The 114,623-nt window shown below is 52.1% G+C and carries 103 protein-coding genes, 2 tRNA genes and 1 rRNA gene (1 of these 106 running past the window's edge); 51 read left to right on the plus strand and 55 right to left on the minus strand.

Features of this window, described 5'->3' with window-relative positions:
- Positions 1–170 precede the first annotated feature (170 nt).
- The 9 genes from rrf to BUB27_RS13255 all read left to right on the plus strand — a co-directional run bounded on the left by rrf (position 171) and on the right by BUB27_RS13255 (position 9,169).
- Positions 171–286 (plus strand): 5S ribosomal RNA (gene rrf, locus BUB27_RS13215).
- A 283-nt stretch (positions 287–569) separates the two neighbouring features.
- Positions 570–1,946, plus strand: coding sequence for a glutamine synthetase family protein (locus BUB27_RS13220; RefSeq protein WP_143184339.1), 1,377 nt, complete (start codon positions 570–572; stop codon positions 1,944–1,946).
- A gap of 6 nt (positions 1,947–1,952) precedes the next feature.
- The gene (locus tag BUB27_RS13225; protein WP_143184340.1) at positions 1,953–3,344 is read left to right on the plus strand and encodes an aldehyde dehydrogenase family protein; all 1,392 of its coding nucleotides are present in this window, start codon (positions 1,953–1,955) and stop codon (positions 3,342–3,344) included.
- 6 nt (positions 3,345–3,350) lie between these two features.
- Positions 3,351–4,526, plus strand: coding sequence for an iron-containing alcohol dehydrogenase (locus BUB27_RS13230; protein ID WP_143184341.1), 1,176 nt, complete (start codon positions 3,351–3,353; stop codon positions 4,524–4,526).
- A 2-nt stretch (positions 4,527–4,528) separates the two neighbouring features.
- Positions 4,529–5,233, plus strand: a complete 705-nt coding sequence (locus BUB27_RS13235; RefSeq protein ID WP_200797129.1) for a glutamine amidotransferase-related protein — start codon at positions 4,529–4,531, stop codon at positions 5,231–5,233.
- Between the two features lie 126 nt (positions 5,234–5,359).
- On the plus strand, positions 5,360–6,334 hold the full coding sequence (locus tag BUB27_RS13240; RefSeq protein ID WP_159434961.1) for an ornithine cyclodeaminase family protein: 975 nt from the start codon (positions 5,360–5,362) through the stop codon (positions 6,332–6,334).
- A 50-nt stretch (positions 6,335–6,384) separates the two neighbouring features.
- Positions 6,385–7,761 (plus strand): apolipoprotein N-acyltransferase, encoded by a 1,377-nt coding sequence (locus tag BUB27_RS13245; RefSeq protein WP_159434962.1) that lies wholly within the window; start codon positions 6,385–6,387, stop codon positions 7,759–7,761.
- A gap of 34 nt (positions 7,762–7,795) precedes the next feature.
- Positions 7,796–8,551: an SDR family NAD(P)-dependent oxidoreductase gene (locus BUB27_RS13250; RefSeq protein ID WP_143184344.1), complete on the plus strand. Its 756-nt coding sequence runs from the start codon at positions 7,796–7,798 to the stop codon at positions 8,549–8,551.
- A gap of 48 nt (positions 8,552–8,599) precedes the next feature.
- The gene (locus tag BUB27_RS13255) at positions 8,600–9,169 is read left to right on the plus strand and encodes a hypothetical protein (protein WP_143184345.1); all 570 of its coding nucleotides are present in this window, start codon (positions 8,600–8,602) and stop codon (positions 9,167–9,169) included.
- Between the two features lie 2 nt (positions 9,170–9,171).
- Here the strand turns inward: BUB27_RS13255 and BUB27_RS13260 are convergent, their stop codons facing one another.
- A complete protein-coding gene (locus tag BUB27_RS13260) occupies positions 9,172–9,966 on the minus strand; it encodes a segregation and condensation protein A (protein ID WP_143184346.1) in 795 nt (264 codons plus the stop codon).
- A 233-nt stretch (positions 9,967–10,199) separates the two neighbouring features.
- On the opposite strand from BUB27_RS13260, the gene trhO reads away from it, so the two are divergent.
- Genes trhO through BUB27_RS13275 form a run of 3 tightly spaced genes read left to right on the plus strand, consistent with a single transcriptional unit; the run spans position 10,200 to position 12,228 of the window.
- A complete protein-coding gene (gene trhO, locus BUB27_RS13265; protein ID WP_143184347.1) occupies positions 10,200–11,123 on the plus strand; it encodes an oxygen-dependent tRNA uridine(34) hydroxylase TrhO in 924 nt (307 codons plus the stop codon).
- A 60-nt stretch (positions 11,124–11,183) separates the two neighbouring features.
- Positions 11,184–11,810, plus strand: a complete 627-nt coding sequence (locus BUB27_RS13270) for a signal peptidase II (protein WP_143184348.1) — start codon at positions 11,184–11,186, stop codon at positions 11,808–11,810.
- Positions 11,803–12,228, plus strand: coding sequence for a hypothetical protein (locus BUB27_RS13275; protein WP_143184349.1), 426 nt, complete (start codon positions 11,803–11,805; stop codon positions 12,226–12,228). Before BUB27_RS13270 ends, BUB27_RS13275 begins: the two co-directional genes overlap by 8 nt.
- 35 nt (positions 12,229–12,263) lie before the next feature.
- Here BUB27_RS13275 and BUB27_RS13280 read toward each other — a convergent pair whose 3' ends face one another.
- Positions 12,264–13,295 (minus strand): M23 family metallopeptidase, encoded by a 1,032-nt coding sequence (locus tag BUB27_RS13280; RefSeq protein ID WP_143184350.1) that lies wholly within the window; start codon positions 13,293–13,295, stop codon positions 12,264–12,266.
- Between the two features lie 79 nt (positions 13,296–13,374).
- A complete protein-coding gene (locus BUB27_RS13285) occupies positions 13,375–13,893 on the minus strand; it encodes a hypothetical protein (protein WP_143184351.1) in 519 nt (172 codons plus the stop codon).
- A gap of 160 nt (positions 13,894–14,053) precedes the next feature.
- Here BUB27_RS13285 and BUB27_RS13290 point away from each other — a divergent pair, with 160 nt between their 5' ends.
- Both BUB27_RS13290 and BUB27_RS13295 read left to right on the plus strand, forming a co-directional pair.
- Positions 14,054–16,000 (plus strand): alanine/glycine:cation symporter family protein, encoded by a 1,947-nt coding sequence (locus BUB27_RS13290; protein ID WP_143184352.1) that lies wholly within the window; start codon positions 14,054–14,056, stop codon positions 15,998–16,000.
- Positions 16,001–16,048: 48 nt separating this feature from the next.
- On the plus strand, positions 16,049–16,348 hold the full coding sequence (locus tag BUB27_RS13295; protein WP_143184353.1) for a hypothetical protein: 300 nt from the start codon (positions 16,049–16,051) through the stop codon (positions 16,346–16,348).
- On the opposite strand, the gene BUB27_RS13300 is transcribed toward BUB27_RS13295, so the two are convergent.
- Together BUB27_RS13300 and ypfJ are read right to left on the minus strand one after the other, a co-directional pair.
- A complete protein-coding gene (locus BUB27_RS13300) occupies positions 16,335–17,258 on the minus strand; it encodes a DMT family transporter (protein WP_159434963.1) in 924 nt (307 codons plus the stop codon). The two genes, BUB27_RS13295 and BUB27_RS13300, sit on opposite strands and share 14 nt — an antisense overlap.
- Before the next feature lie 79 nt (positions 17,259–17,337).
- Positions 17,338–18,267, minus strand: coding sequence for a KPN_02809 family neutral zinc metallopeptidase (gene ypfJ, locus BUB27_RS13305; protein ID WP_143184355.1), 930 nt, complete (start codon positions 18,265–18,267; stop codon positions 17,338–17,340).
- A 216-nt stretch (positions 18,268–18,483) separates the two neighbouring features.
- Here ypfJ and BUB27_RS13310 point away from each other — a divergent pair, with 216 nt between their 5' ends.
- Positions 18,484–19,428, plus strand: coding sequence for a helix-turn-helix transcriptional regulator (locus BUB27_RS13310; RefSeq protein WP_143184356.1), 945 nt, complete (start codon positions 18,484–18,486; stop codon positions 19,426–19,428).
- Positions 19,429–19,522: 94 nt separating this feature from the next.
- Positions 19,523–19,912 (plus strand): VOC family protein, encoded by a 390-nt coding sequence (locus BUB27_RS13315; protein ID WP_159434964.1) that lies wholly within the window; start codon positions 19,523–19,525, stop codon positions 19,910–19,912.
- A 76-nt stretch (positions 19,913–19,988) separates the two neighbouring features.
- On the opposite strand, the gene BUB27_RS13320 is transcribed toward BUB27_RS13315, so the two are convergent.
- The 7 genes from BUB27_RS13320 to BUB27_RS13350 all read right to left on the minus strand — a co-directional run bounded on the left by BUB27_RS13320 (position 19,989) and on the right by BUB27_RS13350 (position 26,947).
- Positions 19,989–20,585 carry a LysM peptidoglycan-binding domain-containing protein gene (locus BUB27_RS13320; protein WP_143184358.1) on the minus strand — a complete coding sequence of 199 codons (597 nt, stop codon included), beginning with the start codon at positions 20,583–20,585 and terminating at the stop codon, positions 19,989–19,991.
- A 119-nt stretch (positions 20,586–20,704) separates the two neighbouring features.
- Entirely contained in the window at positions 20,705–21,421 is a 717-nt protein-coding gene (locus BUB27_RS13325; protein ID WP_143184359.1) for a PEP-CTERM sorting domain-containing protein, read from the minus strand.
- A gap of 25 nt (positions 21,422–21,446) precedes the next feature.
- On the minus strand, positions 21,447–22,994 hold the full coding sequence (locus BUB27_RS13330; protein WP_143184360.1) for a LamG-like jellyroll fold domain-containing protein: 1,548 nt from the start codon (positions 22,992–22,994) through the stop codon (positions 21,447–21,449).
- Entirely contained in the window at positions 22,991–23,527 is a 537-nt protein-coding gene (locus BUB27_RS13335; RefSeq protein ID WP_159434965.1) for a sigma-70 family RNA polymerase sigma factor, read from the minus strand. Before BUB27_RS13335 ends, BUB27_RS13330 begins: the two co-directional genes overlap by 4 nt.
- A 122-nt stretch (positions 23,528–23,649) precedes the next feature.
- Positions 23,650–25,281: a fumarate hydratase gene (locus tag BUB27_RS13340; protein ID WP_143184362.1), complete on the minus strand. Its 1,632-nt coding sequence runs from the start codon at positions 25,279–25,281 to the stop codon at positions 23,650–23,652.
- Between the two features lie 54 nt (positions 25,282–25,335).
- Positions 25,336–25,698: a hypothetical protein gene (locus BUB27_RS13345; protein ID WP_143184363.1), complete on the minus strand. Its 363-nt coding sequence runs from the start codon at positions 25,696–25,698 to the stop codon at positions 25,336–25,338.
- 85 nt (positions 25,699–25,783) lie between these two features.
- Positions 25,784–26,947, minus strand: coding sequence for a redoxin domain-containing protein (locus BUB27_RS13350; protein WP_143184364.1), 1,164 nt, complete (start codon positions 26,945–26,947; stop codon positions 25,784–25,786).
- A gap of 183 nt (positions 26,948–27,130) precedes the next feature.
- On the opposite strand from BUB27_RS13350, the gene rpsN reads away from it, so the two are divergent.
- The 3 genes from rpsN to BUB27_RS13365 all read left to right on the plus strand — a co-directional run bounded on the left by rpsN (position 27,131) and on the right by BUB27_RS13365 (position 29,332).
- Positions 27,131–27,400 carry a 30S ribosomal protein S14 gene (rpsN, locus tag BUB27_RS13355; RefSeq protein WP_143184365.1) on the plus strand — a complete coding sequence of 90 codons (270 nt, stop codon included), beginning with the start codon at positions 27,131–27,133 and terminating at the stop codon, positions 27,398–27,400.
- A 68-nt stretch (positions 27,401–27,468) separates the two neighbouring features.
- Positions 27,469–27,747: an FmdB family zinc ribbon protein gene (locus tag BUB27_RS13360; RefSeq protein ID WP_234991754.1), complete on the plus strand. Its 279-nt coding sequence runs from the start codon at positions 27,469–27,471 to the stop codon at positions 27,745–27,747.
- A 133-nt stretch (positions 27,748–27,880) separates the two neighbouring features.
- Entirely contained in the window at positions 27,881–29,332 is a 1,452-nt protein-coding gene (locus BUB27_RS13365) for a hemolysin family protein (protein ID WP_143184366.1), read from the plus strand.
- A gap of 74 nt (positions 29,333–29,406) precedes the next feature.
- On the opposite strand, the gene BUB27_RS13370 is transcribed toward BUB27_RS13365, so the two are convergent.
- The 4 genes from BUB27_RS13370 to BUB27_RS13385 all read right to left on the minus strand — a co-directional run bounded on the left by BUB27_RS13370 (position 29,407) and on the right by BUB27_RS13385 (position 34,009).
- Positions 29,407–30,255 carry a PEP-CTERM sorting domain-containing protein gene (locus BUB27_RS13370; RefSeq protein ID WP_143184367.1) on the minus strand — a complete coding sequence of 283 codons (849 nt, stop codon included), beginning with the start codon at positions 30,253–30,255 and terminating at the stop codon, positions 29,407–29,409.
- A gap of 119 nt (positions 30,256–30,374) precedes the next feature.
- Complete coding sequence (locus BUB27_RS13375; RefSeq protein WP_143184368.1) at positions 30,375–31,448, minus strand: substrate-binding domain-containing protein; 1,074 nt, start codon at positions 31,446–31,448, stop codon at positions 30,375–30,377.
- A complete protein-coding gene (locus BUB27_RS13380; protein WP_143184369.1) occupies positions 31,448–33,319 on the minus strand; it encodes a POT family MFS transporter in 1,872 nt (623 codons plus the stop codon). Before BUB27_RS13380 ends, BUB27_RS13375 begins: the two co-directional genes overlap by 1 nt.
- Positions 33,320–33,346: 27 nt before the next feature.
- On the minus strand, positions 33,347–34,009 hold the full coding sequence (locus BUB27_RS13385) for an HAD family hydrolase (RefSeq protein WP_143184370.1): 663 nt from the start codon (positions 34,007–34,009) through the stop codon (positions 33,347–33,349).
- 95 nt (positions 34,010–34,104) lie between these two features.
- Between BUB27_RS13385 and BUB27_RS13390 the strand changes: the two genes are divergently transcribed.
- Complete coding sequence (locus tag BUB27_RS13390) at positions 34,105–35,406, plus strand: aspartate aminotransferase family protein (RefSeq protein WP_143184371.1); 1,302 nt, start codon at positions 34,105–34,107, stop codon at positions 35,404–35,406.
- 26 nt (positions 35,407–35,432) lie between these two features.
- Here the strand turns inward: BUB27_RS13390 and BUB27_RS13395 are convergent, their stop codons facing one another.
- The 3 genes from BUB27_RS13395 to BUB27_RS13405 form a co-directional block, all read right to left on the minus strand.
- Positions 35,433–36,374 (minus strand): ROK family protein, encoded by a 942-nt coding sequence (locus tag BUB27_RS13395; RefSeq protein ID WP_143184372.1) that lies wholly within the window; start codon positions 36,372–36,374, stop codon positions 35,433–35,435.
- A gap of 44 nt (positions 36,375–36,418) precedes the next feature.
- The gene (locus tag BUB27_RS13400; RefSeq protein WP_234991755.1) at positions 36,419–37,189 is read right to left on the minus strand and encodes a type III pantothenate kinase; all 771 of its coding nucleotides are present in this window, start codon (positions 37,187–37,189) and stop codon (positions 36,419–36,421) included.
- A 101-nt stretch (positions 37,190–37,290) separates the two neighbouring features.
- On the minus strand, positions 37,291–38,622 hold the full coding sequence (locus BUB27_RS13405) for an ammonium transporter (RefSeq protein ID WP_143184373.1): 1,332 nt from the start codon (positions 38,620–38,622) through the stop codon (positions 37,291–37,293).
- A gap of 314 nt (positions 38,623–38,936) precedes the next feature.
- Between BUB27_RS13405 and BUB27_RS13410 the strand changes: the two genes are divergently transcribed.
- Both BUB27_RS13410 and BUB27_RS13415 read left to right on the plus strand, forming a co-directional pair.
- Positions 38,937–39,650 carry a hypothetical protein gene (locus BUB27_RS13410; protein ID WP_143184374.1) on the plus strand — a complete coding sequence of 238 codons (714 nt, stop codon included), beginning with the start codon at positions 38,937–38,939 and terminating at the stop codon, positions 39,648–39,650.
- 327 nt (positions 39,651–39,977) lie between these two features.
- Entirely contained in the window at positions 39,978–40,748 is a 771-nt protein-coding gene (locus BUB27_RS13415; RefSeq protein WP_143184375.1) for a hypothetical protein, read from the plus strand.
- A gap of 118 nt (positions 40,749–40,866) precedes the next feature.
- Here the strand turns inward: BUB27_RS13415 and lpxA (BUB27_RS13420) are convergent, their stop codons facing one another.
- The 7 genes from lpxA (BUB27_RS13420) to BUB27_RS13450 all read right to left on the minus strand — a co-directional run bounded on the left by lpxA (BUB27_RS13420) (position 40,867) and on the right by BUB27_RS13450 (position 48,957).
- Positions 40,867–41,640, minus strand: a complete 774-nt coding sequence (gene lpxA, locus BUB27_RS13420) for an acyl-ACP--UDP-N-acetylglucosamine O-acyltransferase (protein ID WP_143184376.1) — start codon at positions 41,638–41,640, stop codon at positions 40,867–40,869.
- Between the two features lie 15 nt (positions 41,641–41,655).
- The gene (gene radC / locus BUB27_RS13425; RefSeq protein WP_143184377.1) at positions 41,656–42,351 is read right to left on the minus strand and encodes a RadC family protein; all 696 of its coding nucleotides are present in this window, start codon (positions 42,349–42,351) and stop codon (positions 41,656–41,658) included.
- A gap of 6 nt (positions 42,352–42,357) precedes the next feature.
- Positions 42,358–42,837, minus strand: coding sequence for a 2-C-methyl-D-erythritol 2,4-cyclodiphosphate synthase (gene ispF / locus BUB27_RS13430; RefSeq protein ID WP_143184378.1), 480 nt, complete (start codon positions 42,835–42,837; stop codon positions 42,358–42,360).
- Between the two features lie 20 nt (positions 42,838–42,857).
- Positions 42,858–43,538 (minus strand): metal-dependent hydrolase, encoded by a 681-nt coding sequence (locus BUB27_RS13435; protein WP_143184379.1) that lies wholly within the window; start codon positions 43,536–43,538, stop codon positions 42,858–42,860.
- A gap of 97 nt (positions 43,539–43,635) precedes the next feature.
- Positions 43,636–44,505 (minus strand): FKBP-type peptidyl-prolyl cis-trans isomerase N-terminal domain-containing protein, encoded by an 870-nt coding sequence (locus tag BUB27_RS13440; RefSeq protein WP_143184380.1) that lies wholly within the window; start codon positions 44,503–44,505, stop codon positions 43,636–43,638.
- A 99-nt stretch (positions 44,506–44,604) separates the two neighbouring features.
- A complete protein-coding gene (locus tag BUB27_RS13445; protein WP_143184381.1) occupies positions 44,605–45,957 on the minus strand; it encodes an MBL fold metallo-hydrolase in 1,353 nt (450 codons plus the stop codon).
- 585 nt (positions 45,958–46,542) lie between these two features.
- The gene (locus BUB27_RS13450) at positions 46,543–48,957 is read right to left on the minus strand and encodes a trypsin-like peptidase domain-containing protein (RefSeq protein ID WP_143184382.1); all 2,415 of its coding nucleotides are present in this window, start codon (positions 48,955–48,957) and stop codon (positions 46,543–46,545) included.
- A 113-nt stretch (positions 48,958–49,070) separates the two neighbouring features.
- Between BUB27_RS13450 and BUB27_RS13455 the strand changes: the two genes are divergently transcribed.
- Entirely contained in the window at positions 49,071–49,925 is an 855-nt protein-coding gene (locus BUB27_RS13455) for an alpha/beta hydrolase (RefSeq protein ID WP_143184383.1), read from the plus strand.
- A 57-nt stretch (positions 49,926–49,982) separates the two neighbouring features.
- On the opposite strand, the gene BUB27_RS13460 is transcribed toward BUB27_RS13455, so the two are convergent.
- Both BUB27_RS13460 and BUB27_RS13465 read right to left on the minus strand, forming a co-directional pair.
- A tRNA-Leu gene (locus tag BUB27_RS13460) sits at positions 49,983–50,070 on the minus strand.
- A 116-nt stretch (positions 50,071–50,186) separates the two neighbouring features.
- The gene (locus tag BUB27_RS13465; RefSeq protein ID WP_143184384.1) at positions 50,187–50,693 is read right to left on the minus strand and encodes a peptidylprolyl isomerase; all 507 of its coding nucleotides are present in this window, start codon (positions 50,691–50,693) and stop codon (positions 50,187–50,189) included.
- A 99-nt stretch (positions 50,694–50,792) separates the two neighbouring features.
- Between BUB27_RS13465 and BUB27_RS13470 the strand changes: the two genes are divergently transcribed.
- Positions 50,793–53,183, plus strand: a complete 2,391-nt coding sequence (locus BUB27_RS13470; protein WP_143184385.1) for a hypothetical protein — start codon at positions 50,793–50,795, stop codon at positions 53,181–53,183.
- Here the strand turns inward: BUB27_RS13470 and BUB27_RS13475 are convergent.
- Entirely contained in the window at positions 53,180–53,419 is a 240-nt protein-coding gene (locus tag BUB27_RS13475; protein ID WP_143184386.1) for a VF530 family protein, read from the minus strand. The two genes, BUB27_RS13470 and BUB27_RS13475, sit on opposite strands and share 4 nt — an antisense overlap.
- On the opposite strand from BUB27_RS13475, the gene BUB27_RS13480 reads away from it, so the two are divergent.
- Genes BUB27_RS13480 through BUB27_RS13490 form a run of 3 tightly spaced genes read left to right on the plus strand, consistent with a single transcriptional unit; the run spans position 53,361 to position 56,518 of the window.
- Entirely contained in the window at positions 53,361–54,617 is a 1,257-nt protein-coding gene (locus tag BUB27_RS13480; protein ID WP_200797152.1) for a hypothetical protein, read from the plus strand. The two genes, BUB27_RS13475 and BUB27_RS13480, sit on opposite strands and share 59 nt — an antisense overlap.
- A 5-nt stretch (positions 54,618–54,622) precedes the next feature.
- Positions 54,623–55,957 (plus strand): hypothetical protein, encoded by a 1,335-nt coding sequence (locus BUB27_RS13485; protein ID WP_143184388.1) that lies wholly within the window; start codon positions 54,623–54,625, stop codon positions 55,955–55,957.
- Between the two features lie 48 nt (positions 55,958–56,005).
- A complete protein-coding gene (locus BUB27_RS13490; protein ID WP_143184389.1) occupies positions 56,006–56,518 on the plus strand; it encodes a hypothetical protein in 513 nt (170 codons plus the stop codon).
- Between the two features lie 14 nt (positions 56,519–56,532).
- Here the strand turns inward: BUB27_RS13490 and lpxA (BUB27_RS13495) are convergent, their stop codons facing one another.
- The 9 genes from lpxA (BUB27_RS13495) to BUB27_RS13535 form a co-directional block, all read right to left on the minus strand.
- A complete protein-coding gene (gene lpxA, locus BUB27_RS13495; RefSeq protein ID WP_143184390.1) occupies positions 56,533–57,306 on the minus strand; it encodes an acyl-ACP--UDP-N-acetylglucosamine O-acyltransferase in 774 nt (257 codons plus the stop codon).
- Between the two features lie 63 nt (positions 57,307–57,369).
- Positions 57,370–58,584: an aminotransferase class V-fold PLP-dependent enzyme gene (locus BUB27_RS13500; RefSeq protein ID WP_143184391.1), complete on the minus strand. Its 1,215-nt coding sequence runs from the start codon at positions 58,582–58,584 to the stop codon at positions 57,370–57,372.
- A gap of 22 nt (positions 58,585–58,606) precedes the next feature.
- Positions 58,607–60,511: a DUF4340 domain-containing protein gene (locus BUB27_RS13505; protein WP_143184392.1), complete on the minus strand. Its 1,905-nt coding sequence runs from the start codon at positions 60,509–60,511 to the stop codon at positions 58,607–58,609.
- A gap of 19 nt (positions 60,512–60,530) precedes the next feature.
- On the minus strand, positions 60,531–62,150 hold the full coding sequence (locus BUB27_RS13510) for a motility-associated ABC transporter substrate-binding family protein (RefSeq protein WP_143184393.1): 1,620 nt from the start codon (positions 62,148–62,150) through the stop codon (positions 60,531–60,533).
- Between the two features lie 6 nt (positions 62,151–62,156).
- Positions 62,157–62,909: an ABC transporter permease gene (locus BUB27_RS13515; RefSeq protein WP_143184394.1), complete on the minus strand. Its 753-nt coding sequence runs from the start codon at positions 62,907–62,909 to the stop codon at positions 62,157–62,159.
- Between the two features lie 189 nt (positions 62,910–63,098).
- Entirely contained in the window at positions 63,099–63,347 is a 249-nt protein-coding gene (rpsU, locus tag BUB27_RS13520; protein WP_143184395.1) for a 30S ribosomal protein S21, read from the minus strand.
- A gap of 136 nt (positions 63,348–63,483) precedes the next feature.
- Positions 63,484–63,936, minus strand: a complete 453-nt coding sequence (locus tag BUB27_RS13525; RefSeq protein ID WP_143184396.1) for a VanZ family protein — start codon at positions 63,934–63,936, stop codon at positions 63,484–63,486.
- 4 nt (positions 63,937–63,940) lie between these two features.
- Positions 63,941–64,219, minus strand: coding sequence for a CopG family antitoxin (locus BUB27_RS13530; RefSeq protein WP_143184397.1), 279 nt, complete (start codon positions 64,217–64,219; stop codon positions 63,941–63,943).
- Positions 64,220–64,243: 24 nt separating this feature from the next.
- Positions 64,244–64,522 carry a BrnT family toxin gene (locus tag BUB27_RS13535; RefSeq protein WP_143184398.1) on the minus strand — a complete coding sequence of 93 codons (279 nt, stop codon included), beginning with the start codon at positions 64,520–64,522 and terminating at the stop codon, positions 64,244–64,246.
- 287 nt (positions 64,523–64,809) lie between these two features.
- Here BUB27_RS13535 and sucC point away from each other — a divergent pair, with 287 nt between their 5' ends.
- From sucC to arsB, 3 genes are all read left to right on the plus strand, one after another.
- On the plus strand, positions 64,810–65,994 hold the full coding sequence (sucC, locus tag BUB27_RS13540; RefSeq protein ID WP_143184399.1) for an ADP-forming succinate--CoA ligase subunit beta: 1,185 nt from the start codon (positions 64,810–64,812) through the stop codon (positions 65,992–65,994).
- Positions 65,995–66,022: 28 nt separating this feature from the next.
- Positions 66,023–66,913: a succinate--CoA ligase subunit alpha gene (gene sucD, locus BUB27_RS13545; RefSeq protein WP_143184400.1), complete on the plus strand. Its 891-nt coding sequence runs from the start codon at positions 66,023–66,025 to the stop codon at positions 66,911–66,913.
- A gap of 99 nt (positions 66,914–67,012) precedes the next feature.
- Positions 67,013–68,032, plus strand: coding sequence for an ACR3 family arsenite efflux transporter (arsB, locus tag BUB27_RS13550; RefSeq protein ID WP_143184401.1), 1,020 nt, complete (start codon positions 67,013–67,015; stop codon positions 68,030–68,032).
- 62 nt (positions 68,033–68,094) lie between these two features.
- Here the strand turns inward: arsB and BUB27_RS13555 are convergent, their stop codons facing one another.
- The 3 genes from BUB27_RS13555 to BUB27_RS13565 form a co-directional block, all read right to left on the minus strand.
- Positions 68,095–71,295, minus strand: coding sequence for an NPCBM/NEW2 domain-containing protein (locus BUB27_RS13555; RefSeq protein WP_143184402.1), 3,201 nt, complete (start codon positions 71,293–71,295; stop codon positions 68,095–68,097).
- Positions 71,296–71,444: 149 nt separating this feature from the next.
- The gene (locus tag BUB27_RS13560) at positions 71,445–72,281 is read right to left on the minus strand and encodes a hypothetical protein (RefSeq protein ID WP_143184403.1); all 837 of its coding nucleotides are present in this window, start codon (positions 72,279–72,281) and stop codon (positions 71,445–71,447) included.
- 14 nt (positions 72,282–72,295) lie between these two features.
- Positions 72,296–75,844: a hypothetical protein gene (locus BUB27_RS13565; RefSeq protein ID WP_143184404.1), complete on the minus strand. Its 3,549-nt coding sequence runs from the start codon at positions 75,842–75,844 to the stop codon at positions 72,296–72,298.
- A gap of 216 nt (positions 75,845–76,060) precedes the next feature.
- Between BUB27_RS13565 and BUB27_RS13570 the strand changes: the two genes are divergently transcribed.
- Positions 76,061–76,699 carry a hypothetical protein gene (locus BUB27_RS13570; protein ID WP_159434966.1) on the plus strand — a complete coding sequence of 213 codons (639 nt, stop codon included), beginning with the start codon at positions 76,061–76,063 and terminating at the stop codon, positions 76,697–76,699.
- Positions 76,700–76,710: 11 nt separating this feature from the next.
- Here the strand turns inward: BUB27_RS13570 and BUB27_RS13575 are convergent, their stop codons facing one another.
- From BUB27_RS13575 to BUB27_RS13605, 7 genes are all read right to left on the minus strand, one after another.
- Entirely contained in the window at positions 76,711–77,229 is a 519-nt protein-coding gene (locus BUB27_RS13575) for a GNAT family N-acetyltransferase (RefSeq protein WP_143184406.1), read from the minus strand.
- Positions 77,216–79,459, minus strand: a complete 2,244-nt coding sequence (locus BUB27_RS13580) for a hypothetical protein (RefSeq protein WP_143184407.1) — start codon at positions 79,457–79,459, stop codon at positions 77,216–77,218. The genes BUB27_RS13575 and BUB27_RS13580 overlap by 14 nt, the downstream gene beginning before the upstream one ends.
- A 23-nt stretch (positions 79,460–79,482) precedes the next feature.
- A complete protein-coding gene (locus BUB27_RS13585) occupies positions 79,483–81,465 on the minus strand; it encodes a vWA domain-containing protein (RefSeq protein WP_159434967.1) in 1,983 nt (660 codons plus the stop codon).
- A gap of 23 nt (positions 81,466–81,488) precedes the next feature.
- On the minus strand, positions 81,489–82,385 hold the full coding sequence (locus BUB27_RS13590; protein WP_234991757.1) for a DUF58 domain-containing protein: 897 nt from the start codon (positions 82,383–82,385) through the stop codon (positions 81,489–81,491).
- A 5-nt stretch (positions 82,386–82,390) separates the two neighbouring features.
- The gene (locus BUB27_RS13595; protein WP_143184409.1) at positions 82,391–83,425 is read right to left on the minus strand and encodes an AAA family ATPase; all 1,035 of its coding nucleotides are present in this window, start codon (positions 83,423–83,425) and stop codon (positions 82,391–82,393) included.
- 130 nt (positions 83,426–83,555) lie between these two features.
- Positions 83,556–84,797 carry a 4-hydroxy-3-methylbut-2-enyl diphosphate reductase gene (locus BUB27_RS13600; protein ID WP_143184410.1) on the minus strand — a complete coding sequence of 414 codons (1,242 nt, stop codon included), beginning with the start codon at positions 84,795–84,797 and terminating at the stop codon, positions 83,556–83,558.
- Positions 84,798–84,844: 47 nt separating this feature from the next.
- Entirely contained in the window at positions 84,845–85,543 is a 699-nt protein-coding gene (locus BUB27_RS13605) for a YwaF family protein (RefSeq protein ID WP_143184411.1), read from the minus strand.
- A 284-nt stretch (positions 85,544–85,827) separates the two neighbouring features.
- Here BUB27_RS13605 and BUB27_RS13610 point away from each other — a divergent pair, with 284 nt between their 5' ends.
- The 8 genes from BUB27_RS13610 (at position 85,828) to BUB27_RS13645 (ending at position 94,992) form a co-directional block, all read left to right on the plus strand.
- Positions 85,828–86,724, plus strand: a complete 897-nt coding sequence (locus tag BUB27_RS13610; RefSeq protein ID WP_143184412.1) for a hypothetical protein — start codon at positions 85,828–85,830, stop codon at positions 86,722–86,724.
- A gap of 89 nt (positions 86,725–86,813) precedes the next feature.
- A complete protein-coding gene (locus BUB27_RS13615) occupies positions 86,814–87,638 on the plus strand; it encodes an aminotransferase class IV (RefSeq protein WP_143184413.1) in 825 nt (274 codons plus the stop codon).
- Positions 87,625–88,539 (plus strand): ribonuclease HIII, encoded by a 915-nt coding sequence (gene rnhC / locus BUB27_RS13620; protein WP_143184414.1) that lies wholly within the window; start codon positions 87,625–87,627, stop codon positions 88,537–88,539. Before BUB27_RS13615 ends, rnhC begins: the two co-directional genes overlap by 14 nt.
- Before the next feature lie 238 nt (positions 88,540–88,777).
- The gene (locus tag BUB27_RS13625) at positions 88,778–89,095 is read left to right on the plus strand and encodes an HU family DNA-binding protein (protein WP_143184415.1); all 318 of its coding nucleotides are present in this window, start codon (positions 88,778–88,780) and stop codon (positions 89,093–89,095) included.
- Positions 89,096–89,396: 301 nt separating this feature from the next.
- Positions 89,397–90,137, plus strand: a complete 741-nt coding sequence (locus BUB27_RS13630; RefSeq protein ID WP_143184416.1) for a spermine/spermidine synthase domain-containing protein — start codon at positions 89,397–89,399, stop codon at positions 90,135–90,137.
- A complete protein-coding gene (locus BUB27_RS13635; RefSeq protein ID WP_143184417.1) occupies positions 90,134–91,537 on the plus strand; it encodes a permuted SH3 domain-containing protein in 1,404 nt (467 codons plus the stop codon). Before BUB27_RS13630 ends, BUB27_RS13635 begins: the two co-directional genes overlap by 4 nt.
- Positions 91,538–92,731, plus strand: a complete 1,194-nt coding sequence (locus tag BUB27_RS13640; protein ID WP_143184418.1) for a prenyltransferase/squalene oxidase repeat-containing protein — start codon at positions 91,538–91,540, stop codon at positions 92,729–92,731.
- A 158-nt stretch (positions 92,732–92,889) separates the two neighbouring features.
- Positions 92,890–94,992, plus strand: a complete 2,103-nt coding sequence (locus BUB27_RS13645) for a transglutaminase-like domain-containing protein (protein ID WP_143184419.1) — start codon at positions 92,890–92,892, stop codon at positions 94,990–94,992.
- A 94-nt stretch (positions 94,993–95,086) separates the two neighbouring features.
- Here the strand turns inward: BUB27_RS13645 and BUB27_RS13650 are convergent, their stop codons facing one another.
- Entirely contained in the window at positions 95,087–95,536 is a 450-nt protein-coding gene (locus BUB27_RS13650) for a host attachment protein (protein ID WP_143184420.1), read from the minus strand.
- A gap of 192 nt (positions 95,537–95,728) precedes the next feature.
- Between BUB27_RS13650 and BUB27_RS13655 the strand changes: the two genes are divergently transcribed.
- Complete coding sequence (locus BUB27_RS13655) at positions 95,729–97,963, plus strand: beta-N-acetylhexosaminidase (RefSeq protein ID WP_159434968.1); 2,235 nt, start codon at positions 95,729–95,731, stop codon at positions 97,961–97,963.
- Here BUB27_RS13655 and BUB27_RS13660 read toward each other — a convergent pair.
- Together BUB27_RS13660 and cls are read right to left on the minus strand one after the other, a co-directional pair.
- Complete coding sequence (locus tag BUB27_RS13660) at positions 97,960–98,901, minus strand: MBL fold metallo-hydrolase (RefSeq protein ID WP_143184422.1); 942 nt, start codon at positions 98,899–98,901, stop codon at positions 97,960–97,962. The two genes, BUB27_RS13655 and BUB27_RS13660, sit on opposite strands and share 4 nt — an antisense overlap.
- A gap of 10 nt (positions 98,902–98,911) precedes the next feature.
- Positions 98,912–100,333 carry a cardiolipin synthase gene (gene cls / locus BUB27_RS13665; protein WP_143184423.1) on the minus strand — a complete coding sequence of 474 codons (1,422 nt, stop codon included), beginning with the start codon at positions 100,331–100,333 and terminating at the stop codon, positions 98,912–98,914.
- 167 nt (positions 100,334–100,500) lie between these two features.
- Between cls and BUB27_RS13670 the strand changes: the two genes are divergently transcribed.
- The 5 genes from BUB27_RS13670 (at position 100,501) to BUB27_RS13690 (ending at position 104,917) form a co-directional block, all read left to right on the plus strand.
- Positions 100,501–101,256: a 3-keto-disaccharide hydrolase gene (locus BUB27_RS13670; RefSeq protein WP_143184424.1), complete on the plus strand. Its 756-nt coding sequence runs from the start codon at positions 100,501–100,503 to the stop codon at positions 101,254–101,256.
- Positions 101,257–101,346: 90 nt separating this feature from the next.
- On the plus strand, positions 101,347–102,060 hold the full coding sequence (locus tag BUB27_RS13675; RefSeq protein ID WP_143184425.1) for a FadR/GntR family transcriptional regulator: 714 nt from the start codon (positions 101,347–101,349) through the stop codon (positions 102,058–102,060).
- Positions 102,061–102,177: 117 nt separating this feature from the next.
- Positions 102,178–102,864 (plus strand): response regulator transcription factor, encoded by a 687-nt coding sequence (locus BUB27_RS13680; protein WP_143184426.1) that lies wholly within the window; start codon positions 102,178–102,180, stop codon positions 102,862–102,864.
- 12 nt (positions 102,865–102,876) lie between these two features.
- Entirely contained in the window at positions 102,877–104,757 is a 1,881-nt protein-coding gene (locus BUB27_RS13685; protein WP_143184427.1) for a sensor histidine kinase, read from the plus strand.
- Positions 104,758–104,841: 84 nt separating this feature from the next.
- Positions 104,842–104,917: transfer RNA gene (locus tag BUB27_RS13690), tRNA-Thr, on the plus strand.
- Between the two features lie 84 nt (positions 104,918–105,001).
- Here the strand turns inward: BUB27_RS13690 and BUB27_RS13695 are convergent.
- Entirely contained in the window at positions 105,002–105,280 is a 279-nt protein-coding gene (locus tag BUB27_RS13695; protein ID WP_143184428.1) for an integrase core domain-containing protein, read from the minus strand.
- Positions 105,281–105,612: 332 nt separating this feature from the next.
- Between BUB27_RS13695 and BUB27_RS13700 the strand changes: the two genes are divergently transcribed.
- From BUB27_RS13700 to BUB27_RS13715, 4 genes are all read left to right on the plus strand, one after another.
- A complete protein-coding gene (locus BUB27_RS13700) occupies positions 105,613–107,034 on the plus strand; it encodes a metal-dependent hydrolase family protein (RefSeq protein WP_200797130.1) in 1,422 nt (473 codons plus the stop codon).
- A gap of 61 nt (positions 107,035–107,095) precedes the next feature.
- Entirely contained in the window at positions 107,096–108,658 is a 1,563-nt protein-coding gene (locus tag BUB27_RS13705; RefSeq protein ID WP_143184429.1) for a HoxN/HupN/NixA family nickel/cobalt transporter, read from the plus strand.
- 609 nt (positions 108,659–109,267) lie between these two features.
- On the plus strand, positions 109,268–109,984 hold the full coding sequence (locus BUB27_RS13710) for a PEP-CTERM sorting domain-containing protein (protein ID WP_143184430.1): 717 nt from the start codon (positions 109,268–109,270) through the stop codon (positions 109,982–109,984).
- Between the two features lie 238 nt (positions 109,985–110,222).
- Positions 110,223–110,705 (plus strand): hypothetical protein, encoded by a 483-nt coding sequence (locus BUB27_RS13715; protein ID WP_143184431.1) that lies wholly within the window; start codon positions 110,223–110,225, stop codon positions 110,703–110,705.
- Positions 110,706–111,190: 485 nt separating this feature from the next.
- On the opposite strand, the gene BUB27_RS13720 is transcribed toward BUB27_RS13715, so the two are convergent.
- From BUB27_RS13720 to BUB27_RS13730, 3 genes are all read right to left on the minus strand, one after another.
- Positions 111,191–111,397, minus strand: coding sequence for a cold shock domain-containing protein (locus BUB27_RS13720; protein WP_143184432.1), 207 nt, complete (start codon positions 111,395–111,397; stop codon positions 111,191–111,193).
- Between the two features lie 321 nt (positions 111,398–111,718).
- On the minus strand, positions 111,719–113,026 hold the full coding sequence (locus tag BUB27_RS13725) for a hypothetical protein (protein ID WP_143184433.1): 1,308 nt from the start codon (positions 113,024–113,026) through the stop codon (positions 111,719–111,721).
- Between the two features lie 32 nt (positions 113,027–113,058).
- Positions 113,059–113,676 carry an NADase-type glycan-binding domain-containing protein gene (locus BUB27_RS13730; RefSeq protein ID WP_143184434.1) on the minus strand — a complete coding sequence of 206 codons (618 nt, stop codon included), beginning with the start codon at positions 113,674–113,676 and terminating at the stop codon, positions 113,059–113,061.
- 125 nt (positions 113,677–113,801) lie between these two features.
- Between BUB27_RS13730 and pyrE the strand changes: the two genes are divergently transcribed.
- Positions 113,802–114,371, plus strand: coding sequence for an orotate phosphoribosyltransferase (gene pyrE / locus BUB27_RS13735; RefSeq protein ID WP_143184435.1), 570 nt, complete (start codon positions 113,802–113,804; stop codon positions 114,369–114,371).
- A 20-nt stretch (positions 114,372–114,391) separates the two neighbouring features.
- A protein-coding gene (locus BUB27_RS13740) for a hypothetical protein (protein ID WP_143184436.1) crosses the window boundary here: on the plus strand, positions 114,392–114,623 show its 5' portion. Its footprint extends 47 nt past the window's final position; only the first 232 of its 279 coding nucleotides appear in the window; its start codon is at positions 114,392–114,394; its stop codon lies off the right edge, out of view.

Raw genomic sequence — 114,623 nt, forward strand, 5'->3', positions numbered from 1 at the left:
TGGCATGACTTGCAGAAAGGAAAAAATTTGAAGATAGGCTCTGTGCAGCTGTCAACGTGCAGACGACATGTTGAAGATCCAAAGATCTAATAGAAATAACCGAAGACTAACCAGACGAGCCAGCTCTGGCCAATGGAAGCCGCAACTGAATGGAAACATCAGTCCCGGCTTCTGGTGACCATAGCAGAGTGGAACCACCCGGTCCCGTTCCGAACCCGGAAGTGAAACGCTTTAGCGCCGATGGTAGTTGGACGATAGGTCCTGTGAGAGTAGGTCGTCGCCAGGTTATATGCCCGCACTTAGTGAAAGCTGAGTGCGGGCTTTTTTTGTGTCCAGTTTTAAGGGTGGGGACGATACGGGTTTCACTGTGTAGGCAGAGAATCTGCGTAGGTGTGGGTATTGATAGTTGATTTTCATTAATGAAAGGGAGGATGTCTCGATAGTTCTATGAGTCTGGCTATGTGTAGGCGTGACGCCAATCATATTGACGAAACAGCAAATTATTGTCGTGATCGCCAAAGCGCTTTACAGTTAGGTCTATAGGTAAAACCCCACACATTGAATAATACATGGATCCCAGAGAGGTTAGAACAGTCCAGGATGCAAAACGCATCATTGAAGAGCGCGATATCAAACACGTAAAAGTCGGACTGTTTGATATAGATGGTGTCATGCGTGGCAAGTACATGAGCCGAAAAAAGTTTTTCTCTTCCTTGGAAGATGGCTTTGCTTTTTGTGATGTCGTCTTGGGTTGGGACTCTAACGACCAGCTTTACGAGAATGTAGATATCAAGTTCACAGGCTGGCACACTGGCTACCCGGACGCTCCTGTACGCATTATCCCAGAAAGCTGCCGTGAGATTCCCTTCGAGCCGGACACCTTGTTGTTTCTCTGTGAGTTTGAACAAGAGGCAGCTAAATTGTGTCCACGTAATCTGCTAGGGCGTATTTTGGAGCGCGCCTCTGGCCTGGGCTTCGAGGTTTCAGCTGCGTTTGAATATGAATTTTTCATGTTCAACGAGACGCCGGACAGTGTTAGAGAAAAAGGCTACCAGAATCTGACACCGATCACTCCCGGATTCTTTGGTTATTCCATGTTGAGAAACTCCGTGCATGCTGAGCTTTATCACGACCTGCTTAATTTCTGTGAGGAAATGGACATGCCCATTGAGGGCTTACACACCGAGACAGGTCCAGGTGTGTTAGAGGCTGCGTTGTACGTGGACGCCGCACGTGAAGCTGCGGATAAAGCGGCCCTGTTCAAAACTTTTGTGAAAGCCTGGGCGCAGCGCCGTGAAATGATGGCTACCTTCATGGCAAAATGGTCTAATGACTATCCTGGCCAGTCCGGCCATATTCACATGTCTCTGAATTACCAGGATGGTTCAGGCTCTGCATTCCACGACCCGACCCAGCCGATGAATATGAGCAAGATCCAGCGCCATTTTGTGGCTGGGCAGCAGCAGCTCATGCCCGAACTCACCGCCATGATTGCACAAACAGTGAATTCTTACTCGCGTATGATTCCTGGATTTTGGGCGCCTACTGATGCCACTTGGGCGTGTGAAAATAGGACCACCGCATTGCGTGTGATACCCGGCTCAGCAAAATCGCAGCGGGTGGAATTCCGCCTCGGCTCAGCAGATGCCAACCCTTACATCGCCTTGGCTGCATCACTGGCTGCAGGGCTCTATGGGATAGAAAATGAGTTGGAACCGGGAGATAGGGTAGAGGGTAATGCCTATGCCCTGAAGCATCCAGAGTATCTTGCTCTGCCGCTTAATTTGAACGAGGCGGCTGAGGTTCTTCGAGGCTCAGAGGCTGCCCGCCAGTTATTTGGCGATGCCTTTGTTGAGCACTACGCCTCAACCCGTGAGTGGGAGTTCAATGAATTCCGCAAGCATATCACGGACTGGGAAATGCAACGCTACTTTGAAATCATCTAACAAATCATGAGTAATCGATTGGAAACGGTATCACCGATAGACGGCAGCACTTACGTCACACGGGATTACGCCACGCTTGAAGAGATCAGCAAGGCTCTTGCCCTCGCCGCCTCAGCCCAGAAAAGCTGGAAACAAACATCCATTGCGGAGCGTGTGGACGTTTGTAATAGAATGGTGGATGCCTTTATCGCAAAAAAGGACAGTATTGCAGAGGAAATCTCCTGGATGATGGGGCGACCCATTCGCTATGCCGCTGGGGAGGTTGCTGGCTTCGAGGAGCGCGCTCGCTACATGAGTGGAATCGCGGAAGCTTCTTTGGCCCCAGTTACCGTACCTGACAAGGAAGGCTTTAGCCGATACATCACGAAGGAGGCGCTCGGCGTGGTTTTTGTGATCGCGCCTTGGAACTATCCTTATCTGACTTCGGTGAATGCTATTGTTCCTGCGATCCTTGCGGGTAATACGGTGCTTCTTAAGCATTCAGCTCAGACGCCTCTGTGCGCTGAACGTATTCAGGAAGCCTTTGCAGAAGCGGGTCTTCCAGAGGGTGTATTCCAGTACTTGCATCTCTCGCATGCTGATACCGAGGAAGTGATCAAGGCTCCTGAAGTGCGTCACGTTTGTTTCACAGGTTCGGTTCCGGGTGGGGCCATGGTACAACGCGCTGCCGCGGGCAGATTTATTGGCACGGGTCTGGAGCTTGGCGGTAAAGATCCAGCCTACGTGAGGGCGGATGCTGATCTTAACCAGGCTGTGGAAACCACTGTCGACGGCGCATTTTTTAATTCCGGTCAGTCCTGTTGTGGCATCGAGCGCATCTATGTACATGAGGACATCCATGATGCTTTTGTCGAAAAAGCGGTGGCTTTGGCTAAGCAATACAAGCTCGGTAGATCTGATGATCCTGAGACGACACTAGGTCCTATGGTTCGTGCTAGTGCTGCAGACTTTGTTAGAGAACAAATCGCCGAAGCTGTGCAGCAAGGAGCAACTGCTCACATTGATCGAGCTGATTTTTCAATGGATGAAAAAGGCAGTGCATACATGGCTCCCCAGATTCTAACAGGAGTTAATCACGGCATGCGTGTGATGACAGAGGAATCTTTCGGCCCGGTCGTAGGTATTCAGAAAGTCAGTAGTGATGTAGAAGCGATCACTCTGATGAACGATTCTGAGTTTGGCCTAACAGCTTCGGTATTTTCAACGGACATAGATACTGCGGTAAAGATCGGTGAGCAAATCGATACCGGCACCTTCTTTGTGAATCGTTGTGATTATCTCGATCCTGCGCTTGCCTGGACTGGAGTGAAGAATTCCGGGTGTGGCTGTACTCTCTCATCCATAGGCTTCGATCACCTTACGAGGCCAAAATCATTTCATATCAAACAAACTATCTAAAACAACATGTCATCTGAATACTCCAATCTCGCAGGAAACTGGAACTATCCTAATGCCATCAAAGCAGGCGCGGGAACCATCGCGGATTTACCGGAGCACTGTAAAGCTCTGGGCATGAAAGCTCCTCTACTGATCACTGATCCGGGGCTTGCTGCCTTGCCTATGGTCAAGGACTGCGTGGAAAGTTGCCGTGCAGCAGGACTGAACTGCGGTCTGTTTAGTGAGATGAAGCTCAACCCTAACGGTGAGAATGTCGAAGCCGGCGTGAAGGCTTATCGCCAAGGCGGGCACGATGGTGTCATCGCTTTTGGTGGTGGCTCTGGGCTAGATGTAGCTAAGGCAGTAGCTCTCATGGTGGGGCAGGATCGCCCAATCTGGGACTTCGAGGACGTGGGTGACAACTGGACGCGAGTGGATACCCGTAATGTGGCTCCAGTTGTTGCTGTTCCCACTACCGCCGGCACAGGCTCAGAGGTGGGGCGTGCATCGATCATCACTGATGAAGAAGAGCATGTTAAGAAAATCATTTTCCATCCATGCATGCTCCCGGCGATTGTGATTCTGGATCCTGAGCTAAGCGTGGGCCTTCCAGCGCATGTCACGGCTGCTACGGGTATGGATGCACTTTCCCATAATCTGGAGGCCCTCTGTTCACCGTTCTACCATCCTATGGCGGAAGGTATCGCCGTTGAGGGAATCCGTCTGGTGAAGGAATACCTGCCCAGAGCAGTGGCGAACGGTGCTGATCTAGAAGCACGTATGCAGATGTTAGTTGCTTCCTCCATGGGGGCGACAGCTTTCCAGAAGGGGCTTGGTGCTATGCATGCCCTCGCTCACCCTCTTGGTGCACTGTATGATGCGCACCATGGATTGCTGAACGCGATTCTCATGCCCTATGTTCTTAAAGTGAACCGTGAGGCGATCGAAGAGCGGCTTACCCGGGTGGCACGTTATTTAGGTCTGGAAAACCCGAGTTTTGATTCCTTTCTGCAGTGGGTGCTGGATATTCGCGCAGAGCTGGATATTCCCCATGACCTCTCAGGTATTGGCATCAAGGATAAGGATTTGGAGCTGATCGGAATAATGGCCTCGCAAGACCCCAGCGCTGGTGGTAATCCCATTGCACTGACGCCTGCTGAGTACACCAAACTCTGTAGTGACGCGCTCAATGGAAACTTGTAATCATGATCACTCTCGGCCTTCTCCAGTGCGACGACATCGCGGATCCCTTGCAGCCTGAGCACGGGAACTATCCCGCGATGTTTGCTGAGCTGTTCAAGAAAGTCGATCCGGACATCAGACTGCGGATCTACGATGTCCGCCAAGGTGAGTATCCGCAGGATCTCTCCGAATGCTGCGGCTACCTATCCACTGGCAGTCAGCACGGTATGGGTGACGGGCTGGCGTGGGTAGACAAGTTACTGGAATTTATCCGCGAACTGAATCGTGCGGGGACACCTTACTTTGGCATTTGTTTCGGTCACCAGGCGCTCGCTTGCGCCTTGGGTGGAGCAGTAGAGCTATCCACCAAAGGGTGGGGGGTAGGCGTGAGCTTTAATAACGTCATTGCCAGGAAAGAGTGGATGTCCCCCGTATCCGATCAGCTTGATATCATCGTCAGTCACCAAGATCAGATTACCCGTCTTCCCGAGGGGGCTGAGGTGCTTGCAGAGAGCCTTTTCTGTCCTTATTACATGATTCAAGTCGGCAAACACATGGCTAGTGTGCAGGGGCACCCTGAGTTTACCCCGGCTTATTCCCGAGCCCTGATGGATAGACGCAGAGACAGGATACCACCGAACCGGATACGTGAGGCTGAAGCCTCCCTGTCAGCTCATGTAGATAGCCTGGTTCTCGCGCAGTGGATTGTTAATTTTCTAACAAAGTGATGAGTCCTTCAGCTGATGTCGGTCCTAGGTTTGTATCTTGTGCGGATTGTTCAGTTTTAGGACAAATTCCAGTCTGATACAGCTTTAAGGCTTTAGGGATGATGGGGCTTTGTCATGCTGGGAGGCATGAATGTGAAGCTTATTGATCAGAAGCTGGTGGCTGAATGCCTGAAGATGCCTCGTGCCATCGAACTGATGAAAAGTGCTTATGCCGACCTGACTGAAGGCAATGTGGACAGCCCCTTGCGTACGGCTTTGGTGAATGAGGGGGGAACAGTTTTGTACAAACCGGCCTATGGGGAAGGTGCTGGTATCTTCTGTGTGAAGGTGGTTTCAGTTTTTGCTGATAACGTGAATAAGGGCTTGCCGGTGACTCCAGGGATCATTGTCGTGAACAGCGCGGAGACTGGAATGCCGCTGGCGATTCTGGAAGCTGGCTACCTAACAGCTTTGAGGACTGGAGCTGCCACAGGGATTGCGACCAAGGTGATGGCTCCAGAGGATAGCAAGGTTGGGGCTCTGTTTGGTACGGGCGGTCAGTCACGCCATCAGTTGGAAGCCATGCTGTGTGCAAGAAGCTTTGAGCGAATCTATGTCTTCTCGAGGCAGGAAGCGAACGCGATTCGTTTCTGTCAGGATAACAGGGATATAGCTGGTGACTGCGAACTGATTGCCAATCCTGATAGAAAAGTGCTGAAGGAATGCGATGTGATCACCACCTCGACCACGAGCCCTACAGCTGTTTTCTCTGATGAAGAAATTTCGGATCGTGTTCACATCAATGCGATTGGATCTTTAGGGGCTCAGCGTACTGAGATCTCAGCGGAAACTTTGCTACGTAGTGACGTGGTTGTGGATCAACGCGCTGCCTGTCTGGCAGAAGCCGGGGAAATTTGTTTGATGCGTGATGCCGGTTTGATTGATGATGACTACTGCCCGGTAGAGATCGGCGAGTTGATCCTAGGCAAGCAGTGTCTCGGAGAAAGAAATAAACCTACGGTCTTCAAGTCAGTGGGGAACGCTGCTCAAGACCTGGTTTGTTCTGCTGAAATCTACCGCTATGCCCTGGATCAAGGGCTCGGTGTGGATGCCGTGCTCTAAACAGTAGATTGTCATTGGCGGATTCCATCTCTTGCCATTAGATGCAAGGGATGAATCTAACTTTGCGTCTTATCCTGGTAGTTGCCAGTGCCTTGCTGGCAAGTACGGTCTTTGCTCCGCTAAGTTGGTGGTTTCTAGCTGTAGTGGCTTGGATTCCTCTGTTTGTAGGTATTCACGGGACGTCCGCCAAGGTGGGGGGACGCCTTTGTTTACTGCATGGTGTGATCTATTTCGGCATTACGATGGCCTGGATCACAAAGGTGTTTGTGGGGATGTCCTGGGCGATTGTCCCCTTGGCCTTCATCATGGCTTTCTTCTCGATGTTTTTTGGGGCTGGCTATGCTGCGCTTTCTACGCGCTATCAGAAAGGTTGGCTCGTCGCACTGGGTGGTGCGTGCTGGTGGTTGGCCGTGGAGATGGTGCGTGCAGAGATTTTCGTCCTGAAATTCCCCTGGATGACACCTGGTGTCGGTTTGGGGCCTGGTTGGATTTCTCCCGTGTTCGGCGTGTACGGGATCAGTTTTTTTATCGTACTTGGGGGGATGTTAGTGGCGCAGCAAGGAAAGGCGCGTATCGCGGGAGGCGTCCTGCTGTTGGCAATGCTCTTGTCTACTATCTTGCGCCCAAGCCCCTATAAGGTGGGTGAGGATGGCCTGCGGGTAGTTGCCGTGCAGGCGGAGGGTGTCTATGGGGATAATCTGATCCAGATGGCTGATCCCTTGGCTGGAGAAGCGGATATCGTGCTTTACCCGGAGTATGGGTTTACCATGGACGTGCGTCAGACCAAGCATCTCTATGATTCTTTTGCCGAGTTTAGCAGGAAACATGATGCGCTGATGGTCTTCGGTACCGTGACCAAGCTGGATCAAGAGAGCTTTTATAATACTGCCCTGACGATGGACGGGGACCAGGTGCTGGGTGAGCATTACAAGAACCACACGGTGCACTTCTTTAATGACGGTATTGCAGGTACTGAGGCCAAGCCGGTGGAAACCCGTAAGGGGACCTTTGGTACGCCGATCTGTTTTGACTGTGACTATGAGGATACGGTGCGGCAGATGACGGGTAAGGGCGCGGAGTACTTTATTGTACCCAGTCTGGACGCCAAGCACTGGGGGCTGCAGGAGCACGAGCAGCATGCTGAGCTGTTCAGACATCGGGCGGCTGAAAATGGCCGCTGGATGATGGTGGCATCGGGTTCAGGAATGACCCAGTTGATCGACCCCTACGGGAACCGGGTGCTCAGCCTTCCTTTGATGGAAGAAGGGATCTTGTCCGGGATGTTAGAAAAACGCAAAGGGCTGACCTTCTTTACGCGAGCTGGATGGTTGTTTCCATGGATTGTTCTGGTGGTCGGGAGTGCTTGGATGCTCTGGTTGATGGGCAGTTACTATGGGCAAAAAAAGGCCCAAAAGATCGGCTCTTGATTTGTGAAATCTCACAAGTGCGTTACTCTCGATCATGGCTGAATCTAGTGAGATTAATCTATCAGGAAAGAAAGCATTGGTAACGGGAGCATCCGGAGGAATCGGCAAGCATATTGCAATCGCGTTAGCAAAACGTGGAGCCCAGGTCGTGGTGCACTATGGTGGTAATGCTGAGGCTGCAGAGGAAGTTCAGCAGGAGATTGAAAAGCAAGGTGGAGAGGCGATCTGTGTGCAGGCGGATCTCACCCAGGCGGATCAGATTGAGAAGCTCTATGATGATGCGGAGGACGCGGTCGGGACCTTGGACATCGTGATCAATAATGCCGGTGTCCCGGGTGGCTCCTTACTGACTGACTTAGATCTAGAGACGGTAGATAATCTGATCAATGTGAATTTCAGAGCCGTGGCCTTGTCACTTCAGCAAGCTGGCAAGCGGCTTAATGACGGAGGGGCCATCGTGAATATTTCATCGATGCTTGGGACTCGCCCTCTGCCTGGGACTTCCGTCTACTCCGCCACCAAGGCAGCTGTGGATGTGCTCTCCAAAATGGCAGCCAGGGAATTTGGCGAGCGCCAGATCTCCGTGAATAGCCTCAGTCCCGGAGCGACGCTGCCGGGGATGTTTGGCAGAGGCACTGCTGAAAAGCAGCAGGCCTTTGCGGATGCTACTCCACTCAAGCGACTGGGTAAGGCTGAGGATATCGCCGAGATGGCAGTCTTCCTCGTTTCTGAACCTGGCCGCTGGATCAATGGCTCCGTGGTGACGGCAGATGGGGGTTATTCCGTGTAGAATGTAATATGCTCGCTCTGGAGAACTCAGACCTTTATATAGGTCACCATGTTAGAAGGTGAGAATGTTGGAGCTGGTAAAGTTTTTTCTTTTACCGGGCTTCAGGCAGTAGCTTGGATCGTAGTCATAGGCAGTTTGTTAAGCTGCCTGTGTATCGCGGTCGTCAAAAGCAAGGGGTTGACCTCTATTAGTGTTAAGGCTCATGAGCAGACTGTTGAGCCTTTGGATCATCGACTGATGATTATTAAAAAGGAAGAAGCGCTGCCTGACTATGAGCTGATCCTTATTAAGAATGATGGAGATAAGGTCAGGCTCGGCGCAAAACCGAACACCTCCGCCAAGGAGGGCTTGGTGTGGAACTTGAGCGAGGCTATTCCTGTGCATGAGATATCCAGCATTCGCTTACAGGATCAAGATAAGCTGGTCTCCGATGCGATCGTTGAAGTTGAAATTAAGGACGCGGGAGTTGTTGGTGCTGGCTACGAATTTCAATTTGCTACTGAGAGATCCTTTGATGTTGCGGTCACAGCGTTCTTTTCGACTCCGATAGGTATTGCGATATCGGTGGCCTTTGGGCTGGCTGTGTTAATGATTATCTTTGGCTCCTTTAGTATTTGATGCTATTCCTCGTGACCCGAGCCGTCTGAAGTGATTTTCACCGTGGACGATTGATAGAGAGACGAGGTGGCGTGGTTCCGCTCCACCTCGATATCTCCGAGAATGTGATTCTGTATCACGCAGAACTGGTTCATCTTCATCAGCTCCAGAATGGCGAGAAAGGTGACGATGACTTCCGCCTTAGTGGAAGCTGAGGAGAAGAGCTCCGTAAACTTGGTGCGAGCTCCTGGCTTCATGGTATCCAGCAGCATTTCGATTTTGTCGGATACCGTGTAGCGGTCATCCACGATGTCACCGAGGTCATTCGATTCCTCGAAGCGTTTTAGGACGTTTTGGAAGGCACGGATGAGATCGAAGATGTTGGCATCGGCCAATGGCTGGGGATCTTGCTCCGGTAGTTCTGGCTTTTCAGCCACGTGGGCAAAGTAGTCTTCCTGCTCGATTTCCTTGCGGGTCAGGAAGCCGGCGGCATCCTTGAACTTCTTGTATTCGATCAACTGGCGGATCAGCTCCCAGCGTGGATCTTCCTCTTCCGCATCTTCTTCAGGCGGTTGTTCCTGCTTGGGAAGGAGAGTACGAGACTTGATGTACATCAGGTTGGCGGCCATCACGATGAATTCGGAGGCCAGGTCGATGTTGAGCATCTTGAAGGTATTGATGTAGTCGAGGTACTGCTTGGTGATACGCTCGATGGAGATGTCATAGATGTCCACCTCATCGCGCTTGATCAAGTAGAGCAGCAGATCGAGCGGGCCTTCGAAAATGTCTAATTTGACCTTGTAGTTGATGTCTTCCACCGCGGCAGTGTCGAGTTTTCACTGGAAACTTGCAAGCGATAAGCACGCCTGCCCGGTAGATGGCGGTGGCGGTCAGCTTGGCTGCCTGCTTGAGTTTTCTTGGGTTGTGGCTAAGTCTCTAAGCTTTCGTATGTAGTGAGTGCAGGATGTGGGCCGCATATTTTGGCTTATTTCCTGCCTGAGAGGAAAAAACGGTGTTGCGCGCGGGTGGGCAATGGTTTACCGAAACGCCTATGAATGAGGCACCTTACCAGGTTCTATTGTACTATTTCTACACCACTATCGAGAATCCAGAGGCTTATCGAGACGAGCACCGTGCTCTCTGTGAGCGACTGGAGCTGAAAGGCCGTATCATCGTTGGTAATGAAGGGATCAATGGAACCGTGTCCGGTACGGTAGAGAACTGTGCCGAGTACATGAAGGCGCTTGAGACTGACCCGCTGACCGCTGGAATCGAGTTCAAGATCGATCCGGAGGAGGGCCATGTCTTTCCAAAGCTTTCCATCAAGGCCCGTACGGAGATCGTGACTCTCGGTCTCGGGGAAGAGGATTTTTCACCAAATGAGGTGACTGGAAATTACCTGGAGCCTTCCGAGTGGCGCGAAGCGATGCTGGACCCGAATGCGGTACTTCTGGACGTGCGCAATGCCTACGAGGCAGAGCTAGGCAAGTTCAAGAATGCCATCGTTCCTCCAGTGGAGGCTTTCCGTGATACGCCACAGTGGGTGAGAGAGAATCGCCACCTCTTTGAGGGCAAGAAGATCCTGACCTACTGTACTGGCGGGATTCGCTGTGAGAAATTCAGCGGCTTCATGGTGAAGGAAGGTTTTGGGGATGTGAACCAGCTGCACGGCGGAATCGTGAAGTACGGCAAGGATCCGGCAACTAAGGGTGAGGATTTCGAGGGCCAGCTTTATGTGTTTGATCAGCGCATCGCTGTGCCGGTGAACAGCAAGAACCCATCCGTGATCGCGCATTGTATTCATTGTGATGAGCCATGTGAACGCTACGTAAACTGCGCCAACAAAGACTGCAACGCTCAGCATTTCTGCTGTGAAAGCTGTGAGGAGAAATCTGAGCGCTACTGCTGCGGTGAGTGCAAGGAGCACATGACCGCTCGCCTAGAGCGTGAGGCTGCTGCCCAGGCCGCCCAGTAATGTGGACTCAGGGGGAGGTAAACTGCTTTACCTTTCCAGATTGCCGTGCACATTAGCGCCATGCCTCGTTTGCTATCACTGGTATTCAAGATTTCCCTGCCACTGATCATTCTCGATCAGATTACAAAGTGGTATATCGTGCTGAACTACGCCCAACCCTTTGTGGTGCATAACGGGGTGAAGTATCCCAAGCCAGCAAACATGCTGGACCAGACTGTGGTCATCGAGGGCTTTTTCAATATTATCAGGGTGCATAACCAAGGTGTCGCCTTCGGCTTTGGCAATGGTTCCAGCTGGGCGCCGATCGTTTTCCTGATCGTGCCTTTTGTCGCACTCACGGTGGTGAGCGTGCTCTGGAAAAAGGGAGTCTTTGTAGGGATGGCCAAGTGGTCGGCTCCGCTGCTGATCGCAGGTGTGGTTGGCAACCTGATCGACCGCCTTACCCAGGGGTTTTTCCTCAAAGGCTATGAAGGAGAGGGTTTCTGGACCAGACTCAGTGAAGGCTACGTGGTCGATTTCCTAGATTTCACCATCCCCTTCATCAACTACCGCTGGCCTTCCTTCAATGTGGCCGACAGCTGCATTTGTATCGCGGCGAGCTTGCTCTTCCTGAGTGCCTTCTTCCAGCCTGACGAGCTGGCTTCCCAATCTAAGACCAGTGATGATGCAAACCCAGCCGATGCCTGAATTGCCGACGGACCGGGAACATCTTCGAGTTCTCGTGATCGTGCACTATATCTATGCGGGGCTGGCTGGGGTCGGCCTGCTCTTTCTGGTGGGGCATTACTTGATGATGCGCTTCGTCTTCAGTATGGCTCAGTCCGAGGCGGCAGCTCAGGGGAATCTTAGGGCTCCTGACTTATCGGCAGTCACGTCCTTGTTTGCCGTCTTTTACCTGATCTTTGGACTGATCATCTGTGGCAAGATGGTGCTTAACATCCTGTCCGCAAGAGCCATGAGCCAGCGCAAATCAAGGGTGCTGTCCCTGGTGACGGCTGGAATGAACTGCCTGGCAATGCCGCTGGGAACCATCCTTGGCGTCTTCACCTTCGTAGTCCTGTGCCGCGACTCCGTGAAGACCAATAGCTACAGGGAGATCCGGTAAGTCTGGCTTTTGGCCCACTCCGGGCTGAAGTGTGGCTACTCAATGAAGGAGCCGCTGATGAGAGCGATCACACGCTCACCGACTGAGGTGAGGGACGCCTGGGAGCCTGTACCAGTCAGAATGCCTTTGGTGTGGTAACTGTGGCTGGACTTGGTGGGCTTCACGTAGGTGACCGTCGGGCGGATGACGGCGCGGTTGCTTGGCGTGACTGCCAGAGGGAAGCCTGAGCTGGAGAAGCTGATTTCCCAGGCGGCACTGATGCCGTGGTGATTACCAATGCGGATCCATGGGTAGCGCTTGGCGATGTCCAGCGCCCCGCGGCGTGGAACAGTAACCTTGAAATAGACGGGCACCTTCTGGATGAAGGAGATCAGAGAGAGGTTGGGATTGCGCTGGTGGCGGATGTAGAGCTCGGCGATGTTCAGCCCGTTCATATTCAGTCCGTTGAATTTGTCGTGGTAGTTCTTGGACTTGAAGTACTGGGCGTGCCACTTGGGGTACTCAGTATGGGTCATCACGTTGAGTTCCAGATGCAGGTGGGCGCGTTCGCGGTTGATGCCGGCTCCTGTGTAACCCATTTTGCCGATAGGCATGCCGGAGTGTACTTTCTGACCTACCTTGCAGGTGATGTCATTGAGGTGGGCGTAGAGGCTGTAGAATGGGCCTGAGCCCCAGTCATGCTCGACCACGATGTATTTGCCGTAGTTGGAATGTCCTGAAACCTTGCTGGTGTGGACGACCTTGCCATCGGCGATGGCATTCACCAGATCGAGTGGGCGGCCGGCCTTGTCTCGTTTGACCGGACGGATATCGATGCCTTCATGGAAGCGGGTGGCGATCACGCCTTCGTCCGTGCGCTTCAGGTTTCTTACGTAGCCGTACTGGCCTGCCGTCCAAGGTTTGGAGGAGACCCCTTCGAAGTTCCGCGTGGTATACATGTAGAACTGTTCAGGGTTAGCGCTGAAGATCTTGTCGTTGGCCGTCGGGAGCTTCAGACCAAGTGGCTGTTCTGCTTTCAATGGGACGATCAGGGCTAAAAGGAGTAATACTTTGGTGAGGTAGCGCATGTCTGGAATAGATACTAAGGGCTGGATACAAAAAAGCGAAGGGTGTTAGGCCTTCGCTTCGTCATGGTCTGGTGGAAAATTATTGTTTCTTGCGTTTTTCGATGATCTTGCGGCGTTTTTCCCAAGCTTCTTTGGATTCTCCGATGCGTGGCACCAGTGAGTCACAGATGCCTAGTGTGGCTGCATCAATTCCCCGCCAGATGGTGATGACTCGGCCGTCGACCTGCTTGTCGATCTTGAGCATATCGACCACATTGCCATTGATAGAGGCTACGACCCAGGTGCCTAGATTCTCACCAGTGACGGCGCGCAGGCGTCTGGAGCCGAGCTTGCTGAGCTGCAGAGTCACGCCGTACATGTCTGGATTGTGAGGAGATTCAAAGGGATGGTAGGCGATGATATCTGCAGTGCTAACGAAGGGTGAGCGCTGGATGAAGCGTCTGCCTTGTGGGGTGTCCACAGGGATACTGAGTTTCTTGCTCTCCTGATTGGTGCTTACCAGGTGAAAGGTGATCGACAGTGGTGGCTGCTTTTTGCCGTTGGCTTGAGCAGGGATCACGGAAAGCAATGCTAGGGCGACAAATAGGAAAACTCGCATGGTGGGTATAAAGTGGCGTAGCAATTGCTGCCTGTGAAGGAAAATGTTCACCCACTGTCCAGCAATTGGCTCTGATAGAGATTTTTCTTGAGGGGGGTGGGGGCTGGCTGTCAGGGTGAGCCCAGTCTTGTGTAAACAGATTTAAAACGAGTGATTTTCTATGATTAAGAAGAATAAACGAATACTCAATTGGCTGAGCATCCTGCTCATGACATTTCTTGGGATGACAGGCATAGCCAGTGCGAAGGGCGACATAAGCGATGCCATTGATGAGCGGATGGAGCCAGTGGCTGAAGTACTGGAGAAAGTCGTATTCGTCGAAATCCCGGTCACTGAGGACATTAAAGTGCCAGTCGTGCTGATCGTTCTAGCAGGCACAGCACTCTTCCTGACACTCTACTTCAAGTTTCTGAATATCCGCGGCATTGGCATGGCGATCAGAACCGTGAAAGGAAAGTACACGCGGGATGATGCGCCTGGTCAGATCACTCACTTCCAGGCTCTCTCCGCAGCACTCTCCGCAACGGTAGGTCTGGGTAACATCGCGGGTGTCGGCGTGGCGATTGGTCTTGGTGGACCGGGGGCGATGGTCTGGATGATTTTCCTAGGGCTCTGCGGTATGACCACCAAGTTCTGTGAATGTACGCTTGGTGTGAAATATCGTGAATTCGACGAGCATGGTCAGACCCACGGTGGTGCCATGTACTATCTCAGCAAAGGTTTTGGTGAACGAGGATTAGGCGGCCTAGGTAAAGTGCTAGCCGTCTTTTTTGCCTTCATGTGTATCGGTGGCGCGATCGGTGCTGGTAACATGTTCCAGGTCAATCAGGCTCACTCCCAGTTCTCGGGAGCCTTTGGTCTGTTTACAGAGGATTCAGGCCACAGCATTTGGTTCGGCGTGATATTGGCCATTTTGGTCGGTTTGGTTATCATCGGCGGTATCAAGTCGATTGCACGTGTGACCTCCTTGCTCGTGCCATTCATGTGCGTGATTTACATCATCGCGGCACTCACCATCATCCTGACTCACCTCGGTGATGTCATCCCGGCCTTCAAGTTGATCTTCACCTCAGCGTTTACAGGTGAAGCCGTGGCAGGTGGTTTTGTCGGTGTTCTCATCCAAGGTGTGAAGCGTGCTGCCTTCTCTAACGAAGCTGGTATCGGTTCCGCACCGATTGCTCACTCTGCGGTAAAGACTGACAAGCCTGCGAGTGAAGGCCTTGTCGCATTGCTTGAGCCATTCACGGATACGGTGGTTGTTTGTACCATGACTGCTCTGGTTCTTGTCATCACGGGAGCATGGAAAGTGGATGCGATTGCTGAAAAGGATGGTGTCCAGCTCTATGAGACGCCGAACGCCATCGTGCGTACCGTATCTGCCAATGAATCTCTGGAATTGGTCAAGAAGAGCGAAGACGAAAAATTCTATCAGGCGAAGTTCACTGATGAGGAAAACGGGAAGACCAAAGAAGTTCTTGCTTGGGTGAATGCAGATATCGTGTCTGTGAGCGGAGCTGAAGGTGAAGGCGATGCTTGGCATGCCAAGGGTAAAGTCTCCGTCTCCAGTGCTGATGTCTACGCCAAAGCGAGTGCCGAGGTGAAGCCTGTCGAAGTGCTTGCCGAGGGGGCGACCATGCGCTTGATGGATAAGTCCAAGGATGGCCAGTTCCTCAAGGTCTACCGTGAAGACGGGGACAATCTCTGGATGAAAGAGGGGAGCGTGGAGCTGATCGAGGGGATCGATAAGACATCCATGGCCTTTGGAGAAAAATTCGAGTGGTTCCCGAAAGTCTTGGCTGTAGCAGTTCTTCTCTTTGCCTTCTCCACGATGATTTCCTGGTCCTTCTATGGTGAGCAGGCAGTGGGTTATATCTTCGGTAAGAACAACTTTGCTGCGGTGATTGTTTACAAGGTGATGTTCTGTGTCTTCGTCGTAGTCGGGGTGACAGCGTCCCTGTCGAACGTCATTCGAGTTTCTGATGCCATGCTCTTTGCCATGGTACTTCCAAACATGATCGGCCTCTACTTCTTGCTGCCGATTGTCAGAAAAGAGCTGACCATCTACCGCGAGCACATGCGTAAGATTGATGCAGGAGGAGAGAAGTAAGAAATAGATTTTACCAGGCGTCCTTCGGGACGCCTTTTTTATGTCCAGATGACTAAGGTGCGTCCAATGAAGGAAATGGGAAGGCTATCGAAGCTCTGGTTCACTCTGGGGGACCGCCTTTCTCCACGCGGTTTGCCTACAGTGTATCTCCGCTACCATGAGGGGGAGTGTATCCGAGTCAGTGGTAAACTGACTGGCTGGGTGGAGCGGCAAGTAGCCGAGTACTTGGGGGAATTAGGCGTCAGGATGGCATTTGTGAAGCAGTATCAGGACAAGTCCTATGCTTTTTCTAACAATGTTCCGGATGCTGTACGGCAGAGGATTCGCAATGTGCTTAATTCACACTAGGGCGATTCTTTCTGAGTGTGCCTATCGTGCGGAGCCTGCGGATGATTGGCTTGGCGAAGTTGGCCAGAACAATGAGGAGTGTGCCTACAAAGAAAAGCGGGTGGAGATCCTTGTGCTCCTGGAAGAGAACGGCTGCCAGCAAGATGCCATAGACGGGTTCGAAGTTGATAGCGAGGTTGGCTTCGAATGCCGAGAAGTGGCCGAGCAACTTCACGTTCAGCGAAAAGGCGTAGACGGTGCATACGGTGGCTAGCAGCCCCAGCCAGAGCCAATCACCCTGGCTTGGGAGATAGGACTCAATAGGTAATCCCATGGCCAGGCTGGTGACGAGGCAGGTCAGGCAGGCACCAAGCATTTCGTACTGGGTGATGGCCGCTGGTGGCGTCCCTTGGCGGACGAGGTGCTTGTTGATGACGGTGAAGATGGCTGCTAGCAGGGCAGACGCCAAAGCGGTAAGGATGCCGGCAAGTTCTCCTTTTTCTACGCCCACAATAAGGGCCATGCTGGGAATCACCACGGCACCGAGGAGGATTTCAGAGAAGTAGGGTTTCCGTCTTTCCTGAATCGCTTCGGTGATCGAGGTGAACAGGGAGAGTGTAGCCAGTCCGGTCAGGCAGATGGATATGTTAGAGAGCTTGATTGCGCCAAAAAAGGTCATCCAGTGTGCTCCAAGAATGATGCCAGTCAGTGTGGCCTTGAGCTTGAACGGATGCGCATCTCGGGCGACCTTCGGCCGAATCAGGATAAAGAGAATGATCGCGGCAATCGCCGTGCGCCAGACGACCAAAGTGCTGGCTGGTAGACTGATGAGGTGACCCAGGATAGCCGTGAAGGCGACGATTACCACCAGCCAATGAAGCTGGAGCATGGGCGCCTTGCTAGAAGTCGAATGGCTGGATGCGCTTGTCATGAGCGTGTGAGATCTGCGGAGTGTCATTCTCCGTGCACGAGAGATGCTCCAAACGGTCTGCTATTCCCAGCTTTTTTAGTTATAATTGATTATACGGGAGTGTGTAGAGAGCCTCTCCTACGCGCAAATCGCCGCTCTGGAATCCTTTATTGAACCAGCGGGCTCGTTGGGCGGAGGTGCCATGGGTGAATGAATCCGGCTGTACATAGCCGCTGCCGAAGTCCCGCTGCAGGCGGTCATCACCGATCGCCTCTGCACAGCGCATGGCTTCCTCGATGTCTCCGGACTCCAGGAACTCTTTGAACTGATTCTGGGCATGGTGGGCAAACACCCCGGCTAGGAAGTCCGCGTGGAGTTCCACCCTGACTGAGGCGTGGTTGTATTCCACTTTGGAGACTTTGCCTTGTTTGGAATGGAGTTCGTGCAGGCGGCCAAGGATATTCTGGATGTGGTGCCCGTATTCGTGCGCCACCACGTAGGCTTCGGCAAAATCTCCACGCGCGCCAAACTGTTGTTTCATTTCGGTGAAGAAGCTGGGGTCGAGATAGATTTTTTCATTAGCTGGCAGGTAGAAGGGCCCCATCTTAGCATCCGCTATTCCACCGGGCGTGCGGGTGCGCTCCGTGTAGATGACCATACCGCACGGTCGGTAGCGGATGTCATGTTTCCTCAGCACATTGGTCCAGACGTCCTCGTTGTCCGCCATCATGGTCCTCAGGTAGGCCTGCATCTCATCGTCAGGAGCTGGTCCTACTTGCTCGGTAGGAGTCTGCTCCATCGGTCCTGAGAGGCCCAGCTCTTCCAGTAGAGAACCTCGGAACATGAAGAAGGCAAGCACGAGACCTATGATGATCAATAGCTTGGTTTTGCCGCTACTGCGGGCAAAAGCCACAAAAAGCATCCGGCCGAGCCCCAGACCTCCCGCTACTCCCGCTGCGCTTCCCCCAGATACACGTTCACCGCGGCGGTCCTCTACATTCGTACTTTGGCGTCTTCCTTTCCAGCGCATGATGGTATTCTAACAGTATGTTGAGCCTCAGACGAAGCTAAGATGAAGTTTATGGGATTCTTGGGTGGAGGGAAAGCGTGCTTTTGTGAAAAAGGTGAGAAGGTCGTACGAAATCTCGATCAGTCTTGCCGGATAAGTGCGGGAAGTTGAGGTGTTGCTGTATCTCGCGATGAGTGATTCCTTGCATCAGGGCGGCTCTTTGGTGAGATTCAGCTCATGAACCGAGTAGACCGCCTGATGGCTATGATTCTTTTGCTGCAAAGTCGCCGTTGCATTACTGCGGAAGAAATCGCCCAGCATTTTGAGATTAGTGTGAGGACGGTGTATCGGGATGTTTCGGCACTTGGTGAAGCTGGGGTGCCTGTGATTGCGGAGGCGGGTGTGGGCTATTCACTGATGAAGGGCTACCTTCTCCCTCCTGTGATGTTCTCGTACGAGGAGGCAAACGCCCTCGTGACTGGCGGCCTGCTCGTGGAGAAGTTGACGGACTCTAGGATGAGAGAAGATATGGAGGCTGCCTTGCTGAAGATCCGAGCTTTGCTGCCCAGAGATCAGCAGGATTCTCTCAGCCGCCTGGCCAAACGTACGGGATATCTCCAGCATGCTAGTGTCGAAGGGCATTCTGTGAACATTCCTCAGGTGCAGAGAGTCTTGCTTGATTTGTGCGTTGTTAGAATTACTTACAAGGCGGGAAGTTCGGGAGTCGTGACCTGCCGTGAGATTGAGCCAGTGGGCTTGATGCATTATGCAGGGCGCTGGCATTTGTTTGCCTGGTGCCGTTTACGAAATGATTATAGAGATTTCCGACTAGATAGAATTTCGTCTTTGGAAATGACCCTCGAGCACTTCGTGCCACGTGATGATAGGGCGCTGGATGAGCTTATTGACCAATGGGTAGATAGTGAAAATCTCTGCTATGTACGTGTTCGTTTCTCAGGCTGGGCTGCTGACAAGGTAGATCGCGAGTGGTCCATAGGGATTACGGACAAGGTGAAGACTCTCGACGGCACCGAGCTCACCATGGCTACCGATGATCTACGTTGTCTAGCAAGTAGCCTTTTGGGGTTTGGGGATGATGTGGAGGTGTTAGATTCGCCAGAGCTCAGAGAGTTGATTGCTGAGAGGGCGGAGATGGTGGCAAGTCACCACCGTGTAAAATAATTTTCCCTCCTGACATAGGGTTGTCAGTGGAGTGTGTTTTCATGATGTCGTCTGCCAGTTAGGCCAGATCAATGACTACAAAATCATGAAAACAATGAATCAAGATATCAGAAAGCAACACGGTGCTGTTTGTTGGGGTGAACTGTCTACGACAGATCCTAAAGCTGCTGCGGAATTCTACGGTAAGGTCTTTGGATGGACTTCAAAAGTCACCACCTTGGAAAACGGTAGTGGAGATTATACCTGTTTCGCGACACGTGATGGTGCTGAGGTTGCAGGTGCGATGGAACCTCAGTGCGAGGAAGCGCCAAACTACTGGGGCATCTACATGAACGTGGATAATGTGGACGCTATTGTGGCGAAAACAGTGGAGTTAGGTGGAAAAGTATTGGTGGAGGCCTTTGACTGCCCTGAGGCGGGGCGCATAGCCTACTTGGCAGATCCGCAAGGGGCTGTTTTTGCTGTGATCCAGAGTCTCGACTAATGAGCTGATGGCTCATGAATCTGAGTTGCACTCATGCTGACAGTTTAACGGCATGAGTGCTTTGCTATGAAGGGATCTAGCGCTTGTTCTTGAGTGCGAGGCGAATCACGGCCTCTGGGGATGCCTCACCGAGCATGGTGGTCTCTTTACCTTTGTTGTCGATGTAGGTGATGGATTTTACCTCACGGCCGCTGGCGTCCGGCTCAGAGCCATAGACAATGGTGCCAGAATAAACGTATTTGCCGTCTTTGTTCTTCAGGTAGACTTGGTTTTTAGCGTCAATGTCGATGGCGATGCTAGAGCTTTCCATCTGGACGCTTTTAGGGAGCTCTTTCTTGCTAACGACTTTCTTTTTGGGTGTGGTTTGCTCCGGTGGAGCGACAGGCTGAGCTTTGGAGATAAAGGGTGTAGCGGTCTCAGGGGCGCTGGTGGTGTCTCCAGGAAAGATGGTGAGCTTCTGCCCTACGACGATGGTCGTGTCTTGGAGCTCGTTGAGCTTCTGGATGCTGAAGACGGTCGTGTTGTATTTCTTGGAGAGGGAATGCAGGGTGTCTCCCTTGATGACTACGTGAATGACCGTGGCGTCCGATGGGTCTTTGTCCTGTTGATTCTGGTAAGCCCAGAAACCAAAACCGATCGCCAGCATAGTGAGTAGCAAAAAGAATGTTTTCATGTCGCCCTGACAAGGTAAGGGGTAGGCGACTCCAGTGCCAGCCAGATTTTTACAAGCAAAACGGCCCGGTGGGAATATCCCGCCGAGCCGATTCGTAACACATTAATGATGAAGAAGGATTAGGCCTTGCGGTTTCTTCTGAAGATGAATCCGATGCCTACTAAGCCTATGAGAGCGGTGGAGGAAGGTTCTGGTACGGCTGCTACATCAATAGACAAATTGTCAATGGCCATCTGTCCTGCGCTCATGTTGTCCTCTATGGTAAGTTGGACAAAAATGTCGGTGCTATTATTGAAGACAGGTGTAAAGCTTGCGGAGTGCCAAGTGTCTTGCACATCGTCAGTAGAAGTTACGGAGCCGCTAAAGATGGATGAGCCACTGGAGTCCGAACCCTGAAAAATATCGAGTGTGATAGATGCTGTGCCGGAATTGCCATTGGCGATTAGTGCAGCCCAATCAAATGAGACGGTGAGGTTGCCTGTTCCTACCCCTGAGATGCTTTGAGTCAAGATAGAGGTTCCATCGCCGGATGTGCCGAGGTAAGTATCTCCGTCTGTCGGGTATGTGAATGGAACGCTTGAGCCGTTGCCCGAGAAATGCGGTCCAGATGCGCCCCCGTTTGAAAGTCCGAGTGTATTGTTTTGTGTTATGGTCCAGTCTGTGAGGTCAGCAGCAGCGGCTGTATCACCCCAGGCGGCACCCACAGTGTCTGGGGTGATAGCTGTTCCGGTATTCTCAAATGAGCCGTTTAAAATAATATTTGCGGCTTGTGAAGTGCCTGCTGTAAGGCCAATTGCGGTAATAATTAGTGCTTTATTAAGAGTTGTTGTGCTCATTCGTTTTTTGTTGTTGGGTGTTTCTTTATTTTGTCTTCTCTGGGGTATAGGAAAGCCCGTTTGCTAACTGCTTGATGGTGGTTTCATCAATGACCCCTTTGAAAATATAGATTTCATCCAGTGACCCTTTAATGGGGTTTGTGTTTTTAATGTTAGATCCGAATAAGACCTCTTGAATGATACGGTTTGATTGAGGTGTTCTGTGAATAGAAGGGGTGTTTTCGCTGGCGAGAATTGCCCTGTCACAGCTGACCTTTCTTCCATCCAGATAGAGGTTTACCTCGGGTTGGCCTTGGTTTGCTTTGTAGGTCGCTGCTATATGGTGCCAATGGCCGTCAGCGACATGAATATTACTTCTGAATGAGCTGTTGAACCCGAGTAGTGATACGGTGCCTTCCGGAGACAGGGCGAGTTTGATGTTTCCTGACCATCCATCAAAACTCTGTTTGGAGACCCCCCAGGCGACCAAGCCCGTGCCGTGTTCTTTGAGGGAAGTCTGGTCGACTTTGACCCAGCAACAGAGGCTACCGGCTTGATCACTTGGGAGGTTATACCACTGAGATACTAGAGTGTTTGTAGGTTTGGCATCGAAACGGACTCCTTTCCCAACTTTTCCATCAGTCTGCATGGAATGGGCGTCTGTGCTGACCGGGCGGGCTGATCCAGAGAGGAGCTCGGGCATGCTGCCGTCCGCGGTGAATGCTCCATCTTTTACCTGGTCAAAAGACCAGTGAGCGTAGGCGAGACCTTTGGGTAGTTCTGTTAGGAAAAGGTCGCTCCTGAAATCCGTCTCGGCGATGTGGCCGGAATGTTCGATGCTGAATCCCTGTTGCGCGGTGGCTTCTAGTTCTTCTTTATGGCCTGTTAGGGAGGTGATCTTTACTTTGCCTCGAAGTACGTGAACCTCATCTGGGTATTGTGGTGAACTGAGAACGCCAAACTCAGTGCCTAAGTCAACCACATCCATCTGTTTGGTTTTTACAGTGAATCCCTCTGCTCCTTTGGGAACTTTGAACCACGCATTCCCCTCTTTTAGAGAGACTGTTTTGTCGTTGTACAGGGTCAGGTCAGCAGGTGCAAGAATGATGGCTTTCACGCCTGACTCAAAGGTAAATTCAACGACTCCTTGAGAGACTTGCAGGCGTGAGCCGTGATGCATGGTCTTGGCTGATGTGTCAGCGCCTGCTTCACTAGAATGAGTCAAGGTGTACTGGGTGCCTGCTGAAGTCCGGAATGCCAGTGGAGGAGTTTTTTTATCCGTGGCCAGTAGTCCAAGAATGATACCGGTGAGAATGAGGACGGCTACCGCTGAGAGGGTGGCAATCCGTACGGACCTTTTCCTCTGCATACGGACCACGTTATCGATATTGATCACTTTGGGGGCGTCCTTGAGGATGTGATCTTTCTTCTCCATTTCCAGCAGCAGGAGATTCTGCATATCCATGTACTCCAGGTATTGTGCACGGGCGTCTGGAGCGTTGAGCAAGTGCAGCTCAAGTTGTGCGTGCTCTTCCTTGGTGAGTTGATTGTCTACCAGGCGTGAGAGCAGATCTTCGAAGGTCTGTTGGTTCACGAGGCACCTCCTTCCAAAATGAGGCGTTTGGTGATGCAGTCTTTCAAGCGGGCGCGGATGCGGCAAAGACTCACTCTCAGTGAGGCAACCGGCCTTCCGGTTTCTTGCGCAATGCTTTCGATGTCCTGCTCTTCGCCTCGGTAATGAGTTTCGATAAGCTCTCTCGAATGTGCCGGGAGATTATTGATGCAGTGTGTCAGAGCTGCGCGCCGGGCGTCCAGTTGTGCGGGTTGACGCTTGCTGGATTCGGTCGCCAGGAGGTCCGAGAGTTCATTGTTGAAGACGAGGAAACCGTCTTTTTTGAGATGCTTCCGGTAGTCGAGAATCTTGTAGTAGGCGATGGTGCATGCCCAGGCGCCGAAGTTGGTGCCTAGCTCGAAGTCTTCCATGCGCTTCCAGAGCAGGATGTTGACCTCCTGCTGCAGGTCCCGTACATCCGGGCAATTGGGGGCCTGGGAAAGAATGTACGAACGGATAACCTCCTGATGATTCGTCAGGAGGGTCACAAATTCCTGCATTGCATGTGGATTCATGGCCATTCACCCCTCATAAGCCAATATCCACCATCTCATTAACAAAAACTTGAAAAAAATAATCGGCCTCCAGAAAAACTCCGGAGGCCGATGCGAGATTTACGGTGATTTTAAGGCTGTCTTTAGCAGGCTGGGCAGGAATTCAGCTGCTGGAAGAAGTCGTTCCCTTTGTCATCGACAAGGATGAAGGCCGGGAAGTCTTCCACTTTGATTTTCCAGACGGCTTCCATGCCGAGTTCCGGGAAGTCGAGGACCTCCACGGACTTAATGTGGTTCTTGGCGAGGATGGCAGCCGGGCCGCCCATGGAGCCGAGGTAGAAGCCTCCGTGATCCTTACATGAGTCTGTGACGATCTGGGAGCGGTTGCCTTTGGCTAGCATGACCATAGATGCGCCTTCTTTCTGGAAGATTGGTACGTAGGGGTCCATGCGGCCGGCTGTAGTCGGGCCGAAGGAACCTGATGGTAGACCCTCTGGCTTCTTGGCGGGGCCGGCGTAGTAGATCGGGTAATCCTTCACGTAGGTTGGGAGCTCTTTTCCTTCATCGATCATTTCTTTGAGCTTCGCATGGGCGATGTCTCGCGCTACGATGATGGTTCCTGTTAGAGAGAGCGCCGTGGTGACAGGGTACTTGGAAAGGGTGGCGAGTGTCTTGTCCATGCCTTCATCCAGATCGATGGCGACGCCGTTGAATTTCCAGTCACGCCACTCTTCAGGGATGTACTGGCCTGGGTTGGTTTCCAGCTTCTCCAGGAAGATGCCGTCCTTGGTGATCTTGGCTTTGGCCTGACGGTCTGCGGAGCAGGATACGCCGATGCCGACCGGGCAGGAGGCGCCGTGGCGAGGGAGACGGATCACGCGTACATCGAGTGCGAAGTGTTTGCCGCCGAACTGAGCGCCGATGCCGATGTCTCGAGAGGCTTCGAGCAACTCCTGCTCTAGCTCGATATCACGGAATGCCTGGCCGTGTTCATTGCCTTCGGTTGGAAGCTCGTCGTAGTAGCGGGTGGAGGCCATCTTGACTGTCTTGAGACAGGTCTCTGCGGAGGTGCCACCGATGACGATGGCGAGGTGATATGGCGGGCAAGCCGAGGTGCCAAGGGTGACCATCTTGGCGAGGCAGAAGGATTTCAGGGTCTTCGGGTTAAGAAGTGCCTTGGTCTGCTGGTAGAGGAAAGTCTTGTTGGCGGAGCCGCCCCCCTTGGTGATGAAGAGGAAGTCGTAGCTGTTGCCAGGCTTGGTGTAGAGGTCGATCTGCGCAGGAAGGTTAGTCTTGGAGTTGGTCTCCTCGTACATGTTGAGTGGTACGGTCTGGGAGTAGCGCAGGTTCTCCTGGGTGTAGGTGTTGTAAATGCCTTGGGAGAGCGCTTCAGCATCGTTGATGCCTGTGTAGACGTCTTCACCTTTCTTACCCATGACGATCGCTGTACCTGTGTCCTGGCAGTTTGGTAGGATGCCATTGGCGGCGATCTCCGCATTGCGCAGGAGAGTGAGCGCCATCATGCGGTCGTTGTCAGTCGCCTCCGGATCATCCAGAATGGCGGCTACCTGCTTGAGGTGGGACGGGCGGAGCTTGAAGGAGACTGCCTTAGTGGCTTCGTTTGCCAGGAAAGTAAGGGCTTCCGGAGTCACGCGCAGGATTTCCCTGTCGCCGTGCTGCTCGACGGATACTCCATCGGTAGAGAGGAGTTCATACTCGGTCTTGTCCGGGCCGAGCGGAAATGGGTTCTGGTAATGGAAAGGTGGTGTCGACATGAGCCTGTTTCTAGAGCCTAAATTGCAAATGTTAAGCTCTAAAAATCGCTGCCGCTAATCCTCCAGCTTTGCATGTGGTTTGAAGACTAGAATCAGGCCGCAAATGGCGAGTAGGAGAGCATAGGCTCCGGGATCTCTGCGGCCCAAATGGACGTGCTCATAGACAGTCATGCGTATCACTAGATAAGCTGAGCCACCCAGGAATGCGATCAGGCCGAAGATGCGGGCGCAGCCGCCGCCTTCCGGCTTCTGCATGTAGTGGGCTGCCGCTCGGTATTCATTGAGTACTTCGAACACCATGTGAGGCATAATGTGTTCATCGATTCCCTTTTTGTCCTGCAGCTTCTGGTATATCTCTGCTTCGCAGAGACCTTTCTTGTGGAGTTTGATGATAAGATCTTTGAGTTGAGGAGACATGGCAAAACGACGTGTTAGAAATAGAAAAAGGCACAGGTGCTGAGATAGCAAGCCTGTGCCTTTGGAAAAGTATGACGATTGGAAATTATTCCTCTGGGGACTCAAGAGCCTTTACGATCTGGCGACGAAGCTCGATGACATCGATCTGGCCTGTGTGGCGGTAGAGGATCTTGCCTCCCGGTGCTACGAGGAGGGTGTGTGGGATTGGCCCTTGCCACTCGGTGTCCAGGGCGTCAGCGAGAGCGTCGAGGTCGTCAGATTGGTAGTGAAAGTTGTTGGTCTCACGGCCTTCTTTTTTGACGGACTCTACGGTGCGTGGAGCGAGAGGAAGGTGCTGCTTCGCGATGAATTTCTTCACCTTCTCGGCGTCCTTGGCTGGGTCGATGGAAATAGTGACAATGTCAAAGGGGCGCATCTGGAAGCGCTCATAGGTATCGATCAATTCCGGAAATTCAGCGATGCAGGGGCCGCAAGTGGTGGACCAGACATTGATCAGGCGGATCTTGCCGGTGTCGTTCTTGGCGATGGTTTTGGCGAGCTTGGCATCCAGTGGATCCACGCTGACAGGAAGAGCTTTCCATTCCTCGCGTTTTTTGGCGGCCCAGTCGCGTTTCCAGGACCACTTGGTGGAGCAGCCGTAGATGCGTGTGGTGGCCTGAGGGACTTCCTTGCCTGCGAGCAGGGCATCGATGGTGTCCTTGACGGTGTTCTTGGAGGCCGGGCCGGGGTCGCGTCGGCCGTTGTCGAACTGGCCGTGGTAAAGGAGTGTGCGCTCAGGTCCTAGGATGAAGGTATGTGGCGTGGCGAGTGCGCCGTAGGCGGTGGAGGCTTCCTGCTTATCGCCGTCATAGAGATAGGGGAATACGTAGCCGTGCTCTTTGGCGACCAGTTTCATTTCGTCGAAGGAATCGCCATAGACTGAGTAGCCCAGCTCCAGCTTCATCAGGGCTTGTGGGTCGTTGCCGGAAATGGCGACTACCTGCACGCCTTTCTCGGCGTAGTCCTTGGCGAACTGGTTGATGCGGTCACGGGAGGCACGGGCATCCGGGCAGTGGTTACAGGTGAAAATGAGGACGAGATATTTAGCATCTCTAAAGGAGTTTAGGCTGTAGGTCTTGCCGTCGGTGCCTGGCAAGCTGAAGTCCGGACCTTTGGCTCCGATGGCTAGTGGGGTAATTTTAGGAGCCTTCTGCTGGGCCGAGAGGCCCAAAGTGAGAGCTAGCAGGGATGTGGCTATAATCTTGAACATACGTCGATTTTCTAAGTTTTGCGTGGTATTGTGAAGGGGGAAGTATGGCTTACTCTAATTCTAGCAAGAGTCACTTGCAGAACGGGAGGATTGAGTGAATCTTTCAGATCCTTGGTCTGGAAGACAAGTTTTTAAGAAAAATGGCTTGCTTCCGGGTCGATTTGGTATAAACCCGCCCCTCCTATGGCAAAGAAGAGCTGGATCGCGCGTAACGAGCGCAAGAAAAAGACTGTAGCTAAGTATGCAAAGCTTCGCGAGCAACTTAAGCAAGAGAAAGATTATGTAGGCCTTAGCATGCTTCCACGTGATGCTTCCCCTACACGTGTAGTAAACCGCTGCGAGTACACCGGACGTCGTCACGGTTTCCTCCGCCGTTTCAAGCTTTCTCGTATTGCTTTCCGTGAACTTGCATCACACGGGATGATTCCTGGTGTGACCAAGTCCTCTTGGTAATTCGAGCTACAGTGCTATAGACAAATTTTTAAAAGACGTGAGGCGACGTATAGTCGTCTCGCGTTTTTATGCGTATATTATCTCGTATGCCACTGTATGAATATATCTCCAAGGCCCCCGGTGAAGCTGGGAAGAGCTGCCGTGTTTGTTCAAAGGGCTTCGAGCTGAGACGTCCTGTAGATCGTGAGGCCCTTGAGGCGTGCCCGCTCTGCAAGAATCCGGTGAAGAAGGTGATTAGCCGGATCAATACCCCGAAAATTACCAAGCCACTGTCCGTGACTGATGCTAAGAAAGCTGGATTCAGCGTTCTGGAGCGCCGTGAGGACGGAAATTTTGAGAGGCTCTAAGTGCCTGTGGCGGTAGTTCCCTTATTTTTTTCTAGAAATACGAAGTTTTTCAGGAACGATACCCTCTTTATAGAAAAATTGATCGGCCTCTCCAGCATGCAACGGGTGTTGAACAGGAGAGCCGAGAACAGCGATGAGTGCGACAGATATTGAGCCTTCGAGTATGATGCTGCAGAGTTTTCTGCAGCTAGCCGTTAATGCAGAAGTGCCAACGAGTTGGCCAACCATAGAAGAGACCCTGCTATTTTTGGTGATTTGTGTCTTCTTCCTTTTGTTAAATGCCTTTTTCGTGGCTTCCGAATTCGCCATCGTCAAAGTGCGGGGAAGTCAGATCGACATGGAGAGCGGGAAAACCCGCAACGCGGAGCAGGCGAAGTCGATCGTGGGGAATCTGGATGGCTACCTCTCCGCAAACCAGCTGGGGATTACCATTGCCTCCTTGGCTTTGGCGATTTTTGCAGAGCCATACATTGATAAGGTGCTGCGATATCTCTTTCTGAATCGTTTCGATACGTGGTTCGGGTGGGATCTGAGTGTCTGGGAGGATATCGTGACCAGTGCCTCACATGCTATGACTTTGATGTTCTTCACGGTCTTTCACGTGGTGATCGGTGAACTCATTCCTAAAACAATCGCTATCCGTAAGCCGCTTCCTGTGACTTTGGCCGTCGCGAAGCCGCTCCATCTCTTCTATGTGATCTTTAAACCCTTGATCTGGGTGCTCAATGGGATGGCCAACCTGATTCTCAAGCATGTGCTGAGGGTGGCTCCAGTGAGCGAGGGTGAGCACGTGCACTCCGCAGAGGAGCTGGCTCTCTTGGTGGCCGAGAGTGGAGCCCAGCAGGAGGTGACTGACACCGAGCGTGAGATTCTAATCAATGCTCTGGCCCTGAATGATCTTTATGTGCGTGATGTCATGACACCTCGTAGTGACGTGGTCGCGCTGGATGTAGATGATCCTTTCGCCAAGAATCTAGATATCGCCGCACGCACGATGCATACCCGTTTTCCGCTGGTTAAAGGGCATCTGGATAATGCGCTGGGCTTGGTGCACATCAAGGACTTGCTGAGATTTAACAGCACGGATAATCCAGATCTGATGTCTATCAAGAGGGACTTGAAGGTGGTTCCGGAGACGATGCCGCTGGATGTCTTGCTGAAATTCTTCCTCAAAGAGCACGCTCACCTCGCCATGGTGGTGGATGAGTTTGGTGATCCCTCAGGTCTGGTCTTCCTTGATAACGTGATGGAAGAGCTCGTGGGTGATATCCATGATGAGTTCGACTCCGAGGAGAGTCAGTTTACCCGCGTCAATGAACAGGAGTTCGTGGTGGAAGGATCTATTACGCTCAATGAGCTTTCTGACCACGAGCCGGAAGTGGATATTGAGAGTGGTGAAGTGACCACGGTAGGCGGATACATTACCCAGCAGATGGGGCGTATTCCTGAGCCAGGGGAGACGCTGGATATCCTGGGCTACGAAGCCAAGGTGACGAGTACCGATGGCCGTCGTGTTGGTCAGGTGCACTTCCGCAAGTTTGCTGAGGCCGAGTCTTCGGAAGGAGCTGAAGAGGAAGTCGCTTAAGAAGATAAAGTAAACGGCCGCGAGATGATCTCGCGACCGTTTTGGATACACACATGTACTATTCGTGAAGTCTGTTAAGCTCGGCGCTTTCTGAGAAGGAATACCGCAGCGCCCAGTCCAAGCATGGCTACTCCAGATGGCTCGGGTACTGAAGTGACTGAGATGTTATCGATACCCCACTGCGCTTTGGAATCTACGGCTCTGAACTCAAGCGAGGCTAGATCGTTTGTATTGAAGTAGGAGCCGGTGATGGATGAGACCCCATTGCCTGCGGTGTAGTCGGCCCCATCTAGATTGATAGTAACCTGGGAGCTCGTGCCGTTTGTTGGCCATAGAGAAGCGAGGTTGTTCTCAATGCCGAGACTGGTGATGTTGCTGGTTCCTGTAACGTCGACATTGACAGTGGATAGGTCGTTGCGCTGGTAGAAGCCGCCATTACCGAAGGCTATGGTGAAGATGGCGTTGCCTGATAGGTCGCGCCCGGTCACGAGCATGCCGCCTGGTTGACCGCCAGTGTTGAAGCAGGTCGCGTCAAAGTTGATTGAGGTGCCAGTCAGGCTGGTGCTGCTGGTCAGGTTAAGTTCAGCAAAAGAGTTGTGCTCGCCGGTGGCTCCAAAGGTGGCTGTATTGTTTGAGGCGCCGATGAGGAGGAAGTTGCCGCTCATGCCTGTGGCAGAGCCGTTTGAGATAAGAACCTGGGAGTCTTGAGTGGCGCTCGTAGTGGGTGTTTCCCAGGAGCCGATACTCGTACCGCTGTTGAGGTTTGCGCTAGTCGTAGCTGTATTGCCAGATGGAGTAGCGTTGGTTGCGGAGGTTTCCGTGGTGGAGCCGGAGAAATCCGCGCTAAAGACAGTGGCTGCCTGAGTACTGCTGATCGAGCTTAAGCTGGCCAGGATTACGGCTACAGAGATAGGTGTTTTCATTGTTTCAAGTGTTGAGTGTTAAGTGGTGGTGCACTTCTGTAAGGTGCACCGCTCTTCCTTTATCTGCTCAAAACTTGTGGGGACAATGATTGATGATTATTTAGCTGTGTATGAAAAGTTCATAGTTTGCGGTGGGGAGACAGACTCATGCCGGGGTGCCAAGTAGGCGCGATCTCAATATCCTGAGAGGGAAGAAGCTGCCCTTTGGAATCGAGAAGCAACTGCATGCTGATTTCACAGGCTCTTTGCTCGCCGATATCGAAATGGGCAATGCTTGGGTAGAAGAATTGGAGGTCTGGATGGTGTGAAAGGCAGATGATTGAGATATCTTCTGTGATCTTGATCTGTCTCTGATTCAGGAATGAAAGTGTCATGAGCAGTTGCTCATGATTGCCTAAGATGAGGCAAGTAGGGGGAGTGTATTGAAATATCTTACTTAACTCCTCATGGTATTCGTGGGCGGACTTGGCGCTGAACGCGGGGAGGTGGTAATTGGGGCTCAGCGTTGGTAAGTGGGGTGGTTGTGAGGCAATAAGCTGCGTTAGCAGAGTTTGATGAAGCTTGTCTCTCTTGTTTAGTAAAGGGGAGACCACCCGGGTGTGGCCTGCATTCCAGGCCTTCTTGAAACCTTGTTCAAGCAAGGTGATGTGCCTTGTGTAGGTGTTTGGGATGTCAGTTTTTGTCATGCCAATCCCTGCCGTAGGTATTTCAAGGCTGAGGGCGACCTCTGCACAGAAGACCGGGCAAATGTAGGTGATGATGCCTTGTGGTTTGATGACTCTGAGGGACCGGCGTAGAGTTGCCGGCGAGTCTGGGGCGTTGAGGTATTCGACCTCTATGTTAGATTTGGCTCCCAAGTTTTTGGCTGTTGCGATGACGTTCGCCAGTGTGTGAGGGAGTTGGTATGATGGCTCGGGGCCGATAATGAGAAACTTGGGCCTCTCGGGGTTGCTGCTTGAGTTGCGCAGTTTTTCAAGCTGGTCTATGTTGACCTTCCTTCGTTTCCCAGGGCTTGACGGCTCAAGTACCTTGAGAAACTCCAGGTGTTCCAGGCATTGCTCGATTGTCGGGCGGCTGGCGCTGTATTGTTTACATAATGGACCGATACCTGGTAGCTGGGGAGCAGGGTTTCTGCAGAGCTCATCTAACATGGCCTCTGCTACCTGCTCCCAGCGTTTGAGATACTTGCCCATTACGCGGCTTCCTTGAACTTCATCGAGACGGGGATGAAGATGAGGGAGGTGACGAACATTAGGCCAGTGAAGAACCAGAAGTAGGAGGCTCCCTGAAGCTTGGTCTGACCGCCGGCGATGAACTCGCGCTTGAAGGGGGACTTTGGATCTGATGAGGCTTCAGCTTCCTCGATGCCGAGTTCCTTTTTGCGACTTTCTAGCCAGGTTTCTTCTGGTTGGATGGCGGCGAGTATGGACTCTTTCTTTTCCTCGGTAGATGGGGCTTCGTATTCCAAGTTTACGCCAGTGTCCCACTGAGTCAGTGGTGTCTTGTCCGGGCCGTCGGAAAGGATGCGGCACATGGTGGAGTTGATCAGTAGATAGCGTAGTGGGTTGCCCCACGGATCTTTGATTTCAGCGACAAGCGCGTTGCCTTTCTCAGTGAGGGGGAATTTAAATTCGTTCTCTGAGGCGTATTGCTGGATAAGATCCGCCGCTTGTTTCAGGGATTCCTGACCGGGGACTTGGCGGGAGTCGACAGCGCCTTTTTGGTTGTAGGTGATGATGATGTCATCCTCAGTAGATTGTTTGCCATCAAGGCCGGCATAGGTATAGGTCTTGGCCTCATTGTTGCCACTTTCCTTTTGCTTCTGATAGTCGGCAAGTTCGTTCTTTGTCGGAGATTCGACTTGGATGAAGCTATTGACCGCAGCGGTGAGCAGGTTACCGGAGGCTACGGCTGCCAGATTGATCGCCATGATCCAGGACTTCATGGATTTCGGGGAATTCCTGTAGGCGAATTCAAGGCCGACGATGGATACCATGATCTCACCTGAGGTGAGGAGGAGGTAGGCAAGGAGCTGCCACCAGATGGTAGGTTTTTCTCCGGCGCCGATCCATTCTTGAATCAAGGCGCTGAGGGCAAAGGAGGCTGCGGTAAGGAAGAGGCCGATGCCCATCTTGCGCAGTGGGGTGAGTTTCCAGAACTTGTCGACGTTTGGGTAGATGATGTAGGTGAAGACGGGAATGAGGACGAGAATCAGGAAGGGGTTGGCTGCCTGGATCTGGGAAGGCAGCACGTTAATGCCAAAGATGTTTCTATCCATATCCTGGGACTGGAAGACCCAGGTGGTGGCCGTCTGATCGAAGAGGGACCAGAAGACCGAGATGAAGGCGAAGACGCCTGCCAGCTTGAGAATGGTCTTGAGGCCTGTTTTGGAGAAAATTTCGTTGGTGAATGTCTGTCCTGCGGGGGGGATGTGAACAAACTCGTTTCTGCCCATCCAGAAAGCCAGGGTAGCCACTGCCATCAAGGCGCCGGGAATGCCGAAGGCCCAATGTGGTCCGTACCACTCCAGTGTCCAGGGAATGATGAGGGTGGAAATGACGGAGCCAAGGTTGATAGAGAAGTAGAACCAGTTGAAGACGCGGGTAAGCAGGTGCTGGTTGTTCGGGCCGAACTGGTCGCCTACGTGGGCGGATACACAGGGCTTGATCCCGCCTGCGCCGATGGTGATGAGGCCCAGGCCTAAGATGAGGAACCATTTGGCGGGGCCGGCAATTCCCATGAGGGCCAGTGAGAAGTGGCCCAAGCAGTAGACAATGGAGAGAGCGATGATGGTTTTGTACTTCCCGAAGAATCGATCGGAGATGATCGCCCCGGCGAGTGGGGTGATGTAGACCCAGAAGACGAAAGTGTGTACCCACTCGGCTGATGTGGCCTCGCTGACCGCATCCGTGGCCGTGCTCCCCATCAAGTGGAGGTATTGAACGATGAAGACGGCCAGTGCGGCCTTCATTCCGTAAAAGGAGAATCGCTCGGCCGCTTCGTTGCCGATGATGTAGGGAATGCCCGTAGGCATTTTTTCAGAATCAGAAGGTGTGGTGCGCATGAGAGCTGGTAAGGTAGGTTCTTTTGCTTAGGAAAGGGATGATGTTAGTTCTGAGGTGAGGATGCTGTGTAGCATGGATACAGAGTCAGCGGTGTGGGAAGGAGATTCTGCCTGAAGCTGGTCCAGGTCATGGTATCCCCAAGTGACGGCCAGTGAGCTGATTCCCGCATTTCGGGCAGTGATCAGGTCCACGGTGGAGTCTCCCACAAGGATGGCATCCGCCGGGGAGCATCCGATGCTCTGTAGGATCTCATGTACGCCGGATGGGTCCGGTTTTTTCTCAATATGCTCACGTTGACCCAAAATGAGGTCGAAAATCTCTCCCGGGAAGAAGTGTTCGACGATCTCCGTGGTGAAATGATGGGGCTTGTTGGAAAGGATGCTGAGGCTGTGGCCCAGAGTCTTGAGCTCGGTGAGGAGTGGCTCAATGCCCTGGAAGACCAGAGTGCCAGTTTTCCATTCACGGGAATAGTGGGCGGCAAAGGAGGCTTGTAGTTTGTCGATGGTGTCCTCGCTCTGGTCCGGGGCGGAGCGCTTGCAGAGCATGCGGGCTCCATCACCTATGAAGCTGCGGACGGCGGCATCGCTGTGCGTGGGGAGACCTGTCTCTGCCGAAGCCGCATTGAGGGCGGCTGCGATACCGGGCAGGGATTCCACGAGGGTGCCATCGAGGTCGAAAATAATATGCATGAATGGGAATGAGTTACGGGCTGGTGGGGAGTCTTGAGCTTATGGCGGTAGTTTCAAGTTTGAAGTTTTCTTCTGGTGGGCTAGAGCTGGGGCAGATGTTACCCGAGATCATTACCGAGATACCTGGCCCAAAGTCCCGTGAACTGGCGCAAGAGCTGCGCAAGTACGAGAGTCATAACGTGACTTATGTAGCAGAAGATTGGCCAATTTTCTGGGAACGTGCCGAGGGTAGCTGGGTGTGGGATGCTGATGGAAACCGATACATCGATATGACCAGCGCCTTCGGGGTGGCTGGCCTGGGGCATACTCAGCCGGATTTACGCAATGCCATGGTGGAGCAGAGCGGTAAGCTGATGCATGCCATGGGGGATGTGCACCCGACCCAGCTCAAGGTCGAGGTCTGCAAGCGCCTTTCCCAGATGACTTTCGAGCGCTGGGGGCTGGGGACTGGTAAGACACTTCTGGCGAACAGCGGCTTTGAGGCGGTGGAGAGTGCTCTCAAAACAGCCTACATCGCTACCGGGAAGCCGGGAGTGATCCATTTCCAGAATGGCTATCATGGTCTCGGCTATGGAGCCTTGCTCGGTGGTGGTTTTGACAAGTTCCGCTCCCCCTTTGATGCTCAGCTGGCCGATGTGCGTACGGTGCTGCAGTACCCTCGCACGGAGACGGATCTGGAAGATCTGGAGGATCAGCTGGATATGATCAAGGCGAGTGAAGTGGGGGCTTTGATTGTGGAGCCGGTGCAAGGGCGTGGTGGCAAGGTAGTGCCTCCGGCAGGATTTTTGAAGCAGCTTCGTAGGTGGTGCGATGCTCACGGCGTGGTGCTGATCTTTGATGAAATTTACTCAGGCTTTAACCGTTCAGGCAGACTCTTTGCCTGTGAATGGGGGGAAGTCTATCCGGATGTCATCTGTGTGGGCAAGGCACTCAGTGGTGGGTACCCGATTTCGGCCTGCGTGGGTAGAGCGGAGATCATGGACAAATGGCCGGTGAGTCCCGGTGAAGCGCTTCATACCAGTACCTTCCTGGGGAATCCGGTAGGCTGTGCGATGGCGATTACTGCGCTGGACAAGCATGCCGATCCTGCTGTGGCGCGTGATGTAGAGCGTCAGGGAGATGAGTTGATGGCCATGCTGCGTGAGATTGAATCTCCGCTGATCAAGGAGGTGAGGGGGCGCGGTATGATGATCGGGGTCGAGCTCTGCCATGCGGATGGATCACCTGCCGGAGATGTGGCCGGGCCGATGCTCGGAGAGATGCTCAAGAGGGGCGTGGTAATGCTGGCGGACGGGCCGGACGGCAATGTGCTGGCCTTTACCCCACCATTCTATGTGACACTTGGTGAGTTAGTCTACGTAGTGGAAAATGTGAGAGAGCTGCTAGGGAAGTACTAAGACCTCCCCAGCCAGCCTCTGGAGAATTAGTCCTCGATAGATTCGAGGGCGAGTGTGGCGCAGCCGATGATGCCAGCCTCGTTGCCGAACTTGGCAGGAAGGATCTTGAGGTGATCCTTGAATGGTCCGCTGAGCTGCTCCAGGACGTGCTTACGCAGTGGGACGAAGAGTGTGTCTCCCGCCTTGCTGATGCCGCCGCCGATGACAATAGCTTCCGGGTTCAGGATCCAGCAGCAGTTTGCGATGGCGCAGGCGAGCTTCTTGGCAAAGTCATCCCAGCAGGCGATGGCGATCTCGTCTCCGTGAGAGGCCAGAGCATCCATGGCGGCAGGGGTGCAGTCCTCGATGTCTTTCTCGATACCGGCCTCTTTATAGGCGGCCTGGCTGTCTGCTGCGAACTCGTTGTTGCCGATGTAGTCTTCCAGTGCACCAGCATTGTTGTAGGCGCCCAGGCGACCTGCATAATGGATGGAGGTCTGGCCGAGTTCTCCGGCCACGTAGTGGGCTCCGCGGATGATCTGGTTGTTGACGATGACCGCGCCTCCTACGCCTGTGCCCAGGGTGAGGCAGATGAGGTGTTTGAAATGCTGACCGGCGCCAAGTTTCCACTCGGCGATGCCCATGGCGTTGGCGTCGTTTTCTACCACGCAGGGAAGGCCGGTGGCCTCGGAAAGAAGTGCCTGGAGGGGGATGTCTGTCCAGCCCGGTACATTGGTGAGGTTGTGGATGGTTCCAGTAGGGGTGTGGACAAAGCCTGGTACGCCGCAACCGATCGCGCGGATGTCATCGTGGTCTTCGCGGGCCACCTTCACTTGGTCGGCAATGGCGCGGATGAGATCCTTGGGCTCCGGGTGGTGTTTCGGGTTGATGGATGGAAGTTCAGCTACGATTTGTTTGCCGAGGACGATGCCCATTTTGATGGAGGTGCCTCCGAAATCGATGCCGATAGCTTTGTCAGTATATTCCATGGTAGATGAAAGATGAATTAGGGTATGAAGGGGTGTTTGCAGGGTTATGATTGAAAATGTCGGGTAGCAGCAATTCGTATGCCTTCTAAGGTGAGAATGGGAGAAACGTGCTGGATTTCTTCCACACCTTGGGCGATGAGCTCGGCATCACCCCCAGTGGCTACAATAACCGGATCGCCGGGCATTTCATCCCTGAGTTTGTGAATTATTTCTCTCACAAGACCACGATATCCGTATACGGCACCCACATGCATGGCATCGACGGTGGACTTTCCAATAGCCGAGGTGGGTTCGGAAAGCTCAATCTTTGGCAGTAATGCGGTTCGGTTGGCCAAATAGTCGGTCATTGAGGGGAGTCCAGGGGCGATCACCCCGCCAAGATAGGTGGCATCGGCTCCCACTACGTCAAAGGTGACGGCGGTGCCGAAGTCGATCACGATGGCCGGCGAGCGGAATAGGTGGTGGACGCCGATCGCGTTGGCGAGGCGGTCTGCACCGATCTGCTCAGGCTTCGGATAATCAATCTGGATCCCTAGATCGCTCTGGTAGCTCAGTTTGTGAAACGGGCAGTTTTGAAAAAACTCTGCCATGAGCGCAGCTTTCTCCGGCACAACGGAGCAGAGATAGACGCAGTCGTAGCTCTCACCCTGCAGGGCCTCCGTGAGTGTGGTGGGGGACAGGTCTCTAGTGGGGATGCGTGCAGCCAAGGGCTTGAGTTCGTTTTCTGTTCCGATAGCGAACTTGGTGCGGGTATTGGAGTTGTCGATGAGTAGGCAACGCATGATTTCCAGTAGATTGTGGCAACGAACTGCCATGAACAGAGGGTGTGAACAAGCAATAAAAAAGAGGGGAGCCTTTCGGCCCCCCCCTTGCTCTATCACAATATGGACAACAGAGTTTATCCAAAGATTTTTACTTATGGTGTGGAGTCGTTGTAAGCAGGGGAACCGTGCTCGGCGACGTCCAGACCTTCGTGCTCTTCCTGCTCGTCTACGCGAACACCCATGATGAGCTTGATGGCGTAGAAGACAGCGAATGAAGTAATGAAAGCGAAAGCGGAGATGGAGAGGGTGCCGAGAAGCTGTACACCGAAGGTTACGCCCTCAGTGGTGCCGAAGATGGCAACACAGAGTGTACCCCAGATACCGCAAACACCGTGTACGGAGATGGCACCTACTGGATCGTCGATCTTAATCTTGTCGAAGAAGGTGACGGAGAGAACTACGATCACGCCAGCGATGGAGCCAACAGCCAGTGCTGCATATGGTGGGATGGTGTCAGCACCAGCGGTGATGCCTACGAGACCGGCGAGCATGCCGTTGAGTGCCATGGAAAGGTCAGGCTTTTTGAGGACGATCCATGAGGTGGCGATGGCGCCAAGACCTCCGGTGAAGCCAGCCATAGCTGTGGTGACGAAGACGAAGGATACGCCAGCAGCGTCAGCGCTGAGTACTGAACCGCCGTTGAAGCCGAACCAGCCGAGGAAGAGGAGGAAGACACCAATGTTCGCCAGTGGAAGGTTGGAAGGAAGAATAGGCTTGATGCCATCTTTGGTGAACTTGCCCTTACGTGGGCCAAGTACGATTACTGCAGCGAGGGCTGCGAAACCACCAAAGGCGTGTACGAGGGAAGAACCAGCAAAGTCAGCAAAGTCTTTTTTATCGAGCCAGCCTGTACCCCACTCCCAAGAACCTGTGACAGGGTAGAGGAAGGTAACTAAGATAGTGGCGTAGATCATGAAGGAGGTGAGCTTCACGCGCTCGGCGACAGCGCCGGAAACGATGGTGGCTGCAGTAGCGGCGAACATCGCCTGGAAGATGAAGTCTGACCAAATAGTGTAGGCGGCCTCACCTGATTCTGAGAGGTAAAAGCGGGATGCTTCAGCGTCTGTTGCTGCACCAGTGAGTCCTGAGCCTACAGCAAAAACATCGCTGATAGCCCAGTCTGATGGGTACATCGCATTGAAGCCCCAGAGCATGTATCCAACTGCGCCGATGCAGACGATGAATACGTTTTTGAACATGATGTTCACGGTATTCTTTCGCTGGCACATGCCGGCTTCAACGGAGGCGAAGCCGAGGTGCATGATGAAGACGAGAGCCGCGGATACCAGAATCCACAGGTTGTCGATCATGAATTTTACGTCTAGTACCGCGTCTGTAGTGGCCGCGCCGGCAGTTTCAGCCTGAGCATAAGCCGATGTAAGGCCGAGGGCGCTCAGAGCAGTGAATAGTAGTAGTTTTCTCATAGTTGATGTGGATAGATGCTTATCGAGATCGGTTCAGAGCATCTGCCGTGCCAACATTTGAGGTCGCTGTTTGAAATCTTGGCATGAATCGCAAGATCCTATGCCGGGTATGGGAATTTTTCTGTGGGTCAGATTATTCGGCTGTGTGATCCATTCTCAGTCTGGTGCAAAATTTTGTTTCGAGAGGAGGTGTGTGAAAGGGTTGATAGTTCAATGGGTTGTGGTCCGGAGTGCGTTTTTAAACAGAAATCTATGACACAAATCCAAGCTGAAACTGAGAAGTTGGCACACCCTGTGCTGAAATTGCCTCCGTTATGAGTAAAACAACTACTACCTCACTACTTGGTGGTGTGCTTCTCGCAGGTTCCGTACTTGCTGGTGAAGTTGCTCCAATCACAACTCCGGCTCCAGAAAGCAAGTTCAGCTCCGACATTGCAGTTGGTTACCACAGTCAGTACAACTGGCGTGGTTTCGACCTTGGTAACGACATGGTCGACGCTACTGTAAACACAGCCTTCACATGCCCTTACACAGGTCTCGATATCAGCGCAGGTGCCTGGTACGCCAGTGTTAAAGACGGTGGGTTCGACGAGCTTGACCTCTACACAGCTGCTTCCAAAGACCTCGGTTTCGCTACTGCTAGCGTTGGCTATATCTTCTATCACTTCTTCGATTCTGCAGACGACGCACAGGAAGTTACCTTCGGTCTTAGCAAGGAATTCTACGGTGTAGAAACAGGTGTTACTTACTTCTGGGATGTTGAGACAGACAACGGTGGTTACCTTGAAGGTTCCATCTCCAAGTCTTTCGGCCCTGTTAGCACAGGTGTTGCAGTAGGTTACTCCCTGGAGGAAGATGGTTTCACCCATGTTACTTCCAAGGTGTCCTATGATTATGCCCTTACAGACACAGCTACACTTTCCCCATACGTAGCCTACGCTGTTGAGCTCGACGAGCTCGAGGGTGTTTACGGTACTGACGAAGAAAACGAGTTCTTCGCAGGTGCTGTTCTTACCGTGACTTTCTAATCGTTCCGGTTAGTACATTTATCCATCAGTCATAAAGAAGGGGCGGGTCTCGTTGGCTCGCTCCTTCCAGACTGGGGAATCTAATTTTCCACCTGTTGGCCGCCTATCAAATATTCGGCTTAAATGCCGAGTTATGTACTAACAGTGGGGAGTTAGAGTTTGTTGACAAAAAAATCTTATATTTTCATAAGTGAGGGGCTTATTTTGTAGCTTTCTCACTATGAATGAATTGTGTTGTCCGGGTGGGTTTCCTGGGGGTGCCATTGTGTCGGGATCGTCACAATCTTGCTTGATAAGAGGGTTATTTGTAGTTCACTAGGACTCGGTATGAATAAAATTACTACTCTATCACTCTTCGGAGGTGTCGTTCTCGCCGGTACAGCAATGGCAGGTGAGGTTGTGCAACCAGCACCAGTTGAGAGCAAGTTCGAAAGCCTTCTCTCTGTAGGTTACCATGACAACTATGTTGACCGCGGTTTCCAGATTGGTGATGACACCATTTCTGCTGACGTTGCTACAAGCTTTGCATGCCCATACACAGGCATGGAAATCAGCGCAGGTATCACTTACCTCAGCCAGCACGACTTCCTCGACACAGGTCTCAACGTAGACGAGCTTCGTTACCAAATCGCAGGTGCTTATGACCTCGGTTTCGCGACTGGTCACGTTGGTTACATCCACTATCACTACAACGATCCATTTGGTTTCGACGTAAACGACGACCAGGAAGTTTACTTCGGTCTTAGCAAGAACCTCTACGGTTACGACACAAGCCTCACATACTTCTGGGGTATCCACGGTCCATTCCGCGGTAACAACGAAGGTTACCTTGAAGGCCGCGTAAACAAGAGCTTCGACGTGCTTGGTCACAGCATCAACGCTGACGTAACTGCAGGTTACCTCATCGAAGAAGGTGAGCTCTCCCACGTAACAGCTAAGCTTACTTACGACTACAAGCTCACTGAGACAGCAACTCTTAGCCCATATGTGGCTTACGCAGTTGAGCTCGATGACCTTGACCAAACTTTCGGCGCATTCCAGCCAATCCCACAGGAGAACACATTCTTCGCAGGTGCGTCTCTCACTGTGACCTTCTAATTCATTTTTTGATTTAGTTTGTTATCGAAAAAAGGCGAGGGCAGCAATGCTCTCGCCTTTATGGTTTCTATGAGGATCGCTCTGATCGTCATAGGAGGGCTTCGTTAGAAGAAAAAGCTTACCGCACGAGGACGCCTTTGCGGGATGGAGATTCACACGCGTCGATGAGTTTGAGGGCCGCCTCAGTCCATTCGCCAAGTTCTTTGCATTGCTTGATCGCCTCATTGATGGAGAGTCCTCGGCGGAAGAGGATGTCGTAGGCTTTCTTGATGTTCTCCCGTTGTTTGGCATCAAAGCCTGAGCGGCGTAGGCCGATGATGTTGAGGCCTGCTAGTTTATTCTGGCCGTGGCACATGCAGTAAGGGGGGATGTCTTTGCTGATCGCTGCATTGCCTTGGGAGATGGCATAATCTCCGATATTGATGAACTGGTGGAAGCCAGCGCCCCCGCCAAGGAAGGTGCGATTGCCTACGGTGATGTGGCCAGCAAGCATGCAGTTGTTAGCGATCACGTTGTGGTCGCCGAGGGTGACATCGTGGGCAAGGTGAGTGCCCACCATGAGGAAGTTGTGGTTACCGATGACGGTGTTCTCTCCAGCCTTGGTGCTGCGGTGAATAGTCACATTTTCCCTGATGCTATTGTTGTCGCCGATGATAGTGCCGCTGTCCGTTGAGGGGTCAAAGGAATGATCCTGCGGCAGGCCGCCGATATGTGAGCCGAAGCCAATGAGGTTTTCTTTGCCGATGATGGTCTTGCCAGTGACCCACACGTGGGGATCGATGGTAGTGTTGTCGCCGATAGTAACGCCAGCTTCGATGATGGAGAAGGCTCCGATGGAAACATTTTCCCCGATAGTGGCTTCCGGGCTGATGATCGCTGATGGGTGATGCATGTTGATAGATGAAAATTAGAGCATACCGGCTTCGCGGTATGAAAAGTAGGGGTCGTGGGCGTGGTTGTTACTGCCCACGATGATGTGATCGATGAAGCGCACTTGCAGCAGATTAGCTGCTTCCTTGATAGCTTCGGTCATCCGGTTGTCTGCGCTGCTCGGGTTCGGGTTTCCGGACGGATGGTTGTGCACCAGAATGAAGCCGTAGGCTTCGTGCAGCACTACGGGGTGGAGGACGTCACGCGGGTGGCAGAGTGTCTCATTCACCGAACCTCGGGAGACTTCGATCGTTTTGACGTGCTGGATCCGTGTATCCACGAGAATCACGAAGAGCGATTCCTTGCTGAGCAGGGAGAGCTGAGGCCGCATGAACTCATAGATGAGCTCTGGGGAATTGAGTGGCTCGGCTGAGAATTTCTCTCTGGCGAGCCTGATACCAATTTCAAAAGCCGCAGCTATCTGAGCCGCTTTTGCGGGTCCTAGGCCATGTTCTTTGGAGAGTTCTTTGACATCCAGCCGTGAGAGGCTGTGTAAACTGCCGTGGGTATGGATGAGCTGCTGGGCAATCTGGATGGCGGACTGCCCTTTGACGCCGACTCGCAAGAAAATGGCAATCAGCTCGGGCGTACTCAGCGATGCCGCGCCCCACTTGGCGAGTTTCTCGCGGGGGCGCTCGTCCTCTGGTAGGTCGCTGATACGATTAGAATGCACGGGGGATTACTGGATGATGAGACAGCAGGTGGCCATGGCGGCGATGCCTTCCTTGCGGCCAACAAAGCCCATGGTTTCGTTGGTGGTGGCCTTGATGCCGATGTCTTCTGGTTCTAGGCCGAGGGCCTCAGAGATGTTGGCTTTCATAGCCTCGAGATGAGGGAGTACCTTGGGGGCCTCGGCGATCAGGCTGGAGTCGATGTTCTGGAGGTCGGCACCCTTTTCATCTGCTAGCGCGCGGCATTTCTTGAGAATGTCCAAAGAGGAAATTCCCTCAATGGTCTCATCCTGCGGCGGGAAGTAGTAGCCGATGTCTGGCAGGCCGAGTGCTCCCAGCACCGCGTCAGCGATGGCGTGGCAAAGCACGTCTGCATCCGAGTGACCTAACAGGCCTACTGAGTGAGGGATATCGACTCCGCCAAGGATGCATTTCCTGCCCTCGGCAAATTGGTGAACGTCGTAACCGATTCCTGTGCGGATCTTCATAGTCTATTGTCCTCTCAGAATTAGATTTCGATGCTTTCTCCAACAGCTGGAAGGAAAAGGGAAAGTCCCTTGGATTCGAAGTGTTCACGGGCTGTCGCGTGGTCGATGGCGATCGGTGGGAAAGTATCGTAGTGCAGTCCGAGGATGTTCTTTGCACCTGCCCAGTCGGCCGCGATAGCTGCATCTTCATAACCCATCGTGAAGTTGTCCCCGATGCAGAGAGCTGCCCAGTCGATCTTGTGGAACTCGCCGATGAGTTTCATGTCGTAGGTCAGAGCGGTATCACCTGAATAGTAGAAAGAACCTTCTTCGGATTCGATGACGAAGCCGCCCGGATTGCCGCCATAGCTGCCATCAGGAAGCACGGAGGAGTGCACTGCATTGACGTACTTGATGGTGCAGAAAGGGAGCTGGATCTTGCCGCCGTGATTCATGGGGTGGGCATTCTCGATTCCCTTTTGTTGGAACCAGGAAACGATCTCGAAGTTGGAAATGAGAGTAGCGCCTGACTGCTTGAGGATTTGCTCAGCGTCTGCCACATGGTCTTCGTGTCCATGAGACAGGAGAACGAAATCTGGATTAAGTTGTTCGATGTCAATGGATGCAGCGGCTGGGTTCGGGGTAATGAAAGGATCAAAAAGAATGGTCTTACCAGCGATGCTGACTGAAAAACAAGCGTGTCCGTAGAAGGTGACGTTCATGGGTTTACTATGTGGTTGCGGGTCAGAGATTAGAAGTAAAAAAGCCGCTGGATGACCAGCGGCTTTGTAGCAAATGAGTTAGATAGGCAGGGGCTGATTAGCGTCCGCCTGCTGGTGGGTGACCTTGTGGAAGGCCGCCTGGGAATCCACCCGGGAGTCCTTTCGGAAGTTCACGCTTGGAGATGTCCTTCAGTTCCACTTCAAAGATGAGTGTGCTGTTTGGTGCAAGGACTGGTCCGTTGCGGCGTTCACCGTAGCCGAGCTTGGATGGGATGTAGAGCTTCCACTTGGCGCCTACAGGCATCATCTTGAGGGCTTCTGCAAAGCCTGGTACCACCTGCAGTGAGAATGGAATGGCTTCGCCTTCTGGAGATTTGTCGAACTCAGTACCGTCGATGAGAGTGCCGCGGTAGGACACGTGGAACTGAGTCTGCATGTCCATGCCGTTAGGGAGGTCTGCAGGTGCTTCGTATTTCTTGTCACCACCTTTTTCGAGAATCTCGTACTGGAGGCCAGAGTCTGTGGTGACTACGCCTTCCTTCTTGCCGTTTTCCTCGAGGAATTTCTTTTCCTTCTCAAGGTTGTCTGAGGCGATCTTTTCTTCACGCTTCATGATGGACTCCTGGAGTCCACGCATAGCAGCTTGGAATTGTTCAGGAGTGTATTCAGCGTCATCACCACTCAGGGCTGCGAGAAATCCTTTGAGGAAAGCTTCCTTGTCGACGTCGGTAGGGTTGATGCCTGCACCAGCAAGCTGCATGGCGTTCTGGTAGCCGAGGCCGTAGGAGGAGATGCCAGTGACTTCTTCAGGCTTGAGTGCTGGAGCTTCTTCTTCAGCAGGCGCTTCCGCTTTTGTAGGAGCCTTTTCAGCAGGGGCTGCTTTGTCTGCTGCCTTCGCTTCATCTTGGGCGAATGCTGTGGAAGTAATGGCCAAGCCGAGGGCGGCGATACTGATGTGTTTTTTCATGATTGTTCTTATGGTTGACGAAAAGTTAGGAGTCTTGTGGCGTGCTGTCGAGGGATAGTCCTGACTTATGGCACAGATTTCTATGATTACGAGCGGCACCTAGAGGGTATATTGTTTCTTTGGTTTTGGGATGATGCACTCGGTCTGCGGCAGCCGGGCTGCGATTTGCTGCTGGAACCACTCGCTGGCGGGCTTGTCGCCGTGTACGAGAAAGACCTGTTTCGGGTTCACCCGGATGATGTAGTCGAGAATCGAATCGCGGGTGGCGTGGCCTGAGAAATCAAAAACTTCTACCGGGCAGTCCAGTACGACAGGGTCGTTTTCGGGGTTCAGGCGGACGATGTCCCCACGGCGTGTCTGGCGGATCTTACCGGCAGGGGATTCCGGGTCTGCGTAGCCCACGAAGAGGAGGGAGTTCTTTGGGTTGTTGATAAAGAACTGGGCGAAATTGTTGGAGATGGTCTTTTCCGTCATCATGCCGCTGGAGAGTGCGAAGATGGCGCCCGGGCGGTAGGAGATCGGTGTCTTCTTGCCTTTGCTGCCGGTCTGGACTTCCATGTCCTCCAGGATCTTGAAGTCGGGGATCTTACGGGCAGTGGTGGAGGCAAACTCGTCAAAGACCACGGTCATCTTGGTGCTGAGGCCGCCAATGTAGATCGGGGTTTGCTCAGGGATGCGACCATCCAGCTTGAACTTGTAAAGCATGGTGAGCACCTCCTGGGTTTTGCCCATGGCAAATACCGGGATGAGTGCGGAGCCTCCACGCTCAAGAGTGTCCAGAATGGCCTCACAGAGTTTGTCCTCTTCAGACTCACGAGTGTAGGACTCGCAGCGTGGGCTGGCGCCACGTGTGGTTTCAATGATCAGAGTGTCGATGTTGTCCTCCGGGAACTTGGCGCCGGTGATGAGAGTCTGGTCCTCAAACTGGATGTCTCCAGTATAGAAGATGCGCTTGCCCTGAGATTCGATCATCACTCCGGCTGAGCCAAGAATGTGTCCGGCATCATAGAGGGTAGCGGAGGTGTGCAGCGTTAGATCATGAGTTTGCTCGACTTCCAGATGCTTCCAGCGTCCTACCAGGCGGTCGAGTTCGCGGTGGCCGTAGAGTGGGTAGTCGGTGATCCCCAGTTCGGTGCGTTTGATTTGCATCACATTGACCGAGTTGTGCAGCAGGGCGCTGGCTAGGCCTGCCGTGGCAGCCGTCATATATACTGGCGCTTCGGGTTGATCACGCATCAGCACGGGGATGGTGCCAGCGTGGTCGAGGTGGGAATGTGTCAGGAAAATGGCATCTACGCTGTTGTAGGGAACCTCATTCAGGCAGGGTATGGCCTCCTGGCCCTCTTCCTTGGGGTGCATTCCGCTATCGAGCACGATGCGGCAGTCCCCGGTATCTAGTAGATAGGAGTTGGCGCCGATTTCATTGTCTCGTGCTAGATTTTGAAAAAACATGGTATTCAGTCTTGGGATGCTAGATTCCGTTATCCAAGGGGGGCATTTGCCTTAGCTAAGGCCTTGGGACGCCCGCGGAGTCTCTCTGAGATTCGGGGCAAAGGCGAGGTGATTTTCTGCCAGAAGGTGACAGGGGGGCCATAAAGACTCTTCTTATGTTGTCAAATTGTAAATTTTTGATAGAAATAATGAATGGCTAAAATTAAAATTATACTCGGTGCTGTCGGTATGGCGGCGTTGTTCGGGATGAGCTCATGCTCACACCCGTGCCATCCATGTCATCAGTCTGCAAAAGGTTGCGATGTATGGCCTAAAATCCAGAGCCACGCACAGTGGGGTCACGTACAGAAGTATTGCTGCCCTCCACCAAAGCCTTGTACCTGCAGCCATGTGCCAGTCGAAGCGACCAAATAAATACATACAAATACGTATTCTATAGAACCAAATACCCCTGGTTTGACCAGCACGGTCTAAATGGTGGAACCCCTTTATCTGTTAAGATTAGGGGTTTCTTTCTTTTTGGGTAAAAAGTTCGGGAGCAGACCGTGCCCGGACTGCCCCCGCTGAAGCAAGGTGGAGCTATGGCTAGTTCTGCAGCAAGCGCTTGAGCGCTTCCTCGACACTTTTGCGGGTGAGTGCATAGCTGGCGGTACGGTCGTAGCGGGCGATGTTGATACCGACCATTTTGCCCTCTCGGTTGTAGAGTGGACCACCGCAATCTGTGGCCCAGATCAGGGCGTCGTGGGTCAGGCACTCTGGGAAGTTCATGCGGCGTGTGCTTAGTTTGCCGCCCTTGGCGGAGATTTTCTGAGCGGTGGAGCTTGTGGCATTCATGGCGAAAAGTTCGCTGCCGCTGGCGTCTTCCAGAGTAGCAGAAATGATGAGAGTTTTCTCCTCCCTAAGGACGATCAGCTCGACTTTGTCTCCGGGAATGAATTTGCCAACCTGTTCGGACAAGGCTTCGATATTGGCTACGGCAACCCCCTGGATGTGGGTGATGATGTCACCTTTTTTGATGCCAGCAGCTCCGGCGGGCAGGTGTTCGTCAGCTTCCTCGATGAGAACTCCCTTGTCGCTTTCATTGGTGGGGTGGGCCTTGATGCCAAGAACAGCCTTGTTTCCATTGCCGGCTCCGATGAGTTTCTCTGGAATGAGGCGAGGACGGTTGCCAATCACGCCAAGGGTGGATTTGTCTGCTCCCGGGCTAACAACCAGCTGCCCCAGATTAGAGGTGTTCTCAGTCCAAGTCGGAAGAGTGAGTTCTTGGTCTATTTTGAGTAGTGCCAAGTCGCTGGTTTCATCCTTGCCCATGACTTTAGCGGCAATCTTTTGGCCTTTTACGAGCAAGTGCACTTCTGCCTTGTCGCCGAGTTCACTGGCTTTGGTAAGTAGGAGACCTTCTTTACGAATGGGGGTCGCCAGGCAGACCTGAGCATCATCCAGATAAACGGGAATGGCTTCCGGGGTCTTGGGGAAACTCTCGGAGATATCAGCAGCGCTGTCACCGAATTGGCCGGCAAGCTTGTCATAGTCGACCTTGTTGCTTTTCACCTGTTCGTCTTTGAGGAAGCCGAGTTCCTGGAGTTTGGCCAGGCCTTCGGGGCTGAGTTCTATTTTGAGCTCTCCCGTCTTTGGGTTGTAGTGGGAGTGATCCATCATGATGGCCAGAGCTTCATCGGTGAGCTTGCCATCGTATTTTTTCTGCAGGGCTTGCTTGATCACCTCATCCTGCTTGGCTTTCTTTTGTTTGGCCAAGGGGTCGAAACCAAGTTTCTTGAGACGTTCGAGATGTTCTTTCGTGAGGGGGAGATTGAGTTGCTTCTTCTCTGGGTTGTACTTGGCCACGGAGATCATCAGGTCCAGGGCTTCAGCCGGGATGTCCTGTCCCTTGTATTGCTGTTTGAGCAGCTTTTCGATGGTCTGTTCCTCCTCGGTTCTCGGAGTTGCCGGCTGCTCGTTTGCCTGCTCCTTGTTTTTTTGATTCAGTTCTTCCAGTTGCTTGTTTTGCTCTTCGGTGATCAGGCCGAGTTTGACGAGGTCATGACCGGCTGCGGTGATCTCCTTGAGGACTGAAGGCGTGATCTGAATGTTCATCGCTCCTGTTTTGGCATTGAGAGCGGAGTTCTTCAGGATGATGTCGATGACCTCTTGAGGGAAATCTTCTCCGTATTGCTTGCGTAGGAGTTCGGAGGTCTGTTCTTTCTGTTCCTCGCTGAGTGTGCTTTTCTTCGCTTTCTTTTGGGCTTCCAGGGCATTCTTTTTGCCCAGTTCTCTAAGGGCATCGACCTCGGGGAGGGCTTTCTCTCCGCGGATGGTGTCACCCCACATGTCCATGATGATACTCAGGCGGGCGTGGTGATTAGCTAGAGCGCTTTTCGGGGAAACATTGCTAGTAATGCCTGCTACTCTGCCTTCGATGTCGAAGAGTGGGCCTCCGGAGTCCCCGGAGACCACGGTATTGTCCGTGATGAACTGTTTCACCCCTTGCCATTCGTGTAGGCCGAGTACCCTGCCCAGACGCATCGGGGCCGGGCGGTTGAGCTGCAGCCCGCCGCCATTGCCGTAGGCGACACACCAGTCGCCATCTTTCAGGTCACCCAGAGAATCTACCGGGCGGAGCGGGCGGTGTGGCCAGCCCCCTTCGGGTGCTGGGTCGAGAATGAGTGCCAGAGCTGTGTCGGACGCTTTGTCCGAGTAGACTGCGATAGCCTTGGCTCGATTTCCATCGGAGAGAATGACTTCAAACTCCCTGCCTTCGTAATCCACGCAGTGGTGGGCAGTCAGGATGAGGCCTTTCGGGTCGATGATGACGCCGGTTCCTTGGGCATTGCCAATGGACATGCCTACGGTGGCTTCACGGCAGGGATCGGCTATGGAGGCGGTGGCCGCCTCCAAGGATTTCAGATCGAAATGCTGTGTTGCGTCTTTGGTGAATGCGGAGAAATTGCCCAGAGTGAGGGCACAGATCGTGAGGTAGTGCGGAGAGAGCAGAGTTTTCATGTGATACTTGGATAGCGCTCTGAAATGCAGGTTTGTTTAAAGTCGTCAGATAATTGGTGATATTGGCCAAGAATTGAGGAGAGATTGATGTTGTAGTGGGCGTAACTATCAAGATGTTCAGAGTCCTACCCGTTCTATTGCTATTCTTGGTTCCCTCTTTCTTGCCAGCTTTGGCGAAGCAGAAGCCAGACGAGAATATTACCTACAAAGAGGTGGAAGGTAAGGATCTCCAGCTGCACGTATTCTATCCAGAGGGTCATCAGAAAAATGATGCGCGCCCGGCCATCGTTTTTTTCTTTGGTGGCGGGTGGAAGTCTGGAGCGGCGCAGCAGTTCTACCCGCACTGCGAGTACTTGGCATCCCGCGGGATGGTGGCGATCTCTGCCGACTACCGTACTGCGAAAAGCCACAAGACCCGTCCTCAGGAGTGTGTGATGGACGGGAAGTCAGCTATTCGTTACGTGCGCAGTCATGCCAGGGAGCTTGGGGTTGACCCTAATAAGGTGCTGGCTGGTGGAGGATCGGCAGGGGGTCACGTAGCTGCGGCTACTGCCACGCTGAAGAAGTATGATGATCCAGCTGATGATCTGAAAGTGAGTTGCAGGCCGGCTGCTCTGGTTCTCTTCAACCCTGTCTATGATAATAGCGAGGCAGGCTACGGTTATGACCGGGTGAGGGACTACTGGAAAGATTTCTCACCGATGCACAATCTTAGCAAGGAAGTGCCGCCGACAATCGTTTTCCTAGGCGATAAGGACAAGCTGATCCCTGTATCTACCGCCGAGTTTTTCCAGGAGCAGATGAAGGAGCTGGGTGTAAAGAGTGAGCTGCATGTCTATCCTGGCCAGGAGCACGGCTTTTTCAATGCCAACAAGAGCGGGGGAAAGTATTTCAAGTTAAACTGTGTCGAGATGGATCGCTTCTTGGTCGAGCTTGGCTACTTGAAGGAGAAGCCGTCCAAAAAGTAAGCAGGGACTAGACACAAAGAAGCCTTTCAGTGAACTGAAAGGCTTCTTTGAAAAGAATGGTGCTCGAGGGGGGAGTCGAACCCCCACGCCCTTAACGGGCACTAGATCCTTAGTCTAGCGCGTCTACCAATTCCGCCACCCGAGCGAGGTGTGATTTGGTGAGGCGGGTTGTAATCGAAATTTGACCCATGGCAAGAAAATCTTTGCATAAAATGGCATTTTTTTTCGAGCCCCTGCCATCACCAAGTCAGGCAGAGTGGATTAGCCTAATTTGGCGTTCCAGTCCTCGATGCGGTCTTTCTGAGCTTCGAAGAGTTCGTCAGTGCTGTCGTGGACTTCAATCGTCGTGATTGTGTCGCCTTGGGCGATGGAATCGACGACATCCTGGCCTTTGGAGACCTTGCCGAAGACGGTGTGGTGGCCGTCGAGGTGAGGTGTAGGGCCGTGGGTGATGAAGAACTGGGAGCCGTTGGTGTTCGGGCCAGCATTCGCCATAGAAAGAATGCCTGCGGAGTCGTGCTTGAGCCATGGCTTGCATTCACACTCGAACTTGTAGCCTGGGCCGCCCATGCCGGAACCGGTAGGGTCACCACCCTGGATCATGAAGTTGGCGATCACACGGTGGAATTTGATGCCGTCGTAGAAACCTTTCTTGGCAAGGTTGAGGAAAGAAGCGCAAGTCACTGGTGTGTCGTTGGCGAACATAGTGATGTCGATGTCGCCCTTGCTGGTCTTCATAGTGATTTTGATATCTGAAAGTTCACTCATGGTGCCGGAGTCTCAAGCCTGAGCCTGCAAGATTCAAGCAGCAAGTTGCCTGAGCTTCGGGATTGCCTGTGTCTGAGCATTAGGATAATGCTGTGTCTTATGCGTTTGCTCTCCGTATCTATCCTTGCGCTACTAGGTATCTCGGTAATGGCCCTCATGGCGGTGCCCATGGATTATTCGAATTACCGAAAGAAATTGTTCGAAAAAGAGGTCTACCCTCAGCCTGATTTCTCATCAATGAGTTGGGAGGAGCTGCTGGAGTATTTTGGTGAAGGCAAAGTGGCGAGGGTGAAGAAAGGTGTCTTTGCTCCTGGGGTACCCACTGTATTTCCTGATAAAATGGAGGATCTGTCATCTAAAGAGGCTGCGATGCAATACGCTCTCGCGAATCAGTCCGCCTACCACAAAGAGCATTATAGGCTGAAATGGGCGCAGTCCGAGAATCAGAAGCTCCCTAAGGAGGGATGGCTGGTTTATAAAGAGAGTACTCCTAATTGCTATTACTATAGGGAAACGTATTGGGCTTTTTCGTTAGATAAAAATTTGTTGGTGTATTGTAGTAATACGTCGAATGGGGTGGTCTTTGCTAACTCCTTGATTGATGAGGTGGGCTATGATATCCGGGTCATTCAACTAAAGCCTGAGGAGTGTAAGCGTGTTGCTGAGCTGATGTGCTATCTGACCTTATTGAGGTCGGAACGTGTGGTGGATGACAAAGATGGTAGACGAGGGCGGGGAGTCAGTATTGTTACCTCTGATGGGCGATGTGGCTTGCAGTATATTAGCCCGAGTGTTGTAGATGATCTTTACTCGGACAGGAGAACGTGGAGTGGAGTGTCGACTCGCTGGGATGACGAATACGCTATACAGGTCTGCGGAGATCTAACTGGTGAATATTTATCAAAGCGCCTACCTGAGCTGCTAGGGGAGCGTTGGAAGCGATATGAACGCATGACTCAGCGCAACGACCTGACTCGGCACAGGAACAAACTGGCACCAAAGCATAACCGTGACCAATTGCGAGAGATCAGCAGTGGCATGAACGAGATCTATCTGTTACGGGAAAAATGCTTTGTGCCTGCTTTTATGTTGGCGTGGGTAGTGAAGGCTACTGGTGAATTGGGGAGAATTGAGTTTAAGCAAGACTTGGCAGCCATAAAGAAGGAGGTTCAGGAGTGGCAAGCTCTGGAAAAAGCCCTGGAAGGTGAAAAGGATCCTATGGCGCACGATGGCGGCCCTTTGGAAGAATTGAATGAGGAGGAAAAGCTGAAATCTAAATTTGTGCGTCTTGAGGAGTTAAGACTGAAGTACAAGCGTGGAGTTAGTGATGGATTTTCAGATTTGTTAGAGGATGTGATGCTGAAGGTTTCTACATCTGAGTATCCTGAGGAACTCGTAAAGATGGCAGAGCAGGATGGTGTGTTAAAAGAATGGGCGCTCAAGAAGCTCTGGAGAGATTATCCTGAAGAGTATGCCGAAGTGCTGCTTTCACATGTGAGGGTAGTCGCTGGGCGTGCGAAGAAGGAGAAAGCGATTGAGCACCTATTAGCAGTGGCGCCGCACCTTGGAGAGGAGTTGGTGAATGGAATGAGTCCTGAGGATAGGGAGTTCTATTGCTTGAGCCTACTAGAAACCTACAGGAAATTTTTCCCTGAGGAGATGAGTCAGATGTTGAAGTGGGTGATTGCTAAGGCGCAGGGGAGCAATGTGTCATGGAGGCACAGGAGTAGAGCGCTAGGTGTACTCAGGCCAGAGTGGTTTCCTGACCAGCAGGGTGTCGTTTATCCCGTACTCAAAAAGATTGGCTTTGGGTTTGTGGTGGGTGTGTGTGACCCAAAGTCTAAGATGAAAGCCTTGGGGTCTATGGTGTATTGGTCAAAATCCGCGAGTGAGTGGCGGGAGATATCTAAGAAGATTGTCTCCGAAGGAGGGAGGTACTACTTTGCAAATAGTGAGGTTCTAAATGCGCTAAGTGTCTTAGCGTCCTGTGTTGGAGATGAGGCTAAAAAGGAGATCAAGCTCTATGCCGAGAATGCCTTGCTCTATGGCGATGGAGCGGGAGACAGAGTGATCTTCTTTCTATGGGCAAACGATTACCGAGAGAGCAGGGAGTTTTTAAGGCGTCTGGCCACCAGGGATCCCCAACAAGTCTCCAGCAAGTGGGGAGCAGAAAGTCAGAATGAGCGAAGAGTGCTTTGGAAAGAGCGTTTCCACATGGCACGTAAGGTCACAGCTTTTTGGGCGGTAGAGAATGAAGAGGTGGAAGCCAAGATGCTGGCGGCTTTCGTTATCTCCGAGCCATATGACTTCTTGCACTTGGATGATCCAGAGCTCGGTTATGAAGTCTGGGCATGGAAACGCTTTATCAAACTCATGTCGCGCTATCCAGAGGTGAAGAGCATCTTCATCAAAGAAGCGAAAGCCAGACCGAATTATGAGGGTGGCTACTTGAAGCTGATTGTTGAGAAACTGGAGAAAGGGAAACCTTAGTCCTTTTTATCGAACTCCAAATAGTAGAGGTAGAGTTCTTCCACTTTTTTGCGGGCCCAGCCGGTGCGGCGCAGGAACTTGAGCGAGGATTTGACGGAGGGGTCTTTGGCGAAGCAGTTGATGCGGATGCGGAAGGAAAGGTCGTCCCAGCCATAGGCCTCCACTAGCTCTGTAAGCATGCGCTCCAAGGTGATTCCATGCAGGGGATTGTTCGCTTGCTTGCGCGGTTCGCTCATAAGTGGGAATCTACAGACCTCTGAACCCACGGAAAGCACAGAAATGCTCGTGAAGGCGATTTTAGGTGTTCTTTGTAGGGGATTTATGAAAAATCAGCGCATGCGTACTTTGCTTTGTTTACTGCTGCTCTTCTCCACCGTCTTTGCGGAGGGAGTGATTGAGCTGAGCTACGATGGGCAGCAGTGGCTCAAAGATGGAAAGATTACGAATGTGGAAGAGCTTGGGCTGATTAAGCGGGAGGCAAAAGATCTTCGGATCATGGCTCCTGCGAATACGGAGATGGAGGTGTTTCATAAAATTTTTCCATTGGTGCAGGATCTGGAGGGCAGGTCGCTCATGCTGGCGCTCGGTGATGAAACTATTGTGCTACAAGGATTGAGTAGTAAGGAGATTGAATTGGTCAGGAGAAAGCCAGTGCCTTCTTGTGCTGGCTCCGAGCCCTACTCGGCTCGTTTGTATGGACTCTATGGTAAAGTTTCTTGCTGCTTCGGAGGCTGGTTGAAAAATGAGGAGCTTCGATGGGAATCTGATGTGATGATATCGAAAGCTTGGATGCATGCTGACGGTCGGGGTAAGGCGTATTACGAGTCCAAGCTTAAAGAGCTTATTGCGCATCCGAACGAGATTGGCGCGGTATTTGTGACCTCCAAGAGTAGTGTGTACGCTGATTATTTTGAGGCATCTAAGAAATGGAATGCCATGGGGGTAAAAAAGGCATTTTTACTGGTAGATGATTCCAAGTATTTGTTTCTAGCGCCTATCTTTAGGAAGGGCTGGGCGGGGTCAAAAGATCAGAATGCAGCTGAGAGTCAGCAAGGGCGAGGGGACGAGACACAAGTATGGTTCCCTGATAAAGAGGATTTTGGCGAGATTGATCCACAGTTCGCCGTGAAGCCTTTGGATGAGGAGGTGTCTATGGTTGCGCCTGCTGATAAAAAAGCAGGTGAAGGTAAGGTGAGGGTAACAATCATGGTCGAAGCCAAAGTGGTGTCTATCAACGGAGAGCAGTTTGGTGTCCTCAAGGGGGGCGATAAAGCGGCAGCGAACAAAAAGCTCAAAGAGTTGAAGGCTCAGGGCGACGTGCATGTTTCCATCCAAGTAAGCGGTGACGCGCCGCAATCATTAGTGCTCGATGCTATTAATCTGTTAGTTGCTCAGCAAATAGATAAGGTGACGTTCGAAGTTTTCAGTGAGTAAATGAGATGAAGGTGTTGTTGTGTTTGTTGTTTTCAACTCTGCTCGTCCTTGGGCAAGAGTCAGTAGAGTTCTCATTTCAAAATGGAGAGTGGAAGCTAGTGGCTGGGAACATGCCGATGAAAGGGAAAAGTGTACGCTTGCTGGCAGATGGCGGGACAAAAATGAAGAATGTCTACCTACCAGCTGAGGCGCCATTTGTGCACGGGAACGGTGAGTTAATATTGGATTCAATAAGTGATGATGAAGGGCCTGTTAAGTTTACTGGAGCTAATATCACTGTGAAGGAATTTCAAAAAGAGGTGGCGGATCTCAAGGGGAGGCAGCCGTTTGTGCTGGGTGTTTGTGGGGATTTGTTGTTCGCGCTCGGGCCTGGGGATAATCCTGCCTTCATGATGCAGGCAGATGGTAAAGGTAAAATAAGTTTTGCTGCTGAGGTGAGGCGAAGGATGCTGCTAAGAGGTGAAATGGAAGGTGTCACAGATTATCCTTTGTCTTTTCAGGCTACTGGTGAGACGTCTCTGGATCAGGCGATTAGAGCTGCATCACTACTGCAAAAAATGATGGGAGATAAAATGATCTCTGAGGCGCCTATGAGGCTGGATGCGGCAAAACAGTTTATCCCTCTAGAGTATGAGTTGCCTGGAATGAGTGCTTATATAGCTGGTAAAGTAGAGACCAAGATTCAGGTGGGGCTGGGCTTTAAAGGTGTGGTCTATGATGAGGGTGGTAAGATACTCAAGACGGACTTGGAGGTAAGCTCTCATCTCCGAGAGAAGGTGAAGGCTATTCAGGAGGGAGAGCCTTGGCTGGCAGTGGTCGGGGAGCCGGAGCATTTATTTAAGTATTCGCAGATCCTTCTTAAGCAAGCTGAGGATGCAGGGATAAAGTATGTATTGTTCTTTACGACCAATGATCTGGCTGAAGGGGCTTTGACTCCTCCTGAAGGAGCTTATCAGTTTGATAAAAAAGATCTGGCCGTGAAGGTGAACGACCCGATTAAGCACATGATCGGTTCAGTGCAAGATATTCCCATTGGCGAGGGTGATAGGCAGCCAATGTTTATGCAGTTGAGGGGGAAGGGGATGCTACTAAATAGTGAGGAAAGCTACGATTATGATCTAGGGGGGAGGGCTAAATTGAGCAGTAGGCTCGAGCTTTATACGGAACTCGCCGGAGGAGCAGGGGTCGAGCCTAGTATGGTGATTGTTGTCGATAAGGGTGTGCCCCTCCATCGTGTGAAGGCATTCATAATGCTGCTGGATAATAATGGTATTGATGACTATCTCATCATCCATAATACGAGTAAACGGCAAAAGGTGTATCCGATGTTAGATTGGTAGCTTTTCTTCTTGGCCGAATAAAAATACCACTCGTGGTGACTTAAAATCATGCAGTCAAATTCAGTGAAATTTCAGGAACAAATCACTCGCGCTTACTACAGGCAGTTTTTCACCCTCCATGAGCGGATGGTCTATGTCTTTGCTTTAATCGGGCAAAAGGTTCTCAATTTTCGGCCTTTGCCGTTTACGCCTGAAGTGCGGATTGTTGAGAAACTGGGTTATCAAGTTAAAGAGGCATGTGTGGATTTCAGATTCCTGTTAGGTTCTGATTTTGATCAAGCGTGGCTTGAGCTGTTTCGGGAAGAGGTGGTGGAGCGGGGTGTCCAAGTGGCCTTTGGTGAGGGGAATGAACTGATCATTAAGTCCAGCGCTGAATTAATCACGGCAGACCTGTTGGCGGCTAAAATAGGCTTACAGGCGGCGAATGCCCGTTATCGGGAGTTTGAAAGGGAAGTCGGGCAACTGGCCGAAGAGCAAGATCGTGGTCGTGATGCCGTGATTGCTGCCGAACTGAAGCGCGAGATGCTCGTCAAGCAAGCCTACGATAGGCTGGAGGTCTAGCTGAACTAGGCAGTCTATCTGATCACTCCGCGCTCCGTGGTTTCTAGGAACTTGATGAGGGTCTTGACGTGCTCGTTCTTGGCTGAGTCGGCAGCCTTGAGATCGGCTAGCGAGAGGGTGAGGTTTGTGGCCTTCTTGAGGAAGACGCGCTTGTAGGCGCGGCGGAGGAAGGAGATGTCTTGATCCGTGAATCCACGGCGCTGCAGGCCGACCTGATTGATTGAGCGTACGGCAGCCGGCGTGCCATCGACGATCGTGAATGGCGGGACGTCTTGTACGACTTTGGTACAGCCTCCGATGAGCGAGTGCTCACCGACACGGCAAAACTGGTGTACTGCGGCAAAGCCGGAAATAATGGCGTGGTCTCCCACCACAACGTGGCCAGCAATGGTTCCGTTGTTAGAGAAGATGCAGTGGTTGCCTACCACGCAGTCATGGGCGACGTGGGAGTAGGCGAGGAAGTTGTTGTCATTGCCGATGGTGGTCGGCGTGTCTGGCGAGGTGGAGCGGTGGATAGTGCAGTTCTCGCGGAAGGTATTGCGGTCACCAATGACGAGGTAGGTGGGCTCACCCACATACTTGAGGTCCTGGGTGCGCTGGCCGATCGCCGAGAAGGGGAAGAAAATGTTCTCCTGGCCGATAGTGCAGGGGCCTTCGATGACGACGTGTGATTTCAGGGTGCAGCCGTCACCGATAGTAACGTTTTCTCCGACCACGCAGTAGGGGCCGATGGAGACGTTCTCGCCGATGGTGGCTTCTGGTGAAATAATGGCTGTTTCGTGAATCACGGGATCAATCGTAGATAGAAGATGGTGTCGGGTAGAAGGGAATAATGCACTAAGTTGCGCTTATTAACGCAGCATCATGGCGGCTTTCTTGAGCGCAGCGATGAAGGTGTCTACTTCCTCGGCCGTGTTGTAGATGGCAAAGGAGGCGCGGGTGGTGCCGGTAATGCCGAAGCGTGCCATCAGAGGCTGGCAGCAGTGATGGCCCGTGCGGACAGCGATACCCATGTTGTCGATAAGGGTGCCGAGGTCGTAGTGGTGGATGCCTTCGATGCCGAAGGAGAGCACGCCTGCTTTGTGTTCGGAGGTGCCGTAGATCTTTACGCCTTCGATTTCCTGGATGGCTGCAGTGGCTTGTACCAGGAGCTCATGCTCGTGATTGGCAATGGTGTCGAGCCCGACCTGCTGCATCCACTGGAGGGCGGCAGCCAGGGAGATGGCTCCCTCGATATTCGGGGTGCCGGCCTCGTATTTGAAGGGCAGGTCGTTATAGGTGGTTTTCTCGAAGGTGACTTCCTTGATCATTTCACCGCCTCCGCGCCATGGTGGCAGGGAGTTGAGGATTTCCTCTTTGCCCCAGAGAGCGCCAATGCCAGTAGGGGCATAGGTCTTGTGGCCGGAGAAAACGTAGAAATCGCAGCCTAGTGCCTGCACATCCACCTTCATGTGAGGAGCGGATTGGGCGCCGTCCAGCAGGACGAGAGCACCGGCAGCCTTGGCTTTAGGGATAACCGTCTCTACTGGGTTGATGGTGCCTAGGGCGTTGGAGACGTGATTAAGGGCAACGACCTTGGTTCTCTCGGTGATGAGGGAGTCGATGTTAGAAAGATCCCACTCGCCTGAGTCAGTCACCGGGATGACGTCCAGTTCCGCGCCTGTCTGCTGGCAGAGCATCTGCCAGGGGACGATGTTTGAGTGGTGCTCGAGTCCGGAGATGAGGACGCGGTCTCCTGACTTGATGCGGCCGGATAGTGCCAAGGTGTCTGCTGCCAGATTGATGCCGTCCGTGGTGCCTGAGGTGAAGATGAGCTCGTGTGTGTGCGGTGCATTGAAATGCGCGGCGACGACTTCCCTGGCGTGCTCGTGGGCATCGGTAGCTTTGCGGGAGAGGTAGTGTACCCCGCGGTGGACGTTTGAGTTCAGCTCCGTGTAGTAGGCGCGGGAGGCATCCAGTACAGCCAGTGGCTTCTGGGCGGTCGCTGCATTGTCAAAGTACACCAGCGGCTTGCCGTTGATGGTCTGCTCTAGGATGGGGAACTGTGATCTGATTTCCGGAGACATGATGCTATAGTCGTGGACTGGATTAGTCTTCGTCGAAGATATCGGTGGCCAGCTTCTTCACGGTGTCGAGATCGAGCCGCAGGTAGTCGGGATCGTTAGAAGCTTTGCCGTAGTAGAATAGGTTCGAGCCGTTCTCTGAAATACGAGCGATGTCTAGCTGGTAGGTGCTCGTGTCTGAGGGCATGGCTTGGTTGTCGTAGTTTTGGACGGTGATGGTGACCGTGAAGATCGGGTTCTTGAGAGCTTCTGCAGCCTGCTTGTGGTTAGGGCCGAGTCGCTTGCTGGCGGTGAGCAAGTGGTTTTGGTTGAGGAAGTACTTTGCCCGGTTTGGGTTGATGGTGTGAGAAATGTCTTCTTCGCCTCTCTTGGCGGTGAAGGTGTCTCCCAGGTAGTCGTACTCGACGCTTACCAAAGGCTTGTCGCGCTGTTGGGTGGTGAACCCGATGATGTCTATAACGGGAAGGTTCCAAATTACCTTGGGTTTCCAGTCCCAATAGAAGCGGGATATTTTATTGAGGGTGCTCGTATCGAGTTCCCAGACGATTGGGGAGCCTTTGAGATTGGCGTAGATCGTGTCTACGCTGGCTGGAGTGCCCAGCTGCAGGCGCGTTGGCTGGGCTTCGAAATACAGGAGGTCGACCGTCAGGAACGGGTTGTCCAGACCGTAGGCGCTGAGATCCGTGGCGGCGTCGCTTACGAAGTTTTTGACTGGATCGAGGCTGACTGCCTGGAACAGCTCTGCCAGGACGACTTCATCGATCGGCTGAGGGGCGTTGTTGAGATCGAGCATTTTGTAGGGCTCGCCCGGGATGCGTGAAATGATGACTGGCGTGGTCTGCGGTGTCCTCACGATCACGCCGCGCAGGTCTTTACGATCCAGTTTGACCATATTGCGAGAACGCAGCTGGTTTACGTCTGCTGGGATCTGGCCGAGGTAGGCCGGGATGCTCGGGGTGGAAATGAGTGGTAGCTCAAAGACGATATCCCTATCGCTCACCGTAGCGTAGGTGGAGGCAGCGCCGGGCTGGGCTGGGTAAATTTGAAGGGTGATTTCCTCGTCTTGGCTGAATGTGGTGACACCAATCTCGGTGATGTTAGTCAGGTTGTCCGGGAGGGTGACGGATGCGCGAGGGTGAAGCTTGACGGCAGTCAGCTTGGAAAGAGTGGCTAGGAAACCTTGAGTAGCTTTGCGGTCAGTTTCCAGCTCGAGTGGTTTGGTGATTTTCCAGGCTGCTTTGTCGGCTTCGTGTTGGAGAATGATTTCTGAGCTGCCGCGTTTGAGGCGAACCTGTTTGAGATCGTGCACATTCAGGGCAAAGGGGCGATGGTCACGGAAGCGCTCCAGATTATTCTCCAGCAGTTTGTGGATGTCGCCAGTGGAGTCCGTGCAGAGATAGATGGCTTCCTTTTCCGGCTTGTGGCGCTTGCGGATGAATACCGTGGGGACAAGAATTTCCTCCTCACCTTCAATGAGTTTTTTCCATGGGGAGGTACGGCCAATCGCGAAGTTGGCTAGCTCATCTCCCTGTGTGTTGTGGAGGATGATCCGTGGGCTATCTTTGGTGATGCCGAAAGTCTTGCGGTCCACTTCGTCGATGTCGATGACTTCCTGGATCTCTGCGGTCTGCGCCATCAGGATCAGTGGGGCAATGTGGAGTGGGCCGTCCGCGCGGTCTTGCCACGGTTCCGTGCAGTTCCAGAGCCCCTTGGAGTGATCGTACTCGAAGACGAAGCGTTGCTCTTTGCCGGTGAGTATGGTGATCTTTGCTGTGGTGAGCAGGTTGTCGTCGTAGAGGTTGTCACCCGGCTCACGGACTTTCTCTTTGTTGAAAAGAGTGATGAAATCCGCTTGGTCTGTCTGCACGAGAGTGAGCACTGCGAGAGCGGCAGTGCTAAGCATCAGAATGATGGTGAAAAATAATCTCACGTGCTAGAGGCGTGTTTGGTTATGAGCGTCTGCTGTTCCAGAGAACGAGGGCGATCATGAGGGCGAACAGAGGCATGAACACCAGCACCAATTGGTCGATGAAGGATTTGTGGGCGGATTGGACGGTGACTTTCTGATTGGTGACCGGCTTTGGACCGATACCGATGAGATTCTCGCGGCCCACGAGCCAGTTGAGCGAGGAATTCGTAAAGTGGGTGAGTTCTTCGCGCATGTTGTTCGGTTTCAGGTAATCGGTGTTGCCGATCACGACCATGCGGGAGGTCAGGTTGATGGTGCGGTCATTATTCTCCAGGCCTCTGAGGACTGCTGCCGCCACTGGGACTGGAGTCTCGCTAGGGGCGCCTTTGGGTGTGCCGAGGTCTTCTCTCGGGTCGAAAGTCGGGTTGGGCTCCGTATAGCGGGTTTCGCCCCACCAGCCTTCAGCCGCTTGGATGAGGGGGAATGGAGTAATGTTGCGGATATTGAGTCGGTCGTCGTTCGAAGCAACTTCGAGGCTGCTTGTGGAGCCGTCAAACTGGGTGGCTTGGAAGGCGAGGTCTTTGTTGACGGTTGGGCCTTGGTTGAAGATGGCGCGTGTGGCGGTGAGTGTCTGGTTGCCGCTGACGCTGATTACGCGGTTGTCTTGCGGGGTGATACCATACTCGCGTAAGAAGCGCTTGAGGTTGTTTAGCTTGGCCTCTGGGTCCAGAGTGATGAAGATGGCGGAGGACTCGCGGTCCCAGTACTCGGACAGTGTCTTGATTTCACGTTCATCTAAGTCAAAGCTTGGCCCGATGATGGCGAGTCCCTCGGCGTCTTGAGGGATGCTCTGAGTGGTGGAGATCTGCAGCGGTGCAAGCTGGATGTTCTGCATCAGTAGCAGCTGCTGAAATGTCTTCCAGGCAGGTGTGCCTTCCGCCTTGTCGTCGATCTGAGACTTGTCTACGACGAAGTAGAACTTGCGAGGCTTGCCTTCGATCGCGCTAACCAGATAGGTGGTCAGGAGGTCTTCATCTCTCCAGGTGGATATATAGGAGTGGTTGTAGCGGTCCATTTCCTCGATGAAGAGGGATTTGACGGGCACGGTTCGCACGTGGGTGGCCAGATCGATTCTGGACTCCTCCTCGGACCGTTCCTCGAGCTGGGTTTCGGTGCGAGCATCAATGATGATCATCTCCTCCGTGAGGTTGCGCTGGTAGGTGGTGGAGACTTCCTGGGCGCGCTGAGGGTCACGAATCGGATCCACAAACTCCAAGTCCAGATGGTCATTGGCGAAGCGTTTGTAATTCTCCAGTTGGGCGCGAAGGCGCAGGTAGTAGGGAGACTGCTGCTTAATGAGCGCCACCATCTTCACGGGAGTGGAGCGTGCGGAGACTTCCTCGCTGGCGAGATAGGTCTGGCTTCGGTTGGAAAGGCTGTAGTCCTTGTGCTGGCTCAGGTCGTAGCGCTGATGTTTGGTGCACGAGAGGTAGTTTAGCAGGATGACCGAGGAGAAGGTGAAGATGATCTGCAGTACGGCCATGGTGCCAATACCAAGGCGGTTGATAGAGCGTACTTTGTCATTGCTGGGTGTTTCTTCCACCAAGCTTGTATCTTCGTCCGGTGCGTTGTCGGCAGGTTTGGAAGTGTCTTCAGCCATATGGGATCAGTGTTTCCAGCGTCTGTAGTCGACGATGTGGTGGGTAAGAATCAGTGTGAAAACGGCCATGGAAAGGTGGTAGGCCACCGGGCGTAGATCTACGAGGCCACGAGAGAAGTAGGCGATGTGCTCCTGGACAGCCATGTAGTGGAAGATCACTGCTCCCTGGAAGGAGTCACCGGCGATCATGGGGATGTAGCCCAGGAAGAGGTGGAAGGCGAGGGCGCCAAAGGTGATGATGGCGGCGATGATCTGGCTGGAGGTCAGGGCGGAGGCCAAGATGCCTACTGCGGTGAAAAAGCTGCCAATCAGGGAGAGGATCAGGAAAGTACCGATGATGTCTCCGTTCGTGACTGGTGGCGCGGTGCCAGTGACCCATTCGAAAATATGCAGCTGCAGGTAGACTGGGATCCAGAGGCAGAGGTAGAAGGTGTAGGAGGAAAGGTACTTGGAGAGGACCACCTGCCAGGTGGTGACAGGGGCGGTGAGGAGGTTCTCTAGGGTGCCGCTTTTCTCTTCCTCGGCCAGCTGTTTCATCGTGATCAGCGGAAACAGGAACAGGAAGTAGATCCAGAAAATGAAAGTCGTGAAAATGGAGGAGAGGATGTTCGCCTGTACCGGGGCCTTCTCGTATTGCTCGAGCACGGAGGAAAGCGAAAGTCCCTGAAGCAGTATGACGAACGCAAACACTACCCAACCAAATGGTGTCAGGAAGAAGTGTTTGAGCTCTTTTTTGTAGAGAATGATGAGGGTGCGCATGATAGAAGACTGCTGGGCAAAGTGGTAGGACGTAACGACGGGGATTCCAAGGATTTAGTTACAGTCTGGACAGATTCCGTGAAAGAAACGTCCGTGAGGCGCGTGAATGTCTGAAATTAGGGTAAAAAAATGAGGCATCCTCTTGGGAGGATGCCTCGGGAAAGCTTAGACCTGAACGCTTAAAGTGATTTATGCTTCGTTTTGCTTAGCTTCTTTAGCTGCAGCAGCGGCTGCGTCCTGGGATGGGCTAGTGTAGCGGAAGCGCTGACGATTGCGCTTGGAAGCGGTGCGCGCCTTACGCTGGGAGCGCTGGGTAGGAGTTTCGAAAGAACGACGACGGCGCATTTCTTCGAGAATGCCTTCGTTGTCGAGCATTGATTTGAGGCGCTTGAGGGCGCGATCTACTGGTTCTCCTTTGCTAAGTGTTACTCCACGCATAATTTTAAACGTTGTAATGGTTGTTCAGGTCGGGGCGCGGAAGCTAGTGTTAAGACGGGGATATGTCAAGTATGGGGATGGAAAATTTTAAAGCGTGTCTAAAATTTTATGCGCTGCATTTGTGGAGTTTTGAGGGTCAGTCGCTTGCGGTGGCTCGGTCAAGGGGCTCTGCGGGGCGGCGCTTGTAGGGCTGCAGGAGTGAAATGGTGCCCAGGGCGCCACAAAGGGAGCCGCTGATGTCCGCCAGCCAGTCGTAGGGGTCATTGCCGCTGCGTCCTGGGGTGAAGGTCTGATGGTATTCGTCGATCGCGCCGACAGTGGCGCCGAGTGCCGTGACGATGAGGATGACTGCGGCCTTCGAGAGGGCGGGGTGTTTCAGTCTGATCCAGGAGCTGACGAAGATGGCTCCGAGTCCAAAATAGCCAAAGTGGGCGATTTTGTCGAAGTGGGGGATTTCCGGCCCGTGAGGAGTATTCGTATTTCTGGAGGATAGAAACCAGAGAGTGACAAACCAGACGCCCCAGAGGATGATCCAGAATCTGGGGCGTTTGGGTAGAAGTGTCTGGATGCGCTCCAGCAATCCTCTCATGGGTTTATTGTTCGGTTTTGCGAATTTCTTCCTCCAGTCTTTCAGAGAGCCATTGCTTCATCATGGACTGATAGTTGAGATAGCGTGAGCGAGCCATACGCTTGATGCGGGAGAGCATGCGGGGGTCGAAACGCAAGGTGATGGTAGTGGATTCACGGGAGTCTGGCTCGTGGAGGGAGCCGATCATGAGTCTGGCATCCAGCTCATGCTTGTCCCAGAAGTCGGCTTCTTCCTGTTCATCTTCAAAATCGGGAAGATCTGACCAGTTGGTGATAATGTTCATGAAAAAAATTCAGGCGGTTCGGGATTATTTGTACTCGGCGTAGCGGCGGTCATAAAAGCGCTTCTCGCCCTCGGTCATCTCGCGAACGGCGACCACGCGTGCTTTCTTGCCATCTGTTGAGAATGCTAGGAAGAGGTAGCGGTCTCCTACGGTGCGGCCCAGCATGTAGTAGCGGGATTCGCCGTCAGTGCGCTCGTTGTCCGGCAAAAAGCGCACGGTGAATGGATCCTCGAGTACTTCCTCGAGTTCGCGCGGCTTAAATTTCTTCAGGTCTATACAGACGTCAATAAGGTCGAGTTCCATGATTGTGGGTAACTGCTGGTGTGACTAAATCATATCCCAGCGGATTGGACACGGTTTTTCTGAGTATGTAGGATTTGGCGTTAGAGTGAAGCAGGAACTACACATTTGTTAAATTTCCTAGTCCTAAAGTCAAGGTCCTGCTGGGCCGTGCAGGGGTCCAGCTAGGGGGAATCTTAAGGAATTGTCTAAGAATTTGTAATGTGCCCAGTATCTACAGGGTTTCACCTTGACCCTGTGGGGGATGCTCCCTAGCTTCTGCGCGTTGCGCCAAAAAGGCGTGTCTATCTATGAACATTCACGAGTATCAAGCCAAAGAGCTGTTCGAGAAGTTCGGCGTGCCAAGCCCAAAAGGTATTGTGGCCAGCACAGCTGAAGAAGCGGGAGCCGCCGCCAAAACTATTGGCGGAAGCGACCTAGTCGTCAAAGCCCAGGTTCACGCAGGTGGACGCGGTAAGGGGACTTTCAAAAACGGATTCAAAGGTGGTGTACACCTTTCAGACACTCCAGAGAAAATCCAGGAACTTGCCGGTCAGATGCTTGGTCAGGTTCTCGTTACCCACCAGACTGGTGAAGAGGGTCGCCTTGTAAGCAAGGTTATGGTTGCTGAGGGTGTAGACATCGAGCGTGAGCTCTACCTCGCTATCCTTATGGACCGTGGCACAGCCCGTCCAGTGATCGTGGCTTCCACCGAAGGTGGCATGGACATTGAGGAAGTTGCTGAGAAGACTCCAGAGAAGATCCTTCGCCAGTTCATCCACCCGCTCAATGGCCTTCAGCCATTCGAAATCCGCAAGCTCGCTGCTGCACTCAAGCTCTCCGGAGACCAGGCCAAGCAGTTCGGCAAGCTTCTCAAGAATCTTTTCACTCTTTTCATCAAGTGTGACTGCGACATGGTTGAAATCAACCCACTCGTTGTAACACCTGCTGGTGATGTGCTCGCTCTCGACGCCAAGTTCGGCTTCGACGATAACGCACTCTACCGTCACCCAGAGATCGTGGAAATGCGCGACACCACCGAGGAAGATCCTCGTGAAGTGGAAGCATCCAAGTTCGATCTGAACTACATCGGTCTCGACGGTAACATCGCTTGCCTTGTGAACGGTGCTGGTCTTGCCATGGCTACCATGGATATCATCAAGCACTGTGGTGGTGAGCCAGCCAACTTCCTCGATGTAGGTGGTGGCGCTACCAAGGAGCAGGTTTCCGCAGCATTCAAGATCATCCTTTCCGACCCTAACGTGGAAGGCATTCTCGTGAATATCTTCGGTGGTATCATGCAGTGTGACATCATTGCTGAGGGTATCCTCGCTGCCGCAGCTGAGCTCGAGCTCACTATCCCACTCGTTGTTCGCCTTGAAGGTACCAACGTTGCCAAGGGTAAGGAGCTGATCGCTAACTCCGACCTCGCTGTAATTTCCGCAGACAACCTCAACGATGCAGCCGAGAAGATCGTCGCAGCTGTGAAGGGCTAATTTCTAACCGATAACATTTTAAACTATTATGGCTATTCTAGTAGATGAAAACACCAAGGTACTCGTTCAGGGTATCACTGGTGGCTTCGGTGGTAAGCACGCACAGCTTTCCATCGACTACGGTACTCAGATCGTGGCTGGTGTGACTCCTGGTAAAGGTGGTCAGACTTTCGGCGAGAAGACTCCTATTTTCGACACCGTTTCCGACGCTGCCAAAGAGACTGGCGCGACTGTTTCCGCAATCTTCGTTCCTCCTCCGTTCGCTGCTGACGCGATCCTTGAGGCGGTTGACGCTGAACTTGATCTCGTAATTGCAATCACTGAGGGTATCCCAGTGGCTGACATGATGCGCGTGAAGGCTGCAATGGCTGAGTCCAAGACTCGCCTCATCGGTCCTAACTGCCCGGGTATCGTAACTCCTGGCCACGGTGAGAACTCCCACGGTGGTTGCCGTATCGGTATCGCCCCTGGTTACATCCACAAGCGTGGTAACGTAGGTGTGGTTTCCCGTTCCGGTACACTTACTTACGAGGCAGTTTACCAGCTTACTCAGCTTGGTTACGGTCAGTCCACATGCGTTGGTATCGGTGGTGACCCAATCAACGGTACTTCCCACCTCGACGTTCTCAAGATGTTCAACGAGGACCCAGAGACAGAAGCAATCATCATGATCGGTGAGATCGGTGGTAATGCTGAAGCTGAGGCTGCACGTTGGGCCAAGGACAACTGCAAGAAGCCTATCGCCGGTTTCATCGCAGGTGCTACAGCGCCTCCAGGACGCCGCATGGGCCACGCTGGTGCGATCGTTGGCGGTGCTGATGACACAGCTGAAGCCAAGAAGGCGATCCTCCGTGAGTGCGGCATCGCTGTTTCCGAGACTCCGTCCGACATGGGCAAGACTCTCGTCAGCATGCTCTAATCTCGTCAGAGACCTAGTACATTTTAAAAGCGTCCTTGTTACGGCAAGGACGCTTTTTTTGTGACCCAGTTCTATATCGGTGTGCTATAGAATGGCGGTATGGGAATTTTTGAACGTTACCTATCGCTGTGGGTCGGGCTTTGCATTGTAGCTGGTGTGCTATTGGGGAATGTCTTCCCGGATGCCTTCGGAGTCATTGCTGGTGTCGAGTGGGCGCATGTGAACCTGGTGGTCGCAGCGCTGATCTGGATCATGATTTACCCGATGATGGTGCAGGTGGATTTCCGCGCGATTAAGGATGTGGGCAAGGCTCCGCGGGGATTGGTGCTCACCTTGGTGATGAACTGGCTGATCAAGCCGTTTACGATGGCTGCAATCGGGGCTTTGTTCTTCAGGGTCTTGTTTGTGGACTGGGTGCAGCCGGATAAGGCTTCTGAGTATATCGCGGGCATGATTTTGTTAGGTGTGGCTCCCTGTACGGCGATGGTCTTTGTGTGGAGTCAGCTCACCAAGGGGGATGCGAATTACACGCTGGTACAGGTCTCAGTGAACGATGTGATCATGGTATTTGCCTTTGCACCTATCGCTGGAATGCTGTTAGGGATTACTAATATCGAAGTGCCTTGGGAGACATTGTTCCTCTCGGTGGTTTTGTACGTGGTGATACCACTAGTAGCGGGATGGCTGACGAGGCGGCATCTGGAAAAGAAACATGCGGATCATGCGATCGAGAAATTTTTGTCGCAGATCAAGCCGTGGTCTATTGTTGGGTTGTTAGGGACGGTGGTGCTGCTGTTCGGCTTTCAGGCGCAAACGATCCTGGGTCAGCCGGAGACTGTGGTGCTGATTGCCATTCCTTTGCTCATTCAGACCTATGGGATCTTTGCGATTTCGTACTTCGTGGCAAAGCGGATGAAGCTCAGGCATAAGGTGGCGGCACCCGCCTGCATGATCAGTACCTCGAACTTCTTTGAGCTGGCCGTGGCCGTGGCGATTTCCCTTTTTGGCCTGCACTCAGGAGCGGCCTTGGCCACGGTCGTGGGGGTCTTGGTTGAGGTGCCGGTGATGCTTTCTCTGGTGCATTTCGCGAACAAGACCCGACATTGGTTTGCCGAGTAAAAAGAAAAAGCCCCGTGAGCTAGTAGCTGCACGGGGCTTGAGATTTGTGTTTGGCTGGTAGCTTATTCGCTGCCCTTGCGGATCAGCTTGGCGTCTACCCAGTCACCGTGGTCGTTGGCGTTGTCGTCATCAACTGGGAGGAGTACGAGCTTGAGCTCTTTGACTCCCTTGATGTTGAGCTCCATGAGCTGCTTGATGCTTTTGCCGTCCTGCTCAGGGGACTCGAAGATCAGCTTGCCGTCGCCATAGACGCGGAACATGACGGAACCGCCATCGCCGACTTCGTCATCCATGCCCACGTGGCCTTTGAGGACATCCCAGCTGCCGTCGAGCGTGTAAACGATCTCGGAGCCGGAGAGTGCGCCAATGCCTTTCTTATAGGTCTGCTCGTTCACACTGAGTGTTTTGCCTCCGATAGACTTGTCGTTGTTGAACTTGCCTTTGCTGGAGCTTGGCTTGAGGTCACTGAGGTAGGCAACTTCGTCAGCCAATGGCTTGGCGTTGAGGTCCTGAGTGAGGTCGAACTCGGCTGCGGCAGCGTGCGGGTTGTTGCCGTGTGAGTTGAGGATCTTCAGGTGGACGTATTCACCCCAAGTGGTCGGGAATTTCACCTTCTGGAGATCTGTCTCCTTGGTGAAGGATCCCTTGGCTACTTGCTTGCCGAGGTCTTCAGGTGAGCGGCTCACATAGATCTCGTAGTCTTTCAGCATGCCATTGCCACCGTTTGCACGTGGCAGGTAGTGGAAGCTATTGACCGCATAGAGCCCACCCATGTCGATGGTGACCTCGTATGGGAATTTGCCTGGATCCTTCTTGCCGTAGTTAGAGTGCCACATGGTCTCTGCTGTGCCGTCGAAGGCATTGGAGATTGGGCTGTTGCTATGCTGTGAAGACGCCTTGGCCAGAATCTGAGTCTTGTCGATATCTGGAGTAACCTCTGGTACTGGGTATGCTGGAGATGGCTCGATCTTAATGGACTCATCCACATCGATCTTCACGAGTACGCTCTCATTGGTCGGTAGACGGTGAAGTCTGGCGTGGATGACGCCACGTTTGTCTTCCTTGTCATAGTACCAGCTGGCAAGTGAGTTGCTGTATGTCCCAGACTCGGTGAGCTCAAGGAGAGGTTCTCCGTTCACGGTGATGGAAGTTGGTTTCGCCTCGCAGTGGATCTGGAACTGATAGACGCGGCTTTCCAGCTTGCCGTCGAACTCGCCCTTGAGTGGTCCGAGGTCGATGGTGATGTCGCCAGCCTTGTCGTTAGTAGGAGCGGAAACCTTGATGAGCTGCTTTGCGAATTCACCCTTCTGGTATTCCTTGGTGAGGCCGTCATCCTCGTAGAGTTCGAACTCGCTCTCACCGTGTGGATAGATGTCGAAGGTGAGTGGGTCCTTTGGCTTCTGGTTGTTGTAGAGCATCTCCGGGTACATCGGGATGATGGCACCAGCCTTGATGATCAGAGGCAGCTTCTCCAGTGGAGCCGGGTAGGCGTCGATGGTGGTCGGGCCTGTCACGCGGCGGCCGTCCCAGTAATCCACCCAGTTGCCTTCCGGCAGGTAGATGTCTTCCTTGCGCCAGCCTTTGTTGATCTTGGTGCTGGTGTAGACGGGGGCTACGAGAATGGACTCACCGAGCATGTATTGGTGCTGGGTGCTGGTGTCGTAGGTCTTCTTGTCTTCCGGGAATTCCCAGAGCATGCCGCGAACGATAGGCGCGCCTGTGTCCCAAGCCTCACGGGTGTACTTGTACATGTACGGGGTGAGACGCATTTTGAGCTTAAGATAGTCTCGGTTGATAGAGCGGTAGGGTTCCTCATAGGACCATGGGCTCTTGTTCACGTTAGACCAGCCGTTCATGGCATAGAGCACTGGAGTGAAGCACTTCCACTGCAGGTCACGTGTGTAAGTCTCAGGGCTGCCGCCGAAAATGCCGTCCACATCTGTGGTGGCGTATGCCTGGCCAGACATGCCGGAGCCGATGAGAGTAGGGATGTGGTAACGAATGAGGTCCCAGGATCCGTATTGGTCGCCAGTCCAGCAGATGGAGTAGCGTTGGGTGCCAGCCCAGCCCTGTACGGTCCAGACGAAGCCGCGGCTCTCTGAGTTGGTGGTGAGGGAGGTCCAGGCTTTCTTGTTAGCGTCGAGTGAGAACTGGTAGGCTGGGCCAGTCCAGGCGACGTCGAGCTTCTGGGCGCGAACACCAGCTGTGCCAACTTCCCATTTGGTCTGTGTGAGGTCCTTCTCTGTCCAGAGGCCTGTGTAGAAGCCGAGGGCCTTGAGGCGCTGTACCACCTCTGGAAGCTGCACATAACCACAGCCATAGCCATCGTTTGGCAGAATCCAGCCACCAGGCATGTCGTGCTTACGATACTGCTCGGCGAGGCGTGGAATACAGTCAGGTGTGGTTTCCACGTAGGTGCCGTCCTCATTCTTGAGTAGTTCCTTGGTCTTCTTGTCACGGGTCATGTAGGCATCTGCCTCACCGAGCTCCAGTGCCCAGATAGGGACGAAGTTTGGACGACCAGTAAACTGGGTGTAGAGGTCGACCACTCGCTTGAAGTCATCGCCCACGAAGTAGTAGGCATCGAAGCGCTGCTCCTGGTGATCCAGTTTGATGGAGTCGGCAGCAGTGAAGTCGTAGTGACCAGGGGAGAAAGTATTGCGGAGCACGCCGTAGCCGCGGTCGGACATGTAGAAGGGAGCCGGGTTTGGCTTGCCGCCTTCATTCCAGTTTCCGTCTGCACGGATTTCGATCTTGGTGCCTTTGTGGGTGAAGTAACCGTTCTGCTGACCACCGCCGAAGAAAGACTCGTCCTTGCTGGTGTCCAGGGTCTGGACGGTCAGCTTCTCCTCGATATCGAGAGGAGTGACTTCTTTCCAGAGCTCTTTGCCGGCTGCGTTCTTCAGGGAGAAGGTGGAGTCGGCCTTGTTGAGGGTGAGGACTAGTTTGCTGGTCGTGAAAGTGATTTGGGTGTCGGTCTCCTTGACGGTGACTTTGGCGTCTTGCTTGATTTCAGGGAGCAAGATCTGAGCTTTGTCAGCGTCATTCTTCGGGTCTTCAAACTTGCCTCCTGGAGCGGCAAGAATACGGAAAACGTCGTCCCGGTAGAAGGCGACCTTGTAGGAGATGGAATTCTGGGTCTCCAGTTTGACCTCGGCACCGCCGTTTTCGACGATGCTTTTCGTGACGGCCCCGGGAGTTGCTGCCTCGGCGCCACCCATTACGAGGAGAGTGGAGAGTAAAAGTGAACTGCTGCGTTTCATGGTTTGTACAAATACGCAGCTATACTGGGCAGGCTTGCCCCTAATCGCAAGGGGCTAGCTTTGGTCAGAGGGAGGTCATTTTGTTATTTTAGGGCTTGTGCTATGGGATTTGACCTCGGGTAACGCAAAATATGCTGAAAGATGGCCGATTAGTTCCGTGCTTGGAGATCTTTGGCTGGAGACGGGGATGGGGGAGTCTCCGCAAATAGATTTACCTTGGCCGGCTTGTGAGGATTCGATGGGCGATTGGAGAGTACCAGGTTCACGCGTTGACCTGTAGGCAGCGTGAGCGCTGTATTTCTGATACGTACCCAGCCTCCATCTTTGGATTGGATCGCGACCTGGTAAGGGATGGTTGAATTTGCCTTCAGTGGTAGCGTTTTGACTTGGCCGGGCTTGAAGGACAGCTTCTGGTCCCCGATGATGAGGCCCATGGTGTAGGATGATGAATTGATAATTCTTACGCTGTCTTGAGGAAAGGCAGTGAGGTCATCAGACAAGAAAAGTAGACGTGGCTTTTTCCAGGTTTTGTCACTGTGCGGTTTGGAGAGAATGACAAGTCCGTTCTTGGTGCCCACAGGGAAGCTTGCTTTGAAGTAATTCTGGGATTCTTCCTCGCTTTCGCGGAACTGGAGGTCAGTAAGAGAGGTTTTGAGCGTGATGCTCGGGCTCATGCATCCCAGGGAGATGGGGATTTTGGCCCTTTCCTCTTCTTTCTCGGAGCCGGTACGTGGCGCGTTCTTTTTCTCGGCTTTGCTGATGAAGAGGGTTTTGGGGGGCAGGGATTCAGCAGGGACTTCGATTTCCTGAGCCACACGTTCTTCCAGTGAGTTGGAAAGCATAGTGACTTTGGAGATGGGTGGTTCACCCACAGCCAGAACGCGTATGGAATTCGGCTTCTTCGCTGAGTTGGGATTCGTAGTAGCCTGGGCGAAGCTAACAGAGGTCGTGAGCACGGAGGTGAGTGCGATTACGGTGAAATTCATAAGTAGATCTGATTTTAGATTTCGTCTTTATGGAGCCATTTGAAGGAAATGATATGGAACTTTCTGCCTAGGTCGTTGGTCGATTGCGCTGGATTGATGCCACTTTCATCTGGGGTGAGTGGTTCAGGGCTGCGCTGCACAATGGCCTCACACCAAGCCTCTGCTGCGACCTTTCCGGTGGAGTCTAGGGCATTGCCGTATGCACGGATACGGAAGGTGTCTGATCTGGAGCTCATACTGGGAGCCAGGGGTTGTAGGATGTCAGCTTGCATCAGGTAACCAGGAGCGCCTGCGGCTAGGTGAGGAGCCTTGTTTTCTTGTGCTAGCTTAACACGTAGTTGTTCGCTGTTAGGTTTGCCGTTGAGTGGATTCAGGTCTGTTTTGTAATCGTTGAAGCTTTGGTTGAGCTGGGAATCTTCGATAGCTTGCTGGATGGTGCCGTAGCGTTGTTCTGGATCATCGGTGAGTCGTCGGTTGATAAAGTCTCCCATGGAGATGAACGGGCCACGCTTCTTGACCTGAACGACAATGGACTCAGCCAACTGGGTAATCTCTTGATCACTGAGAGATCGGTAGCCCTTCCAGCTGGATTTACTTGTGGTGGAGTCTTGCTTGCTGTCGAATGATTCTCCGGCCGAACTCAGAATTCTTGGGAAGGGGGTGTCTTCCTCATTGGAGTCTTTCGAATTTACTTTGATTGATTTGTTAGAGGATAGGAGGGCTTTCCAGGCAAGTACATCAGTCGAATTGATGTCGAATCCTCCCTGCACGGCTAGATGGAAGGCAGCATGGTGAAAGTCTGAGAGGTCTTGGGTCAGCGTTGATTCGTTTTTGGATTGCTTGATGAGCTTAAGCCTGTGGTTGGCGAGCGGGGAGTTGTTGTCTTTAGCGAACTGGCTTTTTTGGCTTCTTGTCGATCCACTGAGGAAATACTCGTCAAAAAGCGTGTGGTTGATTTCATAGCTCAAGTCGTAATGAAGCTGGTCGACTTGAAGTTGTGATGTTTTGTTAGGGTCTCGTGGATCACGCTGAATGAAATCCAGGAAGAACTGGGTGATGTAGGCGCTGTTGTGATAGGTGGCTGTGTTCCAGCCAGCTTTCGGCTCATAGGGGTCAGCGGTTCCAGTCAGTGGAGCTCTTGGGGCAGGAAATGCATTACCGATCGCGTAGCACGGATGCCATGAGTACATGGACACGGGGAGATGCTGGAGTCTGGCTAGCGAGACGAGCGGCTCATGTTGAGTAGGCAGATCAAAGAGGATGTATTGGTCATTGGCCCAATCTTGGGTCGCCCCAAAGGGGTTTCCTCCCCACTTGCCGTCATTCAGTGCTATGGGCGCTAGGTTATCCCAATCGATCTCTTCGTGCCATAGGTCACGGGTGTAATCCCCGAAGAATTCAGGCTCGGTCCAGGTCATGTTCTCTCTTGGTGTGCGGCAGAAGAGGTTGTGGCGAATGTTGAAGTTTGCCAGTGGTGACTGGAAGTGGCGAGGCTGCGGGGCGATGGCGAGGTTCGATGGATGTTCACGGAACCATCTCATGCGATAGCCTTCGCGTGTTTTGTAGTGTGGCTTGTAAAGCCCGTCGCTGCTCGTTCTCTGTACGGCAGGCGTGACAGAATCATTCCATTTAGCATGAGTGTTTGTGTAGGCGCCAGCTTTGTAGCTGCATTGTACGCCCTGTAGCCACGGGTACCTAGACCCGGAGATTTCCTGATAAGTGGCTGAGTTGGGAACTGTATTGTTAGGGAAGGCCTTCAGTGACATGGCGTAGTCCTCCGCGTAGCTCAAGTTGAACTTGAAGCGTTCAGGGGTTTTTGTGGTTTGGTAGAGGCTGCCCGTTCCTTTCTTGTAAACGGACCTATCCATGTAGAAGTTTGAGTAGGCTGGGAAGCTGGTGGCTGAGAGGTGATTAGCAATCGGATTTTCCAAGTCATACTTTGTGGATCCTTCCTTAGCATGGCTGAAGACCAAACACTCTCCAGGACCAATCTCCACTGGATCTAGTGTGAATGTGAGGAAGCCCTTGAAGCGGCTTCCTCCGCTATCCATTGTCTTGTTGAACTTCGGGAGGTGAAACTCAATGTCTTCCCGGCTGCCGTCTGTCATGTAGACGGTGACCGATTGTTTTCCTAGCAGCCTTAAGTAAACCAGATAGGGGGTGGCCTTTAAGGTGACATTGTAGGGGTTCCACAGAACGACTCGAGGATACATATGCAGCCTCATGACATTAAGTGTGGGGGCTCCTTGCTTGGGACCGTAGGTGAGGTTGTAGTACATGGAGCCCTCCACTAAAACAGGACGCAGCTCAACCTGTGAGTGGTCGTCAAAGTTGTATTGGTTGATGTTTACGCGATCATCATCGTTTTCGATCTTACGCTTTGCCCATTGAGGCCTCATTGTATTCTGGGAGGATGATTTGTTAGAAGATAGTTCGTTCCAACTTCTGAGTAACCCCCATCGTGGTACCAAGCTTTGATGTCTAGTGTCACTCCAGTTGATGCCCAGCTGTTTGGCGACCTCTTCGTTAGCCGGTCCTACCATGTTATCTGATTCACTGAGTCCTGCTGATAGCCACTTGCCCTGTGCGGTCAGTGGTGGCTGTTCGCCTTCGTGAATAAATACAGAGAGGTCTTTGCGTAAGCCTCCATTCAAGGTGTTCACCAGCAGAGATTGGCTGTGTGGTGTGACTGAGTGGAACAGCTGGCGGTAATCGATGTTCTCGCGATTGGGGTCTGGATTTTCCAGTGCTAGTTGGTACTGCTCATGGCTGATCGTTTTGCTAAAGTTCTCATCGGCTAGACGACTACGTCCCGAAGGGTCCATGATGGCAGAGCTGGCGTTTCCTGCTAAGTTGAGCTTTTCCAAGTCGCTGCGATCAGGGCTCTTCAGGCTGACATGGGCTTTGATGTTTTCAGAGCCAATCCACCATCCCATTTCCCCTGGGTTGTTTTTTGAAGGGATGCTGACTTTGGGGACTTCTACTGAGTTGTGGATAGATCCTGAGGGACCGACACGGCTGGATACGAGCTCGATAGAAGGGGTGCTTTTGCTATCGAAATCTCGGGGATCTACCGTGTTATTGGATGCTTGGCTGACAAGCCATTGTTGGATTCGGGTTTCGCGCCACTGAGGATCCTTTTCGATTGCGGGTGTGCGGCGGTCTAGTAGACCGGCTTTGTCAGCTTCGCCGATGTCGTTACGGTAAATGATGGGGGTGCCAGAATCATCCCAAGTGGTCAGTTGGGTGGCTGTCCAGTGAGGCTGTTTGACGCCATCAATTGTTGAGGTTTCAGGTGTCTTGTCTAACAGAGATGCCTCGAAGCTCACTCTCTGGTCAGGTCCCATGCTTTTCTGGAGTTCTCCGATAGCGATGCTCAGTGCGAGTCGAGCATTGGCTTTGGCAGTTTCGGCATGAACTTCATTTTTTGAGATGCGTGAAGTGGATGTCGCCAGGTTGATCATGCCGAGTACCACCATCAGGAGCAGGGCCATGACGGTAATGCAGGATACGAGGGCGAAACCTCTGTCTGAATAGACGTTGCTTAAGTTTCTAATCTTCATGGATAAGAGAGCTTGCTGAGATGGCGAGACTCTCTCATGGAGGGGGGTGGTCTAGAATGTTTAAGGAATGGCAATACCTCCGATTTCTGTGCATAAATTTTGTGTCATGAGACTCATGGTTGTGAGGCGTGTGAGGTGGCGTAATCATTGATAAATCAATAACCTGGCTTGACTGAGGGCCAGGAGGTGGACTGTGGTATTTGACAATATGTTTACATGCCGAGCGGATTTCTCTTCAGAGTTGTGACTTTCAGATATTCTGACATCCTTCAGAAAATGGATGCTTCGATAGCAAAGAAGAATATGCCGGCAAAGGTAGTGCCGACGGTGGTGAAGCTTGTGGCTGGTGTTGCCAAAGCTGCGCAGGCTGTTGTGAGCAAGATGGTCTTGGCTCTGGCGGTGGCCCTGGTGCTCTTCTTGGCAGTGATGGGGTACTTCTGGGGAGCCTTGGATGCTCGCTGGCTCTTGCTGCTACCTGGCTTAGTTATGGGGCTTCCGCTTCTGGGGATGGGGGCCTTTGTCTACCTGCTCTATTGTGTGGCTCATTTGCCAAACTCGTTCAAGGAGGCCGTGTCAGATACTAGCAAGCTAAAAAAACGTCACGTGGAACGGGCTGAAAAACTTGAAGGTAAAACGGGCTTACTAGCTCGGCTCGGGCGCCTCCAGTTGACCGCAAGCTTGCTCTGGGATGTGGCGATCAATGTGACCGATCACGGAGGCACTGTTGATGATGCCTTCACTGCACTCTGGTTGTTCAACCCTTTGTTCTGGGTGATTATGCTGTGGTGTGTGGTGGCCGTAGTGGCTACTCAAGTGGGCTTCACTCTATTCTGCTTCCTGCACTGGCTTTTCTAAGTAGAGGTCTTTTACAGCGGTTTTTCGTAGCAGAAATAGGGCTTATCTTTGCCGTGGTAATCCATCTCGCCGATCTTTCTGTAGCCACATTGCTCAAGGAATGACTGCATCGGCTTGTTTGTGGAGTGAGTATCTACTCTGATCGAGTCTTTTGCTTTAGCGCGAGCTATGGACACCGCATGCTTCTCCATGAAGCTGGCGACTCCTTGGCCTTTGGCATCCGGGTGGACTGCGACACGGTGCATGACCAAAGGCTTGGCTAATTGCCAGCTCAGGGAGGCGTACTCGTCAGCCTGCTCTTCATCGATCGTGATAAAGCCCAGAGTATTCCCAGAATCGGAAATAGCTAGATAGAGTGCTGCATTTTCTATGTCTGTTAGGAAGCGGTCATCCAGAGGGTAGTTGCTGTCCCATTGGTCGTTTCCAGCCTCTTGCATGCCGACAACGGTGTGCCGGACGATCTCCATGACCTTAGGTAAGTCTGCTAGACTTGCCGGTCTTATTCCAAGAGCTGTCTTAGAAGGTGCCATTGAGTTTGCGGCCGACCCAGAAGATGGACATGAGGACGATGAGGATAATCATCGTGGTGAGTTGAGCCCAGAGTGGGACTCGTGTCTCCAGTGGGGTACGCTGTGGAAGGGCATCAATAATGGAGGCGATCTCAGGAATCTGGTCCGGGGTGAGCATCTGGCCATTGGCAATTTTTGCCATTTCCGCCAGGACTTCCGGGCGTGCAGGCTGTCCTGTTTTCTCCAGTTCTTGTCCCTGGGCAATCAGGTTGGTCACGACAGGTTTCGCATCGGTGCCTGCAATACCGGCAGTGAGTTTCCACTCACCTGGGAGGGTGACTCGGAAGCGACCGCTGTACGCACCCCAGGAGCCTTTGGACTCATTGAGTGTGATACGGTTGGTTTTGCCGTCAGGAGACTGGATGTCGATGTAGACGGAACCGTCTTTGAGTGGGGCGCCGTACTGGTCGAAGGCGTTAGCATTCAGAGTGACGTAATCTCCTGGATTCGGGCGGTCCGGTGTGTAGTAAAGGCGGACCCGTTCGCCCGCGGCCATGTTTCGCTGATAAGACATCCAGCGTGCTACCTGACCCCAGAAGCGGTAGTGATAGAGGTCCTCCACACCACGGCGCCAGCGCCAGGCGGAGTCATGTCCTAAGAAAAGCACTTTACCTGTGCCAGCTGTTTTGGTGACGAGAAGCGGGATGCGGCCGTACTGGTTGCGGCGGTTTGCGTGGGTGGCCAGTACATCGGCTCCACCTTTTGCCTTGAGGACAGCTGCGGACCAGTAGAAGCCTGGGAGATCGCGCCAGATTTGTTCGTTTTCGTCCTCACTATTGCCGAGCATGGTCAGCAGGGAGCCGCGCCCTTCACCAGTGAGCGCCAGTGGGGATGCGGTACTTTCGCTAATGCCTTTCGGGCGGTCTTTATCCAGGATGACTGGGATAAGATCTCCCAGAGGAGTTTTTAGGAGAGATTCCTGATAGCCGTTAGAGCCAGGAATGAAGACGATGCCAGAAGCCTGGTTTTCTACCAATCCCTTTAGCAGGTCTGCTTGTTCTTTGGTTAGCTGACCATTGCCAACACCCACGTCACCGAGGAAGACGACATCATATTTCTGCAGGTCTTCTAACTTCTCAGGGAAGCGCTGGATGTAGTCAGGTCCATCGCCATTGCCGAGCTGAGGGTGGAAGAGGAGGCAGTCCACATCCACACCTGGATCGCGGGATAGCGCATTACGAATGAAGCGGTATTCCCAGCGTGGTGTGGATTCAATAACGAGAACTTTGAGGTTCTCCTTTTTGCCGCTGATGATGAACTCACGCATGTTGTTCTTGGCCACGAGCTCACCGTCTACAAAGGGAATGGAGAGTTCCAGGGTGGAAGATCCCTCACTCTCCAGGCGCCAGAGGATGGAGTCGTGATATTCCTTGCCGGCCGGGATTCTGATGGACTTGGTGCGTTCCTGACCAGTCTTAGTGTCACGCAGACGGGCGACTGTGTTGACGTCTCGGTCAAGAGATGAGCGGACGGTAAAGGGGATTTGTACATTCTCACCGATGATGCCGTATGTCGGTGCCGTTACATTGATCAGATCTAGATCAGGGAGGCGCTTTTGACTGCCAACGGGTATGGTGAAGAGAGGAACTTTATTAATAAGCAGTTTCTGAGCTCCGCTGACAGGTGGTGCGCCGAGATTCCAGTCACCATCACTGATCATGACGACAGCTCTCAGGTTGTCGTGCTGCTCCAGGACTTTTTCTAGTGGAGAATTTAGATCGGATCCGCTGACAGCCTTCTGGTCGGCTTCAGCATCTTCAGGAATGGCTGAGAATGATTCGGTGAAGACGGTGGTTTTGTTATCGGCCTCCAGGGGCTTCCAGTATTTTTCATCCAGCGCTTTTTCGATCCATTCCTTACGGCTGATGACGGGTGCGTCTGGATCCATGGCCTCTGGAACCAGAGCATCCTCGGTGCTAGTAGAGCCGGAGGCGTCCCACAGAACTGCGATCTTTGGTTCGTCTTCCGGGTGGATGACAGTGCGCCACTCTGGTTCCCAGAGCATGAGAACGACGATGAGGGTGATTAGGAAACGGATGCCTTCCAGTAAACCTGTTATCTTAGGTCGCGATGAACGGCGTAGTGCAGTCACGCACAGAGCGGCAACAAGGATAAGAGCCACGATGCCGGTGATGAACATCGGCATGGATGGGGTGAAGTGCAGGTTTTGGATATGGAAACTAGGATTCACAGCTAGGATGTAGAGGTTGGCTCTTATTGAGCTAGCTTTGTGTTAGGCTGTTGACGTTTCGGATTCAGGCAGAGGAATGCTTCGGTGATCAGGAAGACTAGCATGGCCACAAGGAAGGCTCTCCAGATCTCTTGTGCGAAGGAGTCGTCTTCTCCACCGCTGTCTTCAAAGAGTTCGTATGGAGTGTCCTCGAGAGCGCTGTTCAGATCTTCTTCGGTGGCGATCGTCCAGTTGTCTTCGCTTTCAGGGCGGTTGGTGGCAATGATGCGCTCGCCCATCTGCCAGACGCCAGCTTCGTAGCTGCCATTGATGGAGTTGGATTCGCTGTAGTTGTCTTTACGTGATCTGTTTTCACCGACGACTTGGGGTAGGGAGCGCTTGGAGCCTACCTCGGCTGTATAGCCGGCATCGAAGCGGTCGCTGCCTTTGTCCAAGCTGCGCTGCACGATAGGGAGAATAAAGTCAGCTTCAGCTAGATTGGACCAGCTGTAGTCAGGAGCGGTGGAGACGAAGATGACGGTGCCAGAGCCATGCACAGAGCGGCTGAGGAAGGTTGCCTTGTCATCCCAGTTGGCCAAGGATGTGGCCTCTCCTGTAATGGAGCGGCGCTTGATGGCCCTGAGTTTGGCCATCGGTATTTTGGTGCCTTCCAGTCCGTTGCGGAGGGGGCCATCGGTCTGATCCCAGAAATCGATGATAAAGTATTGGTTGCGAGGTGACTCTTGTAGTTCAGCAAACTGAGTGCCCAAGAAGCTGTTATTGGACTCGGCATCTGACGGGAAGAAGACCACGGCTCCTCCTTGATCGACAAAATCTAAGATGCGTTTCTGGTCATCTTCTTCCGGGAGGGCGGCCTGCCAGAGAAGCAGGGAAACGCCTTGCCATGGAATGTCTGCAACCTGGCGTGGTGTGAATGCCTGGACTTCCTGTTTGGCATAGCCAGGAGGTGCCGCTGCGATGCTCAGGTAGTCTCTGGCTTCTGCTGAGTCAGCCACCACAGCGGTAAGTGTCGGGGAGCTTTCGCCATAGGCAAAGAAGGCGGAGTTGTCTCGTGGATTCTCATCGGCAGGGATGGAGACAAAGCCATAGCCTGAGCCGGCATTCTTTCCAAGTTCCAGTCTTTTGATGGCGCGCATGCTCTGGCTGGAGAGCTCATAGGTTTCAGAGCTCTGTACGCCGTTGACAGAGAAGGTGACTGGTAGAGATGTCTTCAGGTTGTCATCAGCCCGGGTGAGTTCAAAGTCGATGACGAGTTCGTTGTCCTGACGGCGAGCTGAGTGGATTCTAACGGCAACGTTGGAAGATCCTTCGTTGTTGAGAGAGAGAATGCGTAGAGATGACTTTTGGGGAAGGTTGTCAAAGCCAGTGCGAACAGAGTTCCAGCTGCCGGATTCTGTATCCCAGTTGCTCTTCTGCATGTCTGAGGCGACCCAGATTTCCGTGCGGCCAGTCTTTCCTTCTAGGATATGGGTGAGAGCGGTGTTAATAAGAGCAGGAATGTCCGCCTTGGTGTCTGTTGGCTTGGTAAAGGAGATCTCATTGAGGACCGATGGCGAGTCGATGGTTTGAGGTTGTCCTGAGGCACTGTCGATAAGGATGAGTTTTGGATTTCCCAGCTCACTCATGGACTGCTGGACGCGCTCGATGATGCTTTCTCGCTTGCTGATGCCGCTCTGGTCATAGGCTTGCTCCATGGAGGCGGAGCGGTCTAGAACCAGGATGACCGTGTCTAATTTTCCTCCGCCCCAACCTAGCAGTCCGCTTACCAGCGGTCTGGCGAGAGCAAAGACTAAGGCGGCTATGGCCAAGGCCCGGCAGGTTAGAATCAGTATGTGTTTTAGTTTCTTTTTGCCGCGGGATTCTCTGGTGGCTTTCAGAAGGAAGGACATGGCCGCCCACTTCACGGTGCGGTGCCTTCTTCTGTTAAGCAGGTGAATGATCACCGGAATGGCTACCGCCAGAAGCCAGAAGAAAAATGCGTTGGATGTTAGGAATGGAAAGCTCAAGGGATGGATTCTACTTGGATTTCTTAGCGCGATCCTTTCTTAGGCAGGCGGTCGAGAAGGAAAGTGGAGATGATGTTTTCGTAGTCGTCAGTCGTGCGGATGAGTCGATAGTCCGCATTCACGTCGTGGCATCGTCTACGGGTGTCGACGAGGAATTCCTGAACCAGTTCCCTGTATTCGTCTGCAATCAAGGTGGGTTCAGCGACTACGGAAGTGTTGTCCTCCAAGTCCACAAAGCGGTGTGGGCGCTCAAAATCAAAATCGATCTCCTGAGGGTCCATTAGGTGGAAGACGGCAATGTCGTGCTTGCGGTATCTCAGGTGCTGAAGCGCATCAGTGAGTTCTTCTGGATCGCAGAAGAGGTCGGAGATAATGACTACAAGAGCACGGCGGGAGATTTTTTCCGCAATGTCATGCAGTCCTTGTACTAGACCGGTTTCACCCTTCGGCTTCAGGTCTTCCAGTGTCTGGAAGATATTCTGCAGATGAGATGCGCGGCGTCTGGGCGGGATCTCAATGTGCAGCTTCTCGGCGCAGCAGGAGAGGCCTGCGGCATCTCCCTGGTTGACGGCGAGATAGGCCAGTGAGGCTGCCAGCTTTCTAGCAAATTCTATTTTTGGCTCACCTTTGTCCGAGAAGTTCATGGAGCCAGATGAATCGACCACCATGTAGGCCCGCAGGTTGGTATCGGCCTCGAACTCCTTGATGTAGTATCGATCCGAGCGGGCAAAGGCTTTCCAGTCCAGACGGCGGGTGTCATCACCTTGGACATATTTCCGGTACTCGGCAAATTCGACGGAGGAGCCGCGATTGGGGGAGCGGTGCCTACCGGCGACATTACCTAGCATGGGCTGGCGGCTTTCCAGGGGAATGGCGCCCAGCCTGCCTAGTACCTCGGGGTCTAGAAAGGAATATTTCACAAGACTTAGTCTTCGCGCATTTCTTGAACCAGTCTCTCAACGACCTTGTTAGCTGTCATGCCTTGGGACTCAGCAGCAAAGTTCGTAAGTACACGGTGGCCAAGAACGGGCTTGGCGACAGCCTCGATGTCCTCCAGGCGTGCCATGTAGGAACCGTGGAGAGCTGCGCGGGACTTGGCGCCGAGGATGAGGTACTGTACCGCACGAGGGCCTGCGCCCCAGCCTACGTATTCTTTTACCCAATCCGGAGAGCTATCCAGCCCCGGGCGAGTCTTACGTACGATGTCTACTGCGTAGTCATAGATGTGGTCTGGTACAGGGATGCGGCGCACGAGTTCTTGATATTCGATGACCTGCTCGCCTGTTAGTACAGGGCTTAACTTGTCTTTCACCACACCTGTGGTTTCACGAGCAATACGGCGCTCTTCTTCCTCTGTTGGGTAGTCCACATCAATGAGGAACATGAATCGGTCAAGCTGAGCTTCTGGGAGTGGGTAGGTACCTTCTTGTTCAACCGGGTTCTGGGTGGCGAGTACGAAGAAGGGGGCGTCCAGTTTGTAGGAGTGGCCTAGCACGGTCACCTTGCGCTCCTGCATGGCCTCAAGCATCGCGGCCTGAGTTTTCGCTGGAGCACGGTTGATTTCATCCGCAAGGAGGAGGTTGGCAAAGACTGGGCCTTTGATGAATTCAAACTCTCTCTTGCCTGAAGAGGTCTCCTGAATGATGTCAGTACCTGTGATGTCCGCAGGCATCAGGTCCGGTGTGAACTGGATGCGGTTGAAGGAAAGCTCCAGCGTTTCTGCTACGGAAGAGACCAGCAATGTCTTGGCGAGACCTGGTACCCCCATGAGGAGAGCGTGACCTCTGGCAAACAGAGCAATGGCTAACTGCTCGACGACTTCCTCCTGACCGATGATGATCTTGGCGATCTCATCCTTGAATGACCTATATGTATGGCCGAGTTGATCAATGGCTGCCACGTCGTCTGGCGGCAGGGAGGTCATTTCTGATGTGATCGGAGTCGAAGTGGCAGTTTCCATGCGTCTAATAGTTGCTTTAAAATTTACTGAATAGCGTAGAACAAAATGTAATTTATCTAAACTCTGGTGAGAAAGATAACTTATTTTTTCTATCTATATGCTACGCCGATAGTAAATCTAGTCTAGCAAACTATTGCGCTTGGAGTTCTTCTTTGGAAATGCCGCGTAATTCAAACGCCCTGATGACCGTGGCTTCGATCAAATTGTTCGGGCAAGAAGCTCCTGCGGTAACGCCAATGGTAACCGGCTTTTCCAGATCGAGGAGGTTCGTATAGTCGGAGGTGATTTCCGCTTTGTGCTCGAGGTCGAAGTGGACGATTTGTTCGAGAGATTGGATACAGTCCGAGTTGCGGATGAAGAAGGTGGGGAGTTCCTCTTGGCCGATTTCGACGAGGTGGGTCGTATTGGAGGAGTTGTAGCCGCCAACGACGAGGAGGACGTCCATGTGGTGCTTAAGCATCTCAAACAGAGCATCCTGTCTTTCTTGGGTTGCGCCGCAAATGGTGTCAAAAAACTGGAAGTTCTTGGTGTCGCCGTCGCGGTCTTCCACGGCACGGTAGACCATGCGTTGAATTTCCTCAGTCTCGCTCTTCAGCATGGTGGTCTGGTTCGCCACACCCACTTGAGTGAGGTGCTTGTCTGGATCAAAGCCTGGTGAGACGGCATGACCGAATCTCTCCATCAGGGCTTCTGAGCTTACCTTGCCGCGGATGTAGTCACAGAGGAATTGGGTGTCTGCCAGAGTCAGGACCACGATGTAGTGGCCAGTGCCGTCATCACCCAAGGCGCGGGAGGCAGTAGCACGGGTTTCTTCATGACCAGCCTTGCCGTGGATAATGGATGTGAAACCTTCTTTGGCATAGGTGCGTACGCGGCGCCAGACCTTCATGACGTCGCCGCAGGTGGTATCCACGATCGCTGCACCTTTTTCTTCGATCTTATCGATGAAGTCAGTCGGGGCTCCGAAAGCGGGAACGATCACGACATCGTCTTCCGTGAGGGCGTCGTACTGTTCATTCATCTCCTTCCATGGAAGGGAGACGATGTTCATTTCAGTGAGCTGTCGGTTGACTTCCGGGTTGTGGATGATTTCACCAATCAGGAAAATTTTATTGTCCGCAAATACCTTGCGGGCTGCGTAGGCTAGATCGATCGCTCTTTCCACGCCGTAGCAGAAGCCGAATTGCTGGGCCAAACGCACAGTGGTATTACCAACTGTAAAGACCCCGTCATTGGAACGGATCTTTTCTACGATGGAGGACTCATAATGTCTGCGTACTTCCGCCTGGACTTTTTCCATGACGTCAGGTCTGCGTACGTTGATTCTCTTTCGCTTGGGCTTGGCGGCTGGTTTGGCTGATTGATCGGACATAGTTTGCTTGCGGGGAGGATGGCGCGGATGTGAGCCAGATGCACGTGTTATTTCAGTGATTTTGTGCGGAAGGGCAAATAAAGCAGGCCGAAAATAGCCAGGCAAATCACCTCCATGACCAAAATGTAGTAGGGCCAGGCCGGGAGGAGGTCCAGCAGACTGGCTGTTTTGGGCTTGGCGCTGAGAAATCCATAGTTGGTTCCAGCGGCAAAATTAAAGGACATGGCGACAACGACGTAGAGCTGAGTGATGAGAAAAATTCGAAGCACCGAGTTTTTGCGAGGTCTCCATCCCAGCCCTAGCGGGAGCAGGAGGGCGGTGATGACCACCACGCCGTGTTGCCAGAAGAAGGCCAGATAGAGGGGGTGGGGAAAGCTGTAAGCGATGACCGGGGTCAAGAGTCCTTGCACGGTGCCTGCTAGTCCCCAGTAGTAGGCGAGCTCGCACATTGTCTTGTGCCTGGTGAGCAGCGCGAAGCCGCAAGCGAATGAGGCCAGGTCACATAGGTGAAGAGGGACAGTGTTTTCGAGGGTAGATTCTGTGGTTGCCAGGCTCCAGGAAATCAGGGTGGCGGGAAAGCTCAGAAAACAGAGATAGGCCAGCGGGGTAGTCAGGAGGCTATTAGCCGGATTGCCGAGTTTGCGGCAGCCCTGAATCAGTAGTATCGCCACAGTGGCTATACTGGCCAGAGTCAGCAGGTGGCAGGTGTCAAAATGCTGCATGGCAAGCATGTGGGTAGATGGCATGAATGATGGGGTATTGGGGAAATCATTAAGAAGGCTTTAGTTATGCGCGCACTTTACTCAGGAAACCTTGATTTCTGAGCTTATCAGATTGATAAGCAAGTTGAAAGGAGTAGGTCATAAATGCTTGGAAACCTGTCATGATGGCCTCTTCCTAGTGTGTTCTTGGTGGCGTACATCTCTCATACAGAGTTGGTTGCGAGGATTTTGTTGTGGGGTATAAAATCTCTTTACTGGGGGTCTATTTAGCGATTATGATGTTAACGCCTCGGAAACCAAGTGTGACAATGGAAAATTCAAGCAATAACCTTAGCATCGAAACCCTGCTCGAACAGGTGCAAAATGAGCCCAATAATTGGAGCGCACGCAAAAAAGCGTCACTCAAGCTCTACGAGCAAGGTCGTTACCTTGAGGCTGCGGATGTGCTCTGGAAAGCACCAGAAATGCCTGCTACTGACGTTGATGTGGCCTTTTCCATCAAAGTAGTTTCTCGGGCGAGACCCAATCGCTCCATCCGTTTGGTGTATGAGCTGATCCGCCGTAATGCCGGAAAGCCTATGAAAAATCTGGCGATGGCACGCGCTCTAAACATGATTGGAATGCCTATGCTTGCGTCCCGCTTCTATGGTGCAGCTGTGGCGGAAGATGGCCAGCTCTTTGATCTTTCATTCGAGAAGCAGACATTGTGGTATGATGACTCAGGCAGTCTCCTGGACCAGTGGAAGGAGACAGACCAAGAGGCAAAACCACCATTGGCTGTTCCTCTGCAAGAATTTACTGGCGAGTATATTGAGTTCGACAAGTTGTTGGCTCACCATGCCGAGACCAAAAAGACCGCGAGTGTTGGAAGTACTCCGACCACTCCCTTGAGCATGCCGAAGCCATTGCCTCAGTCTAGTGAGAAGCCGGTGAATCCAGCCACCAACCCTAATCCGAATCAGCCGGCTGAGGCTGGTACGGCCTCCACCTTGTCAAAGCCCGCGCCATTTGTAGCGCCGCCTGTGCAGCCAAAACCGGAAAATGGAGCACCCGTGATTCCTCCAAGGCCGCAGCAGTCTGCCGTGGCTCCGCCGGCTGCAGGGAATACACCGACTACTCCACTTATTCGCCCGAATGTTCCAGCCAGTCAGATCAAGCGCCCTACCTTACTGCGTGCAGATGTGAAGAAGGAGCAGGGGCAGTAATGAGCTAGGATGGGATTAGTTTCATCCGCGCAGCAATTCGTGCAAACTTTGTCTTATCAAACACGCTTTAGCGTGGTTATTTCAAGCCTATGAGTAATGCGCTAGTTTGGCTCAACGGGCAGCTGGTAAAGCAAGAGGAGGCTGCTGTCTCTGCCATCTCTCCGGGTTTGCTTGTGGCTATGGGACTCTTTGAGACCATGGCGGTCTATGAGGGCAAGGTCTTTGCGTTTGGCAGGCATTATCGCCGGCTTGAGCAAGGGTGTGAGCGCTTAGGGTTTGTTTCTCCGACTATGGATGTGCTGGAGGCGGTCATGACTGAATTGCTCCGGGATAATGCTCTGCTGCATGGTCGGGCGAGAGTGCGGATCACCCTGTTCGAAGGGCCATTGAAAATGGAGACCCTGGTGCAAGCCACCGCTGTGGAGCCGAGTGAAGGCGCTAGCCGCATGCTTGTTTCTCCATACAGGCGTAACGAGCGGGGAGCCCTGACAGGTATCAAGGCCACCGCTTATGCGGAGAATATTTTGGCTCTTAGAGAGGTCCGGCAGCAAGGAGCGGACGAGGTGGTTATTCTTAATAGTCGAGATGAGGTGTGTGAGGGGGGGACGACGAATATCTTCTGTGTGGAGAATGATGTTGTGCTGACATCACCTCTCTCCAGTGGTTGCTTGCCGGGGGTGACCCGCGAGATTGTCATGGAACTCTGTCAGGATAGGGGTATGCCTGTGAGGGAGGAAGCTCTCTCTCTGGAGAGGCTGCTGAAGAGTGATGGTGTGTTTTTAACGGGCTCACTGCGTGAAGTCCAGGCGGTGGAGAGTATTGGTGAGCGCACTTGGGGTAAGCACAGTCTGGTCGACCAGATTTCCGGTGCTTACCAAAGTTATGTGAGAGATTATATAGATGGCGCTGAATAGTTACACCGCTCAAATTAAAGACTCCGATGTAGAGAAGCTGAGACGGCTGCTTGATGAAAGGGGATTCGAATTCGGGAGCAAGCCATACGCGCGCTTTTCATGCAAGAAGGGTAAACTGAATGTGACGGTCTACGAGAAGGGGCCTAAAGTCCTTGTTCAGGGCAAAGAGACTGAAGATTTTGTGAAGTTCATCCTCGAGCCGGAAATTCTGGGTGAAGCCAGGCTGGGCAATGAGGAGGTCTTTGATCCCGAGATGTTTCAGCCGCACATCGGGGTGGATGAGAGTGGCAAGGGAGATTTCTTTGGTCCTTTGGTGATTGCCGGAGTCTATGTGGACGGGGCGATCGCCAGAGCTTTGATGGATGCCGGAGTGATGGACAGCAAGCGGATTTCCAGCGCGGCCAGAATTCGGAAGCTGGCGGGAATTGTGAAGAAAATCCCTGGTTTGGACTACGAAGTCATTCGTTTGAAGCCAGAGAAATATAACGAGCTTTATTCAAAATTCGGCAACGTAAATCGCTTGTTAGCCTGGGGTCATGCCCGGGTCATCCGCGAACTCGCTATCCGGCAGCCTGACTGCCACAGGGCATTGAGTGATCAGTTCGCTAGGGAAGATGTGCTACAACGCGCTCTCGCCCAACAGGGTGAAGCTGTCTCACGCCTGAAACTGGACCAGAGAACTAAAGGGGAGAGCGATGTGGCTGTTGCGGCCGCGTCAATTCTCGCTCGGGAATCCTTTGTGGAATGGATGGAACTGGCTAGTGAAAAAGGAGGTGTGGAATTGCCCCTGGGAGCTGGAGCTGGTGTCAAAGAGGCGGCCCGGGAGGTCATCAAGCAGCACGGTGAAGGGATTCTCCCGAAGGTGGCCAAGGTCCACTTTAAGACCGCCAGTGAGCTCTGAAGCGTGATTTTTAATTTTTGTTATTCTCTGATAGACTGAGGGTTATCTTTGGTTTCTTGCTGCATGCAATTGTGATTACAAAATAGGTAAAAAACGTCTCAGATTGATTAAAAATCACAAAAAACGGTTATTTTCTTCTCTTAATTGCATTTTTTACGGGACAAAAGTGTCGAGATGTGATGTCCATTTGCCCCGCAACTAACGCGTTGCCGACTTTACATATAATCCACATTTAAAAATGGTTACAATTACTAAGCGCGATCTCGTTATTAAGCTGAGCAATGAAACTGGCCTGACTCAACAGGAAGTTTTTGCAGTTGTTCAGGGTACCTTGGATTCCATCACTGAAGAGCTTGCAAAGGGCAACTCCGTTGTAATGCGCAACTTCGGTGCGTTCCAAGTTAGGGAAGTTAAAGGCAAGATCGGCCGTAACCCTAAGGATCCATCAAAGGATGTGCCAATTCCTCCACGTGCAGTGGTGAAATTCAAGCCAGGTAAAGAGATGAAAGAGAAGGTTGCTCGCATCCTTCCAGTTCTCCAAGAGGAGAAGGTCTAATTATCTGCTGTAGATAACAGATTCTAGAAAGCGCGGTTTCCTCTATGGAAGCCGCGCTTTTTTTGTGCTGCCAAAGCATTGTAGTAACGAGTGATGGTGGTGGTAAATACTTTCTTCAAGAGAGCTTGGGGGTCTTGTAGTGTATTGTGTAGGAGTGATTTATTGTTGTTGTGGGCTGATTCTTAAATGACCAAGCTTGGGATGCGGAATGACCGCCTGCCGGGGCCTCGTCTGTCTTAATCTGAGTGGGTAATGCGTCTTGAGGGCTGTGTCGGGCTTCCCATTCGGCTGGGGGCATGCTATGGCTGCCATCAAGAAACTTATGAAGCCTTACAAGAAGTTAGCTGAGACAGTGACCCCAGAGGGTGAACCACTGGAATTATTTGAGCATGATGGAGAGTTTTTCATCAGCTCCCATGGTGAACGCTTGATGACCAGTGTTGCCCACGGCAGTGAGGAAGAGCTTGCCAGGATGGCGTGCCAGCCATTTCGTCCTGCTCGTCAGCCCAAGGTCTTGGTCGGGGGACTTGGTATGGGCTTCACTCTGGCAGCCGCCGTGGAGAGTTTGCCCCAGCAGGGTGCCTGCTTTGTGGTGGCTGAGCTGACTCAAGGTGTGTTGGAGTGGAACCAGACCTATCTAAAAGGAATTCATCCGGGCTTGCTGGATGACCCGCGAGTGGAGGTGAAGGTGAATCCTGTCCAAGAGTTGATCGCGAAAGCGACTCCTGGTGAGTACAGTGTGATCATGCTGGACGTCGATAATGGGCCAAGTGCCTTCCATGGTGAACAAAATGAGTCCTTGTATACGCTAAAAGGATTGGAAGCTGCGAAAGCTGCTTTGAAAGAAGGCGGAATATTAGCCGTATGGTCAGCATATCCCGACAAAAAGTTTACCAAATTGTTGAGGAAAGCGAAATATGACGTATCAGAAGTAGAAGTTCCAGCAGCTCACAAAGGTCGTAAGCGCCGCATGCATACGATCTGGCTAGCCAAGAATGGCGCATACGTATCCCAAAATAAACCAACACGAAGAAGTAGATGAGAATTAGAGAGAGTCTGATGGTGTTTGCCATGGGGGCAGCAAGCCTCTGTGCAGCCGAGTTCACCCTCAAAGAAGGCAAGTTCGAGCAAACAGTCGATATCAAGGCAGTCGCTGTTCCTGAATCAGCAGTAGAGATCTCTATTTCTCCAAAAGCTTGGTATGATTATCCGGTGGATTCACTGGCTGAGCACGGTCGTAAGGTGAAAAAGGGGGATACCCTCATTCAGGTTGATACTGAGAAATTGGACCAAGCTATCCTGGAGGCTGAGAAGGCCCGCCTTGTGGACCAGATGAACCTGGAGAAACTCAAGCAGGAGCTTGCTGAGCTTGAGGTGAATACCAAGATCTCTCTCGATGAGGCGCAGCGCAACTACGAGCGCCAGAAGCAGGACTACGAATATTTTAAAAACACCGAGCTTCCTCTGATGGAAGCAGACGCCCAGCTGACCATGGATAAATACCAATGGCGCTTGGATAACGAGAAGGAGGAGCTCGAGCAGTTGCTCAAGATGTATAAGGCTGATGGTCTCACCGAAGAGACTGAGGAGATCATCGTGCAGCGCGCCAAGAATTCCGTGAAGGCTTCAGAGTTTGACTACAAGGAATCCATGCTGGCTGGTAAGCGCAAACTCGAAGTGGTCATTCCACGATTAAAAAAGGATCGTGAAGTGGGCATGCAGCGCGAGACCAACAAGTGGGAATCACTCCAGAAATCCTGGCCTCGTGCTCTGGAAATCAAGCGCGCCGAGGTTGAAAAAGCAGTTCGTGCAGACCAGCGTAAGGCCGAGCACCTGGATAAGCTCAAAGCCGACCGCAAAGCCGCAGAGCTGGTATCACCGGTTGATGGCTATGTCTACTACGGTGAATTCATTCCCGGTGGTTGGTATCAAGACGCAGCACGCAAGGTGTTGTACAAAGGTGGCAAACTGCCCGGTGACAAGGTTTTGATGACCGTGGTGCCTGAGGGCGCCAAGTTCGAGCTCGAGGGCAAGGCAAACGAGTGGCAGGTAAACAGGCTGACTGAAAATCTCAGTGGTATGGCCAGCCCTGCCTACGATCCTTGGAAGCGCTTTGAAGTGAAAGTTTCTGATGTAACTCCTGTTCCACAGAAATCTGGCGAATGGGTAATCGAGTTTAACAGTGAGCAGATGGCTGATTCCATTGTGGCTGGTTCCTCGGTGGATCTTAGCTTCAAGAGCTACGTGAATGAGAAGGCTTTGTTTGTACCGCCAGCTGCGGTGACTTCACTTCCTGACGGCAGCTACACGGTGAATGTGAAGATGGCCGATGGTAAGACTGAGGCAAAGACCATCAAAGTGGGACAAGTTACCAGCGATAAGGTGGAGGTTGTCGAAGGGCTCGAGGCTGGTCAGGTAGTTATCTACGAAGAGAAGAAGTAAATGCGCCGTCTTATTCCATGTCTGGCGATCAGTCTTGTTGCTGGAGCAGTAGCTCAGGAACAAGACTTTAATTCCCTGCCCAAGAAGGTGGTGCCGAGTCCTCCTGTGGTGGATACCGACCCCTTGTCTTCTGAGGATCTAGAGACCTCCATCCGTAAAGGAGTGGATTTCCTACTGAAAATTCAGAATAAGAATGGCTCCTGGGGTGGTCCGACAGATACCAAGGGCTTGAACATCTATGCGCCCCTACCTGGGGCTCATCATGCATTCCGCATGGGGACCAGTGGTCTCGCGCTGGCGGGTTTGGTGATGGCTGATGACCCAAGGCCAGAGGCCAAGGCTGCAATCGACAAAGCCGAGCAATGGCTGATCAAAGAGCTTCCCAAGCTCAAGCGGCCGGACGCCACGACCACTTACAATAACTGGGGGCATGCCTACGGCCTGAGGGCGATTAATGCATTAGCCCAGCGAGAGGGAATTTCTGCTGAGAAGAAAGCTGAATACGCCAAGCTGGCTCAGGAGCAAGTCGATGCCCTGGTGCGTTACCAGGACATTGATGGCGGCTGGGGTTATCTCCATTTTGACAGTGTTACGCAGCGTCCAAGTGGAGAGTCCACGAGCTTTCTCACCGGCACCGTGCTTTTGGCTATTCATGAAGCGAAAGAGCTGTTCGGGGTAAGTTTTCCGAAGGACCGCCTGATGATGGCGATGCAGAGCATCCACATCCAGCAGACTCCGGATTTCTCTTATGTATATGCGATGGGGCACCGGAAAGTACCGCGCTATGATATCAATCGTCCGGCTGGGTCGTTGGCGCGTACTCCCGTCTGCAATGCTGCTTTGCGGGTGTGGGGGGATGAGAAAATCACTGACGAAGTTCTGACCCAAGGCTTGGATAGACTGGTAAAGCGTAATGGCTGGCTGGATATTGGGCGTAAACGTCCCAGACCACATGAGACACATTTTGCAATTTCCGGGTATTTCTATTTCTACGGTCACTATTACGCTTCGGAGTGCATCACCATGCTGCCGAAAGAAGAGCAGGCAGAGTGGAAAGACAAGCTCGCTAAGATCCTGCTGGATAAGCAGGAGAGTGACGGGAGCTGGTGGGACTATCCATTGTACAGCTATGGCCCACCCTATGGTACGGGCTACACTCTGGCAGCCTTGAGTCGCTGCAGAAAAACTCAATAAGGCGGAAGAAAGTTCACTTTTCCGCTCTTGATAGTGGGGATTCTGGTTTTTTCTTACTGAATTCTTGTAACCTTTGTGTTCATTTCGGACTAATAACACGTAAGGTTTAGTCGTTACCTTCCATTGATATCAAAAGATAACGAGACTATCTGTAGATTATGAGTGCATCCGGAAAAATCCTCCTCGTATTGATGTGTGGCGCCGCTGGTTACGTGGCGCACCCCTATCTGTTTCCTTCAACCGCATCAGAAAGTTCAGAGAGTGAGGCTGAGTTTGTCCGTGAAGCGGGTCTAGTCGAGCAAGAGGCTGTAGCGGCCACGGTTGTTCAGGAGGAAGTCAAGTTTTCCAATATTGTTGGCAAGAGTGTGTCCAAGCAGCCGTCTCTCGTCGAGCCGGAGCCTGACATGGATTACAAGCAGGGGGAGGCAGACCCTTTCCAGGATTCTAGTTTGATTCTGGTAGGCACCCAAGCCACGGCCACCAAGGAGCTTGAGAAGGATGCGAAGTATCTTGAGCTGGCAATCACTTCAGGAAAGTGGACGGAGTACCGCTCCATGCTACTCCAGTCCATGGCAGATGAATTTAAGCAAATCCGCCTGGGCTCCAATACCACCCTGTTTGACCCTGTTTGGAAAGAGGAGCGTTTTTACAAGGCAATGCTCCGGTGGAGAGTGTTAGGTATTATTTCTCCCTCAAGCTTGGATAAGGTTTCCGAGGTGCCAGCACTTGTCGAGATGACCAAGTGGATTTTCAACGAAGATGCTGTCATGGAGGAAATTATCATGACGGTCAGTGAAAAGGATGATGTGCATGGTGCTTTCCAGATGCTTTGCGATATCTGGCGCAGTCATACAGAAAAGCCTGATCAGGCGAAGAAGTATTTCAATTTGGCTCTGGCTTGCTCTCTCGTCTACGATAACCAAATCCGTTATAAGAATCAATCCAGTGAAAATGGTTCTCATGTAGAGCCTTTCAGCCGCTATCAGTGGTATGTGGATAAGAATGAATCTGGTCTGTTAGAGGTGAGTATCGACCGAAGCTCTGCCCGGGATCTGACCTTTGTGGTGTGCGCGCCTGTCTCCGAGGAGGAACTGGACTGGGCTCTCAAGAAATTCCGTAGCAAGCGTCGTAAATCTTGGGGAGACACATACGGGGAAGTAGAGTACCTGATGGAGCGGGCAGTTGAGGGATTGAACCCCTATAAGGAGTATACGCTGCCAGAGATTCTCAAAGAAGGTGGTATCTGTGGTGACCAGACCTATTTCTGTGTGAATACCGCAAGAGCTGCTGGTATTCCAGCCTTTGGTTTGGCTGGGGTGACTGACTTGGGTGGGCACGCTTGGGCCGCCGTCAAGATAGAGCCCGATGAATGGTCCACGAAGATTGGTCGCATTGGTGGGGTCTCCAAAGGCAAAGGAAGAGATCCTCAGACTGGTGACTCAATCACTGAGCAGGAGGTTTGGCTGTGGTCCACCAGAGAGCATCAAAGCCGTAAAAATCTCGTCGAGGTCAATCGTCTCGTTTGGTTGTCCGAGGTGTTTGATAACATCAATCAGAAGGACCTGCATGTTCAGGCCGTTTACGCGGCGCACAAGGCTGGCATGTCATTTCCGAAAATCTGGCATCTGGTCTACAGCGTGATGGAGAAAGATCCCAAATACATGGAGAAGCCAGAGTCTGCTGAGACCATTAAGAGTTGGTGGGACTTCTGCAATGACCTTAAAAGGGAATTCAAAGATAATCCACGCATGGCCGAAATGGCTATCACTGTTGAGGATAAGCACATTTATCCCTACGCCGAAATGGGAGATGTTAGAAGGCAGCTCGCCAGAGATAGACGCCGTGGAAACCGTGACGCAGAGGAACAGGCTGATTTGGTTACCACTAGCTTGAAGCGTGAATCACAGTTGTTGCTTAAGCGAGACAAGGAAAATGCCCTGAAAGAAATTGGTCAGCTCTATGACCGCGCCTTGCGTGATTACGGTGGATCCATCAGTGGGTTCCGCACTATGGCGGAAGACTATTTTGCCATGATGAAGTCTGATGAGAAAATGGCTAAAAAGGCAGTCATGGACATCGATCTTTCATTCCACCGCGTCGTAGATACTGGTTCAAAGAACTGGTTCAGAGCTAAGGCTGAAGTCGGCGTGCATAAGCTCATCTGTAATATGTACCGGGAGATTGGTGAGGTGAAGCGTGCGGAGAACATGGAGAAGAGACTTGAGCGCCAGATCGAGAGGGCGAAACGCGGAGCTCTCTAGAGTCTTTGTTAGGCTGAAAATGTTTCATAAAAAATGCCGGCTGGTGAAGAAACCCAGTCGGCATTTTTGATTCTTGGCAGTTGGTTCTAGTTAACTAACAAACTTTGAACCGTTTCTCCAAGTTGAGCCGCGGTTCTTTAATGAGGTCAGCTCCGAGTGAGCCGTTCATCATGCTGCGGACTTGTGGGGGGAGAGTATTCGTGAGTCTCTTGAGTATTTGTTTGGGTGCTACTAGTGTGAAGGTGTGACAGTTACCATTGGAGACGACTGAGGAAATCTCGTCGGCTACCTGTTCAAGCGAGCGCTTTTCCATCTCTTCTTCTAATTTACCATAACTTGCATGGGACATCGCCTTCCCTTCGCCAGCGGCAGATCCACGGTTGAACTTGCCAGAGGTGTCCGTGACTAGCTGCCCTTTCGGGGCTGAAATAGGGCGGTTGATGTGTTCCACAAGGTGGTCTTTTTCAGCCGGGTCATCACCGGCTTTTTTGAATTGAAGAGAGCGAATACGTCCAAGGTCAGTGATAAGTAATAGTTTCTTCATAATCCGATCCAATATAATCAATTCTTTGGAATTCGAAAGATAAAATCATGTGCTTCGCCTGCAGACACACTTGATTGCTTTTAGTCTTTTGGATTGGCGTTCTGTGGCCAAGATATGGCTATGCTCACACGTGTTTTAGTAACCTTAACTATTCTCACTTCGGTGCTCACATCGTATTCACAAAGCCTTAGGGTGATCCCTGCGGTAAAGGAATGGACGCCAGCCCAGGGAGAATTAAATCTTGAGAAGTTAAAGTGGTCCGTAGCCGACCGTGAATCCATGAAGTCTCTGGTCGCAGTATTGGAGTCTGAGGGGCTATGGGGGAAAGCGGTGGATAAATCTCAAACAGCCAATGGTGGCGTTCATTTCAAATGGACGAAAGGCATCGATGGCGCAGAAGGCTATCGAGTGAGTATTGGTGATGGTGTGCTTGTCGAGGCTAGCAGTTATGCAGGCCTGTTCTATGGGTCGCGGACCGTGCTTCAGCTGATCCATTCCTATGAGGGGAAGCTTCCTAAAGGAGTCATCAATGATCAGCCGAAGTATCAGGTGCGTTCTTTGATGTTAGATGTTGGTCGCAAGCATCTTGAATTCGAAGACCTGAAGGATTGGGTGCGTCTGATGGGGTGGATGAAGTTCAATCAATTGCAGATTCACTTGAATGACAACTCTTGGGGCCGCTATCCTGGCTACCGCTTGGAGAGTAAGGTGTATCCAGGATTGGCGTCCAAGGATGGCCATTACACATTCCAGCAGATCAGAGAGATTCAGGATTTTGCCAAAGGCTACGGAGTAGAGATTATTCCTGAGATTGATAGTCCGGGACATTCCCTTGCGTTTACGGTTTACCGTCCGGACTTAGCTCACCCGGGAATTGATAGAGAAGGGTTTGGGTTGGCTTATCTTGATATTCGAAGCGAGGAATCGAGAAGGTTTATTGAAAAGCTGTTTGATGAAGTGGCTCCGCTGTTTGATAGCAAAGAGTTTCACATCGGAACTGACGAGTATCGTCTCAATCTGATCAAAGATAAAAAGGAGCGGGATGCTCTAGGTGAGGATTTCCGCTTGTACATCAACCACTTCAATAAATACCTCAAAGAGAAGCATGGTAAGACGGTACGTATCTGGTCTGGCTACGAGCATATGCCCGGTACTACCGAGCCAGAGAAGGACGTGATCATTGACATGTGGGTCACTGGTGATGCCAAGAACAAGACCAAAGCCGGCTACAAGGTCATCAACTCATCTCACAACTTTACTTACATCGTACCGGGCGCTCCCTACTATGGTGTTAACAATCCAGGGATCTACGAGAACTGGACTCCTCTGAAATTCATGAACAAGCCGGAGGGGATCCTTGAAGAGGGTGAAAAGAACCTGTTAGGTGCAAAGCTGCATGTATGGAATGACTTCGGACCAACAGGCTATACGTGGAACGAGATTGCGCGTTTATCAGTGCCTTCCATGGCTGCATTTGGTGAAAAAATGTGGGGTGTGAAAGGCGCGGAGAATTACGGTGAGTTCGTCAAATATGCTGACTCGCTGGCTGGAGCTGCTCCGGCTGTGAAGCTGCTAAGTCGTGACGCTGGCGAGAAGGATCTGGTCTGGAGTCTGGAAAAGCAGCAAGAAATGATCGGTAACAGCAGTGTGACTGTGGATGCAGCGTCCCAGAACCTGGAATATCCATGGACGGCGAGCTTCACGGTCACCCGTAAGAATGACATCGCTGGAGATGAGCTCTTGATTAGCTCCGGTCTGGCGGCTTTCTACCTGGATCTCACCCATGAATTTAAAACCAAGCAAGGTGTTGAGACCAAGCGCGGCGTTGCTTGCGTGCGTGCAAACCAGGCGCCAGGTTTTGATGCCTTGGGATCCTACAGGCCGGATGTGATTGTCTTTCCTTACGAAGTGCCGCTGCATCAGAAGGTAACTCTGACCTTTGTAGGAGAGCATAGAAAGACTTCGCTGTATGTTGATGGTAAGCTGGTGTCTTCAGTCAATACTCAGATGGTATGCCCGCTAGGTCAGATCGGTGCTGATCAGTTGCCCAGAGGGTTTCACGGTACGCTACACGGGGTAAAGATTTCCTCCAAGACTGGCAGCCAAAAACTGGGAGAGTGGAATACAGGTCTTTTGAGAACTGGCGTGTACCAGTTTGAAGCTGAGATCCCAGCTGGGGTGACGAATGTCAGCTTCGGCTATCAGCGGGGTGCCCATGGGGCAAATTTGAAGCAGGTCAGCCTCTGGAAAGGAGATAAGAAAGTCCACGACTACAAAGACAGTTATTTCGTAGGAGGGAAGAACCGCAATCAGGCATTCCCCGTCCCAGAAGCTCTTCAGACCGAGAGTGACTTGAAAATCAAAGCTGTGATCGAGGGCGAAGGGGGGAATGATTCCTTCGGCGAGGTCAGGGCGACAAGCTTTTAATCAGCGCCATTTCCATTCAGGCGAGGGGAGAGTTCCATGGCGACTCCCTCCTCAAGCACGAGGACTCGGTCTTGTAGGCCGAGTCTTTCTGCTTCTGCGATCAGGCGTTCCTCAGGCTCATGGTAGGGCTCGTTGCCTAGAGGGAATGTCCGGTAGTGCATCGGGATCATGATGCCTGCGTTGAGTTCCTGGAAGGCGGTGATGGCTTCCTCTGGGTTCATGTGGACATCGCGGCCACTAGGGGCTTCGTAGGCGCCGATAGGCATGAGAGCGATATCGATATCATGCTTTTCGCCGATCTCCTTGAAGCCTTCAAAGTAGGCACTGTCGCCACAGTGGAAGATGGTGAGGTCATCTGATTTGATGATATAGCCGCCGTAGTCGCGGTGGGTATCGTGAATGTAACGGGCTCCCCAGTGATGGCTTGGGGTGTGGGTGACATTGAGATCGCCAAATTGGATGGAGTCCCACAGGGCCATTTCATGGATGTCTGAAAAGCCCAGCTTCTTGACCAGTGTGGCTGAGCCTTTCGGCACCACGATGCCTTCGTGGGAATCGACTATCTTGAGTGACTTCTTGTGCAGGTGGTCGAAGTGGGCGTGGGAGACGAGGACCAGATCGACGAGGGGGACGAGGTTGATATCCATGCCTGGCTCCCGCTGGCGTTTCACGATGCCGTGCCAACCAGCCCAGTTCGGGTCGACGAGGACGGAATGCTCCGCAAACTGAAGCAGGAAGGAGGCATGCCCGATCCAGGTGATCCGTGTCGTTCCGACTGGCGGTGGATCGAGGATAGGCTCGGTAACGGACCCAAGGCGTTTTTTGAAAACTTGCGCGAATACCCTGTGGCGGAAAAAGTGGATGTTGCGTTTGACCCAGCCTCTGCGAGGCATCAGTCCGGCATAGTCCTTGCGGTTGTTATTGTTGTTTCTGGGCATGGGAAATGGGCTACAGGATTGGGGCCATCAGGCGCGCGGCTCGAGAGGCGATCTTGAAATGGAATGGTCTGTCCTCGAGTTCATCATGGTCTATCTTACGGGCGTCGGCGAAATCTTTTTCGAGCATCTCCTCCACGTCTCGAATAAAGGCAGCGTCGGAAGTGAATGCGCTTATCTCGAAGTTAAGTCTAAAAGAGCGGTTGTCCAGATTTGCCGTGCCAACGCAGGCCAGCCGTTCGTCAATGAGCATGGTTTTCTGGTGGAGAAAGCCTGCGGTGTATCGGTACAGCTTGATACCGAAAGGGAGAGACTCTGCCTGATAGGAAAACGCGGCGAGCCAGACGATCAGGTGATCAGGCTTTTCCGGGATGAGGATGCGTACATCCACTCCCCTGAGGGCGGCGGTTTTTAGTGCGGTGAGTACTCCGCCATCAGGCACAAAATAGGGAGAAGTGATCCAGAGGCGGTGACGTGCGCTATTGGCCGCCTCGGCTACGATGAGTTGCCAGGAGTCCGCAAAGTCTGATGGCCCGGTAGGGATGATGGCGCATTCCTGATTGGCCGCATGTGGTGTGCAGGACCAATTTAGATCCAAGATTTCGTTGGCCGCCCAATTCCAGTCTTCCAGATAAACGAGCTGTACGGCCTGCACCGCGGGTCCGGTGATCCTGATGTGTGTGTCCCTCCAATGCCCGAATTTAGGATCCTCGCCGAGGTATTCATCACCAATATTGATGCCGCCCAGGAAGGCGGTCTTACCATCAATGACAACGATTTTACGGTGATTGCGGAAGTTGATCTGCAGTCGCGACCACCATTTGTTGTTGGTTCCAAAAGCGTGGCATTGGATGCCTTCATTCTCGAGTTTGTTGACGTACCGCCTAGGCAGGGAATGGGAGCCAAAACCATCGTAGATTAAATACACCCTGACACCTGCCCGGGCTCGCTCGATCAGAGCTTCTTGAAAACGTTTCCCTACCTTGTCGTCTTTGACGATGTAGAAATTGATCAACAGGTACTCTTGGGCGGAGGAAATGGCTTTGAACATGGCCTTGAACGTGGCCTCGCCATTGATAAGTAGTTCAAGACGGTTCCCGTTGGTGAAGGGAAGTCCTCCAAGGTGCTCAGCGGCGCTGCCGAAGGCATCAATGGGGGGGATACTGTGCTCGTGGAGCTTCTGACGCATCTCGTTTGCTTGGTTCCTGAGCTTGCCCTCGTCAGAGCGCCTTGCGCGCACATAACCATCAAAGCGTGTTCTCCCCGCTACCCAATAAAAAGGGATGGCTGCCCAAGGGATGACGATCAAAGCCAGTATCCAGGCGATAGCACCCTGTGATGACCTGACATTGAGCAGGACGTGGATGATGTGGACGAAACCCAGTAAGTGAGCCAGAAACAATCCAAGACCTGTTAGCCATGTAAATTCGTCCATCCCTAACATCATGTCACGGCCAAGGCTGCTTGGCAACAGGGCACTTACGTTTCCTGAAAAATTCAGGCTTGATGGTAAGTGGCTAGACGCAGGGCGATAGTAAATGCACCAGTGCTTTTTGCTTTTTTTATTATGAACTTGGCGCCTGTTTTGCTACTACCATCAACATGGTTAGGTACTTAGCAATTGGTGCGATTTTCGTCGGAACTACAGGTTTGAGCTCAGCATTGGAGCCAGGAAAAAAACCAAATACTCCTAAGCAACCCTGGAGTGACTATGTGGTTCATGATGGAACGCGCCCGACACCGGAGAAGGTGAAAACAAATGGAGCCGTAGTGGTGGCACCGCCAGCAGATGCAGTGGTGCTTTTTGACGGCAAGAACTCAGATGCCTTTACCTCTGGTTGGAAGGTGAAGGATGGCATTCTAGTAGCCAGCAAAGGGGACGCTAAGTCCAAGCAGGAGTTCGGAGACTGCCAGTTACACATCGAATGGCGAATCCCTGCCGAGCGAAAGGTCAAAAACCAGCAGGGTGGCAACAGTGGTGTTTTCCTGATGGACCGCTATGAGGTGCAAGTGCAGGAAAGCCATACCAATGTCACCTACGCCGATGGTCAAGCAGGCGCCATTTACGGCCAGACGCCGCCACAGGTGAATGCCTCTGCACCTCAGGGTGAATGGCAGAGCTACGATATTCTCTTTACTGCTCCTAGGTACGATGGGGAGAAATTGGTGTCCCCTGCGTATGTGACTGTGGTACACAATGGCGTAGTGATCCAGAATCACACGTTGATCCATGGTCCGACGACCTACAAGCAGGTGGCCAAGTATCCTGCCAAGCACCCGCTCAAGGCTCCCATCAGGCTTCAGTGGCATGGAGACCCGATCGAGTATCGCAACATTTGGGTGCGAGAAATTAAGTAACTTGGGTATAAAACTCTCATTGTACCGGGTATTTCCTTGGAATTCCTGAGGAAATAGAACAGGTTTCGGAAATCAGTATTTTTTAAGAACATGTCTGAAGAAGCAAAGTCCAAGCGCGTCAAAGCCAGTCAGAAAGTGGAAGTAGCCGTTGAGAAATACATTCTCAGTGGTGAGTGGGCAAAGGGCACACGACTGCCTTCCGAGGATAAGCTGTGTAAGAAATTTGATGTCAGCCGTACCGCTGTGCGTGAAGCTCTGAGAGAACTCAGGGGTAAAGGCCTTCTGGAGACAATCAATGGCAGTGGCAGCTATGTCTCTGGCGGCAGTATTGAGAATCTTTCCAAGGCCATCAGCGCGTACTCCGTGATGGTATCCGACAGAAGATCCATTAGTGAGCTGCTGGACATGCGTAGTGCGATCGAAGGTGACTCTGCCGCCAAGCTGGCTCAGCGTAAGGACAGTGCTGCCCATGAGCGCCTGGTCAAGCTCCACAACGAACTGATCGAGACTGTTGGCAAGAAGACCTTCCCCACTGCTGACCAGCGTTTCCACAAAGAACTTCTGAAGTCATCCGGTAACCGTTTGTACGCCTTGCTCGGAGATGCTCTCAAGGACCGCTACCAGCGTTACGTGAAAGAAGCCTACTCCGATGACCTCGAGCTGCAGGAAGTGACCATCGAAGAGCATCAGAGTATTCTGGATGCCATCGCCTCTGGCGATCCGAGGGAAGCACGTCAGGCGGTTCGTGAGCACATCGACAATGCCCGTATCCGTTGGGAGAAGGGAACTGATCGCGCGCGTTAATACGGCGTTGTATCCCAATGAACCTTTCAGAAGCCCGGTGGAAAGCACTCCACCGGGCTTCTTCTTTTTACAGATTATTTACACACGGGAGGATCTGGGCTAGATACTTTGATTGGAATGATCTGCGAACCAACAATTCTAGTAGCTGAAGATGATGCCAGTGTCAGGCAGGGGGTAGTCGATGCTTTGACTATGTCAGGCTACCAAGTGATCGCCGCCAAGGATGGCCAGGAGGCTATGGAATATGCACTGACGCGCAACTACATGCTCTTATTGCTGGATCTGGTCATGCCGCATCACAGTGGCTTTGAGGTGCTGGAGGCCTTGCGCCAGAAACGCAAAGGGCAGCCCGTGATTATCCTCTCCGCTAGAGGGGAAGAGGCTGACAGGGTGAAGGGGCTTACTATGGGGGCGGATGATTATGTGGTGAAGCCCTTCAGTGTGCGTGAGCTGTTAGCTAGAGTGGATGCCGTTCTGCGCAGATCCAGCGAGAGATCGGTATCGACTCCGGAATATTGTTTTGAAGGCGGTAAGGTAAATTTCGACAAGCGAATGGTAGTCTATGAAGATGGTAGGCAGGATGAATTGTCTGAACGGGAGTCAGACCTGTTAGCTTACTTGGTGCTGAATGCCGGTCGACCAGTGGCGAGGGAGGAGATTCTTCGTCAGGTGTGGGGCCTGGATCCCAAGGGGCTGGCTACACGTACCATCGATATGCACATCGCCCACCTGCGTAGTAAACTGGCTGACAGTCAGCAGCAGATCCTGCAGACGGTCAGAGGAAAAGGATACATGATCAGCTAACATTCTAGGCAATTGAAAAGAACTTCCATCGTTTGGGTCTTGGCCTCTGCCTGTGTGGCCGTGGTGCTGGCTGCTATAGGGGTGATCACAGCCAGTGTGCTAGACCGTAAGCAGCAGGATCTCCAGCAGGGGGCGGAAGCCTATCGCGAGGAGAGGATCCGTCTGGCCATGTGGCGCCTGGATACCCTTGCAGCGGCCATTGTAGGTGAGGAGGACAAGCGGCCTGCCGAGGAATTCGATCTACCTCCCATCCTGGCCCCAGTGGATGACAAATTGCAAACACTCAACCCTCTCTATGCCGGAGCGCCGGAGCACTCGAACCTCTACTGGGTGGTAAATAGCAACTCATCTTCGGTGACGACTCCCCAGGTCTATCCGGATCAGGTGATCATGGGCAATGGGGTAGATCCCGCTTTCAATGCCATCAATGAGCAAAATTACGAACGGGTTTCAGCTATCCTCTCCAACAGGCTGGATATGGCGATCAAAGGCGATTTGCCATTCTGCGATACCAACAAAGACCTTAGCTGCCAAGCCGTGCATCTGGTACTACCCAAGCAGGTTGAGCAGAAGAGTCAGCTGGTGAAGGGGGCAAAAGAGGATTTCAGCCTTCAGAATGTCAAAGGCAAGGAGAAGGGGGAGGAAGTGGTTAAAATGGTTAATAAGGCAGAGGTGCAGCAAAAGCTCAGTGAGGTAGATACCCGGAAGCGCCGCAGTGCTCTCAACCGCGTGTCGGAGAATTATGCGTGGGGGCCACAGGCGAATTTGTCGACGCAGTTGAACACAAACGACCAAGTGACCGAGGTGACCCAGTTCCGGCCGATTTGGTTGGACGGAGAACTCATGCTGGTGCGCAAGGTAGTCCGGCAGAGCGGCGAGAGCGTGCAGGGGGTCTGGCTCAATTCCAAGAAGATCAAGCAACTACTGCTCGATGAAGTGGCTGATTTGTTTCCGCAGGCTAGTCTGATACCCGTCGCTCAGGATTTGAGGGCTATCTTGTCTGGCGAAGAAATCGTCCAGGATCCCCAGACCATGCTCAAGTTACCTTATCGACTGAGTCCTGGAGAGAGAGCTGAGGTCTCACTGAGTCTGATCGACCTCTTGAAGGGGCCTATTGGACTGGCCTGGGCCGGGACCTTACTCGCTATTGTGGCGGGCTTTTTCATGCTCAGAAGTGTGGTGCAGATGAGTGAGCGCCGTGCCTCCTTTGTCTCTGCAGTAACACATGAGCTACGTACCCCTCTGACCACTTTCAGTCTCTACACGGACATGCTCTCCAGTGGCATGGTGAAGGATGAGGAGAAGAAGGAAAGCTATCTGGAGACCTTGAGGCGGGAGAGCGAGCGTCTGACCCATCTGGTGGAGAATGTACTGGCCTACAGCCGCATCGAGCGTGGTAGTGCTCGCGCCAGGATAGAGGAAGTCGGTATCTCCAGCCTCATGGAGCGTATGCTCGGCAGATTACGTGAGAGGGCCGGCGATGAGCAGATGGAAGTTTTGCTCAGCGTAGACCCGGTGAGCAGCAAAGAACTGGTGAAGCTGGATATCACGGCGGTGGAGCAGATCGTCTTTAACCTCGTGGACAATGCGGTCAAATACGCCAGTGGTGAGGACTGCGGCAGCGAGATCCGCATTCATGCGGTGAAAAGTGGAGAGAATTTCCGTATCAGTGTCACTGATCAGGGCAAAGGAATCCCGGCCAAGGAGCGGAAAAGGCTCTTCAATGCCTTTCACAAGTCGGCCGAAGAGGCTGCGGTCACCAAACCTGGGGTCGGATTGGGCTTGGCGCTGTGTAGGCGCCTGGCGCAGGCAATGGGGGGTAACTTATTGCTGGAGAAAGGTCGTGAGGGGGAAGGGGCTACCTTCGTTCTCACCCTCCCGCAAAAAAAATAAAAAAACGGTAAAAAACGGCTTGATTTGAGTCCGTCCTTGAACATACTCCCGCCGCTCCCGAAAGGAAGCCGACCGTCCAATAACGCCGGATTAGCTCAGTTGGTAGAGCAGTTGATTTGTAATCATCAGGTCGTCAGTTCGAGTCTGACATCCGGCTCCATTTGGAGAACAGAATAGCCTGCAGCTCGCTGCAGGCTCTTTTTTTTTTGTGAAAAGTGACGGTTATCATCTGACAGTTTATCTGTTAGGTAGATGTTCTTTTTACTGTTTTTGGAGCCTTACTGGAAGGCGATTTTCTGATGCCTTCTCTAGAGGCTGCAAAAGGAGTTCTTCCATTCATGTTGCGCCCTTGGTGAGGGCGCTTCGTGTTGTAGTGAGCGAGGTAAATATCGAGATCCTTCTGCATCTCTGTGATCTCGTCATACCACTTTTCCCGGTCTTTGATCCGGAGTTGTTCGTCCAGAATAGAGCGGTGGAAACGCTCCAGGAAGCTGTTGTGCTCTGAGATACAGGGACTTGACATTCGTTGAGCTGTTCGGTTAAAAGTATATTGTCGTATAATAGATTAATCAGATTTTCTATTGGTTGGGTTACGATTGAGGTATAGTCCCGCAGTCTGTAACCGCGTTTTTCCATGAGCATTCAATGAGGTTGCCAGTGTGAACTAGTAATTGATTCTAACAAAACCATATAAGAAAAATAATCATAAACATCCAAGTATGTCTGTATATCTACTAGCGTGAACGTGCATCTAAGGTTGTGAGTGGACACGGAGGGTCACTAATCCGCGCTGCTCAGTTAGAGCTGTCGTTTAATCTTTCTCCCCCCCCCTAAAAATAACAGAAAGTAAAATCCATGAATAAAGCAATTAACGCGGTTCTGTCGTGCATTGGCATTGCTGCGACTATCTCAAGTGGCTTCGCCCACGAAAACCACTCTATGGCGCCAACTGGAAAAATCGTACATGGAAATCATTATGGCCCGGCTGTACGATATGAGCATGTCGTGATTCGAGGAGCACAGATCTTTAACGGTCATGAGCAAGAACTCCTGAAGGCGGACGTTCTAATCTCGGGACAGCTGATAGCTAAGATAGGTCCAAGCTTGAAAGTTCCAGAAGGCTGTTTTGAAATCAAGGCAGATGGTTACACGCTCATTCCTGGTCTGATCGACGCTCACTGGCACGGAGTCTATGCGACTGCGACAATTCCTCAACTCATGACAACTAATGAGGGCTACTGGAATCTTCTCACCTCAGTCGCGCAGCGTGATACACTCTACCGAGGCTTCACGACGGTACGTGATGCTGCTGGGCCGATGTTTGATATTGCTCGCGCCACCAATGAAGGGTTGATCATCGGGCCGCGGGTGTTCCCGTCCGGACCTGCCATTTCACAAACGTCGGGGCATATGGATTTCCGCATGACCCGAGATCTTCCTACAGCTACAGGCCACTTGCATTCGTTCGAGAGAGAAAATATGTTCTATATCGCGGATGGAGTACCAGAAGTCATCAAACGTACTCGAGAAAACCTAATGCAGGGTGCTACGCAGATCAAGATGATGGCCGGTGGGGGGGTGACCTCGTCCTACGATCCTATCCATACGAAGCAATTTACGCTGGATGAACTGAAGGCATCTGTCGAAGTTGCTAAAAACTGGGGAACCTATGTACACACCCATGCTATCAATGATGAAGCTGTAAATCACTCGATTGATGCGGGTGTCGCATGCGTTGAGCACGGCCACATGGCCACCTTGGATACTCTCAAGCGTCTGAAGAAAGAAGGCGTTTGGCTCAGTGTGCAGCCCTTCCTCGACGACGAAGATGCGCCAGCTCTGAATGATTTTCAGAAAGCCAAATACAAGTTTGTCACCGATGGCACGGATTTCGTTTATACGAACGGAAAGAAGTTGGGCATTAAGTTCGCTTTCGGCACAGATACACTCTTCAGTGCTGATCTGGCCAAACGACAGGGAGCTCAGTTGGCAAAGTTGAAAAAATGGTTCACACCGTTCGAGGCCTTGAAAATGGCAACCTACGACAATGCCCAATTATTGAAACTTTCAGGTAAGCTTACACCATACCCATTAGGGCCTCTCGGAGTAATCGAGGAAGGAGCTTACGCTGACATGATTCTTGTCCATGGTAATCCACTCGAGAATCTGGACCTCGTGAGTGATCCAGACAAAAACTTTGACCTAATCATGAAAGACGGCGTGATCTACAAGTACACAGTTAAAAATACTGACGCTATAAACAGTGACTCTCCTTGATCAAGAATCCTTTGTTAATAAAAGTTAGCGAGCTACTTTCATTCTCTACCTAACAGTATTGATGAAATGTTACAAATGGAGGTTGATCCTGTTCTTTATTCTCTCAGGTCTAGTTTTGCCTCTCACCTATTGCCAAGCAGAAGTGCGTGACATTGGGTGGAAAGAACTTCTACCCAGTAATCAAGTTGAGTTTGATGACCCGTTCGCCAAACTCAACGACTCACAGCTATGGGACCTTGGATTGATTGCTCGTTACCGGATGCTCCGGGAGCGTGACACCTCTGGCTTAACAGCAGCGAGGACCCAGGAAGAAAAGAAACTCATCGCAGAACTAGAAGCTCAGGGAATTGATGTTGACTGGATTCTTTCACAGCGGGAGCGGGTAGCGCGGGAACGGAAGAAGCGTGCCGAACGGGCTGATGCCAACATTGATGGTACCAGAATTCGGATCCCAGGATATGCCCTGCCACTTAAAGTCCAGGGAGGCAGGATCGTTGAATTTCTGCTTGTTCCTTGGATTGGAGCTTGTGTTCATAGTCCGCCTCCTCCGCCGAACCAGATGATTCATGTTACCGTCCCCGAAGGTATTCCTGACCGAGGGCTTTTTGCTCCTGTCTGGGTGGAAGGGATAATCAAACTGAAACCCAGACAATATCAACTGTTCCTAGTCGATGGCAGCAGTGTGGTAAATGTGGCGTACTTGATGAAGCAGGTAATAGTTTCCGAATACTCTTCAAAGGATTCGAATATTCTGGCGCAGATCCCGGTGCCGGTGAGTAGCCCTGCTCATGGTTGGTTCAAGAACCTCCAAGCCAAGGTGTCGCTTTTGTTTACTAAGACGATGACTACGATCCGTGATCGTGAATCAACCGGTCCACTATGGTGGGGGGTATTCATTTCTTTTGTTTACGGTTTAGTCCATACCCTAGGGCCCGGGCATGGAAAGGCGGTTGTGATCTCTTACTTTGTAGGTGAAGGGGGGAGCTTCAGTCGCGGATTGTTAATGGGAACCAAGATTGCCATCTTTCACGTACTTTCTGCGATTATTCTCGTCTGGGTGACTGATTTCACTGTGCGGCGAACTACAGGCCAATCTCCTTCCGACTACCAGACCGTGAGATTGGTAAGCTACGCTATGATAGCCGTGATCGGCGGATGGATGCTGTGGAAAGCACTTCGAGTGGCTAGACATTCACATGTAGCTCATGGTCACTATGATGGTTGCTGTGCCTGTGCTGCTACCAAAAAAGAGCACTGGAGTTTGAATGGCTGGCTCGCTTTGGCTGTTGGTGGGGTTCCATGTACAGGTGCATTGCTGGTCTTGCTCTTTGGAATGGCAAATGACTTGCTCGGTCCAGCGGTTTTACTGGTTTTAGCTATTTCAGCAGGTATGGCTGTGGCTATGAGCGGTATAGGAGTATTGGCTTTGTGGGGAAGGCGAATACTGGGGCGTCGAGCTAGAAGCGAACACCATAAACGTAAGAGCTTTGAAAATCGAATACGGGTTGTGGGTGCGTTAGCGGTTCTTCTAATCGGCTTATGCTTGTTCGCGATCACTCTAGGCTCCAGAGTTGAGCTGCCTCTCCATGTGTCAGAGACAGCAACTGAGAATATGAAAGAATGACAAATTTGATTCCCAGGTTATGAAAGATTATGCCCCTTTTATTAATTGGTATCCAGCAACATGAGTTACGAGAACCAAGAATAGAAGAAGTTCATCAGGATAGATGAAACTGAGATATCCAAACTGCTGGATAGCAAGGTACGCGAGAATGCCGAAGAGACCTTGAACCGCTTGCTTGACGCCGAGGCAGGCGCGCTCTGTGGCGCGAAGCGCTACGAGAGTGGGTCAGAGCAGGGGGCAGCCGAGCCGAGTTCTATGATCAAACCTTGTAGCCCTCCTCAACTCCCTGGTGTGCCAATACCCGCCCAGGGGATATGATTAGAGCCAAGTGGGTATCTAATCATGGGGTTTCTCGGATACAGGGTGATTGCGCTCGTTTGCGTGAAAAAATTTGAAAATCTATCAAGTCTGGTAGGCTTCTGCTAGAAAAAAAGTCTGATATGTCGTGTACAGATATTTATGCTTTGATAAAAATTCACCCTACCACATAATCTGTTAGTCGATAGATTATATGCACAAGTTAATTGGTAGCTATTGAATGTGTGAATGGTTATTAATGAATAGAAGGTGAAAATCTTCTCATTCCCACCAATAAAACAAAGAATAGTTATGTGTGTAAAATCGACAGTTATGGGGGTCGCTACTAGTGTATTCCTAGCGAATTCAGCTTATTCATCCACAGTGGTCGCCAATGCGTTTAGTCATAGTGGAGGTCCTGCAGGGCCGGTGACTGCGGGTTCTCTTATCGCCTTAGGTGATAGCGAAACAGGTACCTTGGGTGATGGCTGGAGTACTACTGTGACTCTTGGAGCTGGAGTCATCTACAATCTCTCTGCAAGTATGCCTGGCGATGGCAGTTTCCAAATATCTGGTACAGGTGTGACTGGTGCACTAGGGTCAGTATCCTCTACGAGAATTTTTAACGAAACTCTGAATACAGGCCAGACGTATGAGCTGACTATTGGTGTGTCTCAGGCATCTGCTGTAGGCCTTCTTCAGGATGTGGAGATTGAGATCGGCTACCATGATAATGTGAATGGCTTTACATCTGTGGATCTCAATACTAACCATGCTGGCCTCCTAGGTGTGGTAGACGTATTGGGCCTGTTTGGCTCGTCCGATACAGCTAGCTTTCAATTCACTGTTAATGAAGATTTTGCAGGGAATGATCTCTATGTGAAAATAGACACAGGAACTACTGCTGGTCTGTTAGGGGAGAGTGTTGTTTTCGATAATCTGTCACTGACAGCTGTTCCTGAGCCATCATCATTGAGCTTATCAGCTCTAGGGTGTACGATGCTATTATTGCGTCGTCGTAGAAAATAGTCGTTTCGGGGATGGCTGCATGTTGATCACAGGAATGCAGGTTTCATGCGCTAACATACCCTATGTAGAATACAGAGAGGCCTTAGCTTTCGTCTCTGAGATGATGTTGCATCTCTAGAAGAGTAGGGCTAACAGATGTTAAGATAGGGTCTTCCAGTGGAATACTGTAGTGCTTGTTTTCACTGGCTGATCTTGACCTATTCGTGAGCTAAGCAAGAAAGTAGAGAATTGACTAAGTATGAAATACTATAAGTTAGTGCTGTTACTGGCACTGTTATTCTGGAGTGGTATGTTGGATGTGTCATCCGCGGATGATCGTATAGTCAACAGTAACAGCAGTGTTGAGGTGTTCGAGGGAATCCCATGCCATTGCTGCGAGTCAGAGAAAGTAGCCCAAGAACTTGGCAAGGATAATATCGTGGTCATTGATCGGAGTGGCTTTTACAGCCCTTCGTACAAGCCCACTTCACAACTGTTGGATGTACTTGTTTCATTGAAGCTCCAAAAGGCCAGCCGCAGTATATTTAATCGTCACGGCTTCCATGCAGATTACCTGATCCAATGGGGCAAAGGTGACAAGATGGTGAAGGTATTTGTCAGTCTCAAGAATAGAGTGATAAGGACTACTACTAAATCAGGCTCTGTTCTGTCTTCAATAAGTAAAGCGGATGCTTCGAAATTGGCAAAAGCTCTTGCCCTATATGATCAGAGTCGACCTTAATTTTGGTGGCGGGTTGCATTGAGTAGTCTGCCGTAGCTGATATTCCAGCACAACCATGACTGCACCTCTGGGGGGAGGTGCAGTTTTCCCTGGAAGCGGTGGAAGACATCGGTTGATTACTCGAATATGTCTATGATTATTACTTAATAAACTGAATTCTGAGTGGGCCTAGATCACATGAATTTGGGCGCGGCATAGTCAGATACGCAATATTCCCACCTTCAGCTAGGGAGGAAGAATCGACGGGGAATATAATTCAGAGAGTGAACGTGTAGACGTAAAACTAGGACACAGTCCTCCTTATCGTATTCCGAGAATCCTTTTATTTTAGGATATAAGTGTAGTCTGACATCCGGCTCCATTTGGAGAACAGAAAAGCCTGCAGCTCGCTGCAGGCTCTTTTTTTGCCTTTTGCAAGGCTCGGGGTAGTGGAAGCTCTGCGGGATCCGGATGATCCCGGCAAAGCTTGGTAAAGCGAGATCTGCTTAGAGGGCGCGGACGTTGGTCGCGCAAGGTCCTTTTTTGCCTTGGCCTAACTCAAATTCTACGGCTTGACCCTCGTCCAGGCTGGCGAAGCCGCCATTGGCCTGAATTTCTGAGTGGTGCACAAAAATGTCATTCCCGCCTTCAGCAGGAGTGATGAAGCCGTAGCCTTTTTCTGCATTAAACCATTTTACTATACCTTTTAACATATTACTTAATTCAATTTGGTGGCGTTTAAAATCCATTCACGTTGCCACCAGGACGTAAACAGATGTGAAAAATTGAGAATGGCAATGGCTCAGCGAGAGTCGAGGGACCCGATTTGGGGGCTGGCGAATTGTTGCCGTAAAACAAAGAAATTGGGAGGCGCTATCTCAGCGGTAGAACGCGGGTGGTACTGATTGGATGAAATGTTTTTACTTGGGGTTGCTCTTACGACACTGGGCTGAGATGAGGGATGGACGCAACGTATTGGGGTGCATATTAGTGGCTAAGTCTCACAAGTCGAGATATTTCCGACAATATGCTGATCAGGAGTCTTCGTGGGGGGTGTAGTTGAGGCCTCTCACTCGGTTTTTCCAGAGGCTTTTCTTGTGAGCAGCGGGTACAGGATGACCCAAGAGCTTATGCATGATGGGAAAATAGCGAGCCAAGTCTTCCTGATGAACAGCTAAGCGTATTTTTGAGGCAATGGTTTCTGGGGGGAAATCCTCTAGTGTCTGGAGTGAGCCATTTGGACTGTCCTCGTCCAGAATGTAGAATCTGATGCAGTGGTGCTCTAGTGCTGGTAGTACTCTCTGGGCGTCTTTCGCGGAGATTTGATTCTGAAGCTCAAAGTCTTCGAGTTCGAGGTCTACTTGGAATGTCTGCTCGCTGGATGTGTCCTCATCATCTTGGTGCGAATCTTCCCCCAAAACAACCGTAGGCCAGTCTGAGGGGATAGGCTCCCATGCGCCCTCGCCCAGAAGACTGGCGGCTAAATCTCCCAAGCTATGCTCGAAGATTTGCTGAAAGGCTGCTTCTCCTCCATCGGCTGGATCGGCTGTCGCCAAGAATTCTAGGATTTCGTCCTGGGTGGCTTCCAGGTCATGCTCGATTCTCAGCCAGAGTGTTTGCGCCAGATTATAGCTGAATGGATTACTGTTTCCCGGCAGGAACCATGACTCCCCACTCCAAAAACCTTGGATCGTGGACTCGTTCCAGTACTCATAGCATTCCTGTAAGAGCAGGCGGTCCATGCTCATCGTAATCGTGTTACAGACTACTTGCTCCATTCTCATCGCGATGGCTTCATTGACCCACAGAGGAATAGAGAGGTGGGACAAGCAGGCATGGGTGAGTTCATGAACAAAGACGGTTTTTGAACTCACGTAATCGATAACGGGAAAAGCGAAATGGGGGTATCCTGAGCTGATAAAAATTCCACCAGATGAGGGGTTTTCTCCATCTTGGTGAAATGGAGTGATGTACTGGTAGTACTCCTCCGGACTACGAAACATGAGTCCCACGTATTTGCCTGTTTTGTTGTTAGCAGCAATGCCGGGCAAGACCTTAAAAATTTGTTTAAGCGCGCTTTCATAAGCTTTGCACGCATGCTTGATGCTCCGCTTGCTATCTTTGGAAAGGAGAAGGAAATTTTCTGTTTCGTAAATTTCATAACCCTTGCCGTATTGCTGCTGGATACCGCAGACCCAAAACCTAGCCACATGATTCCAAATCTCGGCATGTTCATTCTCGTGGTAGAGGTTCTCAATGGATGATCTAACTGAGGTCCAGTCTGGGTAGCATGGACCTGCTGCGGGGATGAGGGCTTCGATGATTTGTGGAGGTAATCGCATGTACTAGAGAGTATCTCTTACTTATACCATCTTTAGTGCACGCCGAAGCCTGAAAAGAAGATGTCTGCAATCGCCGTGTCTTGGAAGTGGGTGCCAGGATAGACATCCGTGATGACGAAGCTGACTTGGGTGATTGTACCGGGCTTGAAGGTGATATCCGGGAACTCTACCGATTGAGGCTCTACGGTATCCTTCAGATTCACGGTGCTCAGATATTTGCCATTTACCAGAATCTTCAGCGTTTTGACCCGGCTATTTTGACTCCAATGAGTACTGGTTCGTGCAAAGCCATTGATGAGTGATAGCCTATTAATTCCCAGAGGGTTTTCTCTCTCCTCGTACTGCTTGGCTCTAGTGTCGAAATGAAACGTGACACTTTCTCCGATGCCATAGCCTTCAGCTCCCTCCACCCAGACAGTGTCTTTTTTGTAATCGTGGATATTGCTTACGTCATAGGAATGGATTCCATCACGCAGAGTGGTTGAGGCATTGATTGAAATCGGTGGAGCTCCGCAATACCAGCTGCAGCCAATCCCGTGGCCATGGTCGTCGACTTCAGGAGGCGTGGGCAGGGGAGGGGCGGTGATTTTGTCTGCACATGAGGTGTACAGCAGAGAGCCTAAGCTCAATGCGGGTAGGAATGCTTTCATGTGGGTATCCTAGAAGAAGCTGGAAAGAATTAAATGCTGAAAATCTAGCTTTTTAGGTGTCGCTTAAGAAGCATTCGGCTTAATAACGTGTTTACTTTTTTGGGGGAGAATAGGAAGGTTTCGGCATGTCCGCTATTTACGATGAGCTGAAGGCAATTTTGTTGGCAAAGTCCGTGAGGACTGGTGAGTTCACCCTCGCATCTGGAGCGAAGTCCGATCTGTATATTGATTGCCGCGTCACGGCGCTTGATCCAGTGGGCGCCCGCCTGATTGGCCAGCTTGGCTGGGCGGCTGTTCGTGAAAAGATCCAGAATGATGGTCTTAATATCGATGCCATCGGTGGTATGACCATGGGGGCGGATCCGATCTCCTTGGCAGTGGGCATGACTTCAGCCATGGAGCACCCGGAAGAAATGCTTCAGGTATTCAATATCCGCAAGGAGCCTAAAGGCCACGGACGCGGTAAGCAGATTGAAGGAAACTTCAAAGAAGGCGACCAGGTTGTCGTGGTAGATGATGTGATCACCACAGGTGGTTCTACCCTTAAGGCTATCGATGCGATCGAGGCCGCTGGTGGTACCGTGAAGTTCGCTCTGGTCCTTGTCGATCGTGAGGAAGGTGGGCGCCAAGCCATCGAGGAGCGTGGGATTCCGGTTGTTGCTCTTTACAGTAGAGCGACCTTGTTAGGCGAATAGTTCTCTGCTATTCTTGAGCTATGGAAGCGTCACTGAAGAAAGATCTCGCAGCATGCGGCTCTCTTTTGTGGCGCTCTTTCTTTCTCATGCCCTTGATGCTCGCAGTCTGGTTGGTGGTGGGTACTCTGTGGCTAAGCCGCTACCTACTTCCCATTCCAAGTGCGCTGTTCATCTATGCTGGTCACTGGAGCATGGCTTGGACGTTTTTGGCAATTTGGGCAACGGTGATGATCTGCTTCCGTGGTTTAAAGC

It is taken from the genome of Rubritalea squalenifaciens DSM 18772 (assembly GCF_900141815.1).
In the GTDB taxonomy this organism is placed as follows: domain Bacteria; phylum Verrucomicrobiota; class Verrucomicrobiia; order Verrucomicrobiales; family Akkermansiaceae; genus Rubritalea; species Rubritalea squalenifaciens.

Bases quoted from the DNA above. Each gene is read 5' to 3' on its own strand.
- BUB27_RS13220 (WP_143184339.1), top strand. From the start codon at position 570: ATGGATCCCAGAGAGGTTAGAACAGTCCAGGATGCAAAACGCATCATT.
- BUB27_RS13225 (WP_143184340.1), top strand. From the start codon at position 1,953: ATGAGTAATCGATTGGAAACGGTATCACCGATAGACGGCAGCACTTAC.
- BUB27_RS13230 (WP_143184341.1), top strand. From the start codon at position 3,351: ATGTCATCTGAATACTCCAATCTCGCAGGAAACTGGAACTATCCTAAT.
- BUB27_RS13235 (WP_200797129.1), top strand. From the start codon at position 4,529: ATGATCACTCTCGGCCTTCTCCAGTGCGACGACATCGCGGATCCCTTG.
- BUB27_RS13240 (WP_159434961.1), top strand. From the start codon at position 5,360: ATGAATGTGAAGCTTATTGATCAGAAGCTGGTGGCTGAATGCCTGAAG.
- BUB27_RS13245 (WP_159434962.1), top strand. From the start codon at position 6,385: ATGAATCTAACTTTGCGTCTTATCCTGGTAGTTGCCAGTGCCTTGCTG.
- BUB27_RS13250 (WP_143184344.1), top strand. From the start codon at position 7,796: ATGGCTGAATCTAGTGAGATTAATCTATCAGGAAAGAAAGCATTGGTA.
- BUB27_RS13255 (WP_143184345.1), top strand. From the start codon at position 8,600: ATGTTAGAAGGTGAGAATGTTGGAGCTGGTAAAGTTTTTTCTTTTACC.
- trhO (WP_143184347.1), top strand. From the start codon at position 10,200: ATGAATGAGGCACCTTACCAGGTTCTATTGTACTATTTCTACACCACT.
- BUB27_RS13270 (WP_143184348.1), top strand. From the start codon at position 11,184: ATGCCTCGTTTGCTATCACTGGTATTCAAGATTTCCCTGCCACTGATC.
- BUB27_RS13275 (WP_143184349.1), top strand. From the start codon at position 11,803: ATGCCTGAATTGCCGACGGACCGGGAACATCTTCGAGTTCTCGTGATC.
- BUB27_RS13280 (WP_143184350.1), bottom strand. From the start codon at position 13,295: ATGCGCTACCTCACCAAAGTATTACTCCTTTTAGCCCTGATCGTCCCA.
- BUB27_RS13285 (WP_143184351.1), bottom strand. From the start codon at position 13,893: ATGCGAGTTTTCCTATTTGTCGCCCTAGCATTGCTTTCCGTGATCCCT.
- BUB27_RS13290 (WP_143184352.1), top strand. From the start codon at position 14,054: ATGATTAAGAAGAATAAACGAATACTCAATTGGCTGAGCATCCTGCTC.
- BUB27_RS13295 (WP_143184353.1), top strand. From the start codon at position 16,049: ATGACTAAGGTGCGTCCAATGAAGGAAATGGGAAGGCTATCGAAGCTC.
- BUB27_RS13300 (WP_159434963.1), bottom strand. From the start codon at position 17,258: ATGACAAGCGCATCCAGCCATTCGACTTCTAGCAAGGCGCCCATGCTC.
- ypfJ (WP_143184355.1), bottom strand. From the start codon at position 18,267: ATGCGCTGGAAAGGAAGACGCCAAAGTACGAATGTAGAGGACCGCCGC.
- BUB27_RS13310 (WP_143184356.1), top strand. From the start codon at position 18,484: ATGAACCGAGTAGACCGCCTGATGGCTATGATTCTTTTGCTGCAAAGT.
- BUB27_RS13315 (WP_159434964.1), top strand. From the start codon at position 19,523: ATGAATCAAGATATCAGAAAGCAACACGGTGCTGTTTGTTGGGGTGAA.
- BUB27_RS13320 (WP_143184358.1), bottom strand. From the start codon at position 20,585: ATGAAAACATTCTTTTTGCTACTCACTATGCTGGCGATCGGTTTTGGT.
- BUB27_RS13325 (WP_143184359.1), bottom strand. From the start codon at position 21,421: ATGAGCACAACAACTCTTAATAAAGCACTAATTATTACCGCAATTGGC.
- BUB27_RS13335 (WP_159434965.1), bottom strand. From the start codon at position 23,527: ATGAATCCACATGCAATGCAGGAATTTGTGACCCTCCTGACGAATCAT.
- BUB27_RS13340 (WP_143184362.1), bottom strand. From the start codon at position 25,281: ATGTCGACACCACCTTTCCATTACCAGAACCCATTTCCGCTCGGCCCG.
- BUB27_RS13345 (WP_143184363.1), bottom strand. From the start codon at position 25,698: ATGTCTCCTCAACTCAAAGATCTTATCATCAAACTCCACAAGAAAGGT.
- BUB27_RS13350 (WP_143184364.1), bottom strand. From the start codon at position 26,947: ATGTTCAAGATTATAGCCACATCCCTGCTAGCTCTCACTTTGGGCCTC.
- rpsN (WP_143184365.1), top strand. From the start codon at position 27,131: ATGGCAAAGAAGAGCTGGATCGCGCGTAACGAGCGCAAGAAAAAGACT.
- BUB27_RS13360 (WP_234991754.1), top strand. From the start codon at position 27,469: ATGCGTATATTATCTCGTATGCCACTGTATGAATATATCTCCAAGGCC.
- BUB27_RS13365 (WP_143184366.1), top strand. From the start codon at position 27,881: ATGAGTGCGACAGATATTGAGCCTTCGAGTATGATGCTGCAGAGTTTT.
- BUB27_RS13370 (WP_143184367.1), bottom strand. From the start codon at position 30,255: ATGAAAACACCTATCTCTGTAGCCGTAATCCTGGCCAGCTTAAGCTCG.
- BUB27_RS13375 (WP_143184368.1), bottom strand. From the start codon at position 31,448: ATGGGCAAGTATCTCAAACGCTGGGAGCAGGTAGCAGAGGCCATGTTA.
- BUB27_RS13380 (WP_143184369.1), bottom strand. From the start codon at position 33,319: ATGCGCACCACACCTTCTGATTCTGAAAAAATGCCTACGGGCATTCCC.
- BUB27_RS13385 (WP_143184370.1), bottom strand. From the start codon at position 34,009: ATGCATATTATTTTCGACCTCGATGGCACCCTCGTGGAATCCCTGCCC.
- BUB27_RS13390 (WP_143184371.1), top strand. From the start codon at position 34,105: ATGTTACCCGAGATCATTACCGAGATACCTGGCCCAAAGTCCCGTGAA.
- BUB27_RS13395 (WP_143184372.1), bottom strand. From the start codon at position 36,374: ATGGAATATACTGACAAAGCTATCGGCATCGATTTCGGAGGCACCTCC.
- BUB27_RS13400 (WP_234991755.1), bottom strand. From the start codon at position 37,189: ATGGCAGTTCGTTGCCACAATCTACTGGAAATCATGCGTTGCCTACTC.
- BUB27_RS13405 (WP_143184373.1), bottom strand. From the start codon at position 38,622: ATGAGAAAACTACTACTATTCACTGCTCTGAGCGCCCTCGGCCTTACA.
- BUB27_RS13410 (WP_143184374.1), top strand. From the start codon at position 38,937: ATGAGTAAAACAACTACTACCTCACTACTTGGTGGTGTGCTTCTCGCA.
- BUB27_RS13415 (WP_143184375.1), top strand. From the start codon at position 39,978: ATGAATAAAATTACTACTCTATCACTCTTCGGAGGTGTCGTTCTCGCC.
- lpxA (WP_143184376.1), bottom strand. From the start codon at position 41,640: ATGCATCACCCATCAGCGATCATCAGCCCGGAAGCCACTATCGGGGAA.
- ispF (WP_143184378.1), bottom strand. From the start codon at position 42,837: ATGAAGATCCGCACAGGAATCGGTTACGACGTTCACCAATTTGCCGAG.
- BUB27_RS13435 (WP_143184379.1), bottom strand. From the start codon at position 43,538: ATGAACGTCACCTTCTACGGACACGCTTGTTTTTCAGTCAGCATCGCT.
- BUB27_RS13440 (WP_143184380.1), bottom strand. From the start codon at position 44,505: ATGAAAAAACACATCAGTATCGCCGCCCTCGGCTTGGCCATTACTTCC.
- BUB27_RS13445 (WP_143184381.1), bottom strand. From the start codon at position 45,957: ATGTTTTTTCAAAATCTAGCACGAGACAATGAAATCGGCGCCAACTCC.
- BUB27_RS13450 (WP_143184382.1), bottom strand. From the start codon at position 48,957: ATGAAAACTCTGCTCTCTCCGCACTACCTCACGATCTGTGCCCTCACT.
- BUB27_RS13455 (WP_143184383.1), top strand. From the start codon at position 49,071: ATGTTCAGAGTCCTACCCGTTCTATTGCTATTCTTGGTTCCCTCTTTC.
- BUB27_RS13465 (WP_143184384.1), bottom strand. From the start codon at position 50,693: ATGAGTGAACTTTCAGATATCAAAATCACTATGAAGACCAGCAAGGGC.
- BUB27_RS13470 (WP_143184385.1), top strand. From the start codon at position 50,793: ATGCGTTTGCTCTCCGTATCTATCCTTGCGCTACTAGGTATCTCGGTA.
- BUB27_RS13480 (WP_200797152.1), top strand. From the start codon at position 53,361: ATGCGCTCCAAGGTGATTCCATGCAGGGGATTGTTCGCTTGCTTGCGC.
- BUB27_RS13475 (WP_143184386.1), bottom strand. From the start codon at position 53,419: ATGAGCGAACCGCGCAAGCAAGCGAACAATCCCCTGCATGGAATCACC.
- BUB27_RS13485 (WP_143184388.1), top strand. From the start codon at position 54,623: ATGAAGGTGTTGTTGTGTTTGTTGTTTTCAACTCTGCTCGTCCTTGGG.
- BUB27_RS13490 (WP_143184389.1), top strand. From the start codon at position 56,006: ATGCAGTCAAATTCAGTGAAATTTCAGGAACAAATCACTCGCGCTTAC.
- BUB27_RS13500 (WP_143184391.1), bottom strand. From the start codon at position 58,584: ATGTCTCCGGAAATCAGATCACAGTTCCCCATCCTAGAGCAGACCATC.
- BUB27_RS13510 (WP_143184393.1), bottom strand. From the start codon at position 62,150: ATGGCTGAAGACACTTCCAAACCTGCCGACAACGCACCGGACGAAGAT.
- BUB27_RS13515 (WP_143184394.1), bottom strand. From the start codon at position 62,909: ATGCGCACCCTCATCATTCTCTACAAAAAAGAGCTCAAACACTTCTTC.
- rpsU (WP_143184395.1), bottom strand. From the start codon at position 63,347: ATGCGTGGAGTAACACTTAGCAAAGGAGAACCAGTAGATCGCGCCCTC.
- BUB27_RS13525 (WP_143184396.1), bottom strand. From the start codon at position 63,936: ATGAGAGGATTGCTGGAGCGCATCCAGACACTTCTACCCAAACGCCCC.
- BUB27_RS13530 (WP_143184397.1), bottom strand. From the start codon at position 64,219: ATGAACATTATCACCAACTGGTCAGATCTTCCCGATTTTGAAGATGAA.
- BUB27_RS13535 (WP_143184398.1), bottom strand. From the start codon at position 64,522: ATGGAACTCGACCTTATTGACGTCTGTATAGACCTGAAGAAATTTAAG.
- sucC (WP_143184399.1), top strand. From the start codon at position 64,810: ATGAACATTCACGAGTATCAAGCCAAAGAGCTGTTCGAGAAGTTCGGC.
- sucD (WP_143184400.1), top strand. From the start codon at position 66,023: ATGGCTATTCTAGTAGATGAAAACACCAAGGTACTCGTTCAGGGTATC.
- arsB (WP_143184401.1), top strand. From the start codon at position 67,013: ATGGGAATTTTTGAACGTTACCTATCGCTGTGGGTCGGGCTTTGCATT.
- BUB27_RS13555 (WP_143184402.1), bottom strand. From the start codon at position 71,295: ATGAAACGCAGCAGTTCACTTTTACTCTCCACTCTCCTCGTAATGGGT.
- BUB27_RS13560 (WP_143184403.1), bottom strand. From the start codon at position 72,281: ATGAATTTCACCGTAATCGCACTCACCTCCGTGCTCACGACCTCTGTT.
- BUB27_RS13565 (WP_143184404.1), bottom strand. From the start codon at position 75,844: ATGAAGATTAGAAACTTAAGCAACGTCTATTCAGACAGAGGTTTCGCC.
- BUB27_RS13570 (WP_159434966.1), top strand. From the start codon at position 76,061: ATGCCGAGCGGATTTCTCTTCAGAGTTGTGACTTTCAGATATTCTGAC.
- BUB27_RS13575 (WP_143184406.1), bottom strand. From the start codon at position 77,229: ATGGCACCTTCTAAGACAGCTCTTGGAATAAGACCGGCAAGTCTAGCA.
- BUB27_RS13595 (WP_143184409.1), bottom strand. From the start codon at position 83,425: ATGGAAACTGCCACTTCGACTCCGATCACATCAGAAATGACCTCCCTG.
- BUB27_RS13600 (WP_143184410.1), bottom strand. From the start codon at position 84,797: ATGTCCGATCAATCAGCCAAACCAGCCGCCAAGCCCAAGCGAAAGAGA.
- BUB27_RS13605 (WP_143184411.1), bottom strand. From the start codon at position 85,543: ATGCCATCTACCCACATGCTTGCCATGCAGCATTTTGACACCTGCCAC.
- BUB27_RS13610 (WP_143184412.1), top strand. From the start codon at position 85,828: ATGGAAAATTCAAGCAATAACCTTAGCATCGAAACCCTGCTCGAACAG.
- BUB27_RS13615 (WP_143184413.1), top strand. From the start codon at position 86,814: ATGAGTAATGCGCTAGTTTGGCTCAACGGGCAGCTGGTAAAGCAAGAG.
- rnhC (WP_143184414.1), top strand. From the start codon at position 87,625: ATGGCGCTGAATAGTTACACCGCTCAAATTAAAGACTCCGATGTAGAG.
- BUB27_RS13625 (WP_143184415.1), top strand. From the start codon at position 88,778: ATGGTTACAATTACTAAGCGCGATCTCGTTATTAAGCTGAGCAATGAA.
- BUB27_RS13630 (WP_143184416.1), top strand. From the start codon at position 89,397: ATGGCTGCCATCAAGAAACTTATGAAGCCTTACAAGAAGTTAGCTGAG.
- BUB27_RS13635 (WP_143184417.1), top strand. From the start codon at position 90,134: ATGAGAATTAGAGAGAGTCTGATGGTGTTTGCCATGGGGGCAGCAAGC.
- BUB27_RS13640 (WP_143184418.1), top strand. From the start codon at position 91,538: ATGCGCCGTCTTATTCCATGTCTGGCGATCAGTCTTGTTGCTGGAGCA.
- BUB27_RS13645 (WP_143184419.1), top strand. From the start codon at position 92,890: ATGAGTGCATCCGGAAAAATCCTCCTCGTATTGATGTGTGGCGCCGCT.
- BUB27_RS13650 (WP_143184420.1), bottom strand. From the start codon at position 95,536: ATGAAGAAACTATTACTTATCACTGACCTTGGACGTATTCGCTCTCTT.
- BUB27_RS13660 (WP_143184422.1), bottom strand. From the start codon at position 98,901: ATGCCCAGAAACAACAATAACAACCGCAAGGACTATGCCGGACTGATG.
- cls (WP_143184423.1), bottom strand. From the start codon at position 100,333: ATGGACGAATTTACATGGCTAACAGGTCTTGGATTGTTTCTGGCTCAC.
- BUB27_RS13670 (WP_143184424.1), top strand. From the start codon at position 100,501: ATGGTTAGGTACTTAGCAATTGGTGCGATTTTCGTCGGAACTACAGGT.
- BUB27_RS13675 (WP_143184425.1), top strand. From the start codon at position 101,347: ATGTCTGAAGAAGCAAAGTCCAAGCGCGTCAAAGCCAGTCAGAAAGTG.
- BUB27_RS13680 (WP_143184426.1), top strand. From the start codon at position 102,178: ATGATCTGCGAACCAACAATTCTAGTAGCTGAAGATGATGCCAGTGTC.
- BUB27_RS13695 (WP_143184428.1), bottom strand. From the start codon at position 105,280: ATGTCAAGTCCCTGTATCTCAGAGCACAACAGCTTCCTGGAGCGTTTC.
- BUB27_RS13700 (WP_200797130.1), top strand. From the start codon at position 105,613: ATGAATAAAGCAATTAACGCGGTTCTGTCGTGCATTGGCATTGCTGCG.
- BUB27_RS13705 (WP_143184429.1), top strand. From the start codon at position 107,096: ATGAAATGTTACAAATGGAGGTTGATCCTGTTCTTTATTCTCTCAGGT.
- BUB27_RS13710 (WP_143184430.1), top strand. From the start codon at position 109,268: ATGTGTGTAAAATCGACAGTTATGGGGGTCGCTACTAGTGTATTCCTA.
- BUB27_RS13715 (WP_143184431.1), top strand. From the start codon at position 110,223: ATGAAATACTATAAGTTAGTGCTGTTACTGGCACTGTTATTCTGGAGT.
- BUB27_RS13720 (WP_143184432.1), bottom strand. From the start codon at position 111,397: ATGTTAAAAGGTATAGTAAAATGGTTTAATGCAGAAAAAGGCTACGGC.
- BUB27_RS13725 (WP_143184433.1), bottom strand. From the start codon at position 113,026: ATGCGATTACCTCCACAAATCATCGAAGCCCTCATCCCCGCAGCAGGT.
- BUB27_RS13730 (WP_143184434.1), bottom strand. From the start codon at position 113,676: ATGAAAGCATTCCTACCCGCATTGAGCTTAGGCTCTCTGCTGTACACC.
- pyrE (WP_143184435.1), top strand. From the start codon at position 113,802: ATGTCCGCTATTTACGATGAGCTGAAGGCAATTTTGTTGGCAAAGTCC.